Source organism: Halobacillus trueperi, from assembly GCF_003386945.1.
Lineage (GTDB): Bacteria > Bacillota > Bacilli > Bacillales > Halobacillaceae > Halobacillus > Halobacillus aidingensis.
Map to the genome: position 1 here is coordinate 173,015 of NZ_QUAE01000004.1, position 114,061 is coordinate 287,075.

Genomic DNA, 114,061 nt, shown 5'->3' on the forward strand with positions numbered 1-114,061 from the left:
GGCCCGAATTGAGCAATGAACGGAACGGATAAGGCCGTCACAAAGCCTCCGCCTAAGAAGGGTTCATAAAAGAGTTGTTTGTATCCGAATGCTTCAAAAGCAGGGGACTCGTTGTCAGGGTCGACGACGCGCATCAATAGTAACCCTGTTGCAGTGACACCCATCGATTGTCCAAAGTCTCCAATTCCACGTTCAAACCAGTACTGCGGAATCATTCTAGGAGCAAGCACGAGGAAACCGAACAAGTTCCATGCAATCCCTGCAGCCGCTAGAATGACAAATGGAACGAGGTATTCACCGATGACATCCAATGATACTGTAGAGATCGCCGACAGAATAAGGATATCAAGCGCAAGTCCTTGAATTCTGTTGATCATTCTTCGATCAACAAGGTTGTACTTGTCCTTTTTGCTGAAAAAGATTTGAAGAGCGATTCCGCCGATCATCGCGAGCGGGAATAATGGAATATAGCTCATAAAATCCGAACCTATGGTGATAGACTCAAGACCAATCAATCCTTGCAACAATAACCAACCAAGTAAAATAGCTATAAATACGATGGATAAATGGAAAGATAAGGGTTCAATTGATTCCGGACGTAAGGTCATTTTCCCCGCTGGTTCACGGTTTTGATACTCCATAACTCCACGCTTTCTCAAATCAGAAAAGTCTTCCACGTCTTCAATCACTTTTGTCTTTTTATTACGAACACCCCAGTTGATGAGGATGATCCCAAAAATGACACCGGATAATACACCGATCGTCGCAAGGCCGATGGCTAAATCGAAAGCTTCGGCAAAACCAAGCTCTTCGAAAGTGCTCGCCATACCGGCAGCCGTCCCGTGACCACCCTCAAAAGCGACCTCAATCAAAGCTCCTGACATGGCAGGGAGGTCAAAGAAAGGAACTAAGACGAGGACGGCAAGTGTAATCCCGACCACATACTGCCCCCAGCCAACAGACCATCCAAGCGCCAACTGTGGACCAGCGTAATGCCAAATATCTTTTAACTTAGGAATGGCAGCTCCGAGAAAAAGCGAAGCAAATACCACATTGATCATGAGTCCAGGAAGGGCAGACCAAACCTCGGTAATGGCTTCTGTCATGACACCATTCGAGAAAAAGCTGTCTTCCGGCATGAATTTTCCGAGTACTTGTGGACCAAGGAAGAGTGCAATAAACCCACCAATAATGGATGAGGGTAAGAATAAATTTTGTAATAACGTCCATTTGACGCGGATGATTTTACCGATCAAAAGGAAGACACCGATATAAAGGAGTGCGAAGCCTATTTCATTCGGAGTCATATGGTCACCTCTTTCTTACTGGGGTTATGTTTTCCCATTTGAGTAGTTTTAATATATACTCACTTTCCCTGGTATTTCTTTTGTTGAAACTACATTTTTTATAAAATCTTTGTCGATTTATAACTTTTTCAACTAAATCTGCCTTTTCTGGAAGGCTAAGTTTTGAGATGTTTGTTGTGTGGATAGGGTTTTCGGGGAATGGCTCGCTTTCCGCGGGAGCGCGGTGAGCCTCCTCGGACTGCGTCCTGTGGGGTCTCACCAAGCACTTTTTCCCCGCAGGAGTCTCCTCATTCCCCTCCGCCCCTTTGCCATATAAGTATCTCGAAACCACTTCTCGGATAAGTAGCTATCCAGCTTGATGGGAGAGTATGAATAAACTCCCAACCACCCCTGACGCCAAACAAGGCCACGAACCCCGATCTCGAAATCAAGTCTTCTACAATCCTGCCATATAGCGAAAAAACCCCCGTCTGTTTAGGACGGAGGATTTCGGGTTTTTAGGATTGATTCTTTTCGGTTTTATTAATGAGTGAAGTTCCGACAAGGTCGCCGGTTACGTTTAGGGCTGTCGCTCCCATACCGATTAGAACGTCAACGGAGGCAAGGAGGGCGACAGCTTCCATAGGCAGTCCTACTTGTGAAAACACAGTCGCAATCATAATGATTCCGGCACCTGGGACTCCAGCTGTTCCGACAGAAGCGAGTGTTCCAACAATGACGATTTGAAGGATGGAGACAAAGCTTAATGGATCACCAATAATGTTAGCAGCGAATACAGCAGATACCGCAATTCGAATAGCTGCACCATCCATATTGATCGTCGCTCCTAAAGGAAGGCTGAAGCCATATAAACTTTTATTCAACCCCATGTTCTTCGCAGCATTTAGTGTAACAGGCAGCGTACCTGAACTGCTCTGTGTAACAAAGGCTGTTAACATCGGAGTGCGTGCTTCTTTGAAGAAAGCATTCGGCTTTCGCTTGCTCATAAATAGGAAAAGAATATAAATAGCTAATTGTACAAGTAAACCTACATAAAGGACGACGATGAAGTTCCCTAACTCCAATAGCGTGTTCGCCCCTTGTGTACCAACGACTTCAGCAATAATCGCAAATATGCCGATGGGTACATATTGAAGGATTCCCTTCATGACGATTAAAGTCGCTTCATTCAAAGCGTTTATAACTTTGTACAAATGCCCTCCCAGACTTTGATAAGCGTTGGTCGACCGCATGTAAGAGAGCGCCAAACCAAAGACGAACGCAGTAAAGATGATTCCGAGCAAGTTCATTTCCGTTAAGGCTGTAAGAATATTTTCAGGCACGATGTTTAAGAGCACGCTGGTGACTCCAGGATTATCAGGAACATCCACGGTTTCATTCCCAAGACTCATCCCTGTACCCGGATTAAACAAAGTTGCGACGGACACGCCCACTAATATAGCAAGGGCAGAAGTGCCAAGGTAATAAAGGAAGACCTTTCCTCCCATGCGTCCCAATGAACCGATGTTCGTCTGATTAATCCCAACTATAAGGGTAAACAGAATTAACGGTACAATAATAAATTTCAGAAGACGGAGCAATAGGTCACCAAAAGGGGCCAGAACAGCCGCGTCTTCTCCGAACAGGAGACCGACGGATACACCGAGCACCAGGGCTACGGTGATTTTTTTAATCAATGATGTTTGTGTGTAGATTCTCCACAACTTACTCATGGTGAACCCCTCCTTTTTATTAATATTTAAACAGAATAATACTGATTGGTTTACTAAGGTTTACTAGAGTAAGATAAGGCATGTGGTCAAGGATGTCAACGGTGTTGCTTACCATTTACATACTCTTAATCAAAGCCTTCCTCATATCCCATATTTTATCTTCTATATAAATTCTCTATTGTAGAAAGGCTCAGTTTTGATAAATTTTTTGAGGTGTTCCAGGGCTTTGTGGGAAGGGGCGCTTTCACGCAGCCAAAACTCTTATAAACATCTCGAAATCGAGCCTTCTACTATCCTGCCATATAGTTAAGTATTGCTCAAAGGATAGGGGTTACATGCGGGGTGGATAAGGGTACTAGGCTCAAAAAGCGTAAAGGAAGTGACGTGTGTGGAGGAGAATAATGTCGTTGCTCTTGCAGGGGCGAGTGGATATATAGGACAGAACTTAATGGAAAAGCTGAGAGGCCGTGCTGACATCATCGCTCTATCCCGGAATGGAGACGAAAAGGAAGACAGTGACCAAGTGACTTGGCGATCGTGCGATTTATACTCGATGGCTGATGCAGAAAAAGGCCTCGATGGAGCGGATATCGCTGTATATCTTGTGCACTCGATGATGCCCTCGGCTAAGTTGACCCAGGGATCTTTTGAAGATATGGATGTCATCCTTGCTGATAATTTCGCTCAGGCTGCAAAAAAAGTAGGAGTGAAGCAAATCGTTTATTTGAGCGGCATCATCCCTGAAGACCAACCAGGACTTTCCCGTCATTTGAAGAGTCGACTTGAAGTGGAAAAGATCCTAGGGGCATATGGAGTGCCTGTGACAACGATCCGTGCAGGACTTATCGTCGGCCCAAGAGGGTCTTCGTTTCCGATATTGAAAAAGTTAGTCAAGCGTCTTCCTTTTATGGTTCTTCCACAATGGACAAAAACGAAAACGCAGCCAATCGCCTTATCGGACGTGATCGGGTCGCTCGATCAAAGTATCGGCGAAGAGTGCTTAAAAGGACGTTCGATAGACGTTGGAGGTCCGGATATGATGACTTATGAGGAGATGATGAAGAAAGTGGCAGGCGTTATGGGCAGAAAACCTTTAATGGTCAATGTCCCTTTTTTGACCATTGATTTGTCTAAGTTATGGGTAAGACTCGTGACAGGAGCACCAAAAGAAATGGTGTACCCACTCATTGAAAGTCTTATTCATCCAATGGTCGCCCAGTCCCAAAATAAAGTGGATGGAATCAGTGAAGGGAAAACTCCTTTCGAGGAAGCGGCCGAGTGCGCTCTGAAAGAGGAAGAAAAGCAACCCAAAGAAAAATCGAACAGACCTAACCTCCCTGCCATGCAGGATGATGTCCGCTCTGTCCAGCGTATCCCGCTCCCTCAGGGCCATTCTGCAGACTGGATTGGGAAGTACTATGTGAAGTGGTTGGAAAAGGTGTTGAATCCATGGGTGAAAACAACCGTAGATGAAACCCACTGTTGTCATATTGGGGTGATCTTTAATGACATCCCCCTACTGGACTTCACCTATTCAGCCGAAAGAAGCACGAAGGACCGTGCCTTATATTATATATCGGGGGGCCGGTTGACTAACAAAGAGAAAAACGTCAGGGGAAGACTTGAATTTAGGAAAATTCCGGGGAAAGATGAAGCGATTGTAGCCATTCATGACTATATGCCATCATTGCCATGGTTCTTATACAAATACACCCAGGCAAAGGCACATTTGATCGTCATGGCCTTGTTCCGCAGGCATTTGGAGAAATGGAGGACACATGAGCAATCGTTTCAAGTTCATGAATAATTTCAGGTAATTGAAACATAATAACCGTGTAAGACATTATGTTTTACACGAGGTGATTAGGATGGGCAACAAGGAGAAAAAGCCGGATCGCCAGTTCAAGGAAAGAAAGAGTCATGGCGAACACCGGAATGGCCGAAAAGCTCAATTCAAAAACCACAGTACACATTTCGGAGAAGTTCCGAATGAGTACGTCGACCGTGAGCGTTTAGGATACAACGCTGACGCGTAACCAAATCCCCCACACGGCATAATGCCGTGTGGGGGATTTTCTTTCCATTCATAAACCCACGTAGTTCAACTATATGGCAGGATTCTTGAAGACTCGATTTTGAGATGATTTCGGGGTTCGTTGCTTCGTTTGAGCGTCAGGGGTGGTTGGAAAGCGAGTGGCTTCCATTCGATGCATGTGAGAAACGACCCCCTTTACCAAAGGAGGTTGTCTTCCACTATCCTTTTGTTATATGCATAAAGCGCTCTATAACAAGCTTTCCGCATGTAAAATAGCGTCCTTGGGAGTTGATTCCCCTCCAATTAACATGTGCATAAAAGCAGCTTATTCCAGAAGTGGTTTCGAGATACTAATATGGCAAAGGGGCGGAGGGGAATGGCGAGACTCCTGCGGGAAAAAAGTGCATGGTTAGACCCCACAGGACGCAGTCCGAGGAGGCTCGCCGCGCTCCCGCGGAAAGCGAGTTATTCCCCGCAGCCCCCATCCACTCTACAAAAGTCTCGAAATTTAGTCTTCCACAATAGGGAGCGTTTGGGGAAGAAGTGGAATCTTACTTAACTGTTCGATCATTTAAGTCGATATTACTAGAAGAGAGAGTCAACTTAAGGGGGATGAACATGGGTTTATTCATGACAAAGAAAAAAGAGGAAGTCAGGCCGCTTGGGGAAGGGTTTACCGGGGTCATTAACATACCAAAAGATTCTGATCTACATACACAGTTTAAAATGGTTCATCTTAGTGAACAGGATTTGGCGATCCTGCAATCATTAAAGCCAATGATCAGTAATCACATTGATCGAATCGTGACCCAATTCTATAAAAATTTGGAAAATGAACCATCCTTAGAACGGATCATCAATCATCATAGTTCTATCGATCGTTTAAAACAGACATTGACGGTTCATATTCAGGAAATGTTCAACGGTACGATTGATATCACTTTTATTGAAAAAAGAAAAAGAATTGCGACCGTGCATTTAAAAATTGGGCTGGAACCGAAATGGTACATGTGTGCTTTCCAGGACCTATTATTATCGTTCATGGACATTTATGAACAGGAGCTTCCAAGTGAGCATTATGGTCAGGCAACACGTGCAACGACTAAAATCCTAAATATTGAGCAGCAGCTCGTTCTTGAGATGTTCCAGGAAGAAGCAGAGGAGCTCCGTCAGGTTGAAGTGGAGAAAAGGGAAGAGGCGTATCGTAGAGTGGATCAAATGTCTGAAGAGGTAGCAGCTGTCTCTCAACAGGCGAGTGCATCCACAGAGCAATTGACGGAACAGACAGATAAAATTGTCGGTGATTCCAAAAAAGGTTCCAAAGTCGCCCAACAAGTGGAGCAGCAGTCGATGGATGGGAAGAAGCGCCTGGAAATTCAGCAAAAACAAATGAACCAGATTCAAGAAAACATCAATGAAATCTCTGGGGACATGGAAAAGTTGAAGCATGTCGCTGAAGAAATCAGTAAAATAGTAACGATCGTTTCTTCCATTGCAGAACAAACGAATTTACTCTCATTGAATGCGTCGATTGAAGCCGCAAGAGCTGGTGAGCACGGCGCAGGTTTTACCGTGGTCGCAAATGAAGTACGGAAGTTGTCTGAGCAGACGCAGAATTCAGTAGCAGAGGTGTCAGATTTAATCTCCACTACAAGTGGCCAGATCCACAACGTTTCTAGTAATGTCGGCAACATCAACACCATGATTTCTGAAGGTGCAGATAGCATGGATCAAATCAATCAATTTTTCACTGAAATTGTATCTGCGATGGGCCAAAACAAAGCGTATAATGCAGGGATTGAAGCAGAACTTGAACAATTCGCTCAGGTCATCGAGGAAATCAATGGGGCGGTTTATAAGGTGGCGGCTTCTTCTCAACAGTTGACGGAGCTTACAGATTAGATGTGAAGAAGCGAACCATAGCCAAATTTCAGGTTCTCACCAATGTATTAATCAAGATTTCATGGGGGCGTTTACATTTCACGGTCAGACGGGGGGAGCGGAGTTTTTACTTTTTTAGTCCGGCTGCCCTTGTCATTTTTCTGTTAAACGCAATCGGTTCCTATAAAGCTTTTAGAACCTGGAATGGAACGGGGGGGGGAGAACCCGGATACGAGAAGAGGGGGAATGCCTTAAAATTAAGCGCTTCCCGTTCTCAATCCTGACTCTCAAGCCAATCTTTCAATACAATGGCATGGTTCTGCTTTTCATTTTTTGCTCCATACAAAAGAACTACCCGGTGGTTTTGAGCGATCTCTTGCAATTCTTTTTTCTTTGATTTTGCCTCCTCAGATTGGTGCAGTTCTTTTTTGTACTTGGATTCAAATTCATTGAATTTGTCAGGGTCATGATTAAACCATTGTCTGAGGGAAGAGGTTGGCGTGAGTTCTTTAGCCCATTCATCCAGTTGCGCCTTTTCTTTTGAAATACCCCGTGGCCACACACGATCAATGAGGACCCGGTATCCTCCTGTTTGTTTTTCCTCATCGTAAATACGTTTTAAAACGATGGACATGTATGTTTCCTCCTCCTTTGTTGTGAAAAATAAGAAGCCCTGCACGTTGGTGTGCCGGGCTTCTTTAATGAAAAATTGAATTAGCGTTGAGGATTAACCTCTACGACTTTTTCTTGTGGTACCGTTGCATTTTCCTCATCCGAATCTTCTGAAAGCTCGTCCTTCGCTTCTTTGGCTTTATCTCCAACTTCCTGCAAGTCTTCTCCGGCATCTTTCGCAGTGTTTATAATTTCTTCAGACTCTTCTTTAATATCTTTCGCTTTATCAGCAATTTCTTTTCCTTGGTTGTTAAATACATCTTGAACGGTTGCGGCTGCTTCACTTACAATGTTCACGACATTGCGGACGCGTGTGACAAGGTCATCTTTTTTCGCGGATGGATTTTCTTTCACCTCAGAAGCATAGCCGGAAACCGCATCTTTCGTTGAACGAGTGCCTTCTTTCAGACGCTTTCTTTCTGTAGGATCTTTAATAAGAATGAAAGCCCCGCCGACTAATGCTCCTGTTAAAATAGCAATCGGCAGTTTTTTGTTGCCTCTTTTTTTAGGTGTTTGTGGTTGCTGGTTTACATTTTGATTTACATTTTGGTTTTCCATTAGGAAATTCCCCTTTCGGTTGTTAAATTTTTTTGTGCTTCGATACGCATTTTTTCTTTTGTCGCCTGGATGTCTTCATATTGATTTCTACCCGTATCATAAAATTCCTCTTTTTTGCGGTCATACTTCATTTTTGAAACGGACGGTTCCTTGATCCATATCCTCAAAGCTAATCCACTGACGAAACCGGCGATGATGCCGATGATCCATTCGAGTGCCTTCATGATGAAGTGGTCTCCAACTGAGCGGCTTTCAATGCTTTTCGTTTTTGTGAAAAGTAATACGTTAAAGCAAGAGCTCCATAAACACCACGCCAACCTTCTTCGTTAATTTTTTGTTCGCCTTCATGGGTTGTTTGCTTCAGTGAATAAGTCATATCAACAAGAGAGGACGTAAGCTTCCTTGAAGATTCACCGATATCCCCGACGATATAGAAAAGAGGACTGAGAGCCCGAATCTTTTCATTGACGTCTGCTAATGTGTCGTTACTGTGGTGCAGGACACCTGTCGTTTCTTTCATGACAGAATCCAGTTGCTCTGGCAGTTGATCTACGGTTTTTTTGACACCGCCAAGGACACCTGCCAAGTTGTTCAATGCTTTAATGAGGAAGATAGAGACAATCGCAAAAGCGATTCCGATAATTAAAACACCGATTCCTAAAAAGTCCATTTAAAAAACCTCTCTTCTTTAGTGTACTTTTTTTCTCTTCCATTTCAGATAAAGTTCAATAGCTGCATCTCCCCAGCGGAGCGCTTTTGTGACTTTTTCATCTCTTTCATGAGAAGCGTGTGCGACACTTTCAGAAACGCCTTGAATGGATTGATTGACATGTCCGACCGTGGTACCGACATTGTCAAGGGCATCCATCAGACCATCAAGCGTCTTTGTCTTGGTTTCAATATCTGAAGCGATGTAATTCGTTTTCTTAAGTAAGCTCTCTGATTCTGTTGTGATACCCTGCATCTGCCCTTCAACCTTTTCTAACGTCTGTGAAACACTCGTCATTGTACTCGATGCAGCTTTCAGTGTTTTCACAACGAAGATGGCTATGAATGCAAAGGCAATCGCGATGATGAGTAAACTAATTCCCGCTAATGACATGACTCTTCACCTCTTTTATGTTTTAGGATTTCTCTAACTGCTTTTTGGCAATAGAGAAAAAAAGCCACCGGAGCATCTGCCTCCAGCTGACCCGATTAATTCTTGTAAAGCTATACCACTAATCTTTTTCAATGAAACACTCTCCGCGTTAGAAGTTTATGTAAATTCAAAAGATCGTCCATTTTCCTCAAATTGAGTAAAAGTCGTTTCTTTCTTTTAGTAGGGCCAATGGGCGCTGGGAATCTTCTCACTTATATAAGGAAAACCAACAAAGAATCGGTCCGATCCTCATGACTCCTTCTTCTTAGCCAGCTCAGTCCGTTCGCCGTTGACTGAAACGAATGTAAACCAGATTAGGAAGGAATCTTTGCATTGGAAAGCGAATGCCCCCCATCCACCTGCCTGGAGGAACAGATTAAAAAACAAAAAGCAACTCTTCCAACGACGAATCCCTATTCATCTATCACTATAAAAGTCCTATATTTGGAATCTTTTGTCTGAGTAAGGTTTTTCCATAAAAGGAAGAGGGAAGTACATATTTATGCAAGCGCTTACTTATAAACGTTATTATAAAAGTAAGCAGGAATAATGAGTATGTATAAAAATTCGTCACGATTCGACAAAACTTTTCAGAAAATTTTTATTAATAGCAATTGTAAAAGAGGTTTTCTGATTTTATGATGAATATAGGCAAAAATAAAACACGTAAATTTTTTGCATGTTCATCAACAGAAACTAAAAATCTACTAGTTTAAAGAGGAGTGATGGTGTGGTCCAAGATACAACTTTAGAGCATGATATCTATTTATTCCATGAAGGAAACCTCCGTTACAGTCACAGGCTGCTCGGAGCGCATCCGGATACAAGAAACGGAGAAAAAGGTATCCGTTTCACCGTTTGGGCTCCCCATGCGGTTCAGGTAAGTGTCGTCGGGATGTTCAACGATTGGGACGGCCGGGAGAACCCGATGGAAAAAATCAATGATAACGGAATTTGGATCGCCTTCATTCCGGGTCTTGAAAAAGGCACGATATACAAGTATGAGATATTAACGGCTCACGGACATCTTCAGCTGAAAGCGGATCCATATGCAATATCCAGCGAGCTTCGACCTGATACGGCTTCTGTCGTCTACCCATTAGACAATTACTCGTGGGGGGATGACGAATGGATGAAGCAGAGGAAAGCGAAGAACCCCTATGAATCTCCGATGTCCATCTACGAGCTTCATTTAGGTTCATGGAAAAACATCGAACCTGAGGTCTTCTATAATTACCGGGACTACGCCGATATGGTCATTCCTTACGTCAAAGATCTAGGATACACCCATATTGAACTCCTTCCATTGACTGAGCACCCTTTTGATCGTTCATGGGGCTACCAGGCGACTGGGTACTATTCTGTCACCTCCCGTTATGGAACCCCCGATGATTTCAAGTATTTTGTCGACCAGTGTCATAAATATGGGATCGGTGTCATATTGGATTGGGTTCCGGGTCATTTTTGTAAGGATGCCCATGGGTTACGCCGGTTCGATGGTGAAGCTCTCTATGAATATGCTAATCCCAGTAAGGCGGAGAAAACACAGTGGGGCACGCTCACATTCGATTTTGCTAGAAACGAAGTTCAGAGCTTCTTGATTTCGAACGCGATCTACTGGCTCAAGGAATACCACCTCGATGGTTTACGGGTCGATGCCGTGGCGAGCATGCTTTATTTGGATTTCGGCAAGGAAGATGGCGATTGGGAGCTGAATGAGTACGGCGGTCGTGAAAACTTGGAAGCCGTATCGTTTATCAAAAAAATGAACGAAGCTATTTTTGAGGAGACACCTGATGTATTAATGATGGCCGAAGAGTCCACCTCATGGCCGCTCGTCAGTGCTCCGACCTATATCGGCGGGCTCGGATTCAATTATAAATGGAACATGGGCTGGATGAACGACATGCTCAAGTATATGGAGATGGATCCCGTTCACCGGAAGTATCATCATAACTTGATTACCTTCTCTTTGTTCTATGCTTTTTCTGAGAATTTTGTATTACCGATTTCTCATGATGAGGTCGTTCATGGCAAGAAATCGCTGCTAAATAAAATGCCGGGTGATTACTGGCAGAAGTTCGCGAACTTGCGCGCCTTTCTTGCCTATATGTATGCCCACCCAGGGAAGAAACTCATGTTCATGGGAGGTGAATTCGGACAGTTCGATGAGTGGAAAGATTTAGAGGATCTGGATTGGGAGTTGTTGGATTATGATTCCCACGCCTCCATATTGGATTATACGAAACAATTGCACCAATTGTATCAAGATATGCCTGCCTTATGGGAACTCGATCATAAGGAAGAAGGCTTCATGTGGATCGATGCCAACAACTATGAGCAGAGCATCATCTCATTCGTCCGCAACAGTCGTACATCAAATGACCAACTGGTGGTCGTCTGCAACTTCACTCCAGAAGTCTACCACGATTACAGAGTAGGAGTACCGAAACACGGCTCATATAAAGAGATCTTCTCGAGCGACGCTGAACATTTCGGAGGTTCTGGGCAGACGAACGGGCTGCCTTTAGAAAGCGTACCTTCCCCATGGCAAGGACAGGATCAGCATATTACCATGACGATTCCCCCGCTCGGTGTGAGCTTCTTGAAAAGAACTTCAGTATCCAAGGAGGAAAATCATGAAAAATAAAGAATGTGTAGCAATGCTTCTGGCTGGCGGCCAAGGAACCAGACTGAAGTCATTAACCAAACAAATTGCAAAACCTGCCGTTTACTTTGGCGGTAAATATAGAATCATCGACTTTCCATTGAGCAATTGTACGAATTCAGGCATCGACACAGTCGGTGTCCTTACCCAATACGAACCGTTGATTTTGAACGACTATATCGGAATTGGAGACACATGGGATCTTGACCGTAAATACGGCGGTGTTTCCGTCCTGCCTCCATTCATGCAGGCAGAAGGCGGCGGTTGGTACACAGGTACAGCCAACGCTATTTACCGTAACTTGAAGTTTTTGAATCAATACGAACCTGAACATGTTCTTGTGCTGTCTGGAGACCACATTTATAAAATGGATTACGGTGCCATGCTTGATTATCATAAAGGGTCTGGTGCTGATGCAACGATTTCAGTTATCGAAGTGCCGTGGGATGACGCCAGCCGTTTTGGCATTATGAACACGGATGGAGAGGGAAGAATTACCGAGTTTGATGAAAAACCTGCGAATCCGAAGAGTAACCTGGCATCCATGGGTGTCTACATTTTCCGTTGGGATGTTTTGAAACAGTACCTGATTGAAGATGCAGAAAAAGAAAATTCCTCCCATGACTTCGGGAAGGACATCATTCCAGCTCTTCTTTACGATTATAAAAAATTGATGGCTTACACATTCGAAGGTTACTGGAAGGATGTCGGTACGATTGACAGCCTTTGGGAAGCCAACATGGACCTTCTGAAAAGGGAGCCTGAGTTGGACTTGAACGATTCAAAGTGGCGCATTTACTCAAAGAATCCGAACCAGCCGCCACAATATATCGCGCCGACCGCTCATGTGAGAAATGCTTTGATTAATGAGGGCTGCCGCATCAAGGGAACCGTAGATACATCGATCATTTTCTATGGTGTGCACGTGGATGAATCTTCGGTTGTCAAAGATAGCGTCATCATGCCTGATGTGAAAATCGGTAAAAATGTGAAGATCCACCGTGCCATCATTTCAAAAGGCAGCGTCATTGAAGATGGAGCGGTCATCGGCGACCCATCACCAGACAGTGAAATTACACTCGTGGCAGACGAGGGAAGTGTCCTTGCCACAAGTTATGCTACCAATAGTTAAAGGGAGGATTTTATGGATCGTATAGCAGGAATCATAAACTTAGATCACGAACAAGACATGTTGGATGAGTTGACCTATTTCCGTTGTGGCGCAGCCGTACCATTTGGGGGGCGTTACCGGATGATCGACTTCGCCATTTCAAATATGACGAATTCCCGGATTGAATCCGTAGCGGTATTCGCTCGCAGAAAGTACCGCTCCCTGATGGACCATTTGGAGCAAGGCAAAGCATGGGACTTGGACCGCAAGCGTGGCGGGCTGTTCATCCTTCCTCCAGACTGGAATGATCCAACAGACATTTCACGTGGGGACTTGCAGCATTTCCACAACAATATCGATTTCATCAATCGGACATTAGCCAACTATATCGTTGTCTCAGGTTCTCAGCACATCTGCAACATCAATTATCAAGATGTCCTGCAAGAACATAAGAACTCTGGTGCAGATGTTACGGTTATCTACAAAAAAGTGGATGAACTTTACCCCGAGCATCAAAGAGCCCACAAGCTTGATGTTGATGAAAACAACCGGGTGACAGCGATCCACAATGATCATAGCAATAACAATGTGTACATGGATATGTACATCATTGAGAAAGACCTCTTATACAATTTGATCGAAAAATGCATCGCTCATGGCTGCTCCCATTTTTTCCTGGACGGGATCAAAGCCCAATTGCCTGAAATCAATATCCACGCGTATGAATACCATGGTGGACATGCTTTAGTAAACTCTGTTGAAAGCTACTATCGTAACAGCGCTAAGCTCTTGAATCCTGAAGAACATGATGAATTGTTCAAAGACGATGCTCCCGTGTTCACAAAAATTAAAAATGAAGCACCATCCAACTATACCGCTACATCAAACGTTTCCAATACGATGGTCGCAAATGGGTGTGTCATTGAAGGTCATGTCGAGGACAGTATTCTCTTCCGAGGTGTGAAAGTCGCTGAAGGAGCTGTCATCAAAAATTCAATTATTATGCAACGCTGTGAAATTGATAGCAATGTCGTTTTAGAAAACGTCATTCTAGATAAAGATTGCAACATTTCAAATGGGAAGACATTGATCGGTGCTCCAGAGAAGCCGTATGTCGTCGCGAAAAGAAGAACAATGTAATACCCCCATGTAAGGGACTGTCCGGATCTTATCACTCTGACAGTCCTTTTCATGTAATCAGCTCATTCGTGATGTTTTGAACATGTTTCCAACAAATAATTAAAGGAGTGGGTCAAACGTGAATGTATTGATGATTGGTTCTGAGTGTACCCCTTTTATAAAAACGGGTGGTCTTGCCGATGTTCTGGGTTCTCTTCCTCATGCCTTGAAAAAGCAAGGTGCGGACGTCCGTGTCGTCCTTCCGAAATATGAAAATATGGATGACCTCTGGAAGGAACAGCTGGAGCATCTGGATGAATTGAACATAAAGCTGGGCTGGCGCAACCAGTATGCGGGCATCGAATATATTAAATACGAAGGTATTCCTGTTTATTTCATAGATAACGAGTATTATTTCAAGCGTTCAAATCTTTACGGATACGATGATGAAGCAGAACGGTTCGTATTCTTCAACCGTGCCGTCATGGATTGGGTCTGTGAGATGGACTGGACGCCTGATGTTTTGCATTGCCACGACTGGCAGACAGGGTTGATTCCGGTTTACTTACATACCCATTACAAGGAAGTTGAGAAACTTCAAGGTATGAAAACCGTTTTTACCATCCATAATTTGAAGTATCAAGGCGTATTTGCCCGATCTGTGCTTCATGATTTGATGGACTTTGATGAGAGCATGATGAGTGAAGATGCGTTTGAATTCTTCGGAGACATCAATTTCATGAAAGGGGCCTTGAATTACGCGGATTTCATTACAACGGTCAGTGAAACTTACGCAAAAGAGATTCAAACGCCTTATTATGGGGAAAACCTAGATGGAGTGTTAAGAAAGCGTACTGATGAATTGATCGGGATCGTCAACGGCATCGACGATCAAAACTATAACCCTATGAAAGACGATGCCCTGGCATTTCCTTATCGCAGTTCTTTGATCAAGAAAGCCCAAAACAAAATGTGGCTGCAGGCGGAGCTTGGTTTGCCGGTCAGAAAAGATGTTCCAATGATTGGCATCGTTTCCAGGCTGGTGGAGCAAAAAGGATTCGATTTGATCGGGCGGGTCATCGATGAGTTGTTACATGAAGATGACGTCCAGATCGTCTTGCTTGGTACGGGTGAATACCAATATGAACAGATGCTCCAGTGGGCCCAGCACCGACACCCAGAGAAAATGTCTACGAATATCCGATTTTCAGAACCTTTTTCCAGACAGATTTATGCGGCGAGCGATCTATTTCTCATGCCATCCCGTTTTGAACCATGCGGCATCGGCCAGTTGATCGCTTTACGATATTTGGCTGCTCCCATTGTAAGGGAAACGGGAGGACTTGCGGACACCGTTCAGCCATATAATGATGAGACAGGAGAAGGGAACGGATTTACGTTTACCAACTACAACGCCCATGACATGCTGTACACCATTCGCAGAGCACTCGAATTCTATCAGGAACCTGCTGCTTGGCAGAATCTTGTGAAGAACATTTGCAAGAGTAAGTTCACATGGAAAAACTCTGCTGATCAATATATGGATCTTTATCAATCCATGTTTCGTTAGCAGGGGTGATAGGAGGAACCTTCATGGTGATGTTCAGTGACAAAGAAGAATTCAAGTCAGAGTTCAAAGCGCAGTTGGAAAGTAAGTTTGGTAAGACCATAGACACAGCTTCCGAGTTCGATACGTACCGGTCTCTTGGGGCGTTGATCCGAGAGAAGATCAATAAAGATTGGTTGAAGACAAATCGGGAGTACAAAACGAATAAAACAAAGCAGGTGTATTACTTTTCCATGGAATTTTTAATGGGACGTCTGCTCGGCAATAATTTATTGAACTTGGACGTACTCTCGCTCGTTGAAGAAGGATTAGCGGATCTCGGGCTTTCTTTATCGGAACTTGAAAAGAAGGAAAGTGATGCTGGTCTTGGTAATGGCGGCTTAGGACGATTAGCTGCTTGTTTTCTCGATTCCCTTGCTTCTTTAGAATTAGCTGGACATGGCTATGGTCTGCGGTACCGATATGGAATGTTTGATCAGCATATCATCGATGGAAAACAGGTGGAATTCCCGGATTATTGGCTTTCAAAAGAATTCATCTGGGAAGTCCGCCGCCCGGAAGATGCCATTGAAGTCCGTTTCGGTGGGAATGTATCATCGACAAGAGATAAAGATGGAAAACTCCATTTCAAATATGAAAACTATGAACCAATCCAGGCCGTCCCTTACGATGTACCCGTTGTCGGTTACCACAATGATACGGTGAACACGTTAAGGCTCTGGTCCGCTGAACCTACGGTGGAGGATACGATGACAAAAGCGGAAAGACAAGGGGTATTTGGTCACTTTTTAGATCATAAACGATCCCTTGAATCCATCTCGGATTTCCTTTACCCCGATGACTCTACAGAGGAAGGTAAAAGCCTTCGCTTGAAACAGGAATACTTCTTAGTGTCCTCTGGAGTGCAATCGGTTGTGCGTTCGTTTGAAAGGCTGGGACTTCCATGGTCCTCGTTCCCTGACAAGGTAGCGCTTCACATTAACGACACGCATCCGGCGCTTGTCATTCCAGAGCTGATGAGGATTCTTATGGATGAAAAAGGGATCGGCTGGGAGGAAGCCTGGGAAATAACACAGTCCTCTGTTTCTTATACGAACCACACGACATTAAGCGAAGCTCTCGAGTCGTGGCCTGTGGGCCTTGTACGGACATTGCTTCCTCGGATTTTCATGATTATCGATGAAATCAATGAACGTTTTTGTCAGGGTTTATGGAAAACCTATCCTGGTGAATTCGATCGAATCGCAGATTTAGCAATCGTGGCGGATGGACAGGTAAAAATGGCCCACTTGAGTATTGTGGGCAGTCACAGCATCAATGGAGTGGCTAAGCTCCACACGGATATCCTGAAGGAACGCGAAATGAAACGTTTTTATAACACATTTCCTGAGCGCTTTAACAATAAAACGAACGGCATTACCCACCGTCGCTGGTTGATGCATGCCAACAGCCCATTGACCTCTGTCATTACCGAGGCCATTGGTGGGGAGTGGATGAAAGAGCCGAAACAATTGACCCGCTTGCTTGACCATAAAGATGATCTGGCTTTTCTTGACCAGCTTCATGAAATCAAGCAGCAGAACAAAATGGACTTCGCCAAATGGGTCAAAAATACGCAAGGCATTACGGTCGACCCGAATTCCATCTTTGATGTCCATATTAAGCGACTGCATGGGTACAAACGCCAACTGCTTAATGCCCTTCATATTATGCATTTATATAATGAATTGAAGTCAGACCCGACGCTTGATATCGTTCCGAGAACCTTCTTCTTCGGAGCAAAAGCAGCGCCAAGCTATCACTTTGCCAAAAAAGTGATTCAACTCATCAACCGCATCGCATCTGTGGTCAATAACGACCCTGATGTGAAGGATTATATAAAAGTGGTTTTCCTGCCAAACTACTCGGTTTCCATCGCAGAGAAAATCATTCCTGCGAGCAATGTCAGTGAACAAATTTCGATGGCTACAAAAGAAGCCTCAGGAACAGGCAACATGAAGTTCATGATGAATGGAGCGCTGACCCTTGGAACCATGGATGGAGCGAACGTTGAAATCCATGATCTTGTCGGAGATGATAATATCTACATTTTCGGTTTAACGTCTGATGAAGTGTGGGATTATTACCGAAACGGATCCTATTCTTCCCGAACCGTTTATGAAAATGATGAGCGTGTCCGTCACATCATGGATGAACTCATTCATTACAGCCCGTTTTCCAAAGGGGAGACCGACTTTCAGGAAATTTATGATGCCCTTCTGACCTATAACGATGAATATTTCGTGCTTAAAGATTTTGCAAGCTACGTATTAGCTCAGAAAAAGGTGAGTCAGGATTATCAACGCAAACGTCAATGGAACTTGAAGAGTCTTGTCAATATCTCTCAATCCGGGGTTTTCTCAAGCGACCGGACCATTCAGGAATATGCCCGCGATATATGGGACATTCAACGTGTGAAGACGTTGAAGTGAGGTACTATTTAGGGGGACGGATGTGTGAGACAAAAGGATATGTATCACAATAGTTTTGAAGAATCTTATCGAGAGCCTTTCGGTGCAGCACCGAAGGGTTCTCCTGTTACGCTCAAAATTGACATCAGTGACCGGTACAGGGTTTCCCACGTCATCCTTCACTACATCTTAGACCGCACAGATGATGAGAAAACGAAGGAGATGGACCTTTGCAGTCAGGAACATCAGCAAGTGTCTTATGAAGCCACAATCCGGATGCCTGAAAGGCCGCAGCTCATCTGGTATTTTTTCGAAATCATCTTAGAGGACCAAACCCTTTTTTATGGACGGGAAAAAAGCTATGAAAGCGGGGAGGGAAAGGTGTACGATCATATACCTCCTTCGTGGCAGATCACGGTGTACGACCCTTCTTATAAAACCCCGGATTGGTGGAAAAACGCAACGATGTATCAAATCTTCCCGGACCGTTTCTATACTGCAGGAAAGCTCGAAAGGGATAAGGCGCCCGAGACGAGTCTGATCCATGCCCATTGGGAAAATGATCCGGTGTACATTCGGAATGAACGAGGAGAAGTCATTCGTTGGGACTTCTTCGGTGGGAACCTTAAAGGAATCACTGAAAAGCTCGATTACATTGAAGGTTTAGGGGTATCCGTTATATATTTGAATCCGATTTTTGAAGCGGAGAGCAACCACCGATATGATACAGGCGATTACCACAAAATCGACCCTCTCCTTGGTACGAAAGAGGACTTGGAAACATTGATCAAGGAAGCGGCTGAGAGAGGGATTGAAATCATGCTGGATGGAGTCTTCAGTCATACCGGAAGCAACAGCATTTATTTTAATCGAGAAGGAAAATATGATTCTCTCGGCGCGTATCAGTCTAAAAACTCCCCGTACTACAGCTGGTACACCTTCCACCATTATCCGGATGAATACGATGCTTGGTGGGGTGTCGGAACGCTTCCGACATTGAATAAAGAAAATGAAGACTATCAGGATTTCCTCGTCCATGATGAAGAGAGTGTCATCAAGACCTGGCAGCAATCTGGGATGAAAAACTGGCGCCTGGACGTGGCTGATGAACTGACTGATGACTTGATCAGTCAAATTTATCGTCAGTTGAAGAAGAAGGATGAATCGAGTGTCCTCCTTGGGGAAGTGTGGGAGGATGCGTCTAACAAAACGGCCTATGGGAAACGACGGGACTACTTCTTGGGTGGTGTCCTGGATTCTGTGATGAACTACCCTATGCGCCGATTAATGCTTGACTTTATGAAAGGTGAAATGGATGCATATACCGTTCATCGCCGACTTATGACGTTAAGTGAACATTATCCGAAAGAGTATTTCTATGCCGTCATGAACATGCTTTCCAGTCACGATGTAGAGAGAATCCAAACGATGTTGGAAGACTATCTTCCAGATGATTTTAGTCAAGAGGAAGCAGAGAAGCTCATCATCAAGCAAATCAAATCTCTCAGTCTATGGCTCTATGCTTTTCCTGGCGTGCCTTCCTTGTACTATGGAGATGAAGCCGGCGTGACAGGCGGGGCTGACCCTGATAACCGCAAACCATACCCTTGGGGGCGAGAGAATAAAGAATTGCTGAATTGGTATAAGCAAATTGGACAGTGGAGGAAAGAGCATACAGCTCTCCGGACTGGTCATTGGAAATCTTTCACCCTCGACAAAGATGTCATCGGTTTTGAACGCTGGACAGAAAACGGCGTTGACCATTTCAATGAAAAAACGAGTGATGAACGAATGCTGTATTTATTCAACCGCAATACAAGAAAGAAAATAGAGATCAACTTGCCGATTCAAAAAGGAAAGTGGCAGCACCTAGAAAACAAAAAACGAATTTTTAGTTCAAAAAACAATGTGTTAACGATTGAACTCGAACCTTGTGAAGCCATGTTATTGCGATTAATGAAATAGGAGGGATACCGATGGGATTCTTAGATGGACTGATGGGGAATGCCAGTCAGGTGGATGTTGATAAGATTGAAAGAGAGCTTGAAGGCATCCTTATTGAAGGGGAAAACATCCAAAGCGGGTATAAAGTTCTGAGAGATTCTTTCATTTTCACCGACCGCCGCTTGCTGCTTATCGATAAGCAAGGTATGACAGGGAAGAAGGTCGAGTATCACTCCATTCCTTATAAGAGCATCACTCACTTCAGTGTCGAGACAGCAGGCAGCTTTGACCTCGATTCTGAATTGAAAATCTGGGTCTCCGGAACGAATGAACCGATTGGGAAACTCTTCAAAAAAGACAGTCCGATTGAAGAAGTACAACAAACCCTCGCCACCTACGTATTATAAATGTTTCACGTGAAACAATTCTGAAAATAGGCCTGGAAGTAAGAATCCAGGCCTATTTTTTATGCTTTTGTTCAACTATATGGCAATCTTTGTGGAAGACTTCATTTCGAGATGTTTCGGGGTTCGTTTGCCGTGTTGAGTGGTGGGGGGGTGGCTGGGAAGCAACTCGCTTTCCTGTGGGGGAGCGCCGAGCTTCCCCGGACTACGTCATGCGGGATCTCGCCTATCTCCTTCTCCCACGGGAGTCTCGCAGCTTCCCAACCACCCCCCCTTCGAGAAATGAGATAAACGAACCCACGTACACGAATGGTGCGTATTCCATAACCACTGCTTTCTAGTTGAAAAGCGCTCTATAGCAAGCGTTAGAATACAAATGACTGCTTTTCTTAAAGTTGAATCCACGGACTTCCAATACGCTGGAAAGCTGCTTATTCTGGAAAAAGTTCGAGACACTCATAGGGTAAAGGGCGGAGGGGAACGGTGAGACTCCTATGGGACGTGTGGGACAGCTGAGACCCCGGAAGGCGTAGCCTGAGGAGGCTCAGCGCCCGCCCCATGGAAAGCGAACTGTTTGCCGGAGCCCCTAAACTCCAACAAACATCTCGAAACTGAGTCTTCCACAATCGGGAGCATTAGTGGTAAACCTACACTAGGAATCTAAAAATTCCATATATATTTGAATTTTTGGTCTGATTAGCCCATCATAAGTAATAGATATATACTGTTAAACAACAATGAAAGCGTTATCAAAACGAGGTGTGGACATGAAGCTTGAATTGACTCATAAGCAAACGACAGGCTTAGTAATGACAACACAAATGCGTCAAGCAATCACGATGCTTCAATGGACCTCTGCTGAATTGTGGGAACATATCCAGCAGGAGATCCATGAGAACCCCATTTTAACGTTAGAAACCCCAACTATGATTCCTTCCAATCGTCATCATCGAGAGGCCTATCACGATCCGATCGATCAAATCGTACCTGACGAAAAAAACTGGCGGGATGGATTGGTGGAACAAGCTGGCTGGTTGAAGGTTGACCAGTCATTAAAAGAAGCGCTTCTTTTTTTAATTGGAAATTTAGATGAACGCGGTTTTTGTACAATTTCTGAGGAAGAAGCGTCACTGCAAACCGGTCAATCATTGAATACGCTCAAACGGGCGAGACGCCTTTTATTGCAATTTGAACCGTTGGGTGTCGGGTGCATGGGTTTTAAAGAATTTTTACTCTTACAGGTAGAAAAGAAGCATCCGGATTCTTCCGTTTTATCTGTATTGATAGAAAATCACTTAGAAGACCTTGCTGCTCAGAACTTCAAAAGGGTAGCCTGTGAACTGGACATAGAGGAAGCGCTCGTCGTCGAAGCCTTGGAAGTCATCCAGTCTTTAGAACCACGTCCGTTGCTTCCGGATCACGGACCGAACAATATCCCGGCGATGCCTGATTTGATACTAGAAAAAAAAGACGGAGGCTATGTGCTGCGTGACCCTTTTTCTGTCAGTGGTCAAATCCAGTGGGATGAGCAGTTGATTCGTATGTACAAAGAGGGAAAGGAAGCCCATGAATATTTGGACGGCTGCTATAAAAAAGCGCGCTGGCTTCTGCAAAGCATAGAGCAACGGCAAAACACCATTTTGAAAGTGACGGAAATGATTATCAAGCACCAGAGAAACTTTTTAAATGGCGGTTCATTAAGGCCGCTCACTTTAAAAAAGGTGGCTAAAAAACTAGGTCTCCATGAGTCCACGATCAGCCGAACCGTTGCAAACAAAGTCTTGCAGACACCGAAGGGAATATACGAATTGAAGAGCTTTTTTGTCACGGGTTACCAATCCGCGGATGGAGCAGAAATTTCTTCCCAATACATTAAAGCTTTAATAGGAGAGATGATTCAAAAAGAAAATCCTCTAAAAGCTTTATCTGATCAAAAGATGGCGACAGAGTTAAAGGAAAAGCATAATGTAAAAGTGTCGCGCCGAACCGTTGCCAAATATCGAGAGTCTCTCAATCTCCCTTCCTCATCCAAACGAAGAGCTTCTGCACGTGAAGGGGGTTCTCCTATTCTTCTACATTCCTAGGTTAATTCCCTGAAAAAAAGGGGATAGTCTAGTAGAAGATAGTTGAGGAGGATTCCCTGGTGAAAAAATTGATATCCTATGTGAAAGATGTGATTGCTGAATTTCAAAAAGACAACATCCCCCTGCTTGGCGCAGCGCAGGCGTATTATTACTTATTGGCCATCGTTCCGCTTTTAATTTTAGTGTTATCGATTCTTCCCTTTTTGAATATAGACGCTGAAACCGCCATTCAGGCCATAAGCAATGTTATCCCAAGTGATACAGCCCAAGTGTTCAGGGAGAACATCGTCGCTGTGGTGGAAAAACCAAGCGGTGGGCTTTTGACTGTTGGTATCTTAGGGACGCTTTGGTCTGCTTCGAACGGGATCAACGCGTTCATTCAGTCCTCGAACTTGGCTTATAATGTGGAAGAGACAAGGTCATTCATTAAAGTCCGTCTTCTTTCCATCGTGTTGACGATCGGGATGATACTAGCGATTATCGTTGCGCTCCTACTGCCTGTATTCGGCCAGGTCTTGATTGATATGATCAACATGCCATCTCAAACAGCCATCCTATTGCAAGTGCTGCGCTGGACGTTGAGTATCGTTGTCATTGGCGCCGTTCTTATGGCCCTTTATCACTTCGCGCCAAATAAGAACATTCCCTTTAAACATATCCTTCCTGGTGCGATTATCACGGCTGTGCTCTGGCAGTTGATTTCTCTTGCCTTCTCTTTCTATGTCAGTAACTTCGGAAATTATTCCGCAACCTATGGAAGTCTTGGAGGAATTATCATTTTAATGTTATGGTTCTTCCTTACAGGGATCATCTTAATGGTAGGCGCTGAAATTAATGTCATTTACCACCGTCGTCATGGCGGAGGCAAAAGGAAAGCAGCTTAACCCTTTTACAAAAATCATAGCTTTGTTATGAAGAAAGGTTCCGTCCCCAAAGTGGTGGACGGAACCTTTTTCTATTTGTACTTAACCCCTGTGAACTAAAATTTGATTGGATAGCGTTTTAGGAGTTCCGTTAATGTAGGTCTTTGATGGTTGTCTCTCCCGGTCACCGGCGTCGCTTGAAAGAGAGATTCAAGAATGGATTCCTCGGTAGCTTCCCCAACAGCACGGAAGGCTTCGTCCATATCTTCTTCATGGATAAATGAAAAAGTAATCGTTTCCTCAGGTTTCTCATGGGTGATGGTTGTAGCCGTCGAGAATCCGAGGACAACATCGCCACTCCCATTTCCAATCATCGCCCCGGTCCTTGATAATCCAGTCACCGTTCGTTTGCATATCCTTTTCAATTGCCGATGTGACACTGGGAGGTCTGTTGCGACCACAATCATGATCGACCCTCTATCTTTTTCCTCTTCTGCTTGAATGCAGTCCTTCAGCTTTTGCCCAACCGGGTGACCATCAATCCTAAGATCACTCAGTTTACCGAAATTCGTAAGGGTCAGAACTCCTATCGTATAGTCGCCATGTGCAAGCTGTACCTTCCGTGAAGAAGAACCGATTCCACCTTTCAATGAATAACAAAGCATCCCCCGCCCTGCTCCGACACAACCTTCCTTAAAGTGATCCTCGGCATCTGCAATGGCTTGAAGAACATGTTCCTTCGTCACCGCCTGTTCCCTAATATCATTGATATACATGTCGTTGCATTCCCCGATGACAGGGTTGACTGTCCCTGTGGTCCGGCCGATCTCCTGATTTCGCTCAAGAGTGTAAGCAACGAGAGCATCATAAGCGGCTCCCACACCGAACGTGTTGGTCAATACAATAGGGGTTTCCAGTGTTCCCAGTTCTTCAAGCTGAATCGTTCCTGCCGTTTTGCCGAACCCGTTAATGACATGAGCACACGCCACCGTTTTATTTTGAAAAAGGTTGCCTTGGTGCGGAAGAATGGCGGTAACTCCTGTCTGGACTCTATTCTTGTTTAATGTATAATGGCCGACGGTCACTCCAGGAACGTCGGTGATTTGATTTCGTTCACCGATAGGCATAGATCCTATGGTGATTCCGTGCTCTCGGGTTTTATTCATCGTTACACCTCCACATGTCCTATTCGCAATGCATCGTGTGAATTCCTCCCTGGTGTATGTTCATACAACCGAAGGATTTTATATACATATTCCGATAGAAAAGTAGATTTATTTTTGTATAAAACGAGTATAAGAGAAAAAAATTCTTCGTTTTTCTAAGTTTTTTTGTTTGCGCTTACATCCTTTTAATATTCGGGTTTCTCATGAATTTGAATTGTCGCATTAACGTGAAAATTCAGCAGTTGAGTGCGTCAAGAGCGTGATTCTTAAGGTCTTTCATGCTATACTAGTAAGAAACTGAAAAGACAGAATTTTTTAATTTTTGCCTGTAACCTACAAGAATATGTCCGCTAGGGGGAAAAAATATGCAAAAACACGGATATCCTGTTCCACAGGGGCTATATCATCCGGAAAATGAGCATGAAGCTTGTGGTATCGGAGTGATTGCCAACATAGACGGAACGAAGAGTCACAGTATCGTAGAGAATGCCATCACTATTCTATGTAACTTAGAACACCGTGGTGGACAATCTGCGGATGTCAGTACAGGAGATGGGGCTGGAATACTGACGCAGATCCCTCACCATTTTTTCGAAGCGCAATGTGAGAAGGAAGATATATATTTGCCTGAAGCCGGTAAATATGGCATAGGTATGATTTTCTTTCCCGAAGATCATGAAACAAGAACCGAATGTATGCAGACGTTTGAGCGTATCGTCGCTGAAGAAGGACAAGAGTTCCTAGGATGGCGTACGGTACCGGTAAACGATTCGTTTGTTGGGGAAGATGCGAAGAAGACCAAACCGTTTATTCGTCAGGCTTTCGTGGCTCCGTCAGGAAATGTCCAAACTCAAATGGATTTGGAGCGCCGCCTGTACATCATTCGTAAGCGAGCGGAAATCGAGATCGCTGGAAAAGACGGGTACGATGACTTTTATATCAGCAGTTTGTCATCGAACACGATCGTCTATAAAGGGATGCTGATCCCTGAACAGCTGGATTCCTTTTATATCGATCTGAACCACCCGGATTTCAAAACGGCCCTCGCTTTAGTGCACTCCCGCTTTAGTACGAACACCTTCCCGAGCTGGAAACGTTCGCACCCGAACCGATTCACCATTCACAATGGAGAGTTTAATACATTACGAGGCAATGTCAACTGGATGAGAGCACGCCAGGAGCTTTGCAACTCGGAATATTTCAGTGAAGAAGATTTGCAAAAACTTCTTCCTGTCATCGATTCCAACGGTAGTGACTCTTCCATGTTTGATAATGCCTTTGAATTCTTATACTTGTCCGGTCGTTCACTTGCTCACACAGCCATGATGATGGTTCCTGAGCCATGGTCTAATGATGAAACGATTCAGGAAGACAAGAAGAATTTCTATGAATACCATAGCTGCTTAATGGAGCCGTGGGATGGGCCGGCTGCCCTTGCATACACGAATGGAAAACAAATTGGTGCATGCCTCGACCGTAACGGCTTGCGTCCTGCGCGTTATTACGTAACAAAAGACGGGATGATTGTCCTTGGGTCTGAAGTGGGTGCCCTCGATATTTTCGCTGACGACATTTTGTATAAAGATCGTCTCGCGCCAGGGAAGATGCTTCTTGTTGACCTTGAAGAAGGGAAAATCATTCCAGATGATGAAATTAAATTGCAAATTGCTCGTGAGAAGCCGTATAAAGAATGGATTGAAGAGAACAAATTCGATTTAGAAGACCTTCCTGAACCGATGACCGAACACCGGCCGGTTGAAAACTTGATCGATCAGCAGCTTGCTTTCGGATATACGACTGAGGAATTAAACAAAATCCTCTTGCCAATGGTCAACGATAAAAAAGACCCCGTGGGCTCGATGGGATACGATTCACCGCTTGCTGTGCTTTCTAAAAAGCCACAATTACTGTACAGCTATTTCAAGCAGTTGTTTGCTCAGGTAACGAACCCGCCGATTGACGCCATCCGTGAAAAGTTGATTACGATGGTGGAAACGACGATTGGAGCAGAAGGGAACCTGGTGGATCCCAAACCAGAAAGCTGTCGTCAAATCCGATTGCAGACACCGATTTTGACCAACCGTGAACTTGAACAGATCCGTCAGCAGGATTTAGAAGGGTTCGCAGCACGTACGCTTTCCATTCTTTTCGATGCAGAAGAAGGCGGTTTGAAGCCTGCGCTTGATCGTTTATGTGAAGAAGCGGATGCAGCCGTAGAAGATGGTACGACGCTGATTGTCCTATCGGATCGTGGGATCAGTGAAGAGTATGCAGCCATACCTTCTCTGCTTGCCGTATCCGGGCTGCACCATCATCTCATTCGTAAAGGAACACGTACGAAAGTGAGCCTGATTATTGAATCTGGAGAGGCGCGTGAGGTGCATCATTTCGCGACACTGCTCGGTTATGGAGCGGAAGGAATCAACCCTTATCTTGCGTATGAATCCTTGAGGGATATGATGGAACGCGATCTGCTTGAAGCAGAATCCCATGAAGCGGCTGTGCAGACGTATATCAATTCTGCAACAGACGGAATCATCAAGGTCCTTTCTAAGATGGGAATTTCGACAATCCAAAGTTACCGTGGGGCACAAATTTTTGAAGCTGTCGGTATTCATAAAGATGTCATCGACCAGTATTTCACACGAACAGCTTCTCGTCTTGGCGGGATTGGTCTCGATATCATCGAAAAAGAAGTGCTTATGCGTCATGAAGTTGCTTATGGAGAAACGCGTGGATCGAACCGTACACTTGAAGCAGGCGATGAATATCAGTACCGCCATAACGGGGAAGATCATCAGTACAACCCGCAGACGATTGCAACATTGCAGCACGCCTGCCGTTCGAACGACTATGACCTTTTCAAACAATATTCCAAGATGTTGACTGATGAAAAGAACAACTTACAGTCTCTGCGTGGATTGCTTTCCTTCAAGGATCGCCCGTCCATTCCGGTTGAAGAAGTTGAGTCTGTCGAAGATATTTGCAGACGTTTCAAAACGGGAGCTATGTCTTTCGGTTCCATCAGTGAAGAGGCTCACGAAGCCTTAGCCATTGCAATGAACCGTATTGGAGGCAGAAGTAATTCCGGTGAAGGTGGGGAAGATCCAAAACGCTTCACACCGGAAGAGAACGGTGACTTGAAACGGAGTGCCATCAAACAGGTAGCATCCGGACGTTTCGGAGTGAACAGCCATTATCTTGTGAACGCGGATGAAATCCAAATTAAAGTCGCTCAGGGAGCCAAGCCGGGTGAAGGTGGTCACCTTCCAGGCAAGAAAGTGTATCCGTGGGTAGCAGAAGTCCGTGGTTCCACACCTGGTGTTGAACTCATTTCACCACCACCGCACCACGACATCTACTCCATCGAAGACTTGGCTGAGCTGATTTATAACTTGAAAAATGCCAATCCGAAGGCTCGTGTCAGCGTGAAGCTCGTTTCTGCTGTCGGCGTTGGAACAATCGCTGCCGGGGTAGCGAAAGGACGTGCCGATCTCGTATTGATCAGTGGGTACGATGGAGGCACGGGTGCGGCACCGAGAACAAGTATTAAGCACACCGGTCTGCCTTGGGAAATCGGTCTTGCTGAAACGCACCAGACGCTGGTCCTTGACCGTCTGCGCGATCGGATCGTCGTTGAAACAGACGGAAAAATGATGACGGGTCGTGACGTTGTGGTCGCCTCCTTATTAGGAGCGGAAGAATACGGATTCTCAACCGCACCACTCGTCGTCCTCGGTTGTGTCATGATGCGTGTCTGCCACTTGAACACATGTCCGGTCGGTGTAGCGACCCAGGACCCTGAACTTCGTAAGAAATTCACAGGGGAAGCCGATCACCTCGAGAACTTTATGCGTTTCATCGCACAAGAAGCTCGTGAACTCATGGCAGAGCTCGGCTTCCGTACGATCAATGAAATGATCGGCCGTACCGATGTTTTACAGACCAACGAAGCTGTTGATCACTGGAAAGCCAAAGGCGTCGACTTGTCTGCCTTGCTTTACCAGCCTGATGTTCCTGCCGACTATGGTCGTTTTGCCGTCAGAAAGCAGGATCATGGCCTTGAGAAGACGCTGGATATGGAAGAATTGATCCCACTTTGCAAGAAAGCCATTGAAACCGGTGAGCCGGTGGAAGGCACAGGGTCAATCCGTAACATCCACCGTGTCACAGGTACGATCCTAGGTAGTGAAATTACACGTCGTTATGGAGCGGAAGGACTTCCAGAAGACACGATCAAGTTGACCTTCAAAGGTTCGGCTGGCCAGAGTTTTGGAGCCTTCATTCCGAAAGGGGTCACCCTTCGTCTTGTTGGTGATTCTAATGATTACGTAGGAAAAGGATTGTCCGGTGGTAAAATCATCGTCCATCCATCACCGAAGTCTTCATTCGTTCCGGAGGAAAACACGATTATCGGAAACGTAGCTTTATACGGCGCTTCAGCTGGAGAAGCTTACATCAATGGTCTTGCAGGTGAGCGATTCTGTGTTAGAAATAGTGGAGCAGACGTCGTTGTTGAAGGTGTCGGAGACCATGGATGCGAATATATGACAGGCGGGAAAGTCGTCGTCCTTGGAGGCACAGGGCGTAACTTTGCGGCAGGAATGTCCGGAGGAGTCGCTTACGTGCTGGATGAGTCTGAACTTCCTTTTGATACAAAATGCAATAAAGAGCTCGTTCATCTGCAGCAGTTGGCAGATGCGAATGAAATCCAAGAACTCTATGACATGATCGAAAAACATGTTTCCTATACAAACAGTCCACGTGGTCAACGGATTCTTGCCAATTGGAGCGACTATGTATCTAAATTCGTTAAAGTCATTCCGAGAGATTACTTGGCGATGCAAGAGCGAATCAAGAACTTGAGAGCCAGTGGCCTTGAGAAGTTTGATGCTGAAATGACCGCTTTTGATGAACGCAACAAACCGGTAGAAACAGTCAAATAACGGAGAAGGGGGAGATCTGATGGGAAAGTCTACTGGATTCATGGAATACACACGCCAATCCACACCTGAGCGCGATCCTGAAACAAGAATAAAAGATTGGGAAGATTACAAGCTTCCCCTTTCAGATGAAGAAGCACAAAAGCAAGGGGCACGCTGCATGGACTGCGGCGTACCTACTTGCCATTCTGGAATGGAGATCAACGGCATCACAAGTGGTTGTCCTGTTTATCACTTGATACCCGAATGGAACGATCTGGTGTATCAGGGGAAATGGAAGGAAGCCCTTGCCAAAGAACACGAAATGAACAACTTCCCGGAGTTCACAGGGTTTGCATGTCCTGCTCCGTGTGAAGGAGCTTGTGTTCTTGGAATCAACGAACCACCAGTAGCTATTCGCAGTGTAGAGAGATCTATCATTGAAAAAGGATTTGAGGAAGGCTGGGTCAAGCCAGAACCACCAGCTTATCGCACAGGTAAAAAAGTAGCGGTCGTCGGTTCCGGGCCTGCAGGTCTGGCAGCCGCTGCACAGCTGAACAAAGCAGGCCACTGGGTCACGGTTTATGAGCGTAACGACCGTGTCGGTGGATTGCTCACTTATGGAATTCCTGAAATGAAGCTGCCTTATTCCGTGGTCGAACGTCGCGTGAACATTTTAAAAGAAGAAGGCATCCAGTTCATGACAAACACAGAAGTTGGTCGTGATTATCCCGTCTCTCGTCTGAATGAAGAGTATGACACAGTCATTCTTTGTGGCGGAGCGACAACGCCAAGGAACCTGGAAGTAGATGGACGCAACTTGAAAGGCATCCACTATGCAATGGACTTCCTACACTCCAACACAAAGAGTCTTCTCGATTCCGATCATGAAGACGGAAACTACATCAGTGCGAAAGACAAAAATGTCATTGTCATCGGTGGAGGGGACACAGGAACCGACTGTATGGCGACATCCATGCGTCACGGCTGTAAGAGCCTGACTCAGTTTGATATTTATGATAAAAAAGGTTCTACACGTGACAATGAAGTCAACCCTTGGCCACAGTATCCGGTCATCCACCGCGTGGAGTATGGCCAAAAAGAAGCAGAAGCGAAGTTCGACAAAGACCCACGTGCCTATGCAGTTATGACGAAGAGGTTCGTTGGAGATGAGAACAACCGTATTAAAGAAGTGCACACGATTGACGTCGCTCTTTCTTACGACGAAAATGGCAACAAAGTCCGTACTGAAATCCCAGGCACAGAAAAAGTATGGGAAGCAGACCTTGTCTTGCTTGCCATCGGTTTCAGCGGACCGGAACAAGATTTAATCGATAAACTCGGCATTGAAACGACCGTCCGTTCAAACGTTGCCGCCCAGTACGGGAACTACACGACGAACGTCGAAGGCGTATTCGCTGCCGGAGATATGCGCCGCGGGCAGAGCTTGATTGTTTGGGCCATCAACGAAGGCCGTGAAGTCGCACGTGAATGCGATCGCTACATGATGGGCGCATCTCAGCTACCATAAATATGATTAACCCTTTTAGCCACCTCTGAAACAGAGGTGGCTTTTTGTGTTTAGCACCTTAAACTTATATTGGTTTACTAAAAGAGTTATTCAACAATATGGCAGGATTGTTGAAGACTTGATTTCGAGATGTTTCGGGGTTCGTTGCTGAGTTGAGCGTCAGGGGTGGCTGGGAAGCAACTTGCTTTCCTGTGGGGGAGCGCCGAGCTTCCTCGGACTGCGTCCTGCGGGATCTCGCCTATCTCCTTCTCCCACGGGAGTCTCGCAGCTTCCCAACCCCCCCCTACCATGAAAGTGAGAAACGAACCCATTTACTGTGGGAGGGTGCCTTCCACTATCCTGGTCTTATACGCAAAAAGCGCTCTATAACAAGTTTTTTGCATGCAGAATAGTGTGCTTAGGAGTTCATTCCCCTCCAATAACCATGTATATAAAAGCAGCTAATTCCGAAAGTGGTTTCGAGATACTTAAATGGCAAAGGGGCGGAGGGGAATGGCGAGACTCCTGCGGGAAAAAAGTGCATGGTGAGACCCCACAGGACGCAGTCCGAGGAGGCTCACCGCGCTCCCGCGGAAAGCGAGCCATTCCCCGCAGCCCCTAAACGCACACAAAAGTCTCGAAACTGAGTCTTTAAGAAAAGGGAGCTTTTACGAAATAATCACTATAAGGAATTACTTTTAAGAGTTAGAGTTTCTTCGTTGTTTACGAACACCTTCCGACAAACTACTTTTTTAGAAGAATAATTGTGTGTTTATTCTGTCGAATCGGCGGGTACGTAGATTGTAATGTTTATTTATTACTTACCATTCTAAGGAGTGGTTTCTTAAGGAGGAGCTCAATGAGTAATAAAAGATCAAGAAAAGATGAGCAATTGGATCAGTTCCGGGTGGATGACTCCGGCAAACATATGACGACGAACCATGGAGTCAAAGTATCAGAAGACGAATTTTCATTAAAAGCAGGTGTGCGTGGTCCTTCCCTATTAGAGGACTTTCATTTTCGTGAAAAAATGACTCACTTCGACCATGAGCGTATCCCTGAGCGTATTGTTCACGCGAGAGGTTTTTCCGCACATGGAGAATTTCAATTATATGAATCGCTTGAGAAATACACAAAAGCTGATTTTCTAAATGATACATCAAAAACTACGCCGACATTTGTAAGGTTTTCAACAGTTGCTGGTTCCAAAGGTTCCGCAGAAACGGTGCGTGACGCTAGAGGATTCGCAACGAAATTTTACACAGAAGAAGGAAACTATGACTTAGTCGGAAATAACATACCCGTCTTCTTTATCCAGGATGCTATCAAATTCCCTGACCTTGTCCATGCAGTCAAACCTGAACCACATAACGCGATGCCGCAAGCAGCGTCTGCCCATGATACGTTCTGGGACTTCGTTAGCCAAAACCAGGAGTCTGCCCATATGGTGATGTGGACGATGTCTGATCGCGCTATTCCTAGAAGTCTTCGCATGATGGAAGGCTTCGGTGTTCACACATTCCGTTTAGTAAACAAAGAAGGAAAAGCGCATTTCGTTAAGTTCCACTGGAAACCTGTCCTTGGTACGCACTCCCTCGTATGGGACGAAGCCCAAAAAATCAATGGTAAAGACCCTGATTTCCACCGGGGAGATCTTTATAACTCCATTGAAAACGGTGATTACCCTGAGTATGAGCTTGGTATCCAAGTGATTCCAGAAGAAGATGAGTTCAAGTTTGATTTTGATGTTCTGGACCCAACGAAGCTGTGGCCGGAAGAAGACGTTCCTGTTCAAATTGTTGGTAAAATGACGTTGAATCGTAATGTGGATAACGTGTTTGCTGAAAACGAGCAGGTGGCCTACCACCCAGGAAACGTCGTACCAGGCATTGATTTTACGAATGATCCGTTGTTACAGGGGCGTTTATTCTCCTACACAGATACACAGTTGATCCGTTTAGGTGGACCTAATTTCCATGAACTTCCGATCAACCGTCCTGTCTGTCCTTTCTTTAATAATCAACGCGATGGCTACGGCCGTCAAACGATTAATAAAGGTCAGGTCAGCTATCATAAAAACTCACTTGCGAACAACACCCCGACGCCTGCAAGTGAAGAAGAAGGTGGCTATGCCCACTACCAGGAAAAAGTGGAAGGTTATAAGATTCGTGCCCGCAGTGACAGCTTTAAAGATCACTTTTCTCAGGCTACCCTGTTCTGGAACAGCATGAGTGATCACGAAAAAGAGCACCTAATCAATGCGTTCAGCTTTGAACTTGGAAAAGTGGAAAGCGAGGCAATTCGTGAAGAAGCGGTGAAAATGTTTGCTAATGTAAGCCTTGAGCTTGCCCAAGGCTTCGCTAAAAACATTGGCGTCACTCCTCCAGAGAGTGGAGGATCTGACGTGAAAAAATCTTCTCCTGCACTCAGCCAGGCGAATACGGTTCACAAGCCATCTACCCGTAAAGTCGGAGTCATTTTAGCTAACGGCTTCAACGGAAAAGACGTTACTCAGGCTCTGAAGGAACTTTCTTCAGAAGGAGTCATGACAGAAATCATTAGTGATAAGCAGGGAATGGTCAAAGGTGATGACGGTTCAGAATTTAAAGTCGATCACACTTTCCTTACTACTGATTCCGTTCTGTATGATGCGCTGTATGCGGTCGGAGGGAGCAATGAGGAAGAGGCGTTCAAGAAGCATGCCTCTCATTTCCTTAACGAAGCATTCTCTCACTACAAACCGCTGGGTGCTACCCACAATGCTGTTCAGTGGTTGAGCGATAACAAGCTCGCCGATCACAGCGGTGTCGTAGCTGGTGATGATGTCAAAGGTTTCACAGAAGATTTCGTACATGCAGTGGCTGCCCACCGCCACTGGGATCGTCAATTAATTTAACAACAACCCTGCCGCCCTACCTTTCACCCCGGGGCCGGTGGGGTTTTTATCTTACTCTCATAAACGCTAGTCATAGTGGTTTGTTCTGTCTCAACTATCCATGTCCAACGAAAAACATTTATAAAATAATAAGTAAGCCATAGACCAAAAGCCATTGATTCATCAAGTTGAGCATAGTCTTGAAAGGGAAAAAGGGACGATTTTTCGTATAGTTTGTTTAAATCGCGTGATGATAAGGAAAAGGGTGAATAAATACAAAAAGACGAAGAGGTGATTCCATGATTCGTACAATCTTAATGATCATTGGTTTAATTGTAGTGATTAGCTTCATTATTTCCATGCTATAATAATTAATTTAATAAGAATGAAGAAAATGACCGGTATTCAAATACTGGTCATTTTTATGCTCAAATTTTTTTTAGCATGGCTGTGAATACAATAATTAGTTAAAGAATATGGCAGGATTGTGTAAGACTCAGTTTCGAGACTTTTGTTGAGTGGATGGGGGCTGCGGGGAATGGCTCGCTTTCCGCGGGAGCGCGGTGAGCCTCCTCGAGCTTCGCTCTGCGGGGTCTCACCAAGCACTTTTTTCCTCTTCTATATCCGGTTCCGGCGCCTAGCGGCTAGTGAGACTTCCCTCGCTTCTGTACGATAAGTCAACATCGAATCACTCCGTTCTTCGTGTTTCCTTTATCTCCGCCAGCTCAGTCCAGTCCATACGCCGCTGATCGAGGCGCCTGCACACTTAAGGTAGGAGTCTCCCCATTCCCCTCCGCCCCTTTGCCATGGAAGATTCTCGAAACCACTTCTGGAAAAATCAGCTTGTATGATTGAGGGAAGTGGATAAACACAACGTAAAAGCTTGATCCAGAGCGCTTTATGCATGCTTAGGAGAGAAGAGTGGGAGAAACTCGTTCTCGGTATAGGGGTTCGTTTCTCCCTTACATGGAATGGGGTTGTTGGGAAGCTGCGAGACTCCCGTGGGAGAAGGAGATAGGCGAGATCCCGCAAGGCGATAGCCTGAGGAAGCTCGGCGCTCCCCCACAGGAAAGCGAGTAGCTTCCCAACCACCCCTGACTCCAAATGAGGCAAACGAACCCCGGATTATCTCGAAACTGAGTCTTCCACAATCGAGAGCTTTTGTTGAAGAGAAGAGGTGTCTGTGTTTCAGCGATTAAGAAAATTTCGGTATAATGAAAGAAAATGATTAGAAGGAGGACAAAAAGGTGAAGGAAGCAGTTGAGTTACATAAAGGTCAGTTTATTGAAGAATTAAAACAGTATTTAAGCATACCAAGTATTTCTTCCTTGTCTAAACATAAAGAAGACGTCAAAGAGGCGGCGGATTGGACAGCGAGTGCCTTGAAAAAAGCCGGCATGGAGAATGTGGAAGTCATCCCTACAGAGGGGCATCCAATTGTTTATGCGGATTGGCTTCATGCAAAAGGAAAGCCGACGGTTCTTGTGTACGGTCACTATGACGTGCAGCCGGAAGATCCGATTGACTTATGGGAAACCCCGCCATTTGAACCGGTTATCAGAGACGGGAAAATTTTCGCCAGGGGAGCTACGGATGATAAAGGTCAGCTCTTTATCCATATCAAAGCAGTCGATCTTCTTATGAAAGAAAAGGGCGAGCTTCCGGTCAATGTGAAGTTTGTCATTGAAGGAGAAGAGGAAATCGCAAGCCCGAACCTTGGTCCTTTCATTCAGGATAATGAGGAAAAGCTTGCTTGTGATGCGGTAGTCATCAGTGATACGTCCTTTAGTGAGAAAGGGCAGCCGGCCATCTGTACATCTTTACGTGGGGCTTTGGCTATGGAGCTGACTGTCACAACCGCCAATTCGGATTTGCATTCGGGCACCTATGGCGGTGGCGTACCAAATTCGATTCATGCCCTCGTCCAACTGTTGGATTCGCTGCATGAAGAAAATGGCCGTATTGCCGTTGAAGGCTTTTACAAAGGTGTTCCGGAACCTACAGAAGCTTTAAGAAAAGAAGTAGCGGAAGTCCCATTCAATGAAGAGCGCACCAAGCAGGAATTAGAACTTGATGAACTTTTCGGAGAGGAAGGGTTCACTTTTCATGAGCGTGTCGGTATCCGACCGACGCTTGAAATCAACGGAATTACAGGTGGATTCCAAGGCGAAGGCTTGAAAACGATCGTTCCTAAAGAAGCGAGTGCGAAAATCAGCTGCCGTCTCGTTGGTGGACAGGATCCCCAGAAGGTTTTTGAGGCGATTCAACGTCATGTAGCCGATAACCGACCAGTGGGTGCGAAAGTTGACCTTCATCAGTACATTAAAGCAGACCCGGTGGCGATTGATTCAAAAAATCCTTATATTCAAAAAGCGGCAGATGCGTTTGAAAGTGTGTACGATGTGCGGCCGCTATTCCCCAAGGAGGGCGGTTCGATTCCAATTGTCGAAGTTTTCGGTCGTGTGTTAGATGCACCGGTCGTATTGATGGGCTTCGGACTTCCGACAGAAAACCTGCATGCGCCAAATGAACATTTTCATCTTGAGAATTTCACTAAAGGGATAGAAACGGTTTGTAAATACCTTCAAGAGTTATAAAGGGAAAAGGCTGAGAATGAAGCTCTCAGCCTTTTTTATATGCAAGATCAAGAATGGACTGGATGAAGGGCCCTTTTTTCTCTGTGTACACCGAGCGTTCTCTATAGGTCTCAGCTAACTGTTTTTTTAGAGATTCATAGGCTTTGGCGGATCCCGGGTTCGCACGCAAGTAGTTTCGGAATATAATTTTTTCCTCCCACTCGGAGCCTTTCCATTCACAGATGTGCAGGTGGAAGGTGTCGTTCGTATTGGTTTCTTTTTTGAAAAAGCGTCTTGTCCTTAATTCAGGCTTAGGAACATATTCATACCCTGCTTGTGAAAGGGGAGGAATGTAGCGTGTGAACTCATCAAGGTCCTCCACCCCTAATAAAATATCAATAATTGGCTTAGCGGGGAGGTTTGGTACAGAAGTACTCCCAATGTGCTCGATGGGAATGGTCGGATCCCCGAGTTCTTGTATGATGGCGTTTTTTTCTCTAGCGAAGGCCTCAGGCCATTCGGATTGATAAGGAGAAAGCTGTACACGATTTTGATGTTTCTGTTCATCGCAGGTGAAGCAGTTCAGTGTTTTGCTTTCAGACAAAACCCCATTCAAGAACCCATTTTCACAATAGATCGTTGTGCCGCATTCAGCACACGTGCCAACTTTTTCGTGCACGACGGTCACTCCCTTACCTTTTAGATTTTGGATATGTCTGTCTTTTTTTGTCAAAACGAAACGTTAAAATGTTAGAATAGTAGAAAGATACTAGTTAGGAGGATGATCATGGAACAACTTCAGACAAAGCCAAAGACGTTTGGCGAAATACTTGATCATACATTCAGTATATCAAAGAAAAACTTCGGTCCTTTATTTCTCACATTACTCATTATATTTGCGCCGCTCTACATATTTGATTACTTATTCATGGTGCTGAGCGGGATCAACTTGTTCCGCGAGCCGTCAGGAGGAGGATTCACAGAAGGGGTCCTGAACAACCTGGATACGGCAGCGGCTACCCAGGAGCTTGTGGCGACAAATCTTGGGATCGGTATGGAAATGTTGTATTTACTTGTTTCTACTGTTCTTGCCATTATCATCTATCCGATTGCCCAGGCATCGGTCATTGTAGCGACGAGTAAAGCACTGAAGAGTGAAACCTGGTCCAAAGGTCAAGCGATTAAAGGGGCGTTCTCAAGGTTTTGGCCGATCATTGGAAGCACAGCCTTGATGGGAGTCATATTCGGAGTCGCCGTCTTTATCGGGTTTCTTCTTTTCGGTATTTTAGGAGGCATTAGCTTTGCGAGGGATGGCTTTGGAGTAGGATTCATTATGTCGATCATCCTCGGTCTGTTGTTTTTCGCGGCGGTCGCTTTTTTTGTGACCAAACTGAGCATGTTTTTTGGAGCGATCGTTTTCCAAAAGGTCGCCCCGGGTTTTTCAAAAAGCTGGCAGCTGACGAAAGGACGCTTCTGGTTCACATTCGGATTGTTCATCGTCTTCTTCATCATCACCATCTTGCTTACTTCCGTAATGGAGGGGGTCTCTGCGCTTCTTTTAGGTGGTAGTCTTCTGGGCCGTGTGCTGACAGACCTTGCTTCCATCATTACGACATTGTTTATGATGGTCGGTTATACGGTGCTGTTTTTTGACTTGAAAACAAGGAACGAAGCGGATGATTTGAAAGATATGATTGCTTCTTACAAAGAATCATGAACGTAGGTGAATCATGTGAGTCGATCAAATGAAGGAAAAGAACAACTGAAGGAAATTCTCGAGCGTCCGGAGTATCAAGCGTATGAGCAGGAATCTCAGACGGCGAGTCAACGTTTTTTGGATGTCATTGCCCAATGGGTGAAAGAGTTGCTTGAGACTTGGTTTCCTAATTTCCAAGTCTCTGATTCTGCCATTAACGGCTGGATCTATTTTTTTGGTTTCATCGGAATCGGCATCCTGTTGTTTCTTGTCATTAAGCTTGTGGGACGGCTCTCGGGTGAGAAGAAGTTGTCTGAAAAGCGTACCTTCAGTATGACTTCAGACTTGGCATGGTCGTCAGAGAAGCATGTGCAGGAAGCGGACGCACGAGCGGCAGGTGGTCAATTTTCTGAGGCAGCCCGTCATGTTTTTCTTGGTATGCTGTTGGATTTTGATACGAGGGACCTTGTCGAGGTGAAAACGTGGAAAACGAACGGGGACTATGAAAAAGAACTGCAAGACTCAAATCATGCGCTAAGTGCTGACTTTTCTTTCCTTGCGAAAACCTTTGATCAAATCACCTATGGAAATCGGACACTCCAGAAAGAGGAGTTTGATGAATTCCGCTTTCGGGCGTTTCAGTGGATGGATCAAGAAGGGAGGAGAGAAGCGTGATCACTACAAAGAAAACGTGGCTTTGGATCGCTGTCACCTTTGCCCTTCTTGCAGGCATTCTTTATTGGCTCTCCAGCGGACGTCCAGAACCGTACCCTCCTTTTCTATCTGATTCCCCTTCACAGACAGGAATCAAGGCCTTTTACACGCTTCTAGATGAACAAGGTGAGGAATCTGCACGCTGGGATAGCAAACCGAGCCGGCTGCCGGAAGCAAGTGGCCGACAAACGCTTTTGATGATCGAGCCTTTTTCCACCGTCAGCGGAGCTGAGATGCATCAGTATGAAGAGTGGATGGAAGAGGGGAATACCATCTGGCTGATGAAAAACAATCCTGTCGGTTATTTTGATACCCAAGTAGACTATGGTGTCTTACCTGTAGGTGAAACGACGGTGGAGGATGAGAATGGTCGTACATATACCGTTGAGGTTCAACAGGAGCACCGGCTGCAGACGAAGGGATCGGATGATGTCCTATTGAGTGATCGTCAAGGTGTGCTGGCCTTCCAGCGTTCTTATGGGGATGGTGCGCTGATTGTTGGCATGAATCCGGATTGGTTCACAAATGGAATGATCACGGACCGAGAACATTATGAAGTGATCACATCGATATTAGCATCAGAAGCCGAATACAGTAGGATTTGGTTTGATGAATATATCCATGGACAGGATGGTTTTTTTGCCGGATTGGACGTCTATCCGAAGTGGCTGATCGTCTTCACCCTACAGCTTGCTTTGTTTATGCTTTTCTTTTTATGGATGCAGGGCAAAAGGTTCGGTCCGTCGTTTATGCCGAGAGAAGCGGTTGTGCGATTCGGGGATGAACGCCTGCAGGCTCTTGCTGCCTGGTACCGAAAAGGTGAGTTTTACAGAGAATCGCTAGCCGTTCAGGAATCCTATATTCGAAAGCTTTTACAGGAGCGGTTTGGTGTATCATCCCAGGCGTCCTGGGAGGAGATTCGTCACACGCTATCGTATCGGTTGAATGATCAGGATTATCGGGATTGGGAGAAATGGACGAAAACCGTGGAGCCGTTGGAAAACTTAACGGGTGTAGATAAAAAGGCATTTTTAGATTGGTCGCATACGTTCGATCAGATGAGGAAAGAGGTGCAAGGGTCATGAATGAAAAATTAGCTGAGTTGATACAAGCCTATGAACAAAGGGTTTATGGGCAGTCCGAGAATGTCCGTTTGATGCTCGCGTCCGTCCTTGTTGGCGGACATGTGTTGTTAGAAGGTGTTCCTGGAACCGGGAAAACAAAAATGGTCCGAACGTTAGCGAACCTCCTTGGAGGCGACTTCAAGCGGATTCAGTTCACGCCGGACCTCTTACCGAGCGATATTACCGGAAGCATGATCTATAACATGAAAACCGGTGATTTTGAGACGATGAAAGGACCTGTGTTTACGAATGTCCTGCTTGCTGATGAAATCAACCGGACACCGGCGAAAACACAAGCGGCCTTGCTTGAAGCGATGGAAGAAAAGCAAATGACCATCCAGGGGGAAACGTACACACTTCCAGATCCTTTTTTCGTTGTCGCGACCCAAAACCCGGTGGAGTTTGAAGGGACGTACCCACTACCGGAAGCGCAGCAGGATCGCTTTTTGTTCAAATTACATATCGATTTTCCGTCCATGGAAGAAGAAGTGGCCGTGCTTAAGCAGATGATTATATTCAAACAAGAGGAATCGGTTCAACCACTGTTGACGGTTGAAGAGTTCAACAGGATCAGTGTTGAGATAGCGGGCGTCACGATGACCGATGAAATGTATGGTTACATCATGTCAATCGTTCGTAAGACGCGTGAAACGGAATCGATCCGCCATGGAGCAAGTACGCGGGCAGGTATTGCGATTGCGAAAGCAGCGAAAGCGTGGGCATACTTGGAATCACGGGACTACGTCACCCCTGACGATGTCAAAAAGGTCGCGCTGGCTTCCTTGAGACACCGGGTGATTTTAGCGCCCCATATGGAACTGGAGGGAGTGACCCATGGCCAAATCATTCAAGAACTTGTGGGATCAGTTCCTGTTCCGCGATAAAGGGATTGTTCCAACGAAACGTCTGCTCTTGTTTATACTCGCCTTATCCACCGTGTTGATTCTACTCACATGGACAGGTGTTTCGTGGCCTTTCATCATCGCTTCGAATGGAGCGATTTTATTATTGAGTTTGATTGACCTTACTTTTTCACCTAAACGGAAAGAGCTTCAAATTCGACGGGTGATGGATGGAGAAATGGAGCGGGGGATCGAAAACGAGGTCTCAGTGTTGGTCAGGAATGCTTCTGACAAAAGGTTGGCGATGAAAGTGATCGATCACTTTCCGCAATCGTTCAGCCAACCCTTTCCTTTGAAAAAAGAAATCCAGGGATATGAGGAAGCCCGCATTACCTATCTTTTTCACGCCGAACAACGCGGAGACTACACGCTTCCTCACCTTCATGTCCGCTATCGTTCTCGCTTTGGTTTATGGGAAAAACAGATGAGGGTGGAGCAAACCGATAGCGTTCGGATCATTCCGGATCTCACGGAAAGCAGAAACTTCCTGGAGGACGCGCAGCGTTTCCTTCTTTACGAGGGAACACGACTGAAGAGACGTCAGGTGGGAACGGGAGAGTTCAGTAAAATCCGTCCTTATGTTGTAGGAGATGATATCCGGAAGATCAATTGGAGACAAACCGCGAAAGTTCAGAACCTGATGACCAACGAGTATGAACCAGAACACGGAAAGTTTGTTACCTTATTAATCGACTGTGGACGTATGATGGGCGTGGAGCTTGAGGAGAACAATCGATTGGAGAAGTCTCTCGAGGCTGCGATGACGGTGGCGACCGCTGCCTTGAAGCGCGGCGATTACGTGGCGGTTCTCGCTTTTTCAAAACACGTTCATGTGTATGTTCCACCAGCAAAAGGGATGGCGCATATGCAAACCATCCTAAAAGAAATTTATAACTTGAAAGTCGAAGGATTCGAATCCAACTATACGGCTGTGTTCCAACACCTGCAGAAGGTACAAAGCAGGAGGAGCCTCCTTTTATTGTTCAGTGATGTGAGCACTTTTCTATACGAAGAAGCAGCTTTGCATTATTTACAACGGTTGCGGCGCTCGCATTTGTTCTTAATGATCGGAATTGAAGACAGAGTCATAGATTCCCAGACAAGAAGAGAGCCTGAGGATGTACAGACCACATTAGTGAAAACGATGGCCCAAAAGCATGTCTTGGATAAAAAGCAGGAGCTGAAAAAATGGGAGCGACAAGGTCTCCAGATGATCGAGGCACCGGAGGAGGAGTTAGCGACTTCTGCCGTTTCCCATTACATCAATATTATGAACCGTGGACTTCTTTAGTTTTGCCGGCATTAATTTTTCCAATGGTTACGTATGCCAAAAGCCCGAGGACGGTAACGAATGCAAACGCGTATTTCGCTTCAAGGGATAAGGTAGAAGGGGTGATGTAACCTTCTACAATACCTGCGATGATAAAGAGCGGGAGTGTTCCAATCAACAACAGAACGGATCGGTAGGCATAGGTTTTTAATTGATAGCTGCGCGTTCGTTTGCCGGGGACCCAGAGCTTATAGCCCATCAAAAGACCCGCACCGCCCGCGATGAAGATTGCTGTCAGTTCAATGATTCCATGCGGGACGATATAGGCCCAGAAGTCATAGGTTTTTCCATGAACCATGAACAAAGCGGCCAGGGCACCGACAATGATTCCGTTGTAGATGAGAAGATAAACGGTCAGCAACCCGAAGGTCACGCCTCCGGCAAAAGCAAGAAAAGCAACTTGAATATTATTGGTCATAATTTCCGCTGACATGACAGGAGAATTAACCCCACCGTCCTGGCTGCCAAGCCGGCTCGGATCTACAGATTGAGCGATAGAATCAGGCAAAATCGTGTAAAGGCTCATCGGATCCTGGTAAACAGCAAGAAAAGCAGCCAAACTACCTAAAAAGAACAACAGCATGCTGATGACAACGAATTTCCATTGTTCACCGATGAGTGTAATGAATGAAATTCCGAACATTTGCTTCACTTGTTTCCAATTGGATGTGCTTTCCTGGTAAAGCATGTTATGCGCCTTTGTCACAAGGTCGTTCAAGTAACCGGTCGTTTCTTCTTCTGCAAAGTATGTTTGACTGTAAGCAAGATGCTGCGTGACTTTTTGGTACAGGCGCTGAAACTCTTCTAAATGTTTCGGTGCCCACTGGCGTCTGTTCTTATGTAGCAACTGAATCAGCTCTTCTAAACGTTTCCACTCTTCACGGTGGCGTTGGACGAAAGATCGATAGTTCATGGTTTCACCTGCAATACGGGAATTTTTTACATTCTACATCTATTATAGAAAAACAAAAGACATATGGGAACCCATAAGGAGGGAGGAAGAAGATGCAGGAAAGATGGAAAGTGAAGACCCCGGAACATGTGACTTTGAATTTCCAGCTGGCAGGCTTAGGAAGCAGGGGAGCGGCTCAAATTGTCGACTCCATTCTCTTGGGCTTATTATATAGCGGAATGATTGCGCTCCTCCTTTTTACAGAAAACCACTTGAACTTCATGTTGGAAGGCCGCGGGTGGGTAATCGCTTTTGTCATTCTTATCTTATTTGGCATCCAATGGGGCTATTTCTTCTTATTCGAATGGCTCAGCGGGGGTAAAACCCTGGGCAAAATGTTGCTCGGTCTTCGTGTCGTCAAAGAAGATGGAGGAAAAGCAACCGCCCTATCTATATTGATCCGAAATTTATTACGAATCATCGATATGCTTCCCTTCTATTATCTGATCGGGATGTTGATGGTTTTCTTCCATCCCCAGCATAAGAGACTGGGCGATCTTGTCGGTGGAACGATTGTGATCCACGAACGGAAAAAACAACGTTCGAAAAAGAAACAGACACTCGTGGAAAAAGAGATCGAAAACCGTGACCTGAAATCGGATCAACAAGTCGTTGGAGACTGGGAGAGACAAAACGTTACGAAAAAAGATTGGAATCTATTGAAAACCTATGTTCATCGTTACCCGACCTTAAAACCTACAGAAAAAAATACCATGACCAGGGAAGTTGCTGAGATCCTTCTTCCTAAACTCGGATTAGAGGATGGAACGAAAAGTGAAGATGAGTTAGCTACTCGACTTTATGCTGCATATATAGATTTAAAGGAAGAGTGGGAATTCCAGTTATAACAGAGAAAGAACAGCCGTCTTTTCGGGCAGAAAGGGGCTGTTTTTTTATGTCTAAAAGAGATTTTATAAATGATCAATCTTTATGTATGCGTTTGTATTTATAAGTATTTATGTGAATATACAAGAATTTGCAAATATATATTTACTTCAGTGTAGAATTTGGTATTATATACTAGGATTTAATAAAATACAGGCGAATAAACGGGCTGATCCATGGGGGAAGTTTATGTTTGTTCCTACCTGAAATTATAAAAAGGAAAGGGGATCATAGCTCATGCTTACATCTCTTTATGTGTTGTCTTTAACCGTTCTGCTTACGTTCCTTGTATTATATGCCGTCGATAAAGTTGCCCGTCGCTTTAAGAAAATCCAAAACCCTACAATCCAACAAGACCAAGTCCCAGCTGAAGTCGATTTCAGCCACCAGACATTCAAATAAATGCTTCAACAAAAGTGGCCCTGCATAAAAGGTGCCACTTTCTTTTTTAGACAGAGTTTACCCTCAGATTAGCTCCCTATACTTGAAGACTCAGTTTCGAGATGTTTTTGGGCTCCGTTTGCCATAATAGGAGTCAGGGGTGGCTGGGAAGCTACTCGCTTTCCTGTGGGGAGCGCCGAGCTTCCTCGGACTGCGTCCTGCGGGATCTCGCCTATCTCCTTCTCCCACGGGAGTCTCGCAGCTTCCCAACCACCCCATTCGATATAGGTGAGTAACGACCCCCTTTGCCAAGTTGGATTTGCCTTCCACCATCCCACTGTTAGAAGCATAAAGCGCGCTGTATCAAGTTTTCAGGATTCTAACACCTGAGCATGGGAGTTTATTCTTACAATTCCATCAAGCTGAATGGCTGCTTATTCTAGAAGTGGTTTCGAGACACTTACATGGTAAAGGGGCGGAGGGGAATGGGGAGACTCCCGCGCTCCCGTGGAAAGCGAGTCATTCCCCGCAGCCCCATCCACTCAAAAACATCCCGAAACTGAGTCTTCAGGAATCCTGCCATATACTTAATAACGAAGCGTGTTATTAAGACTAGGGTTGTCTTTGATAGAGGGGTTTACGTTTTGTTAGGTACCTGTTTGTGGTAAAATAGATATGTTTACATATAGAAAGAAAACAACCAAAATAAATACGTGTTCTATATATGATCAAGTACAATTCAACAGATGGAAAAGGGGATATCTCATGGCGAATAAAGCGGTTGTTCTAGGAGCGAACTATTATATTGGACTGAGTACGATCAGATGTCTAGGGATTCATGATGTTCACGTTGCAGCAGTGGACTATGACTGGGAAGGTGCCTACGGCCTTGAGTCCAAATATTGTTCAGAAGCATTGATTGGGCCTCACTATAAGGAAGATCCAGAAGGTTTGAAGACTTTCTTGATTGATTATGCCAAAAAGCAGGACGACGCCCCTGTACTTATTCCGACAGCCGATCCATATGTGGAATTCGTGGATGAATATCTGCCGGAATTAAGGGAATATTTCCTTATTCCTCAAACGGAACAAGGATTATATACTAAGATAATGGACAAAGGCACTCTCCACACGCTGGCTTCCCAGCATGGAGTAGCTGTTCCTGAAACGGTTCAAGTGGATGATGAGAACCTTGTAGAAAGAGTGGAAGAGGAAATTCAATACCCTTGTCTCGTAAAGCCGGTGGACTCACCAGCTTTTGTATCCAAATTCAGAAGGAAGCTTTTCAAAGTTCATAATAAAGAAGAGTTAATAGAAAAAGTTGAACAAGCGAAAGAAGCGAATATAGAAGTCATCGTCCAGCGAATTATTCCTGGTTTTGATGACCATATGTACACGTTTGATGCCTACCTGGATCAAAACTCCAAGGTGACGCATTGGGTGACTTGCCAAAAGCTTCGCCAATTCCCTGTGAATTACGGGGCATCTGTTTACACCCAGCAAAAGTATGTGCCGGAGCTTTATGAACTTGGTGCGAAGTTCTTGGAAGGAATCGGATATAAAGGTTTCGCTGAAATTGAATTCAAAAAGGACGCCGAAACCGGCCAATACTATTTGATTGAAATCAATGTACGTATCACGAATTTGAATCACCTATTACAAAAAACAGGTATCAACATCCCTTATATCACGTATAAAGAGTTGATTGGGGACCCGGTGGAACCAAAAGCGGTGGAAGAGGATCAAAATCTTGTTTTCTGGTATGCCTACGAGGACCTTCTGGCAGTCAGGGAATATATCAAAACAGGACAACTCTCTCCTCAGAAGGTCTTGAAGTCTTATTTCAGACCGAAAGCCCATGCCATTTGGGATCCGAAAGATCCAAAACCAGCGTTCTCCTTTGGGAAGAAGTTGGCGAACCTTGTGGTAAACAAAGTAACGAAGAAGAACAGATAACCTATACTCCGTCATGCTGCTGAGAATATAGATGGCGGACCGTAGGAAATGCTAACCAATAATCGAACGATATGGACGGAACGAAGTTGAATTCCATTGAACAGGCTAAAACAATGCAGGGAAGGTAGATAAGAATGGCTAAGTTGAAAGAATTATTATCATTCATCAATATACTGGAGTCATGGAATGATAGGGACCTGGACATCCGAGGACTCGCATACAATTCAAGAAATGTAGAGCAGGGAGATGTGTTTGTCTGTATTAAAGGCTTCAAGACGGATGGACACCGTTATGTAGCGGAAGCAGTGAAAAAAGGAGCGGCTGCCATTGTGGTCGAGGATTATCAGTCCGGATGGGAAGACCTTCCACAATATCAGGTGAAAGACAGCCGTCGTGCCCTGGCCGCACTAAGCGATGCTTTTTATAACCACCCTTCAAACGCAATGAAAACAATCGGGATTACAGCGACAAACGGGAAAACGTCCACTTCATTTATGACGGATGCCATTCTTGAAGAGCATGGTCTTAAGACAGGATTGATTGGTACTGTCGTGGTCAAGTTTGGTGACTATTCCGAGCCCACAAAGCTGACGACGCCGGAATCGCTTGACCTGCATCATTATTTTGCTCAAATGAGAGACCAGGATGTATCTCATGTCACGATGGAAGTTTCCTCCTCAGCTTTGGATTTAAGCAGAGTAGGAAGTGTAGATTTTGATATCGTTACACTAAATAACATTAGCCGCGAGCATATCGACCTGCATGGTTCTTTCGAAGAGTATTTCAACAGTAAAGCGAGCCTGATCCGCAATGCTGGTGAAGATAAATGGGCCATTTTGAACCTTGATGATTCTTATTCCGCATCCTTGATCGACGAAACGAAAGCCAATGTACTCACATTCAGCGTAGAAACAGGAGATGGAGATCTGGTATGTAAAGATTTGGACCTTTCCACAGGCCGAGCGAAATTCAACGTTGAAATCCGCAAACCATTTACCGTAGAGGGGAAAACTTATGAGCCGCAAGAGTTTCCTATTGAGCTCTCCACACCAGGGTATCATTCTGTTTACAATTCCATGGTAGCTATCACTGTAGGGTTGTTAAATAAGGTACCGATTCCAACCATTCAAGCCGGATTGAAAGCCTTCGGTGGTGTAGAGCGACGTTTTGAGATGGTGTTTGAGGATGATATTAAAATTTTGGACGACCACTTCGCCAACTATGGAAATATCAACGTCACCTTGAACACTTTGCAGCAAATGGAATATTCAAATCTTAAGCTCGTCTATGCGATTCGAGGAAGTCGTGGGATTACAGTCAACAGAGAAAATGCAAAAGCTATTGTGGAATGGGCGCCGAAATTGGGTCTGACGGAAGTGATTGCAACCCTCAGCCATTCCCATGTGGATGAAAAAGACCGGGTGACAGAAGAAGAGCTGCGTGTCTTCCAGGAAATGATGGAGGAAGCGGGCATCCATGTAGACTTGTATAAAGAGTTGGATGATGCCATCCACCATGCGCTCTCAGAAGCAGAAAAAGACGATGTGGTCTTGTTAGCAGGATGTCAGGGGATGGACCCTGGAGCGAAAATCGCCCTCGAACAGTTGAACAAGAAACGTCCGGAAATGGATGAAGAGAAATTGTTCAAGCCATTGAAGAACAGAGTAGCAGGAATCCTCTGATTAAATTGATACAGCAAGGTCCCGGTCTTTCGTTAGGAGGCATAACAGTGAATGATAAAATTATCGGCATACTCGGGGGAATGGGACCTGAGGCAACCGCCGAATGTTATATGAAGATTATAAGAGCGACGAATGCAAGTAAAGATCAAGAGCATTATCGAGTGATCATAGACAGCAATGCGAAGATTCCTGACCGTACAGAAGCCATTTCAGGAAAAGGGGAAAACCCTGTTCCTGAAATGGTCCATGCGGCTAAGAATTTAGAAAAGCTTGACGTGGACGTGGCGTGTATTCCATGTATGACCGCCCATTACTTCATTGAAGAAGTCCAAAAGTCTGTGTCCTTCCCATTACTGAATGCTTTCTTGGAACTGAAGAAATTCATCCAGGATCATTATCCAACCGTTCCAAAAATCGGGGTGCTCGCCACTACCGGCACCTTGGAAACGGGACTTTTCCAGAAGTACTTTGATCATTTGGAAGTGATCGCTCCAACACCATATACACAAAATGAAAAAGTGATGCGAGCCATCTATGGTGAAAACGGGATTAAAAGTGGAAACACGGATGGAGAACCCCTTCAACTATTGAAAGACGCTTCCCAGGAACTGTTGGACAATGGGGCAGAATTGATTATTTCAGGCTGTACAGAGATTGGTCTCGTGTTGAAGCCTTACCACCTGCCCGTTCCTCTGATCGACCCTATGGAAGTTGTCGCAAACGTCGTCGTAAAAGAAACTGTTTATCAAAAGTCATGAAAAGCGTCCCCCCTTCTTATATTTGTAACAAGAACCATTCATCAGGAGGGGTGCGTATCATGTCCAAAAGCGAGTTTGACCAATTTTTGTCAGATTCCTTCAAAGAGGGGATTTCCTTCAGAGAATTGAGGCTTTCTGAAAAAGAAGTATCTCACTTGAAGTCCCATTATCCTTCAGCCATCATCAGAAGGACGAGTGATGTCAACGACGCGTTTAAAAAATCATGGTATGAAGTCCATTTATCACCGATTCAAAGAAAACCGGAAAGTCTGGATTCAATACGTCAAGAAAATATCCGGCTCAAGCGCGAGCTGGAGACCTTGAAGAAAATGAAAAATTAAGCTCATGAAGACAATTCCAAAAGGATTGTCTTATTTTTTTTGCTCTTTTTTAGATGTTCATCCGCAGTTACGCCCCTCTATTGTTGGAAAATTTAACTTGAAATCAAGAAGGGAATCATTAGTTCTATTAACCTATGACTTTAATCACAAACCCGGCTCTTGTTAAGAGCATATTTTGTCGAAGAAAAAGGCAAACATACGTGTGTTTTGTTATGGTTTGAAACATAAATGTAATAATAATTTGTCTTTATTTAGCGAATATCTTTGATATAATGAGATAGGAAAATGCAACAGACGACTCAAAGTACATACAACAGACAACATAGATTCACAAAATGAGAGTTTAGTAGGAAGTGATATAAATTGTTCGATCTGCATCACCGCAGTCTAGCACCTTATGTTCTGAGGGATTCCGTTCTACACAGTGGAGAGATTGAACGGATTACACGGGGTGACCACCACTATGAAATTTAAAACATTCGGTCGCCACGGCAAAGAAGGCGTAAAAAGCTTAGCTAGAAACAGGTGGATGTCCATAGCTTCTATTTCAGCTGTGACCGTAACCTTATTGCTAGTTGGAGTTTTTGCCACATTGCTATTGAATTTAAACGACTTTGCATCACAGATCGAAGAAGACGTAGAAGTCCGCGTCTTTATTGATAGAACGGCTGAAGATACGAGTCGTGAAGCCTTAAAGGATAAAATCGAAGAAGTATCAGCGGTTTCTTCCGTGAAGTTCCAGTCCAAAGAAGAAGGGTTGGATCGACTGATTGATAGTTTAGGCGATGATGGAGAAGTGTTTGAATCCTTAAAGGATGAAAACCCACTGAATGACGTCTACATCGTCAAAACAGTCGAACCTGAAGATACGATAACAGTCGCACAGACGATTGAAGACTTTAATAGTGTAGCCAAAGTCGAATACGCCAAAGAAACCGTTCAGCGTTTATTCAGTGTCATGGATGTGGCTCGTAATGTAGGGCTTGCGATAATTGCCGGTCTCCTTTTCACAGCCATGTTCTTGATTGCAAATACGATTCGAATTACCATCGTTGCTCGTAAGAAAGAAATTGAAATCATGAAAATGGTCGGAGCGACAAATTGGTTTATCCGTTGGCCATTTCTTTTTGAGGGATTGATGATCGGTATTCTTGGTTCACTCATACCGATCGCGGTTGTTGTGTTCGGATATGATTATCTTTACACAGAAGTGACCACACGATACCCTACATTGTTCATTGAATTGTTGCCCGTTTACCCATTCGTGTTGAAAGTATCTGCACTCCTGATCCTTATGGGGATCGTCATTGGTTTATGGGGAAGTTTCACGTCTATACGTAAGTATTTAAGAGTTTAAATCTATTGATCTACCAAAAATAAACAGGTAAGGATTCGGGGGAGGAAGAAAGTTTGAAGTTGAGAGTTTTAGTAGCCACTCTGACCGTCAGTCTTATTCTATCCGGTTTTCCACTCTATTCTAATACAGTCAACGCAGAAACGAACCAAGATAAACTAGAGGAGAACCGTGCCAAGCAGTCTGAAATTGAAAAAGAAAAACAAGAAAAGCAGGAAGAAATCGAAAAGCTTCAACAACAACAAGAAAAAGTGAACGCAGAAATCGCACAGTTGGACAAACAAGTGATGGAAGCGATGGATAAGATTGAAACGAAAGAAAATGAAATTGCGAAAACAAGAGAAAATATCGAGCAATTAAAAGCAGATATTGCTGAACTTGAAAAAAGAATTGCCGAACGAGATGAACTTTTAAAGGATCGCGTTAAATCCATGCACCAAAACGGTGGAGCGATTGATTACCTAGATGTGCTTATGGGAGCTGAAAGCTTTGGAAACTTCTTAGAGCGTGTCATGAGTTTGAACACGATCGCTACACAGGATAAAGAAATTCTAGAACAGCATAAAGCAGATAAAGAAGAAGTAGAAAAGAAAAAAGCACAAGTTGAAGAAGAATTAGCATCTCTCGAGCAAAAGCTACAAGAATTAGAAGCTTTGAAACAAGAACTCGACCAGAAAAAACAAGAAAAAAATGAATTGATGGAGAGCCTTGAACGAGATGAAGAGCTTGCGCATAACCATGTAATGGACATTGAAGAAGAGCAGGATACCCTTGCTGCGCAGGAAGCTGCGATCCAGAAGGAAATTGAACGTGAACGCGAAAGACAGCGTAAAGCGGAGGAAGAAGCTAGAAAGAGAGCAGCAGAAAAAGCTGCGGCTGAAAAAGCAGCTGCTGAAAAGAAAGCAAGTGCTTCAAACACAAGCAGCAATAACTCAAGCTCTAGTTCCAACTCTAGTTCCAATTCGAGCTCGTCCACCGAGTCCTCCTCTTCCAATAGTGGAGCGCTATTCAGTTGGCCGGCAAATGCAGGAGTTACTTCTGAGTTTGATCGCAATCGTATCCATCCGATTACAGGAGAACCAAAATTGCACTCAGGAATTGATTTAGCTGGCGGAGGAACTATCCCAATTAGTGCCGCAGCAGACGGAACAGTCATCCGTGCCAATTACTCATCAAGCTACGGGAATGTGGTCATGATTTCCCACCGTATGAATGGACAAACTTTCACGACGGTATATGCGCATATGAGAAGTACACCTGCCGTATCTGCAGGACAATCTGTATCTAGAGGTCAGTTTCTTGGAAACATGGGTAGTACAGGGGCTTCGACTGGGCAGCACCTTCACTTTGAGATCCATGAAGGAAGCTGGAACGGGTCCCGTTCTAATTCTGTAAACCCACGTAAATACTTGCCTTAAAAATATAGATAAAGAAAGAAACCGATGGAAAATCGTATAGATTTCCCATCGGTTTTTTGTTTTTCTCTATAGGGTACGTTTCAAGTCACTTATGTAAGTATAAGTATGGATACGTTGTCTATCATTTATAAGGTATTCACTTACGTAAAGCTTGAACGATCAATCGATGACTTGGATTTGGGACCGGGTCACAGGTAATTAGTGTAACAATGGAATGAGATGTATCCTGCTTTAGCACACTCAAATCATCGGGATTCACAAGAAATGCTTAACGAACCTCATATTCATAAGAACCACTAGGGGTTGTCAGGACAATGTGATCTCCCTCTGTAACCTCATCTAGTCTATTAAACAATTTCCCTTCTCTATAACCCCTATGAGCTGCAAGAGCGGTATTTCCGTTGTTTTCAAGGTCTAAGGAGTTGTTCATCATTCCAACTCCGTAAGAAAGGGTTTCTTCCGTAACTCCTTCAAACACAGGTAGTCCTAATTGGATTTTAGGAATTTCAAGGGTAGCAATCGCCTGTAGTTCTTGTGGAAATTGTGTTAATTGGGGAGAGGGAGCGGGCTTATCTAATAAGTTATTCACATGTGCATAACTTTCTGAGATTTTATTAGAGGAAGAAAGAACACCCTCTCTTCCTTTATTGAAGTTGTCTATAATCTTGTCTTGTTGGTAAGAGATATATTGGTCTTCCATTTGTGGGTACACTAGGAAACTGATGCGGATGAGAATGAAAAAACTAGCGAACCACTTCATAAGGCCGTCTTATTTTTAATATAAGTTTTAATTACTTTCTTTTTAGGGATGTGAAGCTCTTGAGAATGTATAGGTAGAGGTGCTGAATTTGTGAGGTCTTCATTGCAAATAGGACAATCCCAGGGACCGTAATTACTACTACTGTAAGATGCTCTGTGACAGCGGGTACATACTTTCTTTATCACGAAATTTCCTCCTCTACTAGTGTTCGTTTGTTCTTAATAAAGAATTTTCACTCTCTATTATACCTCAACGATGTTACATAACAAGCATTATTAAGAACAATTGTTCATTTTATCTTACACTATATCGTATATAAGTCCTTATTTTCTTTATAATGTAAACGTAACATACGTTCGGTGTTATACTTAAGGAAGATCATTCTTCATGACCAGTCTTCCAGCTTGTAGTTCATAAATGAAGGAGGAAGAGGATGAATCGAATGAAACTGATCCCTTACAGAATGGATGCTATTTTGGATACGACGAAGGAAGTCCCAAAAGGTGTGCATATGGTTGAGGCTCAAAGTATATGGGACGAGACGCGCCAGGGAGAGAGCAGCATTATAGCTGTCATTGATACAGGGTGTCAGAGTGATCATCCAGACTTACAAGGACAAATTGTAGGCGGACGTAACTTTACAGATGATCATGATGGAGACCCTGACAATTATCAAGATAATAACGGACATGGAACTCACGTTGCAGGGACCATTGCTGCTAAGGAAGATGGAGAAGGCGTTGTTGGTGTTGCGCCTCAAGCAAAGCTTCTTATTCTTAAGGTGCTCTCTGAAGAGGGGAGTGGGCAATATCAGTGGATTACTGATGCCATTGATTATGCGGTTCAATGGAGAGGGAAAAACAATGAGCGGGTTCGAGTGATCTCTATGTCTCTTGGAGGACCAGATGATACGCCCGAACTAAAAAAATCGATCTTGAATGCCATTTCCAAAGGGGTTTCTGTTGTATGTGCGGCAGGTAATGAAGGTGATGGGCGGGAAGATACGATGGAGTACGCTTATCCCGGAGCCTATAATGAAGTCATCCAAGTGGGAGCTGTTGATGAAGGACGTCGCCTAGCCTCATTTACTAACACAAATGATCAAATTGACCTTGTAGCTCCAGGTGTTAATGTCCTCTCCACCTATCTTGAAGGTAAATATGCTCGATTATCAGGTACATCTATGGCAACTCCACATGTTTCTGGTGGTCTTGCATTAATCATTCCTTTAGTAGAGGCTCAATTTCAGAGGGAAATGTCCGAAACGGAAGTGTTTTCACAACTTATTAAACGGACTACACCACTAGGTCACTCTAAAGTCGCTGAAGGAAATGGTTTGATGACCTTGGCACTGACAAAAAAATTAGAAGATTTATTCAGCACCTATATCACATAACCATATATTTTAATGGAGAGGTTTTAAACCTCTCTTTTTTTGTGCAAACCAAGTCCACCAACTAGAAAGAGAATTAAAATCTCAGTCCGTGATTTTGTGTCGAAAATAGTAAAATGATGGTTACAACGTGATTGTTTACATATATGAATACATGTTTGCAAAAATGATTACTTGCACACAAAAATGAAAACAAAACGTGTGCAATCACGTTTACATGTACACAAAAGTGTACGCATGTTGTTTTAAAGGGATGCGTGCAATTATGCATACATGTACACAATAATATATACAAGTACACAATTATGAACACGTAAAAAGGCGCATTGACTATTTTCTGATTGTTTAATAGATTTAAAGTAAGGTGAGGTCAAATCTAGCAAAAGAAAAGGAGAGCTGTGTAATGACGAAATCTAGAATTGCAGCTGTTGATGTTGGTAACGATGCCGTGAAGGCGAACTTTGGAAAATTGGAATCTTCTTTATATATTCCTAACGTGGTCGCTAGAGATCTTGAGGACCGTCCGGTTATCGGAATTGAAGATCTAGATGATAAGGATCCACTCGATAATCTACATATCCGAGTGCATTCCCCTGCTTTACGTGAAAACAATGCTATTTATCGTGTAGGGAATTTAGCTACGAAGACTACAAACTCTGCGGAGTTGGATCCTGGAAGTTACAAATCAGAAGAAGATCAAACATTGATCATGCTGTTTGCATCTCTTGCTATGGACGCTGTTACTGGGAAAGATGCGCAATCAGCTAAAAACAATGTACTTGAAGCGAACTATACACTTGGTACAGGTTTACCATTGCGTGAAGTGAAAGAAGGAAAAGATGTAGGTTACCGTTCCCAGCTTCTAGGCTCTGTACACCAGGTGGAATTTTTAGTCACACCGAAATATCAAGGAATGAAAGTAAACATCAAGTTTGATGAGGTCAAAGTTTATCCAGAAGGATTTGCTGCTTATGTAAACCTTGTCATGGATAATGATTTGAACATTATTAATAAAGAGTTGGTAGATAAACAAATCCTGATTCAAGACATCGGGGGACTTTCTACTGATATCGCCGTTATTAGAAACCGCAACGTGGATGATGACAAGGCTCAAGGATTCAACTTGGGAGTGTCTGAATCATTGGAGATGATCCGTGACGAGATCCTTACGAAGCATGGGGTTGAATTAGACAGCCGTCGTGACGTCGTCGATATCATCACGCGTAAAAATGATCGCCACCACATCATGGTTCGAGGAAGCCGTACAAATGTGCACGACATTACGGACCGCATTTTACTTGAACTTGCGAAGAAACAGTATCGTTATTTAAGAAATGTATGGCAGAAGAATTCCCAGTCTGAAATCTGCTATTTCGTAGGTGGCGGTTCAGCAGTATTGAAAGACTATATTAAGACATTGAATAACAAACTGGATGGCTTTAACATTGAATTCTTTGAAGATGAGAATGAAAGCATCTGGATGATGGCCAATGCTTATTATAAGCTCATTTCTGACTATATCCGCAAGAATTCGAAGTTAGAAGACAAGTCTAATAAAAAAGTAGAACAAAAAGCCGGATCTTCTAAGTAAGGTGATTGGATGAGTTCTTCTAGAAAAAGTGTGGAGAGGGGCCAGTCGATTACGTTCCGGGTCCCCTCGGACACACCGGATCATTTATTAAAACAGCTGTCCCAGTTAAAAGAGAAGGAACGTAGGAATTTTTCAAGTAAAATCGCTCAGTTCGTCCTTGATGGAGTGAACCAGTCCTTTACGAAAGATAAGGAAACCGTGACCATTCCGCTTCCAAAAGCTCTTACTAAAGAGCAGAAAAGTTGGATCAAACATGAACACTCAGAAGCTCTCATCGGCAGCATCCTTTATCAGCTCATGATGGATCCTGTTAGGGCAACGACTTTACTTGCATCGTTAAATAGCAATGCCTATAACATTGATGATGCTCTGTATCTTCAAGAAGAGGCGGCTACAGAGGAAGAAGCCCCGGTTTCGACAGAGGTTGAACCTGAGAAGGAGAAAGCTGTGTTGCCTGAAACCCCACTCGATGTAGCTGGGGATGATGATTTGGATGATTTGGATTTGGACAATCTTCAAGCTGATTTTCAGGAACAACGGGAAGAAGATATTCAGGAAGAAGATGACGATGACTTGCTCGGTGACTTTTTATCAAGAATGAATAAATGATCATAAGCCCCTCGTATAAGCGGAGAGGGCTTATTTTTATGGACCTCTATTGATTGTTGGAGTTTAGGGGCTCCGGGAAACAGTTCGCTTTCCATGGGGCGGGCGCTGAGCCTCCTCAGGCTACGCCTTCCGGGGTCTCACCTGTCCCACACGTCCCATAGGAGTCTCACCGTTTCCCTCCGCCCCTTGACCATAAGAGTATCTCGAAACCACTTTCAGAATAAGCGGCCCTCTATCGTAATGGGAGTTGGTGTATTCAACTCTCAAACAAGCAGTAAACTATACTATAACGCTTGCTATAGAGCGCTTCTCAACTAGAAAGCAGTTATTATGGAAGACGCTCCATTCGTGTACGTGGGTTCGTTTATCTCATCTCTCGAGTGGGGTGGTTGGGAAGCTGCGAGACTCCCGTGGGAGAAGGAGATAGGCGAGATCCCGCAGGACGAAGTCCGAGGAAGCTCGGCGCTCCCCCACAGGAAAGCGAGTTGCTTCCCAACCACCCTGACGCTCAACATGGCAACGAACCCCGGAAACATCTCGAAACTGAGTCTTACACAATCCTGCCATATTGTTTAATAAGCATAAATCAATGCCCGCCTGTAGCGAACTCATTTGGATAAAAATTGGAACTATTCCCTGCCCATACTCGTATATAAATCAAAATAGGCGGAGGTGTTGGCATGGAAGTGGTATTGGACGTGAAGAATTGCAGTGTCGATATCCAAAAAGAAAGAATCTTGAGGGATATCAGTTTTCATGTGAAAAAAAGCGAAATCATGGCATTGGTCGGTCATAACGGGGCGGGAAAATCAACGCTAATGAAAACGATGATCGGTTCGCGGGAAAAAATCGGTGGAACATTGTCCATTGCCGGAAATGACCAGGACAAGCAATATAAAGCGTACAAAAGTAATTTTACATACATACCGGAAGAGCCGCTTTTGTTCAATGAATTGACGGTCTACCACCACTTTAAACTTTACCAGAAGAGCTATTCTGTTCCCGAGGGCGTTTTTGACAGCCGAGTAAAAACCTATACCGAAGGGTTTGAATTGAAGGACAAGCTGGATGAATACCCGGAAGCTCTATCCAAAGGGATGCGGCAGAAAGTCCAGACGATTTGTGCTCTCATTCCTGATGTCCCTGTTTTATTCATTGATGAGCCATTTATGGGACTGGATGTGTATGCAGGTCGCTTCCTTGAGGAAGAGTTAGTAAGAAAAAAAGTGCAGGGGGCCAGTATTGTATTGACTACACACCAACTGGAGAAGGTTTCTGAACTAGCCGATCGCTATGTCATGCTCGTTGAGGGTGAAGTCTCTTCTTCGGGGGATGTGTCGGAATTTCACGAGTTGGAAAGAAGGTCGACATGATGGAGCCTATGACGACATATTCGGTGTATAAATGGCTGAGAAAGAAAAGAAGGAAGAAGAAGTTTAATATTTATATACAGACCTACCATATGGTTGTGGATCCCGTCATGGTTTTTTATAGCGGATTGTTCGTCATCTTTTGTTTGTTCATCGGTTTTGACTGGCTGCAAGAGTTGATTACTCTTTTAGATGGAAGGGGATCGTTCATAGCTCCTTACGCTTTTTTCCTTCCTTTTTTGGCGATCATTAGTGCGGCCGCCACTTCTTTTACAGACCCTGGCATTCGTTTCACATCTTCAGAACTTCAGCTTAGTTTTTTGCCTCACTCAAGAAAGCGGCTCCTCACCTATTTGTTTTTAGAAAAGTTCATCGTTCAAGTCCTGATCATCATGGTTGTACCTCTTCCATTGGGTCTTGTCTTGATGTCGTGGGAAGCTGCCGTTCTATGGGTATCGCTTCTACTTTTTAGTTATCCCTTATCTTTATGGATGCAGTGGAAACTATTTTCGTTGTCTCCAATTAGTAAAATGATTGTTGCTTTATTAAGCTCAGCTCTTTCAGCTTTATACTTCCTTGGCTATCCTGTCATACTCCTATACCTAGGCTTATGCGTGCTGATTGTGGTATTTTTCATGCGTGAAGAAGAGGTGGACTGGGGGAGAGTCATCGACATCAATGATGCGCGTGTGTGGAACATGTGGTTGGTCGGTTATTTCACCGAGGTGAATATAAAGCCGCCGAAAAAATACGGGATAACCAAATCGATTTGGAAAAAGAAGAGGGGACGTCATTATACTGTGCAGCACCTGTATGGACGGATATGGATGGGATATTTTCAAAAGTCGGCGGATGTGATTTGGAAAACGATTCCGACTGTTTGTTTGATTATTATTGTCATTCCGATGAGGGTCGAATGGATGTTAATGTTCACGCTTCCCATTGCTATTGTCGTCTATCAAGAAGTAGCAGGGGGGCTTTTTTTAGATGTGGAGAATGTTTTCCATTCTCTGCCTCTTGAAGAGGAAAGCTGCAAAAGCAGCTACTTGAAATGGGCGTATATTGGGTTACTGCCTGTTTTCATCTCCTTTATCAGTATCCAAACCGTTCTGGGTGAATCGTTGGTAGCTGTTGGGATGCAATTGATCGCAATCATCTTGTTCGTCTATGTAGATCTTACCCGGGTCATCGACGAACGTTTGATGATGGTCCAAAAGGAAAATTTCTACCGTGAAGAGTGGAGAAGAGTGGCAGGCCTAGTTCTTCTTGGGGCGGGAGTGTATCACCCTTTGTTCTTACTTGGGGTTCCACTTGTTGTTTTCAAGTTCGGCCGATCGGGCGGGAGAGAGCTGATTTCATAAAAAAGACCCTCTGGTTCATCACAGAGGATCAATTCAAGCGGTTATGCTCAGCGAAGGCGATAAATGATTTTTCATCTTCAATTAAACCGCACGCTCCGCATTGGACTTTTACTTGCGGCCCTTTGTAGGCCATGTGAAAAGGGTCCATATTTTCTGATGAGTAACTCTCATCTGGCTCACCTGTTCTTGGATTCATTTTGACAGCTTTCGCTTCTTGTTCGATTAAATTAAAACGAGAGCGGTTAGTCTTACAGTTGGGACATAGATAAGGTTGCATGTTTGTCCACCTCCATTTTTACGTTTCCCATGTTTATGAAAAATATGAACAGGATCGTGAAAATCAGGGAATGCCCTAATATCCGTTCTGCCCTTTTGAAGGTATGATGATAGTAAGATTACGTGTGATCGAGGTGGAATAGGATGAAGGAGACAATGAAACTTCCAGCGGATGAAATCATCCAAATGTATGAAACGATGTTACATGATTTATCTTATGATCTTCATGAGAGGTATAGTCACCTTTTGACAGGGCTGCTCCATCAAATGGACCAGGAAGGAGGCTCATCAAAATCTGCTCTTATGTTAACTCATATTATTGATGATATGAGAAGTAAATCAAATGAGTCCACACCCCTATCTCTTGCTAAAATAGGGGTGGTTCCTGCCATAAGGCAATTTGGTAAAGAAATAGAACATCGATTTGGCGTAACTGTAAGCCTTTTGACCGAAAGACAATCACTTTCAATAGATCAACGGCTTCTATTCCGGTTGATTCAACAAACCATCCTCATGATCGTTGAGAATGCAGATACCGATGCAATCGACATCCATATGGAAGAGGATTCGGTAACGTTTTGTTTTCTTTCCCCACATGAACAGATCGATGTGGATGAAAAGGGTTTTCTTTGTCTTATACAGAAAAGAACAGGTATGGAATTAAAAATCGAACAGAGGTCAGGGCAGTGGTTTTGGGTCTATTTCAAGAAGAGGGGGAATAAGGATGATTTCCATTGTGATCGTTGATGACCACGCCGTCGTCCGTTCTGGATTACGGATGCTCTTGAATGCGGTGGATGATTTTGAAGTCGCAGGTGAAGCCTCAGAAGGGGATGAAGCTTTTGCTCAAGTAGAGGAAAAGCGTCCGAACGTCGTCTTAATGGATTTGTCGATGCCGCACGGAAAAGACGGGTTATCAGCGACATCAGAAATAAAGAAACAATTCCCTGATACCCACATCCTTATTTTGACGATGCATGATGATGAAGAGTATTTGTTTCGGGCGATTGAACTTGGTGCATCCGGGTGTATTTTAAAGAATGCTCCTCATGAAGAGCTTTTAAAAGCCATTCGTCAAGTAGCAGATGGCGATGCTTACCTGTATCCATCAGCGACGAAACGGTTGATGGAAGACTACATGAACAAACTGAAAAACGGTACGACGTCGGACTCTTATCGTTTGCTGACGGACAGGGAACGGGAAGTGTTGGCCCTGGTCGCGAAAGGATTCGCCAATAAAGATATTGCTGAAAAACTAGTCATTAGTGTCAAAACGGTCGAAGCTCATAAGGCGCATGTAATGGAAAAATTACAGCTCAAGACCCGGCCTGAACTAGTAGAGTATGCCTGGAAGAAAGGGTTGCTTGGATATTCTCTATAAAGGGGATGAACGTGTGAGGCGATCGTTAGAAGAACTTTGTACAAAAGTTGCAGCAGAAACAGAGGCATCCTTAGTTGCCATTGCGGAATATCATTCCCCATCCCAGGGGGTCAGGTGGACATATGCTGATCGCCCGCTGAATGAACGGTATAAGCGAATGAATGTCATGTACGGAAAAGGGGTAGCAGGCAGAGTCCTACAAACAGGGACAGCTTTCAGGTGTGAAAATGTTGCAGACTTACCGTTGCCACTCAGAGAGTATCCCATTGTATTATCTGAAAGAATACGTGCTTTTGTAGCGCTTCCGATCATCACTCCATCTCTTTTCGGGGCTGTTGTTTTCATTGCTTATCGTTCCCCTCATGCTTTGCCAGACAAGAAGGTGTGTGACCGGATGGCATCTTATATACAAGCTTATTTTCAAGAAAGGGAGGCGGTGGAATGAAAAAAGAAACGCTTACACCTATCCTTCCCGGCCGAAGGGAAGGATTTTTGATTGTAAGAGAAGACGGCGTTGTTACGTGCTTCAATGGTCGGGCTGAGGACTTATTTCAACGGAGTCGAGAGGAAGCAGAGCTTGGAGATTTGTTTCTTCACTTGTCCCTCGACGATCTACATAGCTGTGAAAAAGGCGTCCTTCTTGAGCATTACATTACCCCACAGGGGGAGAACCCCTCACCGGTTTTCTTAGTTGTTCACGATTCGGTCTTCTCTGGTACCCGGTACTTTTATATTATGATTCAAAATCTTGCGGAAAGAAGTACCCTTGATCGTGAAAGTTATGAACCTTTTAAAGAACTGCTGGATATTAAGTATGCGTTAGATGAATCTTCCATTGTCGCTCTAACAGATAAGAGGGGAAGAATAAGATATGTAAACAAAAAATTTTCAGAGATATCGAAGTACGAGGTTGAGGAATTGATTGGTCAGGATCACCGTTTATTAAATTCCGGATACCATTCGAAAGAATTTTTCAAGGAGCTGTGGCGTACCATTGGCACCGGCCATGTATGGAAAGGAGAGATCCGAAACAAAGCAAAGGACGGATCCTTTTATTGGGTCGATACAACGATTGTCCCTTTTTTAGACGAAAATGAAAAGCCCTATCAATATTTAGCCATACGAAATGAAATCACGGAACGGAAGCGTGTGGAACAAGAGCTCCAACATATGATGACAAGGATCATCGATGTACAGGAAAATGAGCGGAAACATGTATCGAGAGAACTGCATGACGGTATCGGCCAGGAGTTATACAGCCTGCTCATTACCGTTCAAAGGCTGGAAAAAGAATTCACCCACCCATTGATTGACCAGATGACCACAGACATCAGCCACTTGATTCAAAGTGTAAGGGATATGTCCTGGGAACTCAGGCCCTCCGCATTGGATGAACTAGGACTGATGCCTGCGGTACGCTCGTTCATTAATCGATTAGAAAAATCATATGGATTGAATGTGGCTTTTCAATCAGACGTCCGCTGCCGCTTGTCTCCTGATGTCGAAACAAGCATTTACCGAATCATCCAGGAAGCGTTGACTAATGTAAGGAAATACGCGGATGTGGAGGAAGCAAAGGTTCTGATAAAAGAAAAAGCGAGTGTTCTATTTATTGAGATCTCCGATGAAGGAAACGGTTTCTCCGTTGGTCGCTCCAATAAAGGTGTAGGATTGTTCAGTATGGAAGAAAGGGCCCGTGCCGTAGGTGGCGCACTCTCCATCAGATCAGCCGAAAACAATGGAACTACAATCAAAGTGAAGATCCCCTTAGAAGTCTGAGAATAAATCAGGCTTCTTTTTTTATGAAGAATTATTCAACAATATGGCAGTATTCTTGAAGACTTGATTTCGAGATGTTTCGGGGTTCGTTGCTTGGGATGAGCGTCAGGGGTGGCTGGGAAGCTACTCGCTTTCCTGCGGGGATGGCGGCAAGCCTCCTCGTGCTTCGCATTGCGGGGTCTCGCCAGCCAATCCATTCCCGCGGGAGTCTCGCAGCTTCCCAGCCACCCCATTAGATGGATATGAGAAACGAACACACATACACGAATGGGGCGTCTTTCATAACCACTACATTCTAGTTGAAAAGCCCTTTATAGCAAGCGTTAGGATACAAATGGCTGCTTGTTTGAAAGTTTAATCCATTACTTTCATTACGCTGGAAAGCTGCTTATTCTGGAAGTAGTTTCGAGATACTTATAGATCAAGGGGCGGAGGGGAATGGGGAGACTCCTGCGGGAAAAAAGTGCATGGTGAGACCCCGCAGAGCGAAGCTTGAGGAGGCTCACCGCGCTCCCGCGGAAAGCGAGCTATTCCCCGCAGCCCCATCTACTCAACAAAAGTCTCGAAACTGAGTCTTCCACAATCGGGAGCGTTTGTTGAATAAGAGTATTGGGTGATTTTATTGAGCTTAAAAAATGGAATAGGGGATTTCGCTTTTTAAGATGAGGGGATTCCCCAATATTTTATTTCCCTTGCGCTCGATACAATAAAAGTAGATCAAATGAAGGGAAGAGGGGGGCGGAATGGTTATGAAGAAACAGGAGGATCAAACAGATTTGAAGGGGACCCTTGTGAGTGTTCTGGCCGTTGGGGCCATCATCATAATCATGTGGGTGAGTATTTACTTTTTATATATCCAACGGTTATAGGAGGGGAAAGGCATGCATTTACACAAGTATGAAAAAATATGGCTTATTTTTGGCATTATGGCATTAATCATCTTTTTATCCGTCGTTGGCGTCAGTGCCTTTCATCAAGGACATACACCATCAGGAGGGCATATGAAAATTGATCCTGAAAAGGTGTCTGAAACGGCTCCTTTCGATCAACCAGGGGTGCACAAAAAAGAAGATGGCACCTATGAAGTGGTCATGGTGGGCAAAGCTTTTGGGTACGATCCTGGAAAAATCCAAGTACCTGCTGGAAAAGAGATCATGTTTACTGTTACAAGTTCAGATGTCGTTCACAGTTTTTCTATCGTAGGAACAAACGTGAACATGATGGTTGTGCCGGGGGAAATCAACCATAAAAAGCATACGTTCCAAGAGCCTGGTACGTATCTGGTCATTTGTAATGAGTATTGTGGATCCGGCCACCATTTTATGAGTACAGAAATCGAGGTGGTTGAACAATGATGATGGGACAAATAGCAAAGGGAGAACGGAAACTTGCCCTGGCGAACTTAGGTTTTGCATACGCGGCTTTCTTAATAGGAACACTTTGTGGTTTGCTGCAGGTGTTTATAAGGAATGATGCTCTTACATTACCTGGATGGCTGGATTATTACCAAGTATTAACGGCTCACGGTTTATTGCTTGCCATCGTCTTCACGACATTTTTCATTTTTGCATTTTTCCAGGCAGGGATGAGTCGGGCGCTTGGGTCGTTCGGTCCTAAAGTCCTTTTATGGAACTGGATCGGATTTATTGTTACTTCTTTAGGTACTCTTTTGGTTGTCATCATGGTGATCGGAGGTCAGGCTTCTGTCCTTTATACCTTTTATGCTCCTTTACAGGCTCACGGACTGTTTTATGTAGGTCTCGCCTTATTTGTCATCGGTACGTGGATCCAAGGCTTTGCCTTAGTCGGTCATTATCGGGTATGGCGAAAACAGCATGAAGGAGAACTCAGTCCGTTATTTGCTTTCATGACGGTGGCTACTATTATTCTGTGGGTCATCGCCTGTCTTGGTGTAGTGGCAGCTGTTCTGTTTCAATTCATCCCTTGGGCATTCGGTATGGTGGACGGAATCAACGTGGAATTGAGCCGTTCGTTGTTCTGGTATTTCGGTCACCCGCTCGTGTACTTTTGGTTACTGCCAGCGTATATGGCGTGGTATGTGATCGTACCGAAAATTCTTGGTACAAAAGTTTTCAGTGATTCACTTGCAAGGTTATCGTTCGTATTGTTTATCCTATTCTCGATTCCTGTCGGCTTTCACCATCAGTTGACAGAACCCGGGATTGCAAGCTTCTGGAAGTTTCTCCAAACGGTGTTGACGTTTATGGTCATCATTCCTTCTCTGATGACAGCTTTCTCTATGTTTGCCACGTTTGAGTTGCGGGGCAGGGAACTTGGAGGGAAAGGTTTGTTCGGATGGTTAAGGAAGCTACCGTGGAAGGATGTTCGGTTTACTTCTATCTTTATCGCCATGGCTTTCTTCATCCCTGGAGGAGCAGGTGGGATTATTAATGCAAGTTTCCAAATGAATGAAGTGATCCACAACACGCTATGGGTCGTGGGACACTTTCATATTACGGTCGGAACCCCCGTAGCCATGACTTTCTTCGGTCTCACGTTTTGGTTGATCCCTTACTTGACCGGACGACGTTTTACAAAGGCCCTACAAAAGCTTGCCTTTATTCAAATCATTTCATGGTCGGTGGGGATGCTTCTCATGAGTACGGCCCAGCATGTATTGGGATTGATGGGAGCGCCGAGACGTACGGCCTATACAGGATATGCGCATGATGATGCGCTCGCGTGGTTTGATGGAGTTTTATCCAATCATGTGACGATGGCTGTCGGTGGATCTATTCTCTTTTTGTCGGCCTCATTACTAATATTCATTGTCATCCAATTGTGGTGGATGGCGCCTAAAGCTGACGTTCATCAAGCAGAATCGTTTCCGATCGCACCCAGTGATGCTTCTGCTACACCAAGATTTTTGGAAAATTGGAAGCTTTGGATCGGCATTGCCTTTGTACTCATCGCTGTTGCTTACACGATTCCTTTAGCAGATCTCATCCAACATGCACCACCGGGATCAGGAAGATTCCAAACCTGGTAGGAAAGGAGGAAACAATATGTCATTCGCATTTGCATTCACAGTCGCGTGCATTCCGCTATTCATTATTGTTAGTACCATTCTCGTAGATTTACAAACGGAAGAATAAAAAAGAACGTCGTGGCTAATCACGGCGTTCTTTTCATTTCCCAGGAAATAAGAGATTACGAGGCTGCTGGCTGCGTATCTTCTTTAATATATCTTGCCTGAATCAGTCGTTTTCTGACGATAATGCCAATCCAGCTCGCAAGAAAAGCTTTAATGAGTCCAACAGCGATGAAAGGATAGACGCCAGCGGCAAGGGATTGGTTCCAAGTCATATCGAGAACAAACTTCAACTGAATCGTTCCACAAATCAAAGTAATGATCATACCTGTCACATTCGCAACGATCGCCATGGGCAAGTTAAAGGACGTCTTCTCTAAAATATATCCAGTGATGAATGCTGTTAAAATGAAGCCGAATATGTAACCTCCGGTCGGTCCTGCCAAAACTTGAGCTCCCCCGCTGAACCCCGCGAAAACAGGGAGCCCAACAGCCCCTAAAGCCGCATAACCAATCATCGCAACAGCTCCCTGCCTGCTTCCTAGAATAGTAGCTGTGAGACCAACGGCTAAGGTTTGTCCACTGATCGGTACAATGGGAAGTGGGATTTCGATTTGGGCCATAATTGCTGTCAGTGCGGCAAACAGTGCTCCGTTTACAATGAATCTCAACTTTTTACTTTGTGGTGACATACCTAACACTCCTTTGTTAACCTTACATAAATATAAGTTAACATAAAACGAAGAGATTCGTTAGGAGATTTATAACATTTTTCCTTATATAGGAAAGATGACGGGAGTATAGGTATTGAGCTTCATTTTTTTCTAACTAAGCATTGATATCAACGGTGCAAATGTGTCAGAGTTTTTAAACAATCTATAAGATGGTACAAAAAAGATTTGATATGAGGTAGAATAGGGTAATGTAAAATTAACGGAGGTTTTACAATGTTTACAAACAATAAATATATCAATAAAAAAACTGGTTTAAAACTACTAGTCTACCTATTTGTTATCGGACTTTTTTGGTTGAAAATGAACTATATACAGACAAGCATCTTTTCACTGAATGTGGAAAATTCCAATGAGGCAAACATTCTGGCATTTAATCCACTGAGCAGTATTTTTCTCATCTTCGGATTGGGGATTTTGCTTGCCGGACGTCGGGGGATGTTCGTTTCCTATATCTTAGGTTCCATTCTTTTATACGTAAATGTTCTCTTTTATAGAGAATACAATGATTTCATTACGATCCCGATGTTAAACCAGGTGGCGAACCTCGCGGACCTCGGAGGCAGTATCACGACGATTATGAGTCCTGTAGATGCCTTGTTGTTTGTAGATGTTCTCATTGCAGCTTTTCTATTATTCTATTTGAAACCTTCACGTTTCCAGGCTTTCAAGCCGAAGCGTAGGGAAGGAATCGTTCTTGCCATTGTTGCTATTCCTTTGTTCATGATCAATTTGCAGTGGGCAGAACAAGAACGTACGGACCTTTTAGAGCGTACGTTCGACCGTAACATGCTCGTTAAGTATATCGGTGTCATCAATTACCATGTCTATGATGTGGTGTTGCAAGGGAAAACCGAAATGAAAAAGACGCTGGCCGACAGTAACGAACTTGTACCGGTCATCAACTACTTGAATGAAAATAAATCTGAAGACAGCGATCGTTTAGAAGGTGTCGCAGAAGGTAAAAACGTGATCATGCTTTCTCTTGAAAGTACACAGACATTCGTTGTCGACAACACATTGCACGGTGAAGAGTTGACTCCTTATTTCAATGATTTGAAAGAAGAAGGCATTTACTTTGATAATTTCTATCACCAAGTAAAGCAGGGACGTACGTCAGACTCTGAGTTTTTGCTTGCGAACTCCATGTATCCATTGAACCGTGGCGCTGTTTTCTTTACTCATTCATCGAATGAATACGAAGGGTTGCCGGGTTTACTTGGAGAGAATGGCTATTTTACTAACTCCATGCACGCGAATGATAAAACATTCTGGAACCGAAATGTCATGTATGACTCTCTAGGCTATGACGAATTCTTTTCCAAAGAAGATTACACTGTAACTCCGGAAAAATCTCATGGCTGGGGTTATCTTGATGAATATTTCTTCGAAGATTCATTGAACATGATGAAAGAAATGGACAAACCTTTCTACTCGAAGTTGATTACGTTGACGAACCACTACCCATTCACACTTCCTGAAGAGCAAAAGTTCATCGAAGAAGGGGAGACGAGCAGTGGTACGTTGAACCGTTACTTCCAAACAATCCGTTATCAGGATGAAGCATTGAAGAAATTCGTCGAAGACTTCAAGAATTCTGAGCTTTATGATGATACGATTCTTGTCATTTATGGTGATCACTTCGGAATCTCTGAAAACCACCAAGAAGCGATGGGCGAGTATTTAGATAAAGAAATAAATGAGTTTGAGCAGTTCCAGTTGCAGCGTGTTCCAATGTTGATTTACGGAAAAGGAATTGACGCTGAGAAAAACCATACCGTTGGTGGTCAAGTCGACCTTCGTCCAACATTGACGAACTTGTTGGGAATTCAAGATGATAATCCGATTCAATTCGGGCACGACCTGCTTGATAAAGATCGTCGTCAATTGATGATTACCCGTGATGGTAACTTTGCCAGTGAAGAATATGTTGGTATTCAAGGAACCTGCTATGATCGTGAGACAGGGGAAGAGCTGGAAGCTGACCTTTGTAATGAAGGGTTCGAGAAGGCTCAAGAGGAATTGGAGATGTCTGATTCAATCATCTATGGTGACTTGCTGCGCTACCTGGATGAAACCGAGATGGTCCAAAGCGAGAGCAATGAACCGAATCAAAATAAACAAGAACAATAATTGTAAACCTCTCTCCTTTAGAAGGAGAGAGGTTTTTTTATGAGGCGATATCTACAGTTTTTTATGGGGAAAAGCCCCTTAAGACAAGGCGCGTCTAATCAAGTTTACTGTCCTTATTCTTAGAGAAAAAGGTGTAAAGGATGTAAATGACAAAGAAGATGACGACGGCTAGTTTTCCTGTTCTGTAGCCAATATCCCCGGCTATGAAGTCGTAAATGAAAAAGCCTGCTAAAATTAGACCTGCAATGATGAATATCAATACCTTCCATTTTGAGCTCATCTATTCCCTCCTATCTTTTTGTTCAATACCCCGTCCGCTGTTATTTAATCCATTTTATGGAATAGATTAGGCGTGGAAAACGATGAAAAAGCAAGCGTATGGATAGACAGTAGGGAAATGAGCGAGCCATGAGCATATAAAAAGAGCAGAGACCCTGTAGAGTCCTGCTCTTTTTGTATTATGATCAGTATTAGAAGATATCCATCCATACCTTGATCGTCGTCCCTAAGATCAATAGGGCGAGGATGGTCTGTAGAACCTTTGTGTTCACTTTCTTGCCGGCCATTGCGCCCAGTGGTGCAGCAATTAAACTTGCCACAACCATGATTGCTGCTGGAAAGTATTCAACCTGACCTGTTGTCACCTTTCCGACAGTCGCTCCGATTGAAGAAATCAACGTAATAGCAAGAGAAGATGCAATCGTCATCCGTGTCGGGATCTTAAGTACAACAAGCATGATCGGTACCAATAAGAAAGCTCCTGCGGCACCAACAATCCCTGCTCCCACTCCCACGATAAGTGCGAGAATGGCAGCTAAAGGTTTGTTAAAGGTGACCTCATCCAATGGTTTGTCATCAATACCTTTTTTCGGTACGAACATCATGACTGTCGCAATTAAAGCAAGGACACCGTAAACAATATTGATGCCGTCTTCAGCCATAAACCTTGATCCATATCCTCCAATGAAGCTACCAATCAAAATACTGACACCCATATATAAAATGAGTGTTTTGTTCAGGTAACCGCCTTTGCGGTAGGCCCAAACACCACCGATCGTTGCGAAAAAGACCTGTACGGCACTGATGCCGGATACTTCATGGGCAGTAAAAGCTGTAAAACCAACGAGCGGCGGAATATAAAGCAGCATTGGATATTTGATGATGGACCCGCCAATCCCGAGCATTCCGGATATATAAGAACCTATGAAGCCGATAAGAAAGATCGTGATGATTAATCCGAATTCCATAGTTGTTTACCTCCTATAAAAAAGGGAACCGTTGCAGGTTCCCTTTATTCCATAATGATTCAATCAGGTGATTCCTGATTATTCTCCCTTTTTAATCCAGAACTTGAATACGCCGTTGTCTTCTTCTGTTTGTAGAAGTTCGTGACCACCGGACTTCGCCCATGCAGTCAAGTCTGCTTTTGCTCCTTGATCTGTTGCTTGGATTTCAAGTACTTCTCCAGCTTCGATGTCTTTCATTGCTTTCTTTGTTTTCACGATTGGCATTGGGCAAGCTAGTCCTGTTGCATCAAGTGTTTTTGTTACGTTCATAATTGAATACCTCCAAATGTTTAATGATTGATTAGGGTGAGCCCGGATTCCCCGGGCTCATGAGTTTTTATCTTACAGCACAACGGTTCGGGCCGATTTCCATTTCACGCTGTTCTTCATTGTCCGGGCTGATTTTACCCATGTTTGTTTCACGGATTTCCTGATAAGCGTTCGGTTGAGGTGGAAGGTTCTCTGTCACCATTTTTCTGAACTCATCTTGATCATCGATGTTCAAGCCATGGTTCTTTTCAAAAAGGGTACCTAGTTTTTCAGCGACGGTACCGTCTTCGTTCAACTCATCCATGATCATGAAGTGAGCCGGAAGGACGATTAGTTCGTCAGAAAGCTCTTTATATCGTGTATAAAGGGTTTCTCTCAGATCCATGACCCAGTCATCTGCTTTACCAGCAAGGTCTGGACGTCCGATAGAGTCGATGAACAGGATGTCGCCTGTCATCAAGTATTGATCATCAACGACGAAAGAAGTAGATCCTTTCGTGTGGCCAGGAGAATACAATGCATGAATATCAATGTTTGTATTTCCTACAGTGACATGGTCACCATCGCGAAGTGGTTGGTAATCGAATGTCACTTCACCAGCATCTTCTGGAGGCAGCCAGTACGTGGCACCTGTTTGTTCAGCGATTTTGCGTCCCCCGGAAATGTGGTCGGCGTGCAAGTGCGTATCAAAAACGTTCGTGATTTTCACACCAAGTTCTTTAGCAAAATCAACATATACATCTGTCATTCTTGTAGAGTCGATAATCGCTGCTTCTCCGTTAGATACGACCATGTAGGAAAGGCAGCCTTTACCGATACGTACGAACTGATAAAGCTCGCCGCCATCTTTCAAGTCATTGACTTTAATCGGCTCCAAGTGCTCACTCCAGGCTTTCATGCCGCCTTCTACGGAGTAAACATTTTCGAACCCTTCTTCCACAAGCATTTCAGCAACCATTTGAGAAGAGCCGCCTTTGGCACAAACGACCGCAATCTCTTTGTCTTTTGGCAGCTGATCTACGATTTCTTCGACACCATCAAGGAGATCGAAATAAGGAATGTTCAAGTAAGAAAAGTTTTCGCCTTCAATTTTCCAGTCCTGATACGCATCTTCTGTTCGTACATCAAGAAGGAATAGTTCTTCATTATTCAACACTTTATTAGTAATTTCTTTTACCGTCATGTTTTTAACAGTCATCTTATTACCTCCTAGGGTATTAATTTTAGTAAAAAAATATAGAATTAAAGCTTTGTCGTTTCTCCATTCCAGCCACTCATGCCTGGAACGACATTATAAACATTCTCAAAACCTTTTTCTGTCAGCTTCTGTGCAGCAAGATCACTCCGGCTTCCTGTTCGACAAACGATATATACGTTTTTCGAACGATCCAGTTCATCTGCACGTTCATCAAGTTCACCAAGTGGGATAGACGCTGCTTCAGGGATATGCTCAAAAGCATATTCAGCAGTTTCGCGTACATCTAATACAAGGACGTCATCGTTTTTGCGAAGAGCATCCAAATCTTCATTGTTTACAACATTCGGGTGTTTTTTCTCTTGTTCCTCTTCACCGCTTGATTTGCGGACATAGTGCTTGAGTACGTCTCCCTCTTCGATCGTACCCAAGTACTGATGACCTGCACTTTTCGCCCATGCTTCAAGGTCTGCTTTCGACCCTTTGTCTGTAGCTTGAATTTCTAGGACTTGACCAGCTTCAATGTCCTTCATTGTTTTCTTTGTCTTCACAATCGGCATAGGACATGCTAATCCTTTGGCATCTAACGTAAGATCTGTTTTCAGTTCCATCCTTACATTCCTCCTCTACCCTTATAGGGGGATTTATTTCGTTGGACCTTCCCAGCTCATCATGCCGCCTTCCATGTTCGTCACATCAAATCCTTTGTCTTCAAGGATTTGAGAAGCACGGCCACTGCGACCGCCAGAACGGCAAACCATAATATAAGATTGATCCTTATCTAATTCATTAGCACGCTCTTCGACAGTACCTAGAGCGATGTGTTTCGCGCCAGGAATCATTCCTTCTGCAACTTCATCGTCTTCGCGGACATCGATAATGTTTAATTCTTTACCTTCAGATAGTTGTTGTTCGACTTCTTTTGCTGTCATTGTTTTCATAAAAGATACCTCCTAATTAGATAAACAGGTTAACATTGCCATCTTCTGCATCTGCAAGATAAGCAGCAACGCCTGCGTATTGAATGTCATCAAGTAATTCTTCTTTTTGCAAGCCTAGAAGATCCATCGTCATGGTACATGCGACCAAATTGATGTCCTGTTCTTGAGCCATTTCAATAAGATCCGGCAATGGCATCGCATTGTGCTTTTTCATGACGTCTTTGATCATCTTAGGACCGAATCCTGCGAAATTCATTTTGGAAATGCCCATCTTATCTGCTCCACGCGGCATCATTTTGCCGAACATTTTTTCCATGAAGCCTTTCTTCACTTGGATGTTTTCATCCTTGCGTAGGGCGTTAAGGCCCCAGAATGTGTGGAAAATCGTAACTTCGTGGTCATATGCGGCTGCTCCGTTAGCTATGATGTAAGCAGCCATTGCTTTATCATAATCCCCGCTGAATAAAATAATATTCGTCTTTTTTGTTTCAGACATTTTTCATCCTCCTAAAAATATAGTTATACGTGTATGGGTATAATTTATTGTAAAAAAATTTATCTGCTTTTGACAAGCAACTGAACAGCTTCATTGATTGAAGCTTCTTTGTTTTCCTGATCGTCATCGTCCTGGATGCACTCCACAAGGTTGGAGCTTACCACAAGCCCGATCGCACGGTCAATCGCACTTCTAGAAGCGGAAAGCTGCGTAATGACATCTTTGCAGTCTTTATTTTCTTCCATCATTTTCAAAACGCCTCGCAACTGACCTTCTAGACGTTTGATTCTGTTTTTCATTGCGTCGTTGTATTCCATCGAATTGACCTCCCTTGTGAAGTTTTTTCTGTCGCTGTTGAACAGTACATGACTAATCATATACCCCGTAAGGTATAATGTCAACACCCCAACACGTATTTTTTTTGGATAATGGATGATGCTCCGTGCAAAGCTAAGGGAGAGGTGATGGCAATGGAAGTATGGATGGACACACTGAAAGTAATGGGGAGGATTTTTACAATCTTGCCATTACTTCTGGGGGTAGGCTTGTTTATGGGGAAAAGATCAATCGGAGAATTGCCGGTCTTCGATTTTTTAGTTGTGCTCGTTCTAGGTTCTGTTGTTGGAGCAGATATTGCCGATCCAAAAATTAATCATATACATACTGTAACGGCGATTATTGTTATTGCGCTTTTACAAAAGTTCATCGTATGGTTGAAGTTAAGAAACCGGAAGATCGGAAAGGTCCTGACTTTTGAGCCGACGATCGTTATTTTTGAGGGGGAAATGGTTGAAGAGAACATCTCCCGCATCCATTATTCCCTTGATAATATTACACACATGCTGAGAGAACAGAAGGTTTTTGAGCTCGAAAGTGTTGCACTTGGCATCATCGAACCGAATGGTCAATTATCCGTTAAACTGAAAAACGCGAAGGAAGCAGTTACTCGTGAAGATATGGGGCTTCCATATAGGGGTGGGGGTTATGACATTCCCCTCATTCTGGACGGTCAGCTGCAGCCAGATCTGTTAACACGCGCAGGTCGGGACATGGAGTGGTTACGTACCAACCTGGGCACCTATGACGTCTCTGATGTTTTTTATGGTGCGCTTACCAGCCAGGGAGAATTCCACTTTTCATTAAAAGGGAGAAAAATAGATTCTTTACCGCCCATTGAACATTGATGTTTTTTTGATAAGAAAGATAAACGATATACGAAAAAATAACTGCCATTTAAAATTAAAAGAGCCGCTAAAGTTAGCAGCTCTTTTATATGGTTACACGCTTTGATCCATGCAATGCTTCAAACGTTCTTCAATATCACTGGCCATCTCTTGAATATTGTCATCCTCAACCATCTGAGTAAGAGAAGTCGGATTAGGCATACCGATTTTCGTTTTATTTCCATCTTCATAGACAACCATTTTACAAGGGAGGAAATAACCAGCCATCACGTTTTCATTTAAGACGCGCTGAGCTTCTTTAGGGTTACAGACTTCTAAGACTTTAAATTCTTTTTCAAATTCCAGTCCTTTTTCATGAAGCTTATCTTTGATGTCGAAGTTCCATAACACGCCAAACTGCGCTTCCTTCAGATTAGCCTCAAGACTTTCGATCGCTTCATCCATCCCTTTGTCCGTTTCCACCGTATAGTGAAACATGAAAGATACCTCCTTAAAAATAAGTTCTCTTTATCCATACCCATTAAGGTATGAAAATAATCATCTAACTGAGAGGGTTGTCTAAAAGGCTTTTCGTGGAAGAAGTGAATGTGAAATTACGCCGAACATGAACAAGTGTCTTTTGAATTGTGTATGGAAGTTCCTTATATTAAAATAGGTACATTAGAGAGAGGACGTGAATCACATGACAAAAGACATCAAATTGATTGCATTGGACTTAGATGGAACCACTGTCAATCATGAAGGCGAAGTTTCCGAGGCCAACACAGCAGCGATAAAAAAAGCTAAAGAAAAAGGGATCCACGTGGTATTGAGCACAGGAAGATCTTTATCCCGGTGCCGGAACATCGCTGAAGACCTCGGCCGCTCGTCCTATATAGTAACGATCAACGGCGGAGAAATTTATGATCATGACTTTAACCTCGTCGAACAAAATCGATTGGAACATAAACACGTAGAGCGTCTGTGGGAATTAAAAGAAGAACATGGGCTTTATTTTTGGTCCTCAACCGTGCAGGGACTCTACAATACTCAAAATCCATTCGATCAAGAGATTGTCGACTATGACTGGCTGAAATTCGGCTTTGATATTGAAGACGATGAAGTCAGACAAGTCATCCTTGACGAAGTCAACGCAAATCAGGACCTGGAAGTAACCAATTCCAGTCCGACTAATATCGAAATTAACCCGGTTGGTGTAAACAAAGCAGCCGCTCTTTTGAAAGTCTGTCAGTGGCTTGATTTAGAAATGGATCAGGTGATGGCGGTTGGCGACAGTATGAACGATATCGCGATGATTCGCGAAGCGGGTTTCGGTGTCGCGATGGGCAATGCCCAGGAGCCGGTAAAGAAAGAAGCAGACTTTGTAACAGCCTCCAACAAAGAAGACGGCGTCGCCTTTGCCATTGAAAAAGTCATAGACTAAAACCAAAGAACCAGCCAACCAGGCTGGTTCTTTTTGTACGGGTAAGTACTCGCTTTCCATAAATACTGATAAAATCAAGAAAGTCACTGATAAAATTGCGAAAGTCACCGATAAAAACCTGGAAGCCACAGATAAAACTCCGAAACCTACCGATAAGAGTTTAAAACCCACCGATAAAAGTTTTTAAATGTTTTATAGGGAGCCTATAGAATATATTGTGTAAAACAGTGATTGCGAGTGGCTTTCCAACCATCTTGACTATCAATATAGCAAAACGATCCCCGGTGAACTCGAAATCCAGTCTTAAAAAAATTCCGCCATTTCATTTATTATCCACTTTTCGTGCCGTGATGGTTGGTGAGAGTAATAAAGTGTGTCGAAATCCTTCTAAATACATAAAAATGTAAGCGTTTTCTGTTTGTGGCAGGAAAGAGAGGAATAAAGAGAGAATTACATCCAATAGCGAAGAATGTTCAGGGAGGAAGATTATGAAGGCATCATACATAACAGAAGAACATGAAATACTCCGTCAATCTTTACGGAAGTTTTTAGAAAAAGAAGCTTACCCTTATTACGACGAATGGGAAAAGGCAGGGGAAGTACCCCGTGGGTTCTGGAGAAAGCTTGGAGAGCAGGGATACCTTTGTCCTTGGCTTGACGAGAAATATGGTGGTTTTGGAGCAGATTTTGGATATTCCGTTGTCATTAATGAAGAGATGGAAAAAGTGGGGACAGGCCTGATTGGAGTCGGATTGCACAACGATATTGTCGTCCCTTATTTGCATGCTTATGGGACAGAAGAACAGAAACAAAAGTGGCTTCCGAAATGTACGACGGGAGAATGTATTACAGCGATCGCGATGACCGAACCGGGAGCAGGATCGGACCTTGCATCTATACGTACAACAGCGGTAGAAAATGAAAAAGGATTCACACTGAATGGTGAAAAAACATTCATCACGAATGGGATTCACGCGGATTTGGTTGTCGTTGTGTGTAAAACGGCCCCTCATGCATCACCAGCGTATAAGGGGATCAGTCTGATGATCGTTGAGAGGGACACGCCTGGTTTTTCCCGCGGGAGAAAGCTCGATAAAATCGGCCTGAACAGCCAGGACACTTCAGAGTTGATCTTTGAGGATGCAGCTGTCTCTAAGGACAACCTTCTTGGTAAAAAAGGTGAAGGTTTCTATTATTTGATGAACCAGCTGCAACAGGAACGCTTGATTGTAGGCATCGGTGCCATTGCAGCATGTGAACGGATGCTTGAGTTGACGGTTGAATACGTGAAGGAGCGCAAAGCTTTTGGAAAGTCGATAGCCTCTTTTCAAAATACTCAATTCAAACTTGCTGAACTACAAACGGAAGTTGAAATCGGGAGAACATTCCTTGACCGAACGATTGAGGCGCATATGAACGGGGAGGACGTTGTCAAAGAGGTGTCGATGTCCAAGTGGTGGACCACCGACCTGGTTAAAAAGGTAGCGATGGAATGTATGCACCTTCACGGTGGTTATGGATATATGGAAGAGTATGAAATTGCGAGAAGGTTCCGTGATGCACCGGTCACTGCGATTTATGCAGGATCCAATGAAATTATGAAAACGATTATCGCCAAAAAGATGGGTTTAGTATAGGAGGAAAAGATATGAATGAAGTTGTCATCGTCGAAGCAGTAAGAACCCCTGTGGGTAAAAGGAATGGAGGGCTCAGCGAAATCAGGCCGGATATCCTTTTGGCAGATGTACTTAAAGAACTGGTCGAACGGGCTTCTCTCGATCCTGTCGAGGTGGAAGATGTTATCGCCGGCTGTGTGAGTCAGGTCGGGGAGCAGGCAGGCGATATCGCTAGAATTGCTGCTCTGACTGCTGGTTTTCCTATGGAGGTACCTGGAGTAACGCTCGATCGGCAATGCGGTTCGAGTCAACAGGCGATCCATTTCGCTTCTCAAGCGATTGCTTGTGGGGACATGGATGTTGTCATAGCGGGTGGTGTGGAGAGTATGTCACGAGTGCCGATGTTTTCAAATATGCAGGGGGCATCTTTTAATGAACGATTGACGTCAAAATACGAAATGATCAATCAAGGCCATTCGGCAGAAAGGATCGCCGACCAATGGCAATTAAGTAAGGAAGAGCTTGATGCTTATGCAGCTGAAAGCCATCGAAGGGCTCTGTTGGCGATTGAAGAAGGTCGGTTTGAAAAAGAAATCATGCCTGTGAACGCTAGTGATTCCAACGTAATTAAAATAGATGAAGGTCCCAGAGCAGGCACATCTGTTGAGACCCTTGCCACACTGAAAACCGTTTTCCAGGAAAACGGCAAAATTACAGCCGGAAATGCGAGTCAAATCAGTGATGGAGCCGCAGCTGTCCTTTTAATGTCACGGAAAAAAGCGGAGGAGCTGGGATTGAAGCCGCGATTCAGGGTAGTCTCCAGAGCTGTCGTCGGTTCCGACCCGACATTGATGCTGACAGGTCCGGTTCCTGCAACACATAAAGCCTTACAAAAAGCTGGACTGAGTCTTGAAGATATCGATCTTTTTGAAGTGAATGAAGCTTTTGCTCCTGTGCCTTTGTTTTGGATGAAAGAGACTGGTGTGCCACATGAAAAACTGAATGTAAATGGAGGAGCCATTGCGCTTGGTCACCCGTTAGGTGCTACCGGAGCAAAGCTAATGACAACTCTCATGCATGAATTAGAAAGGACAGAAGGAAAGTACGGAGTGCTTGCCATCTGTGAAGGACACGGAATGGCGAACGGCACGGTCATTGAAAGGCTGGAGGGATAGCATGGATGTTAAAGGTGTGGTAGCAGTCGTGACAGGCGGGGCTTCAGGCCTTGGAGAAGCGACGGTAAGGAAGATTGCAAGAAATGGCGGCAGAGTGGTGATTGTAGACCAAAACGAAGAAAAAGGTGGAGCGCTTGCAGAAGAATTGGGTTCTTCAGTGGTGTTTGTCAAAACAGATGTCACTTCATCAGATGAAATCGAGCACATGCTCCATACGACTGTCGAAACCTTTGGGCAGGTAAACACGGTCATCAACTGTGCTGGCATCGTGACAGGTGAAAAAGTGGTAGGAAGAAATGGTCCGCATCGCCTGGAGTCTTTTTCTAAGATCATTGAAGTGAACCTAATTGGGACGTTTAATGTCATCCGTTTGGCAGCTGAAAAGATGCAGGAAAATGAGCCGAATGAATATGGGGAGCGGGGAGTCATCATTAACACAGCTTCAATCGCTGCCTATGAAGGGCAAATCGGTCAAGCAGCTTACAGTGCGTCCAAAGGTGGCGTAGCCGCGATGACGATGCCGATCTCAAGGGAACTCGCCCGTCACGGCATCCGTGTAATGGCTATTGCGCCAGGTTTATTTGAAACCCCGATGTTTGAACAGCTCCCTGAAGAAGCACGGGATGCTCTTGGGAAAGCGACACCATTTCCTTCAAGGCTGGGAAAGCCTTATGAGTATGCGAAGTTAGCTCTAAGCATTTTAGATAACCCAATGCTTAATGGGGAGGTGATCCGTCTAGACGGAGCGATTCGATTACAACCCAAGTAAATGATTGTCCCTGTGGTGTACCTCATTACTTAGAAGGTAAGGAAAAAAGAAAGTGCGCCTTATTCTTTACATTGAAAAACTGTCTGAAGCACTCTCGGTATTTGATCGTTGTAAGCTCTTGGTGGATCGAGCACGTTGGCTATTGGGATTTTATAAAAAACCAAAAGGAGTCGATGAGAAATGGGACCAACACTTAGGAGTATGTTTGAGCAGACGGTAGCGAAGTACGCAGATAAAGAAGGATTGGTTGATCTACGGCTTGGTACACGCTGGACATACGGAGAATGGGACCAGGAAGTGAACCGTACGGCAAATGCGCTGAAGGCCTCAGGGGTGGAAAAAGGGGATAAAGTATCGACGGTCCTTTTTAACACAGCTGAATATGCGACAGTGCTGTTCGCTTGCATGAAGATTGGGGCGGTATTCAATCCGGTAAACTTCCGTCTCATGGAAAAAGAAATCGAGTTCATTTTGAAAGATGCTGATCCAAAGGTGGTCGTGTTTGAAAAAGCGACAGCTGCTCAAATCGCTCCGGTAGCGAAAGAGATGACAAGTATTGAGTTCTGGTCCATCGACGAAGAAAATCTGCCTTATGCGATGAACTATTATGAACGAATCGATGGAGTGACGACCGAACGACCAGTGTGTGAACTGGAAGAGAACGATCCTTATGCCATCATGTACACTTCCGGAACAACCGGGCTTCCAAAAGGGGTTATCCATACGCATAGAGATATGGTCGATCAAGCCCTCATCATGACCGCTTGTTTAAGACTGACGGAAGAGGACCGTGGACTGACTGTTGCCCCGATTTTCCATTGTGCCGAGCTTCACTGTGCGTTCTTCCCAAGAGTAATGATTGGAGCGACAAACGTTCTGCTGCACCACTTCGATGCACCTGATGTGATTGAAACGGTCAGGGAGGAGCAGATTACGTCCTTCTTTGCAGCTCCGACGATGTGGAACATGATGCTGCAAGAGGAATTCACCAAAGAGGATTTCCAGACGTTGAGACAAGGTCTCTATGGAGGAGCACCAATGGCCCCTGCTTTGACGATGAAGCTGCATGAATCCTTAGGTGTCCAGCTCTTACAGGCCTACGGTATGACGGAGATGGGACCCGCAATTACCGCACTTACCGAGGAAGAACAAGTCACGAAAGCAGGATCGGCAGGAAGAGCACTGTTGAACCATGAAGTACGAGTGGTGAGAACGAATGAGCACGGACCCGCAGAGCCTGAGGAGATTTGTAAACCGCACGAACTCGGGGAAATTATCGTACGAGGGCCCAGCATGATGAAGGGGTATTACAATAGGCCGGAAGCAACAGAAGAAGCCATGTACAAAGGTTGGTATCATACGGGTGATATCGGATCGTTCGACGAAGATGGATACCTATGGGTCAGTGATCGTGTGAAAGACATGATCATATCCGGCGGTGAAAATATCTATTCAAGGGAAGTAGAAGATGCCTTGTTTGATCATCCGGCAGTCATGGATGCAGCCGTCGTTGGTGAACCGGATGACCTGTGGGGAGAAAGAGTGGTCGCCTACATTGTGAAAAAGGATAGTGGCGTCACTGAACAAGAACTGGATGAGTTCTGTACTTCAGGGAATAGGCTTGCCCGATACAAACGGCCAAGACGTTATGAATTTGTAAATGAACTTCCGCGAAACGCGAGTGGGAAGCTGCAAAAGTTCAAACTGCGTGAACGAAGTAAAACATTATCAGAATAAGATATAAAAGGCTGCCGGTGACGACCGGCAGCCTTTTATTTAGTGCTTTTTTAGATAAAAGGTGGGTCATTTCCCGGGCAATATTCGACAAGTTATTGAAGCAATTGCTTCAATTTTTGAATGGGCTGATGGTCTCGGGCCTCTTCGTACATAGAAAAAGGGCAGCCAAATTCAGCTATTCGGCTAGGTACAGTGTGAATTGTAAACGACTCCGGGCGCAAATCTTCCGTCACCTCTCCCCAATGAAGCGGCGTAGCGACCGTTGCTGTTTCGGTCGCTCTTGTCGAATACGGGGCAATAATCGTTTTGCCTTCTGCATGTTGAACATAATCAATATACAAACGATCTCCACGTTTTTTCTTCAAACGTTCTGTTGTAAAAAGGTCAGGTTCTTCATTAACGAGGAATGTGGCCAACGTTTCCGTGATTTTCCTCGTTTCCTCATAGCTTAAATCTCCTTCGCGGATCGGGATGTGAATCTGCATGCCTTTATTTCCGGAAGTTTTGACAAAGCTTTGGACTTCAAGTTCGTCAAGGAGATGCTTTAATAACTGGGCAGCCCTAATCGCCTTACTAAAGTGACTCCGGTCTTTCGGATCCAAATCCAGAACGATTTCATCGGGTTTTTGACCGCCGGCCATCTCAAAGGGAATATGGTATTCCAATGCCCCCTGATTGGCAAGCCAAAGAAGAGGGAGAAGTTGATCGCAAATGATGAAAGGCTCCCAATCCTCCGTCCACATTTTTAAAAAGTCGGGGGCATGGTCGGGGAAGTGTTTTTGATAAAAGGACTCTTCGTAAATCCCATCAGGATAACGGATCAGTGTTAACTTCTTTTCCTGTATGAAAGGGAGAATGTGAGGAGCTAATTGACGGATGTAAACAAGGAAATCCTGTTTAGAAATACCCTTCCATAAAAGTTTATCAACATTGGTTGGCTCGAAGTTGGCAGGAAACAAAGAAAGGTCCCACTGTTTCTTAGATTCTGTACAATCTTCAGGAGAAAGATCAAACCGGAACTGGTGAAAGAGAGGTTCTCGGAGTTCCCCTTCTTTAGCACTCAGACAGTGCACATCTACACACGCGCCGGGTTCTAAACGCCATGTGCCTTTTTTCTTTGTCCCATGTTCTTTGAAAAATGTACGGAGCGTTTCACTCTCGTCATCTGTCAGGCCATGTTTAAACTTCCCAAGTGGGAGAGGGTCGTCGTCCTTATAAAACCCTACATCGTAATATCCATTATCAGAGTCGTACTTTTGTAAAAAGCCGGAGGCTGTCCTCCATTGTTTCCATTTCAACCATTGCCTTCCGCGGTCGCCGGGTTGATATTTGCTATTTTTCATTTTCGCAATGATTCCCTCAGCCAAGTGCAGCTCAGCAATGGTTAGAATTTCTTCTATATCCTCATATACATCAATACTTCTAATTTGCGGGTGTTTAAGCTTCCCGAGAAGCTTAGTCATGTTTTCTTTTCTTTTTAATAGAGGTATAGTACTTTTTTCTATTTTGTCAAAAGCCATGAAGGTAGCAGGTCTTCGTATAGAAGAAGCTTGTATTTTTGCTTTATTTCGCATTCTTCCTCTTTTTTGTAAAGCTTCGAAGTTTGCCTGATAAGGAGTGTTCAATATGACCAGCTCGCCATCAAGGGTAAAAGGAAGGAGGTTTTTAGGGATGTCCACCTGAACGATTTCAGGAAAACGTTCGCTCATATCTTTTCCATTCCGGCTCCATAGCTTGACTCCTTCCGCGCGTGCTTCGAGAATGGCTCTAAAACCATCATACTTCACTTCATACACCCACTCATCACCCTCCGGGAGTTCCGTCGTCCCCGTTAATAGCATTGGTTTCATCTCCACCATCTCCTTTCCATTCAGCTTTCTTACATAAATTCTCCCTGTAGTTGAAGACTCAGTTTCGAGACTTTTGTTGAGAGCATGGGGGCTGCGGGGAATAGCTCGCTTTACGCGGGAGCGCGGTGAGTGCATATCGCGAATCCTTAAGGGAAGCCTTGCCTAGTTGAAATAATGAATCACCATTCCTGGCCATGGATACGGGGTCAGGGAAACGACAATTTGCAGTGTTTTGGATCGGTCAGTAGAAAAACACACACGTTCGTGTCTCCATTCGCTTTTCATGCGGACGTTTCCCAGACCCTGTTTCCACGCCTTATTTGTGCAGGATCTTTGGTTAAAACAACTCTATAACGGCATGGGTGAACAGGTCTATATTACAAAACTCGGCAGGTTACTATTAGAGGGATTTCGAGAACCTCATAGGGCAAAGGGGCGGAGGGAAACGGTGAGACTCCTGTGGGAAGTGCGTGGTAGATGAGACCCCGCAGAGCGTTAGCTCGAGGAGGCTCATCACTCGCCCACGGAAAGCGAACCTTTTCCCGGAGCCCCTAGAATCTCACTAACATCTCGAAATCGAGTCTTCAAGAATCCTGCCATTTTGTTGAATAGGTTGGGCTTTATTATGTAGTTTATCCATGGAAGAGAAACATATTTTTCAGTGATCTCGTGAAACCTATAGGAAAAAGGAGTGGTAGGGATGCACACGATGTGGAAAGGGACCATCAGCTTCGGACTTGTGAATATTCCTGTAAAACTGCATGCAGCAACAGAGAATAAGGACATCAAACTGCGTCAGCTTCATGAGGAATGTAAATCACCGGTCGAATATGAGAAGCGTTGCCCGGTATGTGAGCGGGAAATTGAGAGTGAAGAGATTGTCAAAGCTTATGAATATGCGAAGAACAAGTTTGTCGTTTTAGATAAAGAAGACCTGGAACAGTTGAAAAAAGAACAAGAAGACAAAGCGGTTGAAATCATCGATTTTGTGAAGTTGGAAGAGATCGACCCGATTTATTTTGAGCGGAGTTATTTTATATCTCCAAGCGAAGGAGGATCAAAAGCTTACAGTCTTCTTCGTCAGGCGCTCGGAGATACCGAGAAGATCGGGATTGCTAAAATCATCATCCGCTCCAAGGAACAACTGGCGATCGTCAGGGTTTATGAGAATACTCTTGTGATGGAAACGATCCATTATCCTGATGAGGTCAGATCCGTTCAGGATGTGCCGAATGTTCCGGAAGAAACAGAATTAAGTAAGAAAGAATTGAGTACAGCTGTTACGCTGATCGATCAGTTGACAGCGGAATTCGATCCTGAAAAATACAAAGATGAATACCGGACAGCGCTTATGGAACTGATTGAAGCGAAGAAAAACAATGAAGAAGTTACGACGGCCAAAGATAAACCGAAGCCGGATAATGTGACGAATTTAATGGATGCTTTGGAAAAATCGTTGGAGAAAACGAAAGGGTCCAAGAAGAAGAAAACAACGAAGAAAAAGACAACCACATCTGGCAAGAAAAAGACTTCCTGACAGGGTATCATCGTCTATAAACCCTCCATCTGTAGTATAATGTAGAGGATATCATTAAAGTTCGGAGGGATTGGATGACCGTACGTTCCGAGGAAGAAGTCGAATTACTTATGCGCCCGGCCTTGGCTTCTCTCGCTGTGGAGGGAGACCGCTTGAGCAAGAAGCAGAAGCTGCTTGTGAAAAAGTGCCTGACAGGGGAGATCTCTCATGAGGAGTTCGTCACACGGGCGTTGGAACTGGCTCGCCATGCCTAACACCAGGTACGGGAATGAAAAGTCGAAGTATTGTTATCCGGGATCAAACGTTTTAATCAATCATTATGACATTAAAGATGAGAAACAATTGACAGCTTTGGAGACGATGTTTACGGCACAAAGGTTGGCTGAGCTTCAATCCACCCCGATTAAAGGGGATTTCGACTTGCGTCATTTACAAAAGATCCATGCGCGCCTTTTTTCAGATCTTTACCCTTTTGCTGGAGAAATTCGAACAGAAAACATTACGAAGGACGGATTTTCTTTTGCTCAGGCCAGGTTCATTCACGATGCGGCTGAGCCCATATTTCAACAGTTGATGAGAGAAGATTGGAAAAGTATGAACAGGGTCCTGGTTGTAGAGAAATTGGTGTACTACATGTCAGAAATTAATGTTCTCCATCCTTTCAGAGAAGGGAATGGAAGAAGTTTACGGGAGTTCATTCGCATCTTAGCAATGGAAGCAGGATATCATCTGGATTGGTCAGCGGTCCCGCCTGAGGAAATTTTTCAGGCAAGTGTTCAATCTGTCAAAGATGTGCGTCCGCTTGCTCAAGTGATTAGTCATTCCTTATCTACCTATCAAAAACCTTCAGCATAAAACAAGGCTGGAGGTTTTTTGCATGTAGACAGAGGATTCCATCTGAATGTAGGTCCATTCCACGAATGTCTATTCTATCTGCCTCCTTTTTCTGGATTTCGCTTGTTTTGCTTACATTTGCTGACAAACCCGATTTGATGAACACTCGAAAAGAGCGTAATCTGAGTCCTATGCAAATCATGCATGCAAACTTAGGAGGTCTTTATTACATATGTGCGGAATTTTCGTGACACAAGGAGAGATGAGTGAAAAGCAAATGGATGAGGTGCTGGAACTGCTTTACCATCGTGGTCCAGATGAAGGGAAGTCAGTGGTTACCGATCGTGTTCATCTTGGACACCGCCGCTTATCGATCATCGGACTTGAAGATGGCATCCAGCCGATTCATAACGAAGATAAAAAACGTTGGATCGTCTGTAATGGTGAGATTTACAATTATGCAGCCATTAAAGAATCCTTAGCGAAAGATGTCTCTTTTCTCACAAAGTCAGACAGTGAAGTAGCTTTGAAATTAGTCGAAAAACATGGGCCGGAGGCCATCCATCAACTTGATGGAATGTTCGCGTTCTTCATCGCAGATGAGGAAAACGATTCGTTTGTCGTAGCTCGGGATACACTTGGGATCAAGCCGCTTTATTACGGGATGGACCGCGATGGGCAGTATGTTTTTTCATCTGAATTGAAAGCAATCGAACCTTTTGTGAATGAGGTGAAAGAATTTCCTCACGGCCACTATTTCACACCGGAAAATGGTTTTGTCTGCTACCGGAAAATCCAGTCCCCGCAAGAGTCTTACACGGAACATGAGATGACCGAAGTGTTTACTTCTATAAAAGAAACTATGAACGAAGCCGTTCGAAAAAGACTGATGGCAGACGTTGAAGTAGGCGTGCTGCTGAGTGGTGGCTTGGACAGTAGTTTGATTGCCGCCATAGCTGATCAGCAGAAGCAAGGGGACAAGCCTTTAAAATCGTTCTGTGTCGGCTCTGAAGGCAGTGCAGATATCATCAACGCTCGTACGGTTGCGAAAGCGCTGGGAACCGAGCATTATGAATATATTTATACGGAAGAAGAATTGATTGAAGCTGTCTCTGATGTCATTTATCACCTGGAGTCTTACGAGCCTTCCCTTGTGCGTAGTGCCATCCCAAATTACTTCGTGTCTAAGCTCGCATCCGAACACGTAAAAGTGATTTTATCTGGAGAAGGGGCCGATGAATTATTCGCTGGATATGCGTATATGGAAAAATATCAGGATACTGCATCCATGAACAAGGAAATCATTCGTGTATTGAATACACTTCACCACGTAAATCTCCAACGAGCCGATCGTATGAGCATGGCGCATTCCATTGAACTTCGTGTGCCATTCCTCGACTTGGATGTTGTGGAAAATGCCCTCCAGATCCCTGCCGGCTTGAAAGTTCATAAGAAGGACCGCATGGAAAAATGGCTGCTTCGGAAAGCATTTGACGGCATCATCCCTGATGAAGTTTTATGGCGTAAGAAAGCAGAGTTCTCAGAAGGAAGCGGTGCATTGGACTTGCTCGATCTTCATGCAGAAAGAACAATTACAGATGAAACATTTGAAAAGGTGCTAGCCGAGGCACCAGTTGATATACGATCCAAACAGGAAATGTTCTATTATCAGATTTTCAGGGGTCATTTCCCAGAAGAAAAAATGCTCCATACCGTAGGCAAATGGGCCACGGCTTAACCCAAAAGGACAGATGCTAAGCGCATCTGTCCTTTTTCATAACTTATAATCTTTCGGATCGCGCCAAAGGGAAGACCCATCGCTCCAAGAGCAGTCGCCCTGCAAACGGCAGTCCACCTCACACGCAACCGCTTAGCGAGAACGCTGCCAAAAAATAAGTAAAAAATATAGAAGGTATTTTACCTCTTTAAACATAAGAGGTTGTTCCACTATAATAAAAATAACTGAATATTCAAAACTTGAAACCATAAATGCTCAAGAAGGAGGACGTTATGAATGACCAGCCTTTCCTTCAGAGAGGTTTGGGAAGCGAAGAAGCGCATATCTTCGTTTGTCCAACCCACTCCTATCCTGTACTCAGACCCGCTCTCCGAGCACACAGGGGCGCGGGTTCACTTGAAGCTCGAGCATACCCACCCTACGGGATCATTCAAGCTCAGAGGGGCTGCAAACAAAATTCTATCTCTTGACGAGAAAGACTTAAAGAAAGGTGTGACCACTTTTTCAACGGGTAACCATGGCATATCTGTTGCATATGTAGCAGCAGAGTTAGGAATTCCTTGTACGGTATGTATATCGGCCCGTGTTCCGAAGGCGAAGGTGACTCGTCTTAAAAAATTACAAGCGTCTGTGGAGATTGTGGGAAGCAGTCAAGATGAAGCAGAAGCAAGGTGTGCTGAATTGGAAAGAGACGAAGGGATGACGGTAATCAAGCCTTTTGATGATCGGGAAATCATTGCCGGTCAGGGGACGATCGCGCTTGAGGTCATGGAGCAGTGTCCTGAGGTTGATGAAGTGATCATTCCCTTGTCTGGGGGTGGGCTGTTGTCAGGTATTGCTTTTGTGATGAAATCAATTGAACCTTCTATACGTGTGACAGGAGTGACGATGAAGAAGGGAGCGGTCATGCAGGAAAGCCTTGCCAAGGGTAAGCCTGTCATTCTCGAGGAGTCTGATACGTTGGCAGACAGTCTGCTTGGAGGAATTGGGACAGAGAACCGTTACACATTTTCAATGACGAAAGCTTATATGGACGAGGGGGTGCTTGTGGAAGAGGCACAGATTGAAGAAGGGCTGCTCTTCACCCTTGAGCACCATAAGATGGTCGTGGAAGGAGCGGCTGCAACGGGGGTCGGGCACGTCCTTCATTCTAATGGTCTACAAGGAAAAAATGTTGTTGTCGTCATGAGCGGGAACAATATCGACCATGATGTAATTACAGATCTTTTGGCTAAATCGTAAGTGGGGGAGGAGTGGAGATGGGGGTTGCGGTGGAGGAAGTTTTAAAACTTCCAGTGCTCGAAAAAGCAAGAGTACAGACCCATGTGTATGATCGTCAGGTTGATTGGATCTCAGTGATTGAGACTCCTGTAGAGAACTTTGTCAGGAACAATGAATTTGTACTAAGTACAGGGGTCGGGTGTGTGGATGATGTATTGGCACTCGAAGGATATGTTGAAGATGTCATTCGCTCGGAAGCCTCCGTCCTCGCTTTTGCCACAGGACGTCATCTCTATAAAATTCCGGACCGGGTGTTAAAACTTGCGGAGAAACACGAGTTGATCGTGATGGAAATTCCATGGGAGGTCCGCTTCGGAGATATTTTACAGGACGTATTACGGTTGATCAGTGAGGAGAACCGCCAGGAACAGCAACGCACGGAAGAGATACGACAGGAGTTGATCAACTGTGTCCTGAACGGAAAAGGGCTGCAGGAGATCACATCAATCATCTACCAGAACACAGGCATTCCGACGGCCATCAGTGATCATAACAAACAGATCCGGGCGAATCAGTATTTTGATCGTTATTACATCGATGTTTTAAATGGGCATGAGCTTTCTCAGGAAGGAACCCTTGTAGAAACGGAGATGGACAGTGATCACCCGCTCAGCCATTACATTGAAACCTATGAAATCGGTGATCAGAAATGCTACCAGCTTACAATTTTATCAAACTATAAGAAACAGGGATATATTCTATTTAAGCCAAAGGACGACAAAGATTTAACGTGGGTGAATCTTCACATTTTGGAGCATGCGCTTACAGCTTGTGCCTTATATTTCGTCAAAGAGAACGCCATTGAAATGACTGAAATCAGACTTAAGGATAACTTTTTGCTGGATTTAGCCAAGCAGGAGAGGGAGATGGACAGAGCTCTTTTTTCGAAAGCGCAGCTGCTTGGTTATGATTTGGAGAAGCCTTATATTTGTCTCGTCGGCCATATCCGTTTCGTGCAGCCGGAGGAGGAACGCACCTCTTCAACGATGCCTCAAGTCAAATCATCATCGATCAACAGTCGCAATTATTACATTCAGAAGGAAGTCACTCATGCCGGAGACGCGCTGCACCGGAGGACGATGACCACCTTTGATGAAGGCGAGGTAATCGTTTATTTGGAAACGGACCGTCCGGATTACGAAGAAACCGCGAACCAGTTTCTCGACCTGATTGAGCGGAGACTTCATGAGTTATTAAAAGGGATTACGATTAGCTGGGGGATTTCCTGTCATAAAGGTGGGTATCAGACTTTTCATAAAAGCTATGAAGAGGCGGAAACGGCACTGAAAATCGGTCAGCAGCATGAAGAAGGGGAGCGGACGTTTTTCAGTGATACCAGAATGAACCGGTTGCTCATGGCACTGTCCCACGAGGAAGAAATCGGAGCGATTGTGTCAGATACGTTGGAGAAGCTGATTGATTATGACCAGAAACGGCAGACAGAACTGATTCATACGTTTATGGTCTATAACAAATACAACAGCAATGTCAGTCAGACGGCCCGTGCCCTGAACTTGCACCGCCAATCTTTGCTGCACAGATTGAGAAACATTGAACATTTGACTGGCCTCTCTCTTCTCAATGCGGATGATCTTTTTTTGCTGGAGCTGAGCGTAAGGTTATGGCTTTTGAAAAAGGTGGATGCATAGAGCGCTCCCTCGGGATGACGCTCTATTTCTCATCTTTGACTGTCGTTTTCCATTCGCCCTGATCGGTCCCGCGTTGGTCCAGCTTGACGGTCCACTGATCGGATTCTTCATCAAAGGAAAGTAGCGAAACGATCAGCACATCTGTCTGCTCTGGTTCTGTTTCGGACAAAGCTGTAGAGAGAGCTTCGGATGCTTTTAAATCCGCTCCCTGTACTTCACTCATTTCAAGCTCCTGGACTTTATCGGCGGTTGCTTGTTCTGGGTAGGATTCAGCGATATCTCCGTCTACCCACACTTCGACCTGTTTGCCAATCCAGAGACCTTCAGGAGCTTCGGATACCCACATGGCCCGTCCTTCATCCCCTGAATCATCATCCATCGGTGTGACTACGAGGATCCTGTCTTCATCTTGATCCATGACAAATCCGCTTATATCCGGATTGGTGGAGTCTGCTTCCACTTCATTCTGATCCACTTCTTCTGTTTCTGACACCCCACATGCACTAAGGAATAAAAAGAAAACCATCAACATGCCAAGCATCCATCTCATTTTCATCATTCTCACACTCCTTATCTACTTTGTTGACGTTTGAACGGGAGGAAAAGTTTCACATGACAGAAACATCCAACTTTGTTATGATGAAAATCACCAAGCGAATAAGTTTATGAAACTACTAGGGGAGCCTGAATGGGCTGAGAGGAAAGCGAGCAAGCTTTCTGACTCTTACGAACCTGATCTGGTTAATACCAGCGGAGGGAAGTAGTCTGACGATACGTGTATCGACTTACTGCATACCAGGCCAGGTCCTCTAAGGATCTGGCTTTTTTTATCTGGTTCCATTCAGCTCCTGTACGGAAAGGTGGTGAAAGATGAGAAACACAAAGATACTCACAACGATGGCCGTGCTTATTGCCATTGGAACGCTTGGAGCTCAATTTCTCTGGTTTCCGGCTGGAATTGCGAAAGCTTATCCTGTCCAGCATGCGGTTAATGTAGTCGCGGCGGTGGTGCTTGGACCCGCCCCGGCGGTCATGATTGCTTTTGTTATCGGGCTCTTACGTTTCTTATTAGGGCTCGGCACCTTTCTTGCTTTTCCGGGCGGAATGTTCGGTGCATTATTGGCAGGGCTTTGTTATCGATTCTATGAAAGAAAAAGGTCTGCGGTGATTGGTGAAGTTTTAGGTACTGGAGTCATAGGGGCTTTGGCATCTGTTCCGATTGCGCACGTCCTGATGGGAAGTTCAACAGGTGTTTTCGCGTTTGTTCCTTCTTTTGTCGTAAGCAGTGTCTCGGGGGCTTTCATTGCTGCCTTCATTTTATCACGAGTGAAAGTTGATAATATGATCTTACAACCATAATACACGGAAACTGCTAGGGGCGCGAGTATTCGCTGAGATAAGGAGACATTCCTTGGTCCCTCAATACCTGATCCGGGTCATGCCGGCGGAGGGAAGTAGTAAGAATCCCCTTCTGTCCTCTAGTAGCTTCCGAGAATAATAGGAGGCTCTATCATGTCTTTTTCCAATCAATTAAGAAAAGAAAGTCAGGATATCTATCAAAAAATCTTCACTCATCCCTTTATCCAGGGTATCGGAAAAGGGGAGGTTCCAAAAGAAGCGTTGATTCACTATATCAAGGCTGATTATGAGTATTTGAATGCCTTTATGCACGTCTATGGAATCGCCATTTCCAAATCTCAGGGAAGGGAAGACATTCAACTGTTTAACGAACAAATCGATTTTGTGTTGAACAGTGAGGTTCACCCTCACAACAATTTTTGTGAACAGATTGGCGTTTCCTATGAGGAACTGCAAGGGTATCCATTGCCGCCAACCGCTGATCACTATATTAAACATATGCTATTTCATGCCTACCAAGGAGGAATCGGAGAAATATTAGCAGCCTTGCTTCCGTGCCCGTGGACGTATTATGAAATTGGAGTCGAGCTGATGAACAGCTATCAGCCAGGGTCCGATCACCCCTTCCTCCCGTGGATCGAGTTTTATGCCAATGAGGAAGTGAAGGGTCTGACAGCGGTGTTATGTGAACGGCTTGATCAGTATGCGGAACGTGCGTCGGAATCGGAAAAACAGCGGATGAGAGAAGCCTTTCGTAAAAGTTGTCAGCTGGAATATGCCTTTTGGGATATGGCCTATACCCAAGAGCAATGGCCTTGTGAAAAGGAGGGTGTGAAATGAGACAAGTCTCATGTGCGTTGACGATTGCCGGGACCGATCCTAGTGGTGGTGCGGGTATTCAGGCAGACTTGAAAACTTTTCAGGAGTTGAAAAGTTATGGCATGAGTGTTGTGACATCAGTCGTTTCGCAAAATACGACAGGAGTGAAAGATGTTCATCACCTGCCGGAAAATTTCATTAGGAGTCAGCTGAAAGCTATTTCTGAGGATATGCCTGTCCAGGCACTGAAAACAGGGATGATTGCCAACAAGAAAATGATGAAAGTCATCAGTGAATGGTTGGATGAGGTGGGTGCTCCGTACGTCATGGACCCTGTCATGGTTGCCCAGAGTGGGGACCCGTTGATTGAAAAAGAAGATCAACGTTATTTGAAAGAATATCTTGTACCAAAGACAGCGCTCGTCACTCCCAACATCCCTGAAACGGAAGTGCTTGTTGGAGGGAAAATTGAAACAGAAGCGGATATGAGAGAAGCGGCCGAAGTGATCGTGAAAGACTTAGGTGCGGCTGCAGCCCTTGTCAAAGGGGGCCATCTCAATGGAAGAGCGGTTGATTTTTTATATGATGGGCAGTGGTTTCATGAATTTGAATCCGAACGTATTGATTCTTCCAATACACACGGGACAGGTTGTACGTATTCTGCAGCCATTACGGCATACTTGAGTCAGGGACACGCTTTGCCACAAGCCGTCAAAGAAGCGAAATACTTTGTAACAGAGGCGATCCGCCATTCCTTCGATTTAGGAAAAGGAAGTGGCCCGACCAATCATTTTGCTTTGCGTGAGGAGGTTTTCAACCAATGGCTGTAAATGTTATCGACAGAGTGAGAGAACAACGCCCACTGATCCATCACATCACGAATGCGGTCGTCATGAATTTCACAGCGAACGGACTTCTAGCATTCGGAGGATCACCGATAATGGCCAATGCCAAGCAGGAGGTTGCAGAGGTCACCCGATTGTCTCAAGGGCTGTTATTGAATATAGGGACGCTTCATGAAAACCAGGTGGAAGCGATGATTCTTGCAGGAAGAGCAGCAAAAGAGATCGGCATTCCGGTCGTCCTCGATCCTGTTGGCGCCCCTGCAACCTGCTATCGTTCAAACGTATGCCAACGTATTTTGCAGGAGGTGAAGCCGACCGTCATTAAAGGAAATGCCGGTGAAATCGCCCACCTCGTCGGTCAGGATGTGGAAACGAAAGGTGTAGACGCTACAGGAGAAGCTGACGCTGAAGCCATCGTTCGTCTAGTTGCAGAAAAATATCAGACCGGAGTCGTTTGTACTGGTGAAAAGGATGTCGGATGTATCGACGGGGACGTTTTTGTCAATGAAACCGGACACCCTCTCCTTGCTCAAATTACAGGATCCGGCTGTTTGCTGGGTTCCTTGCTCACAGCAAGCTTAACGGTAGAAGGCAATTCTAAAGAAAAGGTTCTAGCAACATTAAGTCATTATGGACGGGCGGCAGAACAAGCAGCGGATCACCCTGATGTCAAAGGTCCAGGGACATTCATTCCCAGGTTTGTCGATGCTATAGCCATGGGGGCTGAAAAATGAAAGCTTCTACCCTTAGAAAATACTTCATTATGGGCAGCCAAAACTGTAACAAAGATCCCTTGAGCATTTTGGATGAAGCGATTAAAGCTGGCATCACGTGCTTTCAATATAGGGAAAAAGGAGAAGGCGCTCTAACTGGAGAAGCGAAGTACAGTCTCGGTCATAAGCTGCGCCAACGTTGTGCTGAAGCGGGTATTTTATTTATCGTCAACGATGAAGTTGAACTTTTTGATGTGCTTAAGGCTGATGGAATCCATGTGGGGCAGAGTGATCGTAGTGTGAATGAAATCCGCTCCAACTATCCGGATACCATCATTGGATTATCTGTATCCGATCGCATTGAATTAGAACAGAGTCCGGTCAATCTTGTCGACTATTTAGGTGTTGGACCGATGTACAGAACAACGACGAAGACAGACGCCAACCCTGTAGCAGGTCCTGAATGGGTGAAGATCGTCAAACGGGAGTATCCAAACATGCCCGTAGTCGGGATTGGGGGTATCCATCCCGAAAATGCTGGTAAAGTAATAGAAGCGGGAGCGGACGGTGTCGCTGTCATTTCAGCTATTACCCAAGCTGTGGACATGTCTTCTATCGTAAAATCTCTATAAAACATAAGGAACTCATGCCTGTCATGAGTTCCTTTTATCGTTATCCGAGGGTTTTATGGTTTCCCAGACTTTCCCCTGGTTGAAGAACAGGAATATCGACCTGAACCGTATCCGGATACTTAATCCCTGCTCCTGTATTGAGTACGACCACTTCATCCTCGGCGGTAATCCAGTTTTCTGATCTTAACTTTCTGGCAGCAGCAAAGGCTGCAGCTCCTTCGGGACACACAAACGCGCCTTCTTTTTGAGCCACTCTTTTTTGTTCTTCCAAAAGCTCATGATCGCTGATGGCTACCGCGCATCCACTTGTATCGTATAAAGCGTCGAGGACAAGGAAATCTCCAATTGCTTTTGGAACATTGATCCCAAATGCTACCGTTTCAGAATCTTTCCAAAATGTCGATTCCCTCTTCCCTTCCTGCCATGCTTCCACAATTGGAGCACAGCCTTCAGATTGGACTGCTACGAGCCGTGGCATTCGGTCTTTGGTGATCCAACCTAGCTCCTGTAATTCTCTCAGAGCTTTATGAATGCCGATCAATCCAACTCCACCACCTGTGGGATAGAGGATGACATCCGGCACGTTCCAGCCCAATTGTTCGGCTATTTCCAGCCCCATCGTTTTCTTCCCTTCAATTCTGTAAGGTTCTTTTAAAGTGGACACATCGTAGAGTCCGGATTTTTCTACTGCTTCCGCCACGATTTTTCCCGCATCGCTAATAAGCCCATCGACGAGAAAAAGATTAGCCCCGGACAAAGCGCATTCATTACGCGTAATTTTCGGCGCATCGACAGGCATAACGATGGTCGATTCCATTGATGCTCTTGATGCATATAAGGACCACGCAGCTCCAGCATTGCCATTGGTGGGCATAGCGAGTTCTTTCACTCCCAGCTCTTTTGCTTTAGATACACCGACCGCAGCTCCTCTTGCTTTGAACGATCCGGTAGGGATGATGCCTTCATCTTTCATATGCAGTTTGCGGATATTCATATCTGTCTGAAGGGTGGGTAAAGGGATTAACGGACTCATGCCTTCTCCCAAAGAAGTTTTATATGTAGGATCCTGGAGTGGTAATAGTTCATGGTAACGCCAAAGGTCTGGGGTTCTCTCTTTCAGTTGCTCAGGGGACCACACCTTTTTCAGACTGTCTAAATCATAGCTTACAAGTAAAGGAGATCCGCATGTACATAGATGCTGGGGTTCGCTTGTTTTATAGGTTTCCTCGCATTTCGGGCAGTACAAATGAGATAAGTAACTGTATGTCATCTTCATCCTCCTTCTATCCGGTTATTCGTATCTTAACATAAGAAGTGGAAGGAGAGGTCCATGGCGACATTGTATTAAGGACATCTTCAAAACTTCATACACTTTTTACATTACAAGAAAAAATATCTTTGAATACAATGAAAGTACAGTCGTTTAAAAATTCAGATAACTAGCGCGGAGGGGATGAAATGGTTCTTCCTTTTGACATTTTAGAGTATCACCAGCGTTTGCAGAAAACGAAGAAACGCATGGCTGATCAAGGAATTGACGTGCTTTTGATTACAGACCCGGCAAACATGAATTACCTTTCTGGTTATGATGCCTGGTCTTTTTATGTACACCAAATGCTTGTGATTATCATCGATGAACCGCAGCCGCTTTGGATTGGTCGTTACCAGGATGCAAACGGTGCACGGGTGACCACGTGGATCTATGATGAGAATGTCATTGCCTACCCTGACTACTTCGTTCATTCAGATGTTTATCACCCGATGGATTTTATAGCAGATATCCTCCTTCAGATCGGTCAAGGAAAAAGGAAGATCGGCGTTGAGATGGATCATTACTACTTTACGGCCAAAGCTCTGGAAAGGTTGAAAAGAGGATTGCCGAATGCCACCTTCCAAGATGCGACCCTGCTTGTGAACCGTGTCCGTATCGTTAAGTCTGATCAAGAAATCGAATATATGAAAAGGGCAGCTCAAATTGCGGACCTAGCAATGACTAAAGGCGTGGAAAGCATTTATCCGGGCGTTCGGGAGTGCGATACCGCGTCCGAAATTTACTATCACATGGTCAGAGGGACCCCGGATTTCGGTGGGGAATATCCGGCGATTGTTCCACTGCTTCCGACCGGGGATCATACGTCCATTCCACATCTTACCTGGTCAGACCGGCCTTTCGTAAAAGGAAATGCTGTCATCATCGAACTGGCCGGGTGTTATAAGCGCTACCATGTTCCTCTTGCCCGTACCGTTTCCATCGGAGAACCGAATGAAAAAATGAAACAAGTCGCCCCGGTCGTTTTGGAAGGGATTCAGAATGTCCTCGACTTTGCAAAGCCTGGGGTGACTTGTGGAGAACTTGAAGAAGTTTGGAGAAAGAGTATTAAGAAACACGGTTTTGAAAAAGAAGCCCGTTTAGGTTATTCCGTCGGTCTCAATTATCCGCCAGATTGGGGAGAACATACGGCGAGCATCCGAAAAGGAGATCCGACTGTCCTGGAACCCAATATGACGTTCCATTTGATTCCGGCGTTATGGTTCGATACGGACGGGATCGAAATCAGTGAAACATTCAAGGTCACAGAATCTGGGAGTGAGCGGTTCACCACTTATCCGCAGGAGTTAATCATACGTGATCATATGGATTTAAGCGGCCAGATCAGCTGAAGGAGGTATGGAAAATCAGACTCTTTGAACGGAAAGACATTGAAAAAGTGATTCGCCTTGATACAGAACTTGTAGGGAAAATGGAAGAAGCCTTCACCTCACTGGTGGAAAAAGAAATGACGATGCCACCGATCATGCGTGTAGATGTGCCGGATCATAATGGCGAAGTGGATATTAAATCCGCCTATATCAAAGGTGAAGACAGTTTTGCTGTGAAGCTGTCTTCTGGATTTTTCAATAACCCCGCTATAGGGCTTCCGAGCGCGAACGGGCTTATGATTCTCATCAATAGTCGTACAGGAGAGCCACTCGCGGTATTGGCCGATGAAGGGCGGCTTACGGATTTGAGAACGGCGGCTGCCGGAGCGGTGGCTGCGAAATATGGAAGCAGGGACAACAGCCGGATTGCGGGGATCCTTGGTACCGGGTCTCAAGCGCGTCTTCAACTTCAAGCGCTTATGCTGGTTCGGCCGATTGAGCAGGTCTTCGTTTATGGGAGAAATGATGAAAAAGCCTTTAACTTTAAACAAGAGATGGAGCAGAAAACAGGTCTTCATGTGACCGTCTGTGACTCAGTTGAGCAAGTCGTAGGAAAAAGCGATCTTGTTGTAACGACGACACCGTCTAAGGAACCGTTGATCTACGGAGATTGGGTGAGGGCGGGACTTCATATAACGGCCATGGGCTCGGATGCAGAACATAAGCAGGAACTGGATGCCACTGCTATGGGGAAAGCGGATGTTATTGTCTGCGATGTAAAAGATCAGTCCGCCCGTTTGGGAGAATTGCGCTCGTCACCGGAGCAGCAGGAACGTGCGATAGAACTGGGGGAAGTGACAAGTGGAAAACATTCGTTCCGACAATCAGATGAGGAGATTACGATTTGTGATTTAACAGGAACGGGTGTGCAGGATACAGCCATTGCAAGACATGTGTACCACCGACTATTAGCTTGGGAGGGCGTTAAGGATGAAAGACGCGAAGTTTAGTACTAAATCGATATGGGCCGGTGAGAAAGAACAACTCGCATTCGGAGCGACGCAAGTGCCTGTCGTTCACAGTGTTTCCTTTGGTTATGACGATATGGACGAATGGTATGAAGTGGCGGTAGGTAATAAGCCGGGGCACATTTATGGACGGAATACGAATCCAACCGTTCAGGCTTTTGAAGAAAAAATCCGCATTTTAGAAAATGCAGAAGCGGCTACAAGCTTTTCCACAGGGATGGCGGCAATCAGTAATACCCTTGGCACACTGCTATTCCCCGGAGACCGGGTGGTTTCGATTAAGGATACGTATGGAGGAACAAATAAAATTTTCACAGAATTCCTTCCGAAACAACAAGTGGAAGTCGTTCTTTGTGAAACAGGAGATCATGAGGCACTGGAAGCCGAAGTGGCTAAAGGGTGCAAAGTGCTCTATTTGGAAAGCCCGACGAACCCGACGGTGAAAATCACCGACATCAAGCGGATGGCAGCTGCAGGCAAGGCGGTAGGGGCAACAGTGGTTGTTGATAATACGTTTGCCACGCCAGTGAATCAAAACCCACTCGATCTTGGAGCAGACCTTGTCATTCATAGTGCGACGAAATTTTTAGGAGGGCACGCCGATGCTTTAGGTGGAGCTGTATGTGGCAGAAAGGGCTTAGTTGAAGCGATTTATCACTATAGAGAAATTAATGGGGCGACCCTCGATCCAATGGCTGCTTATTTGCTTTTAAGAGGCATGAAGACATTGAAGCTTCGTGTGGAGCAGCAAAACAAAAATGCCGCAGCGATTGCGGAACATTTGAAAAGTTTCGACCTCGTAGAAGAAGTTTTTTATCCAGGGCTTCCTTCTCACCCGAATCATCAGATTGCAAAACAACAAATGAAAGGATTTGGCGGGATGCTCAGCTTTGCTGTGAAAGGTGGTGTAGCCACTGTACGCGACCTTTTACCGAAGCTGCAATTTGCCAACCGTGCCGCTAATCTAGGTTCAGTGGAAACGGTTGTCGGTCCGTCGAGAACGACGAGTCATGTGGAATGCACCCCTGAAGAGCGTGCCGCCATGGGGATTCCAGAAGGTTTGATCCGTTACTCGGCCGGAATTGAAGATATTGAGGACCTGAAAAATGACCTTTCACAGGCTTTCCAATCGTTGCACACTTATGTGAAGAAGTGAGGAGGGAAGGATGTGAAAACCGAAAAGCTGGACATCGTCTTGCGTGCAAACCAGCTTGTAGATCGTTTAGTGGGGTGGCGGCGGGACTTCCACCGCTTCCCTGAACTCAGCTTTCAGGAAAAGCGAACGAGTGAAAAAGTGGGGGAAATATTAGAAAGCTTCCACACATATGAAATCGAAATGAATGTCGGAGGCTATGGGATTGTCGCTACCGTCAGCCATGGGGAGGGTCCTGTTGTGGGGATTCGTGCGGATATGGACGCTCTTCCTATCACGGAAACGACAGGCGTTCCATGGGCTTCACATAATCCCGGTGTGATGCATGCATGTGGGCATGATGCGCACATGGCCATCTTGCTTGGCGTCGCCCAGCTGTTGGCGGAGGATGCAAAAGCTGGGCGTTTTCAAGGAACGATCAAACTGATTTTTCAGCCAGCAGAAGAAAGTTGTGATGCAGCAGGGGAAACAGGTGCGATGAAAATGCTGGAAGCCGGCAGGCTTCATATGGATGCCGTTTTATCCCTGCACATGTGTCCATGGAGGAAGTCAGGTGAAATCCAATGGAATGACGGCCCGAGCATGGCAAACAATGACGAATTTCATTTGAAAATTCAAGGGAGCGGCGGTCATGCGGGATATCCGCAGCATGTGAAAGACCCGATATGGATGGCGACTTATGTGTTGCAGGCGTTATACAGCCTGAATGGTCGAAAAGTAAACCCTCTGGATGTCGGCACCATTAGTGTTGGGCAGGTGCATGCAGGGGAGGCCAACAATGTGATTCCAAGTATTGTAGACATAAAAGGGACCATCAGATCTTATAAAGATGATGTGAGAGATAGATTATGCAAGGAAATCCATCAGGTGGCCAATGTCGTCACAGCGCTCGGCGGGGAGTATTCACTTCGTATCCATCGCGGTGAACCCTCTTTAATCAACGATCCTAGAATCAACCGGATCATAAAGGAAGCTGCATCCGGACTGAACATGTATGAAGAGCCCTTTGGGATGGGGAGCGAAGACTTCAGCCATTTCACTAGAAAAATACCTGGAGCGATGTTTTTTCTTGGTTGCGGATTGGAAAAGGAACGAAGTCTCCATCAATCGGATTTTGATATCGATGAACGTTCATTGCCGATTGGTGTAAGAGTGCTGTTGGAGAGTGCTTATTCATTACTTGAGCGAGGAGGAGTCCATTGAGTATGAAAATAGCCATGATTGGATTTGGAGGCGTAGGTCAGGCGTTTGCAGAAATTGTGGAGGAAAAACATCAGGAACTTCAGCAAAATCACGGACTTGATGTGGAAATCGTGGCGGTATCGGATGTTATGAAAGGCTCTGTTTTCGAGCCGGACGGTTTGAATATTCCGAAGTTATTGGAGTGTGTAAAACGAACGGGCTCTGTAGAATCCTATCCGGCATCCAGGCAGGGGGTCAAAGGATGGAACAGTTTAGAAACGATAGAGAATTCACAAGCGGATGTCATTATTGAAGTGACCTACACCGATGTCAAGACCGGGGAGCCTGCCCTCACTCATTGCCATCGTGCTTTTGAAACAGGGAAAAGTGTCATAACGACAAACAAAGGTCCTGTCGCCCTTGCCTATCAAGAATTAAACGAAAAGGCGGATCAACATGACGTGTTTTTCGGGTTCGAAGGAACGGTCATGAGTGGTACGCCTGCACTAAGACTCCCACTAGAAACATTAGCTGGCAATGAAATTAAAGAAATCAGAGGGATATTGAACGGCACCACCAATTATATTCTTACCGCTATGGAAGGTGGAATGACATTGAATGAAGCGTTGGAAAAAGCCCAAGCCCTCGGTTATGCAGAGGCTGATCCGACGAGTGACCTTGAAGCCTACGATGTCAGGTATAAAGCCGCTATTTTATCAAATCATGTGTATGGAGTTCAACTCGACCCTGAAGAGATTTTCTGTGCTGGAATTACTGGTTTATCAGTAGAAGATATCAAAGAAGCGGAAAAAGCCGGCGAAAAATGGAAGCTGCTTGCCCGTATTTCTCAAAACAACGGCACGGTAAAAGCGACCGTCCAACCGGAGCGTGTGAAACAGGATGATCTCTTAGCGCGAGTTAGTGGTGCAACCAATGCCATCGTCTATGAATGTGATCTGTCCGGTCCGATCATGCTCACAGGTGCGGGGGCAGGGTTAAAGGAAACGGGATTTTCTTTACTCATCGACCTGATTCATTGCCACAAACAGAAGCAGGGGACCAAAATCGGAGGAGGGAGCCACTCATGACCACGAAGGTGAAGAGTTACAAAATGCTGATTGGAGGAGAATGGAGAGAAGGCTTGCACAGTTTTGATGTCATCAACCCTCAGAACAGTGAAGTGCAGGCCACTGTCCCCTCTGCAACGAATGAGGAAATGACTGAAGCTATTGAAACCGCCGATCGTACTTTTCGAATGAGAGACCCCATTCCCACACATGAAAGGATTCGCATACTAAGCAAAGTTTCTGATTATATGGAGAAGAATCACGAAGTTTTCGCTTCAATCATCGCACGTGAAGGAAGTAAAACGATTACTGAGGCTCGTTCAGAGGTTTCACGAGCCATTCAAACCATTCGGATCAGCGCGGAGGAAGCAAGGCGGTTGAAAGGAGAGACCATCAACTTCGATCAAAATCCGGGCAGCGAAAATAGGGTCGGGTATTATCAACGTTTTCCTGTGGGAGTCGTAGGAGCCATCACTCCTTTTAATGACCCGCTCAATTTAGTCGCACATAAAATAGGGCCAGCCATAGCTGCTGGAAACGCGATTGTGGTAAAACCAGCCTCAGCCACGCCTCTAAGTGCATTGAAGCTCGCGGAAGCCTTCGTGGAAGCGGGCCTTCCTGACGGTTATCTATCCGTTGTTACTGGATCAGGAAAGGAAGTCGGGGATACACTGATCACACATCCGGCCATAAAAATGGTTTCCTTTACGGGAGGATCTGTTGCCGGGGAAGCCATCACGAGAAAAGCAGGAACGAAAAAAATAAGTATGGAACTGGGATCAAACTCGCCGGTCATTGTCCTTAACGATGCAGACCTTTCCAAGGCTGTTCATGCTTGCTGTTCGGGTGCCTTTTCGGCGGCAGGTCAGAATTGCATCGGCGTACAAAGAATTTTTGTAGGCAGAGAACTTTATCCAGAATTCATTGATCGCCTGGTGGAAGCGACTGTAGCGCTTAAAGTCGGCGATAAAATGGATGACAGAACAGATGTAGGACCTATGATTAATGAAAAAGAAGCGGCCCGGGTGGCCGAATGGGTCGAGGAAGCGTTGGTAAAGGGAGCACAAATAGAAACTGGAGGAGTCCGTGACGGAGCATACTATTCTCCGACCATACTGACCGGGGTACCTTCAGATGCAAAAGTGATGGCAGAAGAGATCTTTGGGCCTGTGGTCATTGTAAACCCTGTTGTTGATTTAGAGGAAGCCATTGAAAAATCCAATGCTGTCAATTATGGACTGCACGCAGGAATCTTTACAAATGATATCAATCAAGCTTTTAAAGCTATAAAGAAAATGGACGTAGGTGGCATCATGATCAACGACAGCAGCGATTATCGAATTGATGAAATGCCATTCGGAGGTACGAAAGGGTCCGGCATCGGTCGTGAAGGAGTACGGTTTAGCATAGAATCCATGACTGAACAAAAAGTCGTATGTTTCCACCTTGACGATTAGAAAAGCCGCCTCAGTCCGCCTGTTTGTGTTTGTCATCCATCCGGTAGGGGAATGCCTCCACAAAAGGAGGTAATGGAATGGCACAATTTTATGTGAACCAGAATCAGCAGACAGGTGGCGAACACGAAGTGCATGTCGAAGGCTGTGACTTTATGCCTTTTGAGCAGAATTTATTGGAATTAGGTGGTCACGACGACTGCGCAAACGCTCTCGAAGTTGCCAGAAATACTTACGAAGATGTCAACGGCTGCAAACACTGCTGCCCCGATTGCCACACAAAATAACATTCCCAAAAACCTGAACGTCCACAAACGGACCCGTTCAGGTTTTTTATTTATTTCACTATATGGCAGTATTCAAGTATAGGGAGCTTATGTGGAATAGGGTAGGAATTGGTGTGCTGAAATGGTACTTCTTCTCAGGGATATTGTTTGCTTTCATGCAAATAGTAAACGTGAAGATTAATCCTGAGGAGGATGCATGATGAAGAAAAAATGGATCATTCTATTCGCAGCGCTCATGATGATTGCCATGTTGGCTGCTTGTAATACATCGGAAGAACGCGCACGTGAAAGTCAGCGGAACAATTTGAATCAAGTCAGCTTTGGTCCAGAAGACCAAGGCATGCAAGGGGACGGTAATCAACCAAGAGAAATGGATCCAGGAGCATACGGCCAAAACCGTTTTGATGCCAACATTCCTTTTGAAGGTATGAACCCAAATGGAACGAACGGGTCGATGCAAGGTCCATACTTTTTTGACCATGATGGCCGTTACACACAAGATCCACAAGGTGGAGACCAGGCGCAAAGACAAACCCCTGATCAAGCCGAGCAAAATCGTAATGATACTGCCCAGCAGAGCGACCAGGCGAATGGGGATTTTCAACAACAGGTCATTGATTTGACGAACAAAGCTCGTGAGAAAAATGGCTTGAAACCTCTTAAGAACAGCAATGATGTAGAAGAAGTGGCTCAAACGAAATCTGAGGATATGGCGAAGAACGATTATTTCTCCCATACATCACCAACTTACGGAAGTCCTTTTGATATGCTGAAGGAATTCGGAGTTGATTATTCAACAGCCGCTGAAAACATTGCTGCAGGACAGCAGTCTCCACAATCGGTTGTCGATGGCTGGTTAAACAGTTCAGGTCACCGTAAGAACATTATGAACAAGAATATCACTCACATTGGCGTTGGTTATGCTAAAGATGGCAATTACTGGGTGCAAATGTTTATTGCAAAATAAGTAGATATGACGCTTGGTTATCATCAGGCGTCATGTTTTACATACAAATCAAGGCAGGGGTAGAGAATGAAGAATATATGGATCCTGGTCATGGTGTTCGCTGTCATTCTGGCACCTTCTGACCTAGCAGCTTTTAAAGAAGAAAGATTGGTGGCCATCGGGGATTCCATTCCATTTGGTTATAATTTGGATAAAGAAAATAAAAATCCTCCAAAAGGGTCGTTCCCGTCTTTGATTGGAATGAAAAAAGATATAGAAGTGACCAATTTAAGTATTCCAGGACTGACATCTGCCCAATTACTAAAAGCTGTTCAATCCAATAATACCTTCAGAGAAAGTCTTAAGAACGCTGATTATGTCATTGTGTATATCGGTGGCAATGATTTATTGAATGTCGTAAAAAAAAATGGTGGACTGGATGGTATGAAAATGGAGGAGGCTGCTCCGGTTATTCGAGATCTCATTTATAATGTCTATTCGACCATTCTGGCGATTGACGAATTAACGAACGGGAAAGTGCTCGTCTACAACATATACAATCCTTATCCTGCTGCCGGTGACCAGTTGAACACGCCGCTCGCTTATATTAACCAGCAGTATGCTTCCTTAATCAAGCTGCTGAAACACTTTGCTTCCGTTACTCTTGTCGATGCCTATAAGGCCTATCATGGTCATCCTGAGTACATCATTAAAGGGGATGTTCATCCGACGGCAAAAGGTCAACAGGTACTGGCTAAGCTCGCATTGAAACATATGGACTAAGCTTAGCTTAGGGGTGGGTGTTTCTTCCATGTTTCATGATATAATGAGGGTACGGTTATTTTGGAGGTGTCTACATGGTTAGATTTGGAATTATAGGAACCAATACCATTACGGAAAAATTTATAGAGGCAGCGAAACAGCATGCCCATTTTACATTACAGGCGGTGTATTCCCGTACAGAAGAGAAAGCAGCCAACTTCGCATCCAAACACGGTGCACTTGAGACGTACACAGATTTAGAAAAGATGGCATCCAGTTCGAATGTGGATGCGGTTTATATAGCGAGTCCTAACGCTTTCCATGCGGAGCAGGCGAAAACCATCATGAGAAAAGGGACGCACGTCTTATGTGAAAAACCGATGGCTTCCAATCAACAAGAGATCGCTTCTATGATTGAAGTAGCCAAAGAAGAAGGCGTTCTGTTAATGGAAGCAGTCAAGTCTACACTCATGCCAGGTTTTCTAAGCATTCAGGAACATCTACATAAAATCGGGGAAGTGAGACGCTTCGTCGGGAACTTCAGCAAGTATTCCTCTCGTTATGATGCATATAAAAGAGGAGAGGTGTTGAATGCTTTCAAGCCGGAACTGTCGAACGGTTCTTTGATGGACCTTGGTATTTATGGCATTTATCCGATGGTTGCCCTATTCGGTGCCCCCAATCATGTCCAGGCTAATGCCGTATTTTTAGATTCAGGTGTTGACGGTCAAGGCAGTGTGGTCGCAGCTTATGATGGAATGGAAGGAGTAGTGGTCCACTCCAAAATCGTGGATTCCCATGCTCCGTCAGAAATTCAAGGAGAAAAAGGCACGATGCTCATTCCGAATATTTCTGAACCGAAAGATATAAAAATCATTTATAGAGATGGATCCGTGGAAGAACTTTCTTTCGAAGATGAGTTTTCCCCTATGTATTATGAAGCGGCTGAGTTTATCAGTCTGGTGGAGAAGACAAAAGATCGGTCGGAGAATAATTCGTTGGAGCATACGCTGATTACAGCGAAAATCATGGAGGAAGCCCGCCGGCAAATCGGCTTGGTTTATCCTAACGACCGCTCTTAGGGTCCTGAAAAAAGAGGCACTCACTTGCGAAAGTGCCTCTTTTTTCTACTGTTCTTTTAGTTGATTTGATACGTCCGTGAGGCTTTCTTGCTGGTACGCTCTTCGCTTGTGGTGGATACCCCATTCGTTCATCTTCTCCAAGAATGAGGCCGTTGTTCGCCCGTAAGGCGTCACACGATACTCCACTCTGGGAGGCACAGTTTCATAATCGATACGTTCGATTAGACCGTCCTGGATGAGCTTCTTCAGCTCTCTGGCAAGGATTCTGGAAGAGATGTTTCCATCAAGGGACCGACGCAGTTCATTGAACCGCAGATGATTTTCGTGGATGAGTTTCCAAAGAATTAACCCTTTCCACTTTCCGCACACGACTTCAAGAGTGACATCAAGGCCGATCCCATCTTCCTTCATCTGCTTCACCTCACGTTATTTTTTTGTGGTCTGTCCTTGTTTTTGCATGGCTTTTTCGTAGCCTTCCAATACTCCCTGGGCATAGACTTTGTTTAAGACAGTCATGGTCTGAGGGATGACTTTTTCTTCTTCCGATTCCGAGACTTGGTTTAATAAGTCTACGAGTTCTAACAATTCTTCAGTAACGGGAAAAATCGGTTTTATGTTGTCCAAAAAGGATCACCTTCCTGTTTGTTCGGGAAAATACTATTACTATAATTCTATTTGCTTTTTATACGAGTCACAAGTACTTACATATTTGTTCGTGTTACATTGCCTATTATGACTTAAGCTAGTGTGAATAATCAATATATAAGTCCAGGGTTTTGGCTCAGTGGCGCACCTTTACAGAAGGTCGGTGTTGTACAAAAGTTATACTTAAATAGCTGATCTTGGTGTGTTTGTATAAAGGAAAGACTCATGGTTCTCAAATCGTGCATGAACATCATCTTTTTATTAATGAAGACATTCCCTATCTGTATAACGGGTCTTTAGATTGACCCACGTTTGGAGGATTTTGTATGCGTGCAATTTTTTCTTATACCTTCCCTTATAAAAAGTCTGCATCAATCGCCCTTTTCCTTATGTTCATCGAATTATTGGTTGAACTGGCCCAGCCCATCCTCATGGCCAAAATTATAGACGATGGAATAATAGCCGAAGACTTTAACGCCGTTTTGCTTTGGGGAGGTGTGCTTTTAGGGTTATCATTGCTCGCCTTTACCGCAGGGGTGACCAATTCTTTCTTTGCTGCCGACCTGAGTCAGGGGGTCGGTTATGACTTGAGAAAAGACCTATTTTCAAAAGTCCAGAAGTTTTCAGCCCGTCACTTCCAAAACGTCACGACTCCAAGCTTGGTCACAAGGATCACCAATGATGTGATTCAGATTCAAAACTTACTATTCATGTTTGTAAGGATCGGGCTCAGGGCTCCGCTTTTCATCATTTTTGCTTTAATTATGGCTTTTACCATCGATGTGAAACTTGCCCTATTACTACTGGGCAGTGTACCTGTATTTTTGCTGTTCCTATTCTTCCTTCTTACAAAAGGCATCAAGTGGTTTAAGAAAGTTCAGCATAAACTCGATGGACTCAATACGATCATTCGGGAAAATATAGCCGGCATCCGCTTGATCAAAGGCTTTAATCGGAAAGAGCATGAAGAGGAGAGATTTCATCAGGCAAATGAGTCGTTGGTTTTTCACAATAAGAAAGCGTTGTGGCTCATGGAAGTGGCTATGCCTGTCGTCATGTTCGGGATGAACATTGTCATCCTGATCCTCCTTTTTGTTGGTGCACAAATACTCAGCAATGCAGGGGTGGAAGCTGGTGAACTGGTCGCCATCATCAACTACGCGACAAGAATTTTATTCACCTTTTCTGTTTTTACATTCTTGATCATGGTCATCTCACGAGGGCAGGCCTCGGCTGAGAGGATTGCAGACGTGCTGCATCAAACGACAGATGAAGATACGTCAGGAAAAGCCAAAGAACTGGACGGTGCGGTCCGCTTCCACAATGTTTCTCTTCAAAGGGGCGGTTACAATGTGTTGAAAAATCTGAATTTCCATGTAGTACCGGGAACCACAGTCGGTATCATTGGGGAAACAGGTTCCGGAAAAACATCTTTGCTTCATTTAATACCCCGTTTATATGAAAAAAATGCGGGTCAACTCTTTTTGGATGGGGTGGAAATCGAAAATCTCCATGTGAAAAATATTAGAAAACAAATCAGCCTCGTCCCCCAAGAGGTTCATTTGTTTTCAGGTACGGTAAGGGAAAACATTTCCTGGGGGAAGAAGGGTGCGACGCGTGAAGAGATTGAGGGAGCGGCTAAGCAGGCGCAGATTCATGATTTTATCACCGACTTGCCAAACGGTTATGAGACACAAATCGGCCAGAAAGGGGTCGTCTTTTCTGGAGGACAGAAGCAGCGCCTGTCGATAGCACGAGCCCTGGTGCGCGAGCCGCGGGTTTTGATTTTGGATGATAGTACGAGTGCCCTTGATGCTCATACCGAGAAGAGGCTTTTACGTACTCTGGACGAACAGCCATGTACTGTGTTTCTCGTTGCTCAAAAAATCAGTTCGATCCAAAATGCAGACCTCATTTTGATTCTTCACCAAGGAGAAATCATTGCTCAGGGTACACATGACGAACTGCTTCAACGAAGTGAGTATTACGCTGAAATCCATCAATCTCAACAAGAGGGGGTGACGTCATGAGTGGAAATCCTAAACCGAAAATGGGTCACCTTCATGGGATTGGATCAAAACCTCCAAAAGTAGAAAATATCGGGGGTACACTCCGGAGAATTTGGCGTTACATGGCGGAAGAAAGAGTAAGATTTATCATTGTTTTGGCGGCCATCCTGATCAGTTCCTCTTTATCCTTGCTCGGTCCTTATCTACTAGGGCTGACCGTTGACATGGTCATAGAAGCTCCTGGATCAGGAACCCTCCTCCCCATGCTGGGCAGCTTGTTTCTTGTTTACTTGTTTCATGCGCTTTTTCTCTGGCTGCAAAATTATTGGATGATCGGAATCGCTCAAAATGCGGTCCGGTCGATGAGGTCGCATCTATTTTCACATGTTCAGCTGCTGCCTGTTCTCTTTTTCCAAAGAATGCAGCAGGGGGAGTTGATGAGCAGACTTACGAACGATATTGAAAACGTAAGCCGGACCTTAAATACGGCCGTCGTACAATTTTTTACAAGTTTATTGACGATCATCGGTACATTAATCATCATGCTTTGGTTAAGTCCAATGCTTACCCTGCTGACATTGACCATTATTCCTGTCATGTATTTTGGGATGAAATGGATCACAAACCGAACCGGTCCCTATTTTAAAAAGCAACAAAAGGACCTTGGTGACGTTAATGGCTATGTAGAGGAAATGTTCTCTGGTCAGCCGATCATTAAAATGTTTTCCAAAGAGGAAGATGTCATTGATGAGTTTCGGGAAAAAAATCAAGCGTTAAGAAAGTCCGGCTACTATGCCCAGGTGTACACAGGTTTTATTCCAAAATTGATGAACATGTTAAATAATGTAAGCTTTGCGATCATCGTCGGAGCAGGCGGGCTGCTTGCTCTTAACGGCTCTATATCGATCGGTATCATCGTCACGTTTACAACATATTCCCGTCAATTCACTCGACCGTTGAACGATCTGGCCAACCAGTTCAACATGATTCTCTCAGCAGTAGCTGGCGCAGACAGGGTCTTCCAGGTCATTGACGAAAAAGAAGAGAGGCTGGATGAAAAGAACGCGCATGAGGTGTCAGAAATCCAAGGGGATATCCAATTTGTGCATGTCGATTTCTCTTATGAAGAAGAACAGCAGACGCTTTCGGACATCACCTTTCAAGCGAGAGCCGGTCAAACGGTGGCGCTCGTCGGTCCTACAGGCGCGGGGAAAACGACAATCATTTCTTTACTGTCACGATTCTACGACCCGGACTCAGGTCATATTCTTTTGGATGGCGTCGACTTGAAAAGCGTGAAAAGAGATAGTCTAAGGAACCAGATGGGGGTCGTTCTCCAGGATGCGACCATGTTTCATACGACCATAAGGGAAAACATTCGTTATGGCCGACTGGATGCCACAGATGGTGAGGTTGAACAAGCTGCTCGGTCCGCAATGGCTCATGATTTTATTACCCAACTGCCAGACGGATACGATACGGTTCTTGATTCAGATGGAAAAGGGGTAAGTCATGGACAAAGACAATTACTTTCTATTGCTCGAGCTATGATCGCAGATCCATCGTTACTCATTTTAGATGAAGCGACAAGCAGCATTGATACAGTCACAGAAATGAAAATCAATGCCGGTCTCACCAATTTAATGAAAGGACGAACGAGCTTTGTCATTGCTCACCGTCTGCATACCATACGCTCAGCTGATGTTATTCTCGTGCTCAAGAGTGGGAGGATCGTTGAAAAAGGAAACCACAGGACGCTCATGGAACAAGGTGGGGACTATGCAGCTCTCATTCAAGCACAAGCATCAGAGAGGAAGGAAAGAGGATACGGTTAAGTCTCACACCTCCGCACATCATGCCGCATAAGATGAGGAAAAGGGAGGGGTGACCATGTCACTAAATCAACCGTATCCTTACTGGACCGATTTGCCTTATGCCGGCGAAAGCCGACCACCATCAACGAACGAAGGGGTGGAGTTTGAAGCAGGGAAATGGAAAACCTATTTTATTGAACATAGCCGCAGGCACGGGTTTAAAACGTTGGATGGAACTCCGATACGATTAGCCATCAAAGATCCAAAGACCATTGACTGGCCTAGGGAACTGAAGGTAGTCAAAGAAACATTAGCGCATTTGACAGCCGATCAAAGGAAAATTGCTGTGTACTGGGGAGATGGGCCAGCGTCCAAACAATGGGTACCCATTGTGGACCGCCTGATTGATACTTATGGTGTGGAAGCCCCTAGAGCCGCTCGTATTTTAGGAGCCGTTTTCAGCGGAATGAATGATGCTTTCGTCGTTTGCTGGTCGTTGAAATACCGCTGGCTGGTACCGCGTCCTAACCAATTGGACCCTCAATTACGCACGGTCATTTGTACACCGAAACATCCATCTTATCCATCCGGACACGCAACGATTTCCGGGGCTGCAGAAGTAATCCTTAGTTATTTCTTTCCGGCCGAAAGAAGGAAGCTGCGGGAGTTGGCTGAAGAAGACGCCCGCTCCAGGCTTTATGCCGGCGTACACTTCCCTGTCGATAATGATGAGGGGCTCCGTCTTGGTAGACAAATCGGCCGCATCGTTGTAGAAGAGTTGAAAAAAGATTATGTCGAAGGCCGTCCGCTTGACCAGCCATTTACAGAATATCGTAATGCGGATATCTATCCTTCCGACTATAGGCAGGCCATTCCTTTCCGGTTTGACCAAAAATGCGGTTCCCTGCTCCTTGATTCAACGGACAATGAAGAATCTTCCCCATACACCGATTGGATCGACCCAAAAATATTCTATTAACCAAAAGAACCACGCCCCAGGTGTGGTTCTTTTTATTCTGTTTAATGGCAGATTGTGGGAGACTCAGTTTCGAGACTTTTGTCGAGTGTATGGGGGCTACGGGGAATAGCTCGCTTTCCGCGGGTCCCCACACGAGGTGGGGTCGTTCGATGTTGGCACAGGACGTGCCGAACTTAATCGAACTTCTTCTGTTCTCTCTCGGACTGCGTCCTGCGGGGTCTCACCATACACTTTTTTCCTCTTAGCTATCCGGTTCCGGCGCCTAGCGGCTAGTGAGACTTCCCTCGCTTCTGTACGATAAGTCAACATCGAATCACTCCGTTCTTCGTGTTTCCTTTATCTCCGCCAGCTCAGTCCAGTCCATACGCCGCTGATCAAGGCGCCTGCACACTTAAGGTAGGAGTCTCGCCATTCCCCTCCGCCCCTTTACCATGTGTAGTCTCTCGAAACCACTTCTAGGGTTACTCACCTATAAGAATGGGGTGGTTGGGAAGCTGCGAGACTCCCATGGGAGAAGGAGATAGGCGAGATCCCACAGGACGTAGTCCGAGGAAGCTCGGCGCTCCCCCACAGGAAAGCGAGTAGCTTCCCAACCACCCCTGACTCCAAATACGGCAAACGAACCCCGGTTATCTCGAAACTGAGTCTTCCAGAAAAGGGAACTTTACTTTAAAAAGTAGACAAGTTTTCGGTGTCCTTATGCATATAAATGAACTAACGAAACGATAGGAGGGGTATGGCGTGGATGCGTGGATTTTGTCTGCACGAAAAATCGGTTTACTTTTAGGTGCCATTATTATCGCTTTTGCTGCTTACTACATCGGGAGCTTTTTCTGGAAAGGAGCCATCTCGACCTCAACAGAGCCTGTGAATGGAGAACCCCGAGTCGTCAATCTAGTGACAGGGGAATTCAAAGCAGAAACGGCAGATGGAAAAGAAATTGAAGCTTATCGTTGGGATCCGGGAACGATTTTTGTTGAAAAGGATGAACCTTTCAAACTGAGCATTTACGGAGTGAATGGAAAGGAGCATCCTTTTTACATTGAAGGTACGGATGTCAAAGGCGTAGTGGAGCAGGGGAAAGAGACGGTCTTAGATCTTCAATTTAAAAAGGAAGGCATCTACCGTCTGATCTGCACCACCCATTCTGAAATTGCTTCGGATGGTCCGATGATTGCTTACATCGTTGTTGATTAAACGGAACAGAGGGACGGGCTCATCGTTCCTCTTTTTTTTAATCTTTTATAAAAAGGGGGGGAGGTTTTGGTTGTCTTAGTTGTAAGTTCTATTGTACTGGGATTATCCATTGCGGCACCTGTAGGACCGATAAATATAGAAATTATGAGAAGAGGTCTTACTTATGGGTTTTGGTCTGGTTTTTGTGTAGGTCTGGGAGGGATGTCTTCCGATTTATTGCTGATGGCGGCTATGTTCTTTGGAGTCGGTGTTTTTTTTACGTGGACATGGGTGCAAGTCGTATTAATGCTCGTTGGGTGCTTTGTCTTGGTCCACGCGGGTTGGACGAGCCTGCATGCCAAAGAAGAATGGAGGGTGGAGGAAGGTTATGAACGGCACAATAAAGGACAAGCTCTACTCTCTTACATAAGAGGTGTAGTCATTGCAGGGACGAACCCAATGAATCTATTGTTTTGGATTAGCATTTATGGATCGGTTTTAAGCGGGGCTTTACAAGAAGAGAACATGTTTCGCTCGTTCATCATCAGCTCTATGGTTTTTCTTGGGATTGGTTTGTGGAATGCGAATTTAGCATTTTTCGTACATTTTGGGAGGTACCTCGTAAACTCATCTTTATTAAAGTGGATCCAGGGTATAGCGAGCTTGATCCTTATCTATTACGGTCTCAAATTTGGCTGGATTGGAATAAGTGTCCTTTTTAAGCATTTAGCTATGTAATAGAAACAGGATCAACCAGTGAATTATCAAACTATATGGCAGGATGGGGTTAGACTCAGTTTCGAGACTTTGTTGAGTGGATGGGGGCTGCGGGGAATGAGTCGCTTTCCGTGGGAGCGCGGTGAGCCTCCTCGGACTGCGTCCTGCGGGGTCTCACCAAGCACTTTTTTCCCACAGGAGTCTCCCCATTCCCCTCCGCCCCTTTACCGTGTGAGGCTCTCGAAACCACTCTCGGAATCACTGCTTGTATGCTCAAGAGAAGTAGATAATTTGAAACTCCTCCCATTGGTCATTCCGAGAGTGAAAGATTGATTTGGAGCGCTTTATGCCTCATCCTGCGTTGGGGTGGAAGATGCCCCATCTTGGTATAGGGGTTCGTTTCTCACCTACATCGAATGGGGTGGTTGGGAAGCTGCGAGACTCCCGCGGGAATGGATTGACTGGCGAGACCCCGCAGAGCGAAGCTCGAGGAGGCTTGCCGTCATCCCCGCAGGAAAGCGAGTAGCTTCTCAGCCACCCCTGACGCCTAACATGGCAACGAAACCCGAAAAACATCTCGAAACTGAGTCTTCAAGAAGAGGGAGCTTATCTGAAAAAGGTTAAATACAGGATGAAAAAAGGAGCCCCTGAGGAATAGGGGCTCCTTTTTTGATGGATGCAAATCGGTTTATATCGATTGAAACATCCGTATATCAATTAAATTCAGAGTATATCAATGAAAGGCTATCTTCTTAAGAAGCATTCGACTCTTTAATAATACGGTTGATTTCATTTTTGTAAAGGTCGGAGCGTCCGCCGAAAATGGCTTGGATATTGTGGTCTACTTTCACGACGCCTGCAGCTCCTAGTTCTTTCAAGCGCTCTTCATTGATCTGACCCACTTCAGAAACTTCGACACGTAACCTTGTAAAGCATGCGTCGACGTGCTTCAAGTTTGATTCTCCACCAAGAGCTTCCATGATGGCAGCGGCTGTCTCTTTTGTTTGACCACCTTTGCTCCCTTTCTTCTGCTCATTGAAGTCTTTACGTGTGTAGAGCTTGTTCTCTTGTCCTCCACGACCTGGTGTTGCCAGATCCCACTTTTTGATGGCAAAGGAGAAAGAGAAATAATAGATGACGAAGAACACAGCACCTGCGACAAGGTTCATCCACCAGTTTCCGGTGCCTGGTAAAGCGTTTACGAGGATGAAATCAATTAACCCGGAACCGCCGGCCCACCCAAGGTGAACGTCCAGCATGTACATGACGGCAAACGA

101 protein-coding genes, 1 pseudogene and 2 riboswitches (1 of these 104 only partly in view) are annotated in these 114,061 nt (G+C 44.8%); of the genes and pseudogenes, 74 read left to right on the forward strand and 28 right to left on the reverse strand.

Annotation, left to right across the window (positions count from 1 at the left end):
• Positions 1-1,307, reverse strand: partial view of a sodium/glutamate symporter gene (locus DYE48_RS07400; RefSeq protein ID WP_115823072.1) — the 5' portion only. 88 nt of this gene lie to the left of the window's left edge; 1,307 of the gene's 1,395 nt are visible here — the first part of the coding sequence; it begins with the start codon at positions 1,305-1,307; its stop codon lies beyond the left edge, outside the window.
• Positions 1,308-1,804: 497 nt separating this feature from the next.
• Complete coding sequence (locus DYE48_RS07405) at positions 1,805-3,019, reverse strand: dicarboxylate/amino acid:cation symporter (protein WP_115823073.1); 1,215 nt, start codon at positions 3,017-3,019, stop codon at positions 1,805-1,807.
• A gap of 388 nt (positions 3,020-3,407) precedes the next feature.
• Between DYE48_RS07405 and DYE48_RS07410 the strand changes: the two genes are divergently transcribed.
• The 3 genes from DYE48_RS07410 (at position 3,408) to DYE48_RS07420 (ending at position 6,956) form a co-directional block, all read left to right on the forward strand.
• A complete protein-coding gene (locus DYE48_RS07410; protein WP_115823074.1) occupies positions 3,408-4,826 on the forward strand; it encodes an NAD(P)H-binding protein in 1,419 nt (472 codons plus the stop codon).
• Positions 4,827-4,887: 61 nt separating this feature from the next.
• On the forward strand, positions 4,888-5,055 hold the full coding sequence (locus DYE48_RS21125; protein ID WP_167449461.1) for a hypothetical protein: 168 nt from the start codon (positions 4,888-4,890) through the stop codon (positions 5,053-5,055).
• A 617-nt stretch (positions 5,056-5,672) separates the two neighbouring features.
• On the forward strand, positions 5,673-6,956 hold the full coding sequence (locus DYE48_RS07420) for a globin-coupled sensor protein (protein WP_167449462.1): 1,284 nt from the start codon (positions 5,673-5,675) through the stop codon (positions 6,954-6,956).
• 253 nt (positions 6,957-7,209) lie between these two features.
• On the opposite strand, the gene DYE48_RS07425 is transcribed toward DYE48_RS07420, so the two are convergent.
• The 5 genes from DYE48_RS07425 to DYE48_RS07440 form a co-directional block, all read right to left on the reverse strand.
• Positions 7,210-7,569: a DUF488 domain-containing protein gene (locus DYE48_RS07425; protein ID WP_115823077.1), complete on the reverse strand. Its 360-nt coding sequence runs from the start codon at positions 7,567-7,569 to the stop codon at positions 7,210-7,212.
• A gap of 80 nt (positions 7,570-7,649) precedes the next feature.
• Complete coding sequence (locus DYE48_RS07430; protein ID WP_244199391.1) at positions 7,650-8,165, reverse strand: hypothetical protein; 516 nt, start codon at positions 8,163-8,165, stop codon at positions 7,650-7,652.
• Positions 8,165-8,389, reverse strand: coding sequence for a hypothetical protein (locus tag DYE48_RS21380; RefSeq protein ID WP_244157015.1), 225 nt, complete (start codon positions 8,387-8,389; stop codon positions 8,165-8,167). Before DYE48_RS21380 ends, DYE48_RS07430 begins: the two co-directional genes overlap by 1 nt.
• Positions 8,386-8,835, reverse strand: a complete 450-nt coding sequence (locus tag DYE48_RS07435; protein WP_089650611.1) for a DUF948 domain-containing protein — start codon at positions 8,833-8,835, stop codon at positions 8,386-8,388. The genes DYE48_RS21380 and DYE48_RS07435 overlap by 4 nt, the downstream gene beginning before the upstream one ends.
• An 18-nt stretch (positions 8,836-8,853) precedes the next feature.
• Positions 8,854-9,267 (reverse strand): DUF948 domain-containing protein, encoded by a 414-nt coding sequence (locus DYE48_RS07440; RefSeq protein ID WP_115823078.1) that lies wholly within the window; start codon positions 9,265-9,267, stop codon positions 8,854-8,856.
• A 769-nt stretch (positions 9,268-10,036) separates the two neighbouring features.
• Between DYE48_RS07440 and glgB the strand changes: the two genes are divergently transcribed.
• The 9 genes from glgB (at position 10,037) to DYE48_RS07485 (ending at position 23,537) form a co-directional block, all read left to right on the forward strand.
• Positions 10,037-11,956: a 1,4-alpha-glucan branching protein GlgB gene (gene glgB / locus DYE48_RS07445; RefSeq protein ID WP_089650609.1), complete on the forward strand. Its 1,920-nt coding sequence runs from the start codon at positions 10,037-10,039 to the stop codon at positions 11,954-11,956.
• Positions 11,946-13,106, forward strand: a complete 1,161-nt coding sequence (locus DYE48_RS07450) for a glucose-1-phosphate adenylyltransferase (protein WP_115823079.1) — start codon at positions 11,946-11,948, stop codon at positions 13,104-13,106. The genes glgB and DYE48_RS07450 overlap by 11 nt, the downstream gene beginning before the upstream one ends.
• A 12-nt stretch (positions 13,107-13,118) precedes the next feature.
• On the forward strand, positions 13,119-14,225 hold the full coding sequence (gene glgD / locus DYE48_RS07455) for a glucose-1-phosphate adenylyltransferase subunit GlgD (protein ID WP_115823080.1): 1,107 nt from the start codon (positions 13,119-13,121) through the stop codon (positions 14,223-14,225).
• 118 nt (positions 14,226-14,343) lie between these two features.
• On the forward strand, positions 14,344-15,774 hold the full coding sequence (gene glgA / locus DYE48_RS07460) for a glycogen synthase GlgA (RefSeq protein WP_115823081.1): 1,431 nt from the start codon (positions 14,344-14,346) through the stop codon (positions 15,772-15,774).
• A 29-nt stretch (positions 15,775-15,803) separates the two neighbouring features.
• On the forward strand, positions 15,804-18,242 hold the full coding sequence (locus DYE48_RS07465) for a glycogen/starch/alpha-glucan phosphorylase (protein ID WP_115823165.1): 2,439 nt from the start codon (positions 15,804-15,806) through the stop codon (positions 18,240-18,242).
• Positions 18,243-18,266: 24 nt separating this feature from the next.
• The gene (locus DYE48_RS07470; protein ID WP_115823082.1) at positions 18,267-20,186 is read left to right on the forward strand and encodes a glycoside hydrolase family 13 protein; all 1,920 of its coding nucleotides are present in this window, start codon (positions 18,267-18,269) and stop codon (positions 20,184-20,186) included.
• Between the two features lie 11 nt (positions 20,187-20,197).
• Complete coding sequence (locus DYE48_RS07475; protein ID WP_115823083.1) at positions 20,198-20,572, forward strand: PH domain-containing protein; 375 nt, start codon at positions 20,198-20,200, stop codon at positions 20,570-20,572.
• Positions 20,573-21,336: 764 nt separating this feature from the next.
• Positions 21,337-22,653 (forward strand): RNA polymerase factor sigma-54, encoded by a 1,317-nt coding sequence (gene rpoN, locus DYE48_RS07480; RefSeq protein WP_167449463.1) that lies wholly within the window; start codon positions 21,337-21,339, stop codon positions 22,651-22,653.
• A 59-nt stretch (positions 22,654-22,712) separates the two neighbouring features.
• Positions 22,713-23,537, forward strand: coding sequence for a YihY/virulence factor BrkB family protein (locus tag DYE48_RS07485; RefSeq protein ID WP_115823085.1), 825 nt, complete (start codon positions 22,713-22,715; stop codon positions 23,535-23,537).
• A gap of 95 nt (positions 23,538-23,632) precedes the next feature.
• On the opposite strand, the gene DYE48_RS07490 is transcribed toward DYE48_RS07485, so the two are convergent.
• Entirely contained in the window at positions 23,633-24,682 is a 1,050-nt protein-coding gene (locus DYE48_RS07490; RefSeq protein ID WP_115823086.1) for a DmpA family aminopeptidase, read from the reverse strand.
• A 365-nt stretch (positions 24,683-25,047) separates the two neighbouring features.
• On the opposite strand from DYE48_RS07490, the gene gltB reads away from it, so the two are divergent.
• From gltB to DYE48_RS07515, 4 genes are all read left to right on the forward strand, one after another.
• Positions 25,048-29,628 (forward strand): glutamate synthase large subunit, encoded by a 4,581-nt coding sequence (gene gltB, locus DYE48_RS07495; RefSeq protein WP_115823087.1) that lies wholly within the window; start codon positions 25,048-25,050, stop codon positions 29,626-29,628.
• A 19-nt stretch (positions 29,629-29,647) separates the two neighbouring features.
• Entirely contained in the window at positions 29,648-31,135 is a 1,488-nt protein-coding gene (locus tag DYE48_RS07500) for a glutamate synthase subunit beta (RefSeq protein WP_115823088.1), read from the forward strand.
• Between the two features lie 838 nt (positions 31,136-31,973).
• Positions 31,974-34,010 carry a catalase gene (locus tag DYE48_RS07510; RefSeq protein ID WP_115823090.1) on the forward strand — a complete coding sequence of 679 codons (2,037 nt, stop codon included), beginning with the start codon at positions 31,974-31,976 and terminating at the stop codon, positions 34,008-34,010.
• 1,226 nt (positions 34,011-35,236) lie between these two features.
• Positions 35,237-36,586: a dipeptidase gene (locus DYE48_RS07515; protein WP_115823091.1), complete on the forward strand. Its 1,350-nt coding sequence runs from the start codon at positions 35,237-35,239 to the stop codon at positions 36,584-36,586.
• A 25-nt stretch (positions 36,587-36,611) separates the two neighbouring features.
• On the opposite strand, the gene DYE48_RS07520 is transcribed toward DYE48_RS07515, so the two are convergent.
• Positions 36,612-37,244, reverse strand: coding sequence for a GrpB family protein (locus DYE48_RS07520; RefSeq protein WP_167449464.1), 633 nt, complete (start codon positions 37,242-37,244; stop codon positions 36,612-36,614).
• Positions 37,245-37,352: 108 nt separating this feature from the next.
• On the opposite strand from DYE48_RS07520, the gene DYE48_RS07525 reads away from it, so the two are divergent.
• From DYE48_RS07525 to DYE48_RS07545, 5 genes are read left to right on the forward strand one after another with little or no spacing between them, the layout of a single operon-like run.
• Positions 37,353-38,282, forward strand: a complete 930-nt coding sequence (locus tag DYE48_RS07525) for a hypothetical protein (RefSeq protein ID WP_115823092.1) — start codon at positions 37,353-37,355, stop codon at positions 38,280-38,282.
• 15 nt (positions 38,283-38,297) lie between these two features.
• On the forward strand, positions 38,298-38,936 hold the full coding sequence (locus DYE48_RS07530) for a DUF4129 domain-containing protein (protein ID WP_115823093.1): 639 nt from the start codon (positions 38,298-38,300) through the stop codon (positions 38,934-38,936).
• Complete coding sequence (locus tag DYE48_RS07535) at positions 38,933-40,060, forward strand: DUF4350 domain-containing protein (RefSeq protein ID WP_167449465.1); 1,128 nt, start codon at positions 38,933-38,935, stop codon at positions 40,058-40,060. The genes DYE48_RS07530 and DYE48_RS07535 overlap by 4 nt, the downstream gene beginning before the upstream one ends.
• Positions 40,057-40,983: an AAA family ATPase gene (locus DYE48_RS07540; RefSeq protein ID WP_115823095.1), complete on the forward strand. Its 927-nt coding sequence runs from the start codon at positions 40,057-40,059 to the stop codon at positions 40,981-40,983. Before DYE48_RS07535 ends, DYE48_RS07540 begins: the two co-directional genes overlap by 4 nt.
• On the forward strand, positions 40,934-42,292 hold the full coding sequence (locus DYE48_RS07545; protein ID WP_115823096.1) for a DUF58 domain-containing protein: 1,359 nt from the start codon (positions 40,934-40,936) through the stop codon (positions 42,290-42,292). Before DYE48_RS07540 ends, DYE48_RS07545 begins: the two co-directional genes overlap by 50 nt.
• Here DYE48_RS07545 and DYE48_RS07550 read toward each other — a convergent pair.
• Positions 42,270-43,244, reverse strand: a complete 975-nt coding sequence (locus tag DYE48_RS07550) for a stage II sporulation protein M (RefSeq protein WP_115823097.1) — start codon at positions 43,242-43,244, stop codon at positions 42,270-42,272. The two genes, DYE48_RS07545 and DYE48_RS07550, sit on opposite strands and share 23 nt — an antisense overlap.
• 92 nt (positions 43,245-43,336) lie before the next feature.
• On the opposite strand from DYE48_RS07550, the gene DYE48_RS07555 reads away from it, so the two are divergent.
• The 8 genes from DYE48_RS07555 to DYE48_RS07590 all read left to right on the forward strand — a co-directional run bounded on the left by DYE48_RS07555 (position 43,337) and on the right by DYE48_RS07590 (position 52,058).
• The gene (locus tag DYE48_RS07555) at positions 43,337-44,131 is read left to right on the forward strand and encodes an RDD family protein (RefSeq protein ID WP_115823098.1); all 795 of its coding nucleotides are present in this window, start codon (positions 43,337-43,339) and stop codon (positions 44,129-44,131) included.
• Between the two features lie 274 nt (positions 44,132-44,405).
• Positions 44,406-44,570 carry a hypothetical protein gene (locus tag DYE48_RS21130; protein ID WP_167449466.1) on the forward strand — a complete coding sequence of 55 codons (165 nt, stop codon included), beginning with the start codon at positions 44,406-44,408 and terminating at the stop codon, positions 44,568-44,570.
• Positions 44,571-45,314: 744 nt separating this feature from the next.
• The gene (locus DYE48_RS07565; protein WP_115823100.1) at positions 45,315-46,505 is read left to right on the forward strand and encodes a carboxylate--amine ligase; all 1,191 of its coding nucleotides are present in this window, start codon (positions 45,315-45,317) and stop codon (positions 46,503-46,505) included.
• A 134-nt stretch (positions 46,506-46,639) separates the two neighbouring features.
• On the forward strand, positions 46,640-48,187 hold the full coding sequence (locus tag DYE48_RS07570; RefSeq protein ID WP_115823101.1) for a Mur ligase family protein: 1,548 nt from the start codon (positions 46,640-46,642) through the stop codon (positions 48,185-48,187).
• Between the two features lie 47 nt (positions 48,188-48,234).
• A complete protein-coding gene (gene cuyB, locus DYE48_RS07575; RefSeq protein ID WP_115823102.1) occupies positions 48,235-48,945 on the forward strand; it encodes a cysteate racemase in 711 nt (236 codons plus the stop codon).
• A 59-nt stretch (positions 48,946-49,004) separates the two neighbouring features.
• Positions 49,005-49,286 (forward strand): hypothetical protein, encoded by a 282-nt coding sequence (locus DYE48_RS07580; protein ID WP_115823103.1) that lies wholly within the window; start codon positions 49,005-49,007, stop codon positions 49,284-49,286.
• Positions 49,287-49,749: 463 nt separating this feature from the next.
• Positions 49,750-50,643: a permease-like cell division protein FtsX gene (gene ftsX / locus DYE48_RS07585; RefSeq protein WP_089650586.1), complete on the forward strand. Its 894-nt coding sequence runs from the start codon at positions 49,750-49,752 to the stop codon at positions 50,641-50,643.
• Positions 50,644-50,696: 53 nt separating this feature from the next.
• The gene (locus DYE48_RS07590; protein WP_115823104.1) at positions 50,697-52,058 is read left to right on the forward strand and encodes a murein hydrolase activator EnvC family protein; all 1,362 of its coding nucleotides are present in this window, start codon (positions 50,697-50,699) and stop codon (positions 52,056-52,058) included.
• A gap of 136 nt (positions 52,059-52,194) precedes the next feature.
• On the opposite strand, the pseudogene DYE48_RS07600 reads toward DYE48_RS07590, so the two are convergent.
• Positions 52,195-52,818: pseudogene (locus DYE48_RS07600) on the reverse strand (class D sortase).
• Positions 52,819-53,251: 433 nt separating this feature from the next.
• Here DYE48_RS07600 and DYE48_RS07610 point away from each other — a divergent pair.
• The 5 genes from DYE48_RS07610 to DYE48_RS07635 all read left to right on the forward strand — a co-directional run bounded on the left by DYE48_RS07610 (position 53,252) and on the right by DYE48_RS07635 (position 59,142).
• Positions 53,252-54,214, forward strand: a complete 963-nt coding sequence (locus DYE48_RS07610) for a S8 family peptidase (protein ID WP_089650583.1) — start codon at positions 53,252-53,254, stop codon at positions 54,212-54,214.
• Positions 54,215-54,614: 400 nt separating this feature from the next.
• The gene (locus DYE48_RS07615; RefSeq protein ID WP_115823108.1) at positions 54,615-55,802 is read left to right on the forward strand and encodes a ParM/StbA family protein; all 1,188 of its coding nucleotides are present in this window, start codon (positions 54,615-54,617) and stop codon (positions 55,800-55,802) included.
• A gap of 9 nt (positions 55,803-55,811) precedes the next feature.
• The gene (locus DYE48_RS07620; protein WP_115823109.1) at positions 55,812-56,411 is read left to right on the forward strand and encodes a hypothetical protein; all 600 of its coding nucleotides are present in this window, start codon (positions 55,812-55,814) and stop codon (positions 56,409-56,411) included.
• A gap of 680 nt (positions 56,412-57,091) precedes the next feature.
• A complete protein-coding gene (locus DYE48_RS07630; protein ID WP_115823111.1) occupies positions 57,092-57,784 on the forward strand; it encodes an ABC transporter ATP-binding protein in 693 nt (230 codons plus the stop codon).
• On the forward strand, positions 57,781-59,142 hold the full coding sequence (locus DYE48_RS07635) for a hypothetical protein (RefSeq protein ID WP_147299272.1): 1,362 nt from the start codon (positions 57,781-57,783) through the stop codon (positions 59,140-59,142). Before DYE48_RS07630 ends, DYE48_RS07635 begins: the two co-directional genes overlap by 4 nt.
• A 28-nt stretch (positions 59,143-59,170) precedes the next feature.
• On the opposite strand, the gene DYE48_RS07640 is transcribed toward DYE48_RS07635, so the two are convergent.
• Positions 59,171-59,419 carry a DNA alkylation repair protein gene (locus tag DYE48_RS07640; protein ID WP_115823113.1) on the reverse strand — a complete coding sequence of 83 codons (249 nt, stop codon included), beginning with the start codon at positions 59,417-59,419 and terminating at the stop codon, positions 59,171-59,173.
• Positions 59,420-59,562: 143 nt separating this feature from the next.
• Here DYE48_RS07640 and DYE48_RS07645 point away from each other — a divergent pair, with 143 nt between their 5' ends.
• The 7 genes from DYE48_RS07645 (at position 59,563) to DYE48_RS07675 (ending at position 65,588) form a co-directional block, all read left to right on the forward strand.
• Positions 59,563-60,165, forward strand: a complete 603-nt coding sequence (locus DYE48_RS07645; RefSeq protein WP_115823114.1) for a sensor histidine kinase — start codon at positions 59,563-59,565, stop codon at positions 60,163-60,165.
• Positions 60,143-60,799: a response regulator transcription factor gene (locus DYE48_RS07650; RefSeq protein ID WP_115823115.1), complete on the forward strand. Its 657-nt coding sequence runs from the start codon at positions 60,143-60,145 to the stop codon at positions 60,797-60,799. The genes DYE48_RS07645 and DYE48_RS07650 overlap by 23 nt, the downstream gene beginning before the upstream one ends.
• Before the next feature lie 13 nt (positions 60,800-60,812).
• Positions 60,813-61,244: a GAF domain-containing protein gene (locus tag DYE48_RS07655; RefSeq protein ID WP_167449468.1), complete on the forward strand. Its 432-nt coding sequence runs from the start codon at positions 60,813-60,815 to the stop codon at positions 61,242-61,244.
• The gene (locus DYE48_RS07660; RefSeq protein ID WP_115823117.1) at positions 61,241-62,578 is read left to right on the forward strand and encodes a PAS domain-containing sensor histidine kinase; all 1,338 of its coding nucleotides are present in this window, start codon (positions 61,241-61,243) and stop codon (positions 62,576-62,578) included. Before DYE48_RS07655 ends, DYE48_RS07660 begins: the two co-directional genes overlap by 4 nt.
• 749 nt (positions 62,579-63,327) lie before the next feature.
• A complete protein-coding gene (locus DYE48_RS07665; RefSeq protein ID WP_089654707.1) occupies positions 63,328-63,447 on the forward strand; it encodes a cytochrome C oxidase subunit II in 120 nt (39 codons plus the stop codon).
• Between the two features lie 12 nt (positions 63,448-63,459).
• Positions 63,460-63,933, forward strand: coding sequence for a cytochrome c oxidase subunit II (locus DYE48_RS07670; RefSeq protein WP_115823118.1), 474 nt, complete (start codon positions 63,460-63,462; stop codon positions 63,931-63,933).
• On the forward strand, positions 63,930-65,588 hold the full coding sequence (locus tag DYE48_RS07675) for a b(o/a)3-type cytochrome-c oxidase subunit 1 (protein WP_115823119.1): 1,659 nt from the start codon (positions 63,930-63,932) through the stop codon (positions 65,586-65,588). The genes DYE48_RS07670 and DYE48_RS07675 overlap by 4 nt, the downstream gene beginning before the upstream one ends.
• A 161-nt stretch (positions 65,589-65,749) precedes the next feature.
• On the opposite strand, the gene DYE48_RS07680 is transcribed toward DYE48_RS07675, so the two are convergent.
• Positions 65,750-66,322: a biotin transporter BioY gene (locus DYE48_RS07680; protein ID WP_115823120.1), complete on the reverse strand. Its 573-nt coding sequence runs from the start codon at positions 66,320-66,322 to the stop codon at positions 65,750-65,752.
• Positions 66,323-66,577: 255 nt separating this feature from the next.
• Between DYE48_RS07680 and DYE48_RS07685 the strand changes: the two genes are divergently transcribed.
• A complete protein-coding gene (locus DYE48_RS07685) occupies positions 66,578-68,494 on the forward strand; it encodes an LTA synthase family protein (protein WP_115823121.1) in 1,917 nt (638 codons plus the stop codon).
• A gap of 94 nt (positions 68,495-68,588) precedes the next feature.
• On the opposite strand, the gene DYE48_RS07690 is transcribed toward DYE48_RS07685, so the two are convergent.
• The 8 genes from DYE48_RS07690 to DYE48_RS07725 all read right to left on the reverse strand — a co-directional run bounded on the left by DYE48_RS07690 (position 68,589) and on the right by DYE48_RS07725 (position 72,999).
• Entirely contained in the window at positions 68,589-68,774 is a 186-nt protein-coding gene (locus DYE48_RS07690) for a hypothetical protein (RefSeq protein ID WP_089654673.1), read from the reverse strand.
• A gap of 190 nt (positions 68,775-68,964) precedes the next feature.
• Positions 68,965-69,741, reverse strand: coding sequence for a sulfite exporter TauE/SafE family protein (locus tag DYE48_RS07695; RefSeq protein WP_089654674.1), 777 nt, complete (start codon positions 69,739-69,741; stop codon positions 68,965-68,967).
• Between the two features lie 78 nt (positions 69,742-69,819).
• Positions 69,820-70,050: a sulfurtransferase TusA family protein gene (locus DYE48_RS07700; protein ID WP_115823122.1), complete on the reverse strand. Its 231-nt coding sequence runs from the start codon at positions 70,048-70,050 to the stop codon at positions 69,820-69,822.
• A 67-nt stretch (positions 70,051-70,117) separates the two neighbouring features.
• Positions 70,118-71,248, reverse strand: a complete 1,131-nt coding sequence (locus DYE48_RS07705; RefSeq protein WP_115823123.1) for an MBL fold metallo-hydrolase — start codon at positions 71,246-71,248, stop codon at positions 70,118-70,120.
• Between the two features lie 44 nt (positions 71,249-71,292).
• Positions 71,293-71,856, reverse strand: a complete 564-nt coding sequence (locus DYE48_RS07710; RefSeq protein ID WP_115823124.1) for a sulfurtransferase TusA family protein — start codon at positions 71,854-71,856, stop codon at positions 71,293-71,295.
• 33 nt (positions 71,857-71,889) lie between these two features.
• Positions 71,890-72,186, reverse strand: coding sequence for a rhodanese-like domain-containing protein (locus tag DYE48_RS07715; RefSeq protein WP_115823125.1), 297 nt, complete (start codon positions 72,184-72,186; stop codon positions 71,890-71,892).
• A gap of 16 nt (positions 72,187-72,202) precedes the next feature.
• Complete coding sequence (locus DYE48_RS07720; RefSeq protein ID WP_089654679.1) at positions 72,203-72,682, reverse strand: DsrE/DsrF/DrsH-like family protein; 480 nt, start codon at positions 72,680-72,682, stop codon at positions 72,203-72,205.
• Between the two features lie 59 nt (positions 72,683-72,741).
• The gene (locus DYE48_RS07725) at positions 72,742-72,999 is read right to left on the reverse strand and encodes a metal-sensitive transcriptional regulator (protein WP_089654680.1); all 258 of its coding nucleotides are present in this window, start codon (positions 72,997-72,999) and stop codon (positions 72,742-72,744) included.
• A 183-nt stretch (positions 73,000-73,182) separates the two neighbouring features.
• Here DYE48_RS07725 and DYE48_RS07730 point away from each other — a divergent pair, with 183 nt between their 5' ends.
• Entirely contained in the window at positions 73,183-73,866 is a 684-nt protein-coding gene (locus DYE48_RS07730; protein WP_482793340.1) for a DUF421 domain-containing protein, read from the forward strand.
• Positions 73,867-73,959: 93 nt separating this feature from the next.
• Here DYE48_RS07730 and DYE48_RS07735 read toward each other — a convergent pair whose 3' ends face one another.
• The gene (locus tag DYE48_RS07735) at positions 73,960-74,343 is read right to left on the reverse strand and encodes a DUF302 domain-containing protein (RefSeq protein WP_089654681.1); all 384 of its coding nucleotides are present in this window, start codon (positions 74,341-74,343) and stop codon (positions 73,960-73,962) included.
• 205 nt (positions 74,344-74,548) lie between these two features.
• Here DYE48_RS07735 and DYE48_RS07740 point away from each other — a divergent pair, with 205 nt between their 5' ends.
• From DYE48_RS07740 to menE, 5 genes are all read left to right on the forward strand, one after another.
• Positions 74,549-75,289, forward strand: a complete 741-nt coding sequence (locus DYE48_RS07740; protein WP_115823126.1) for a Cof-type HAD-IIB family hydrolase — start codon at positions 74,549-74,551, stop codon at positions 75,287-75,289.
• 488 nt (positions 75,290-75,777) lie between these two features.
• Positions 75,778-76,926: an acyl-CoA dehydrogenase family protein gene (locus DYE48_RS07745; protein ID WP_115823127.1), complete on the forward strand. Its 1,149-nt coding sequence runs from the start codon at positions 75,778-75,780 to the stop codon at positions 76,924-76,926.
• 11 nt (positions 76,927-76,937) lie between these two features.
• Positions 76,938-78,080: a thiolase family protein gene (locus DYE48_RS07750; RefSeq protein WP_115823128.1), complete on the forward strand. Its 1,143-nt coding sequence runs from the start codon at positions 76,938-76,940 to the stop codon at positions 78,078-78,080.
• 1 nt (position 78,081) lies between these two features.
• Entirely contained in the window at positions 78,082-78,849 is a 768-nt protein-coding gene (locus tag DYE48_RS07755) for a 3-hydroxyacyl-CoA dehydrogenase (protein WP_115823129.1), read from the forward strand.
• 180 nt (positions 78,850-79,029) lie between these two features.
• The gene (menE, locus tag DYE48_RS07760; protein WP_115823130.1) at positions 79,030-80,586 is read left to right on the forward strand and encodes an o-succinylbenzoate--CoA ligase; all 1,557 of its coding nucleotides are present in this window, start codon (positions 79,030-79,032) and stop codon (positions 80,584-80,586) included.
• 92 nt (positions 80,587-80,678) lie between these two features.
• On the opposite strand, the gene ligD is transcribed toward menE, so the two are convergent.
• Positions 80,679-82,436 carry a DNA ligase D gene (gene ligD / locus DYE48_RS07765; RefSeq protein WP_167449469.1) on the reverse strand — a complete coding sequence of 586 codons (1,758 nt, stop codon included), beginning with the start codon at positions 82,434-82,436 and terminating at the stop codon, positions 80,679-80,681.
• A gap of 700 nt (positions 82,437-83,136) precedes the next feature.
• On the opposite strand from ligD, the gene ku reads away from it, so the two are divergent.
• From ku to DYE48_RS07795, 6 genes are all read left to right on the forward strand, one after another.
• Positions 83,137-83,973: a non-homologous end joining protein Ku gene (gene ku / locus DYE48_RS07770; RefSeq protein ID WP_115823132.1), complete on the forward strand. Its 837-nt coding sequence runs from the start codon at positions 83,137-83,139 to the stop codon at positions 83,971-83,973.
• Between the two features lie 74 nt (positions 83,974-84,047).
• Positions 84,048-84,227 (forward strand): hypothetical protein, encoded by a 180-nt coding sequence (locus tag DYE48_RS07775; RefSeq protein WP_089654689.1) that lies wholly within the window; start codon positions 84,048-84,050, stop codon positions 84,225-84,227.
• A complete protein-coding gene (locus DYE48_RS07780) occupies positions 84,181-84,828 on the forward strand; it encodes a Fic/DOC family protein (protein ID WP_244199392.1) in 648 nt (215 codons plus the stop codon). The genes DYE48_RS07775 and DYE48_RS07780 overlap by 47 nt, the downstream gene beginning before the upstream one ends.
• 211 nt (positions 84,829-85,039) lie before the next feature.
• Complete coding sequence (gene asnB, locus DYE48_RS07785) at positions 85,040-86,545, forward strand: asparagine synthase B (RefSeq protein WP_115823134.1); 1,506 nt, start codon at positions 85,040-85,042, stop codon at positions 86,543-86,545.
• Between the two features lie 276 nt (positions 86,546-86,821).
• Positions 86,822-87,787 (forward strand): threonine/serine dehydratase, encoded by a 966-nt coding sequence (locus tag DYE48_RS07790; RefSeq protein ID WP_115823135.1) that lies wholly within the window; start codon positions 86,822-86,824, stop codon positions 87,785-87,787.
• Positions 87,788-87,804: 17 nt separating this feature from the next.
• On the forward strand, positions 87,805-89,475 hold the full coding sequence (locus DYE48_RS07795; protein WP_115823136.1) for a PucR family transcriptional regulator: 1,671 nt from the start codon (positions 87,805-87,807) through the stop codon (positions 89,473-89,475).
• A gap of 22 nt (positions 89,476-89,497) precedes the next feature.
• Here the strand turns inward: DYE48_RS07795 and DYE48_RS07800 are convergent, their stop codons facing one another.
• Positions 89,498-90,034: a DUF3221 domain-containing protein gene (locus DYE48_RS07800; protein ID WP_115823137.1), complete on the reverse strand. Its 537-nt coding sequence runs from the start codon at positions 90,032-90,034 to the stop codon at positions 89,498-89,500.
• A 107-nt stretch (positions 90,035-90,141) separates the two neighbouring features.
• Positions 90,142-90,251: riboswitch (TPP riboswitch) on the forward strand.
• A 94-nt stretch (positions 90,252-90,345) separates the two neighbouring features.
• On the opposite strand from DYE48_RS07800, the gene thiW reads away from it, so the two are divergent.
• From thiW to thiE, 5 genes are all read left to right on the forward strand, one after another.
• A complete protein-coding gene (gene thiW / locus DYE48_RS07805; protein ID WP_115823138.1) occupies positions 90,346-90,834 on the forward strand; it encodes an energy coupling factor transporter S component ThiW in 489 nt (162 codons plus the stop codon).
• Between the two features lie 5 nt (positions 90,835-90,839).
• Positions 90,840-90,945: riboswitch (TPP riboswitch) on the forward strand.
• A gap of 42 nt (positions 90,946-90,987) precedes the next feature.
• Positions 90,988-91,674, forward strand: coding sequence for a thiaminase II (gene tenA, locus DYE48_RS07810; RefSeq protein WP_115823139.1), 687 nt, complete (start codon positions 90,988-90,990; stop codon positions 91,672-91,674).
• On the forward strand, positions 91,671-92,483 hold the full coding sequence (thiD, locus tag DYE48_RS07815; RefSeq protein ID WP_115823140.1) for a bifunctional hydroxymethylpyrimidine kinase/phosphomethylpyrimidine kinase: 813 nt from the start codon (positions 91,671-91,673) through the stop codon (positions 92,481-92,483). Before tenA ends, thiD begins: the two co-directional genes overlap by 4 nt.
• Complete coding sequence (gene thiM / locus DYE48_RS07820) at positions 92,474-93,232, forward strand: hydroxyethylthiazole kinase (protein ID WP_115823141.1); 759 nt, start codon at positions 92,474-92,476, stop codon at positions 93,230-93,232. Before thiD ends, thiM begins: the two co-directional genes overlap by 10 nt.
• Positions 93,229-93,843 (forward strand): thiamine phosphate synthase, encoded by a 615-nt coding sequence (gene thiE, locus DYE48_RS07825; protein ID WP_115823142.1) that lies wholly within the window; start codon positions 93,229-93,231, stop codon positions 93,841-93,843. The genes thiM and thiE overlap by 4 nt, the downstream gene beginning before the upstream one ends.
• 40 nt (positions 93,844-93,883) lie before the next feature.
• Here the strand turns inward: thiE and DYE48_RS07830 are convergent, their stop codons facing one another.
• Positions 93,884-95,113 (reverse strand): threonine synthase, encoded by a 1,230-nt coding sequence (locus tag DYE48_RS07830; RefSeq protein WP_115823143.1) that lies wholly within the window; start codon positions 95,111-95,113, stop codon positions 93,884-93,886.
• A gap of 188 nt (positions 95,114-95,301) precedes the next feature.
• Here DYE48_RS07830 and DYE48_RS07835 point away from each other — a divergent pair, with 188 nt between their 5' ends.
• From DYE48_RS07835 to DYE48_RS07880, 10 genes are all read left to right on the forward strand, one after another.
• On the forward strand, positions 95,302-96,504 hold the full coding sequence (locus DYE48_RS07835) for a M24 family metallopeptidase (protein ID WP_115823144.1): 1,203 nt from the start codon (positions 95,302-95,304) through the stop codon (positions 96,502-96,504).
• 47 nt (positions 96,505-96,551) lie between these two features.
• Positions 96,552-97,493: a cyclodeaminase gene (locus DYE48_RS07840; protein WP_244199393.1), complete on the forward strand. Its 942-nt coding sequence runs from the start codon at positions 96,552-96,554 to the stop codon at positions 97,491-97,493.
• Positions 97,474-98,667: a cystathionine gamma-synthase family protein gene (locus DYE48_RS07845; RefSeq protein ID WP_115823146.1), complete on the forward strand. Its 1,194-nt coding sequence runs from the start codon at positions 97,474-97,476 to the stop codon at positions 98,665-98,667. The genes DYE48_RS07840 and DYE48_RS07845 overlap by 20 nt, the downstream gene beginning before the upstream one ends.
• Before the next feature lie 12 nt (positions 98,668-98,679).
• Complete coding sequence (locus DYE48_RS07850) at positions 98,680-99,867, forward strand: M20 metallopeptidase family protein (RefSeq protein ID WP_115823147.1); 1,188 nt, start codon at positions 98,680-98,682, stop codon at positions 99,865-99,867.
• Positions 99,864-100,934: a homoserine dehydrogenase gene (locus DYE48_RS07855; RefSeq protein ID WP_115823148.1), complete on the forward strand. Its 1,071-nt coding sequence runs from the start codon at positions 99,864-99,866 to the stop codon at positions 100,932-100,934. The genes DYE48_RS07850 and DYE48_RS07855 overlap by 4 nt, the downstream gene beginning before the upstream one ends.
• Positions 100,931-102,370, forward strand: a complete 1,440-nt coding sequence (locus DYE48_RS07860) for an aldehyde dehydrogenase family protein (RefSeq protein ID WP_115823149.1) — start codon at positions 100,931-100,933, stop codon at positions 102,368-102,370. Before DYE48_RS07855 ends, DYE48_RS07860 begins: the two co-directional genes overlap by 4 nt.
• A 77-nt stretch (positions 102,371-102,447) precedes the next feature.
• Positions 102,448-102,654, forward strand: coding sequence for a hypothetical protein (locus DYE48_RS07865; protein WP_089654706.1), 207 nt, complete (start codon positions 102,448-102,450; stop codon positions 102,652-102,654).
• Positions 102,655-102,853: 199 nt separating this feature from the next.
• Positions 102,854-103,621: a CAP domain-containing protein gene (locus DYE48_RS07870; RefSeq protein WP_115823150.1), complete on the forward strand. Its 768-nt coding sequence runs from the start codon at positions 102,854-102,856 to the stop codon at positions 103,619-103,621.
• Between the two features lie 66 nt (positions 103,622-103,687).
• The gene (locus DYE48_RS07875) at positions 103,688-104,383 is read left to right on the forward strand and encodes an SGNH/GDSL hydrolase family protein (RefSeq protein ID WP_115823151.1); all 696 of its coding nucleotides are present in this window, start codon (positions 103,688-103,690) and stop codon (positions 104,381-104,383) included.
• Positions 104,384-104,457: 74 nt separating this feature from the next.
• On the forward strand, positions 104,458-105,444 hold the full coding sequence (locus tag DYE48_RS07880) for a Gfo/Idh/MocA family protein (protein ID WP_115823152.1): 987 nt from the start codon (positions 104,458-104,460) through the stop codon (positions 105,442-105,444).
• Between the two features lie 45 nt (positions 105,445-105,489).
• Here the strand turns inward: DYE48_RS07880 and DYE48_RS07885 are convergent, their stop codons facing one another.
• Both DYE48_RS07885 and DYE48_RS07890 read right to left on the reverse strand, forming a co-directional pair.
• The gene (locus DYE48_RS07885) at positions 105,490-105,855 is read right to left on the reverse strand and encodes a winged helix-turn-helix transcriptional regulator (protein ID WP_089654886.1); all 366 of its coding nucleotides are present in this window, start codon (positions 105,853-105,855) and stop codon (positions 105,490-105,492) included.
• A 15-nt stretch (positions 105,856-105,870) separates the two neighbouring features.
• Positions 105,871-106,068, reverse strand: a complete 198-nt coding sequence (locus DYE48_RS07890; RefSeq protein ID WP_089654887.1) for a hypothetical protein — start codon at positions 106,066-106,068, stop codon at positions 105,871-105,873.
• Positions 106,069-106,415: 347 nt separating this feature from the next.
• Between DYE48_RS07890 and DYE48_RS07895 the strand changes: the two genes are divergently transcribed.
• From DYE48_RS07895 to DYE48_RS07915, 5 genes are all read left to right on the forward strand, one after another.
• Complete coding sequence (locus DYE48_RS07895) at positions 106,416-108,119, forward strand: ABC transporter ATP-binding protein (RefSeq protein ID WP_115823153.1); 1,704 nt, start codon at positions 106,416-106,418, stop codon at positions 108,117-108,119.
• Positions 108,116-109,933, forward strand: a complete 1,818-nt coding sequence (locus DYE48_RS07900) for an ABC transporter ATP-binding protein (protein WP_244199394.1) — start codon at positions 108,116-108,118, stop codon at positions 109,931-109,933. Before DYE48_RS07895 ends, DYE48_RS07900 begins: the two co-directional genes overlap by 4 nt.
• 55 nt (positions 109,934-109,988) lie before the next feature.
• The gene (locus DYE48_RS07905) at positions 109,989-110,891 is read left to right on the forward strand and encodes a vanadium-dependent haloperoxidase (RefSeq protein ID WP_115823154.1); all 903 of its coding nucleotides are present in this window, start codon (positions 109,989-109,991) and stop codon (positions 110,889-110,891) included.
• A gap of 741 nt (positions 110,892-111,632) precedes the next feature.
• The gene (locus DYE48_RS07910) at positions 111,633-112,088 is read left to right on the forward strand and encodes a cupredoxin domain-containing protein (protein ID WP_115823155.1); all 456 of its coding nucleotides are present in this window, start codon (positions 111,633-111,635) and stop codon (positions 112,086-112,088) included.
• A gap of 66 nt (positions 112,089-112,154) precedes the next feature.
• Positions 112,155-112,805 (forward strand): LysE family translocator, encoded by a 651-nt coding sequence (locus tag DYE48_RS07915; protein ID WP_115823156.1) that lies wholly within the window; start codon positions 112,155-112,157, stop codon positions 112,803-112,805.
• A gap of 731 nt (positions 112,806-113,536) precedes the next feature.
• On the opposite strand, the gene DYE48_RS07920 is transcribed toward DYE48_RS07915, so the two are convergent.
• On the reverse strand, positions 113,537-114,061 hold a 525-nt coding region (locus DYE48_RS07920), incomplete at its 5' end, for a glucose PTS transporter subunit EIIB (protein WP_167449470.1).

Coding starts and splice junctions, on each gene's coding strand:
- DYE48_RS07795 (WP_115823136.1), top strand. CDS start 87,805: ATGGGGGTTGCGGTGGAGGAAGTTTTAAAACTTCCAGTGCTCGAAAAA.
- glgD (WP_115823080.1), top strand. CDS start 13,119: ATGGATCGTATAGCAGGAATCATAAACTTAGATCACGAACAAGACATG.
- DYE48_RS07860 (WP_115823149.1), top strand. CDS start 100,931: ATGACCACGAAGGTGAAGAGTTACAAAATGCTGATTGGAGGAGAATGG.
- rpoN (WP_167449463.1), top strand. CDS start 21,337: ATGAAGCTTGAATTGACTCATAAGCAAACGACAGGCTTAGTAATGACA.
- DYE48_RS07475 (WP_115823083.1), top strand. CDS start 20,198: ATGGGATTCTTAGATGGACTGATGGGGAATGCCAGTCAGGTGGATGTT.
- DYE48_RS07510 (WP_115823090.1), top strand. CDS start 31,974: ATGAGTAATAAAAGATCAAGAAAAGATGAGCAATTGGATCAGTTCCGG.
- DYE48_RS07895 (WP_115823153.1), top strand. CDS start 106,416: ATGCGTGCAATTTTTTCTTATACCTTCCCTTATAAAAAGTCTGCATCA.
- DYE48_RS07615 (WP_115823108.1), top strand. CDS start 54,615: ATGACGAAATCTAGAATTGCAGCTGTTGATGTTGGTAACGATGCCGTG.
- DYE48_RS07800 (WP_115823137.1), bottom strand. CDS start 90,034: ATGATGAAAATGAGATGGATGCTTGGCATGTTGATGGTTTTCTTTTTA.
- DYE48_RS07695 (WP_089654674.1), bottom strand. CDS start 69,741: ATGGAATTCGGATTAATCATCACGATCTTTCTTATCGGCTTCATAGGT.
- DYE48_RS07665 (WP_089654707.1), top strand. CDS start 63,328: ATGAAGAAACAGGAGGATCAAACAGATTTGAAGGGGACCCTTGTGAGT.
- DYE48_RS07635 (WP_147299272.1), top strand. CDS start 57,781: ATGATGGAGCCTATGACGACATATTCGGTGTATAAATGGCTGAGAAAG.
- DYE48_RS07645 (WP_115823114.1), top strand. CDS start 59,563: ATGAAGGAGACAATGAAACTTCCAGCGGATGAAATCATCCAAATGTAT.
- DYE48_RS07570 (WP_115823101.1), top strand. CDS start 46,640: ATGGCTAAGTTGAAAGAATTATTATCATTCATCAATATACTGGAGTCA.
- DYE48_RS07780 (WP_244199392.1), top strand. CDS start 84,181: ATGAGGAGTTCGTCACACGGGCGTTGGAACTGGCTCGCCATGCCTAAC.
- DYE48_RS21380 (WP_244157015.1), bottom strand. CDS start 8,389: ATGAAGGCACTCGAATGGATCATCGGCATCATCGCCGGTTTCGTCAGT.
- DYE48_RS07725 (WP_089654680.1), bottom strand. CDS start 72,999: ATGGAATACAACGACGCAATGAAAAACAGAATCAAACGTCTAGAAGGT.
- DYE48_RS21125 (WP_167449461.1), top strand. CDS start 4,888: ATGGGCAACAAGGAGAAAAAGCCGGATCGCCAGTTCAAGGAAAGAAAG.
- DYE48_RS07405 (WP_115823073.1), bottom strand. CDS start 3,019: ATGAGTAAGTTGTGGAGAATCTACACACAAACATCATTGATTAAAAAA.
- DYE48_RS07705 (WP_115823123.1), bottom strand. CDS start 71,248: ATGACTGTTAAAAACATGACGGTAAAAGAAATTACTAATAAAGTGTTG.
- DYE48_RS07690 (WP_089654673.1), bottom strand. CDS start 68,774: ATGAGCTCAAAATGGAAGGTATTGATATTCATCATTGCAGGTCTAATT.
- DYE48_RS07660 (WP_115823117.1), top strand. CDS start 61,241: ATGAAAAAAGAAACGCTTACACCTATCCTTCCCGGCCGAAGGGAAGGA.
- DYE48_RS07790 (WP_115823135.1), top strand. CDS start 86,822: ATGACCAGCCTTTCCTTCAGAGAGGTTTGGGAAGCGAAGAAGCGCATA.
- DYE48_RS07670 (WP_115823118.1), top strand. CDS start 63,460: ATGCATTTACACAAGTATGAAAAAATATGGCTTATTTTTGGCATTATG.
- DYE48_RS07830 (WP_115823143.1), bottom strand. CDS start 95,113: ATGACATACAGTTACTTATCTCATTTGTACTGCCCGAAATGCGAGGAA.
- DYE48_RS07710 (WP_115823124.1), bottom strand. CDS start 71,856: ATGGAACTGAAAACAGATCTTACGTTAGATGCCAAAGGATTAGCATGT.
- DYE48_RS07580 (WP_115823103.1), top strand. CDS start 49,005: ATGTCCAAAAGCGAGTTTGACCAATTTTTGTCAGATTCCTTCAAAGAG.
- DYE48_RS07885 (WP_089654886.1), bottom strand. CDS start 105,855: ATGAAGGAAGATGGGATCGGCCTTGATGTCACTCTTGAAGTCGTGTGC.
- DYE48_RS07700 (WP_115823122.1), bottom strand. CDS start 70,050: ATGAACGTAACAAAAACACTTGATGCAACAGGACTAGCTTGCCCAATG.
- DYE48_RS07525 (WP_115823092.1), top strand. CDS start 37,353: ATGGAACAACTTCAGACAAAGCCAAAGACGTTTGGCGAAATACTTGAT.
- DYE48_RS07870 (WP_115823150.1), top strand. CDS start 102,854: ATGAAGAAAAAATGGATCATTCTATTCGCAGCGCTCATGATGATTGCC.
- DYE48_RS07435 (WP_089650611.1), bottom strand. CDS start 8,835: ATGGACTTTTTAGGAATCGGTGTTTTAATTATCGGAATCGCTTTTGCG.
- DYE48_RS07730 (WP_482793340.1), top strand. CDS start 73,183: ATGGGGAGGATTTTTACAATCTTGCCATTACTTCTGGGGGTAGGCTTG.
- DYE48_RS07685 (WP_115823121.1), top strand. CDS start 66,578: ATGTTTACAAACAATAAATATATCAATAAAAAAACTGGTTTAAAACTA.
- gltB (WP_115823087.1), top strand. CDS start 25,048: ATGCAAAAACACGGATATCCTGTTCCACAGGGGCTATATCATCCGGAA.
- DYE48_RS07440 (WP_115823078.1), bottom strand. CDS start 9,267: ATGTCATTAGCGGGAATTAGTTTACTCATCATCGCGATTGCCTTTGCA.
- DYE48_RS07610 (WP_089650583.1), top strand. CDS start 53,252: ATGAATCGAATGAAACTGATCCCTTACAGAATGGATGCTATTTTGGAT.
- ku (WP_115823132.1), top strand. CDS start 83,137: ATGCACACGATGTGGAAAGGGACCATCAGCTTCGGACTTGTGAATATT.
- DYE48_RS07715 (WP_115823125.1), bottom strand. CDS start 72,186: ATGAAAACAATGACAGCAAAAGAAGTCGAACAACAACTATCTGAAGGT.
- DYE48_RS07740 (WP_115823126.1), top strand. CDS start 74,549: ATGACAAAAGACATCAAATTGATTGCATTGGACTTAGATGGAACCACT.
- DYE48_RS07775 (WP_089654689.1), top strand. CDS start 84,048: ATGACCGTACGTTCCGAGGAAGAAGTCGAATTACTTATGCGCCCGGCC.
- DYE48_RS07565 (WP_115823100.1), top strand. CDS start 45,315: ATGGCGAATAAAGCGGTTGTTCTAGGAGCGAACTATTATATTGGACTG.
- DYE48_RS07450 (WP_115823079.1), top strand. CDS start 11,946: ATGAAAAATAAAGAATGTGTAGCAATGCTTCTGGCTGGCGGCCAAGGA.
- DYE48_RS07420 (WP_167449462.1), top strand. CDS start 5,673: ATGGGTTTATTCATGACAAAGAAAAAAGAGGAAGTCAGGCCGCTTGGG.
- DYE48_RS07745 (WP_115823127.1), top strand. CDS start 75,778: ATGAAGGCATCATACATAACAGAAGAACATGAAATACTCCGTCAATCT.
- DYE48_RS21130 (WP_167449466.1), top strand. CDS start 44,406: ATGCTTACATCTCTTTATGTGTTGTCTTTAACCGTTCTGCTTACGTTC.
- thiW (WP_115823138.1), top strand. CDS start 90,346: ATGAGAAACACAAAGATACTCACAACGATGGCCGTGCTTATTGCCATT.
- DYE48_RS07620 (WP_115823109.1), top strand. CDS start 55,812: ATGAGTTCTTCTAGAAAAAGTGTGGAGAGGGGCCAGTCGATTACGTTC.
- DYE48_RS07875 (WP_115823151.1), top strand. CDS start 103,688: ATGAAGAATATATGGATCCTGGTCATGGTGTTCGCTGTCATTCTGGCA.
- DYE48_RS07545 (WP_115823096.1), top strand. CDS start 40,934: ATGGCCAAATCATTCAAGAACTTGTGGGATCAGTTCCTGTTCCGCGAT.
- tenA (WP_115823139.1), top strand. CDS start 90,988: ATGTCTTTTTCCAATCAATTAAGAAAAGAAAGTCAGGATATCTATCAA.
- DYE48_RS07555 (WP_115823098.1), top strand. CDS start 43,337: ATGCAGGAAAGATGGAAAGTGAAGACCCCGGAACATGTGACTTTGAAT.
- DYE48_RS07735 (WP_089654681.1), bottom strand. CDS start 74,343: ATGTTTCACTATACGGTGGAAACGGACAAAGGGATGGATGAAGCGATC.
- DYE48_RS07675 (WP_115823119.1), top strand. CDS start 63,930: ATGATGATGGGACAAATAGCAAAGGGAGAACGGAAACTTGCCCTGGCG.
- thiM (WP_115823141.1), top strand. CDS start 92,474: ATGGCTGTAAATGTTATCGACAGAGTGAGAGAACAACGCCCACTGATC.
- ligD (WP_167449469.1), bottom strand. CDS start 82,436: ATGAAACCAATGCTATTAACGGGGACGACGGAACTCCCGGAGGGTGAT.
- DYE48_RS07845 (WP_115823146.1), top strand. CDS start 97,474: ATGAAAGACGCGAAGTTTAGTACTAAATCGATATGGGCCGGTGAGAAA.
- DYE48_RS07900 (WP_244199394.1), top strand. CDS start 108,116: ATGAGTGGAAATCCTAAACCGAAAATGGGTCACCTTCATGGGATTGGA.
- DYE48_RS07465 (WP_115823165.1), top strand. CDS start 15,804: ATGTTCAGTGACAAAGAAGAATTCAAGTCAGAGTTCAAAGCGCAGTTG.
- asnB (WP_115823134.1), top strand. CDS start 85,040: ATGTGCGGAATTTTCGTGACACAAGGAGAGATGAGTGAAAAGCAAATG.
- DYE48_RS07650 (WP_115823115.1), top strand. CDS start 60,143: ATGATTTCCATTGTGATCGTTGATGACCACGCCGTCGTCCGTTCTGGA.
- DYE48_RS07865 (WP_089654706.1), top strand. CDS start 102,448: ATGGCACAATTTTATGTGAACCAGAATCAGCAGACAGGTGGCGAACAC.
- DYE48_RS07640 (WP_115823113.1), bottom strand. CDS start 59,419: ATGCAACCTTATCTATGTCCCAACTGTAAGACTAACCGCTCTCGTTTT.
- DYE48_RS07680 (WP_115823120.1), bottom strand. CDS start 66,322: ATGTCACCACAAAGTAAAAAGTTGAGATTCATTGTAAACGGAGCACTG.
- DYE48_RS07835 (WP_115823144.1), top strand. CDS start 95,302: ATGGTTCTTCCTTTTGACATTTTAGAGTATCACCAGCGTTTGCAGAAA.
- DYE48_RS07755 (WP_115823129.1), top strand. CDS start 78,082: ATGGATGTTAAAGGTGTGGTAGCAGTCGTGACAGGCGGGGCTTCAGGC.
- DYE48_RS07905 (WP_115823154.1), top strand. CDS start 109,989: ATGTCACTAAATCAACCGTATCCTTACTGGACCGATTTGCCTTATGCC.
- ftsX (WP_089650586.1), top strand. CDS start 49,750: ATGAAATTTAAAACATTCGGTCGCCACGGCAAAGAAGGCGTAAAAAGC.
- DYE48_RS07880 (WP_115823152.1), top strand. CDS start 104,458: ATGGTTAGATTTGGAATTATAGGAACCAATACCATTACGGAAAAATTT.
- thiE (WP_115823142.1), top strand. CDS start 93,229: ATGAAAGCTTCTACCCTTAGAAAATACTTCATTATGGGCAGCCAAAAC.
- DYE48_RS07500 (WP_115823088.1), top strand. CDS start 29,648: ATGGGAAAGTCTACTGGATTCATGGAATACACACGCCAATCCACACCT.
- DYE48_RS07430 (WP_244199391.1), bottom strand. CDS start 8,165: ATGGAAAACCAAAATGTAAATCAAAATGTAAACCAGCAACCACAAACA.
- DYE48_RS07540 (WP_115823095.1), top strand. CDS start 40,057: ATGAATGAAAAATTAGCTGAGTTGATACAAGCCTATGAACAAAGGGTT.
- DYE48_RS07750 (WP_115823128.1), top strand. CDS start 76,938: ATGAATGAAGTTGTCATCGTCGAAGCAGTAAGAACCCCTGTGGGTAAA.
- DYE48_RS07490 (WP_115823086.1), bottom strand. CDS start 24,682: ATGAATAAAACCCGAGAGCACGGAATCACCATAGGATCTATGCCTATC.
- menE (WP_115823130.1), top strand. CDS start 79,030: ATGGGACCAACACTTAGGAGTATGTTTGAGCAGACGGTAGCGAAGTAC.
- thiD (WP_115823140.1), top strand. CDS start 91,671: ATGAGACAAGTCTCATGTGCGTTGACGATTGCCGGGACCGATCCTAGT.
- DYE48_RS07630 (WP_115823111.1), top strand. CDS start 57,092: ATGGAAGTGGTATTGGACGTGAAGAATTGCAGTGTCGATATCCAAAAA.
- DYE48_RS07425 (WP_115823077.1), bottom strand. CDS start 7,569: ATGTCCATCGTTTTAAAACGTATTTACGATGAGGAAAAACAAACAGGA.
- DYE48_RS07550 (WP_115823097.1), bottom strand. CDS start 43,244: ATGAACTATCGATCTTTCGTCCAACGCCACCGTGAAGAGTGGAAACGT.
- DYE48_RS07720 (WP_089654679.1), bottom strand. CDS start 72,682: ATGTCTGAAACAAAAAAGACGAATATTATTTTATTCAGCGGGGATTAT.